At 43.4% G+C, this 115,343-nt stretch carries 97 protein-coding genes, 2 tRNA genes, 2 pseudogenes and 1 riboswitch (1 of these 102 only partly in view); of the genes and pseudogenes, 18 read left to right on the forward strand and 83 right to left on the reverse strand.

Annotation, left to right across the window (positions count from 1 at the left end; genetic code table 11):
- Positions 1–111: 111 nt before the first annotated feature.
- Positions 112–1,191 (reverse strand): hypothetical protein, encoded by a 1,080-nt coding sequence (locus tag H8716_RS07365; protein WP_249307925.1) that lies wholly within the window; start codon positions 1,189–1,191, stop codon positions 112–114.
- A gap of 357 nt (positions 1,192–1,548) precedes the next feature.
- On the opposite strand from H8716_RS07365, the gene H8716_RS07370 reads away from it, so the two are divergent.
- The gene (locus tag H8716_RS07370) at positions 1,549–2,091 is read left to right on the forward strand and encodes a nitroreductase family protein (protein ID WP_249307926.1); all 543 of its coding nucleotides are present in this window, start codon (positions 1,549–1,551) and stop codon (positions 2,089–2,091) included.
- Positions 2,092–2,179: 88 nt separating this feature from the next.
- On the opposite strand, the gene H8716_RS07375 is transcribed toward H8716_RS07370, so the two are convergent.
- The 12 genes and pseudogenes from H8716_RS07375 to H8716_RS07430 all read right to left on the reverse strand — a co-directional run bounded on the left by H8716_RS07375 (position 2,180) and on the right by H8716_RS07430 (position 16,588).
- Positions 2,180–3,049 (reverse strand): methionyl aminopeptidase, encoded by an 870-nt coding sequence (locus H8716_RS07375; RefSeq protein ID WP_249307927.1) that lies wholly within the window; start codon positions 3,047–3,049, stop codon positions 2,180–2,182.
- Positions 3,050–3,322: 273 nt separating this feature from the next.
- On the reverse strand, positions 3,323–5,893 hold the full coding sequence (locus tag H8716_RS07380) for a heavy metal translocating P-type ATPase (protein WP_249307928.1): 2,571 nt from the start codon (positions 5,891–5,893) through the stop codon (positions 3,323–3,325).
- Between the two features lie 19 nt (positions 5,894–5,912).
- A complete protein-coding gene (locus H8716_RS07385) occupies positions 5,913–6,230 on the reverse strand; it encodes a metal-sensing transcriptional repressor (RefSeq protein WP_249307929.1) in 318 nt (105 codons plus the stop codon).
- A gap of 168 nt (positions 6,231–6,398) precedes the next feature.
- On the reverse strand, positions 6,399–6,998 hold the full coding sequence (gene thrH / locus H8716_RS07390; RefSeq protein ID WP_249307930.1) for a bifunctional phosphoserine phosphatase/homoserine phosphotransferase ThrH: 600 nt from the start codon (positions 6,996–6,998) through the stop codon (positions 6,399–6,401).
- A 131-nt stretch (positions 6,999–7,129) separates the two neighbouring features.
- On the reverse strand, positions 7,130–7,633 hold the full coding sequence (locus H8716_RS07395) for a QueT transporter family protein (RefSeq protein ID WP_249307931.1): 504 nt from the start codon (positions 7,631–7,633) through the stop codon (positions 7,130–7,132).
- 150 nt (positions 7,634–7,783) lie between these two features.
- On the reverse strand, positions 7,784–11,302 hold the full coding sequence (locus H8716_RS07400; protein ID WP_249307932.1) for an aryl-sulfate sulfotransferase: 3,519 nt from the start codon (positions 11,300–11,302) through the stop codon (positions 7,784–7,786).
- Between the two features lie 72 nt (positions 11,303–11,374).
- Positions 11,375–12,067: a DUF4352 domain-containing protein gene (locus tag H8716_RS07405; protein ID WP_249307933.1), complete on the reverse strand. Its 693-nt coding sequence runs from the start codon at positions 12,065–12,067 to the stop codon at positions 11,375–11,377.
- A 62-nt stretch (positions 12,068–12,129) separates the two neighbouring features.
- Entirely contained in the window at positions 12,130–13,407 is a 1,278-nt protein-coding gene (locus H8716_RS07410; protein ID WP_249307934.1) for a sensor histidine kinase, read from the reverse strand.
- 1 nt (position 13,408) lies between these two features.
- Entirely contained in the window at positions 13,409–14,083 is a 675-nt protein-coding gene (locus H8716_RS17715) for a response regulator transcription factor (protein ID WP_249307935.1), read from the reverse strand.
- A 193-nt stretch (positions 14,084–14,276) separates the two neighbouring features.
- A pseudogene (locus tag H8716_RS07420) lies at positions 14,277–15,431 on the reverse strand (FprA family A-type flavoprotein); the annotation flags it as partial.
- A 75-nt stretch (positions 15,432–15,506) separates the two neighbouring features.
- Positions 15,507–15,737, reverse strand: a complete 231-nt coding sequence (locus tag H8716_RS07425; protein WP_249307937.1) for a hypothetical protein — start codon at positions 15,735–15,737, stop codon at positions 15,507–15,509.
- A complete protein-coding gene (locus H8716_RS07430) occupies positions 15,734–16,588 on the reverse strand; it encodes a putative ABC transporter permease (protein ID WP_249307938.1) in 855 nt (284 codons plus the stop codon). Before H8716_RS07430 ends, H8716_RS07425 begins: the two co-directional genes overlap by 4 nt.
- A gap of 171 nt (positions 16,589–16,759) precedes the next feature.
- On the opposite strand from H8716_RS07430, the gene nrdG reads away from it, so the two are divergent.
- A complete protein-coding gene (gene nrdG, locus H8716_RS07435; protein ID WP_249307939.1) occupies positions 16,760–17,284 on the forward strand; it encodes an anaerobic ribonucleoside-triphosphate reductase activating protein in 525 nt (174 codons plus the stop codon).
- Positions 17,285–17,363: 79 nt separating this feature from the next.
- Here the strand turns inward: nrdG and H8716_RS07440 are convergent, their stop codons facing one another.
- The 7 genes from H8716_RS07440 to H8716_RS07470 all read right to left on the reverse strand — a co-directional run bounded on the left by H8716_RS07440 (position 17,364) and on the right by H8716_RS07470 (position 25,119).
- Positions 17,364–17,537 (reverse strand): DUF4250 domain-containing protein, encoded by a 174-nt coding sequence (locus H8716_RS07440; RefSeq protein ID WP_249307940.1) that lies wholly within the window; start codon positions 17,535–17,537, stop codon positions 17,364–17,366.
- Entirely contained in the window at positions 17,534–20,134 is a 2,601-nt protein-coding gene (gene clpB / locus H8716_RS07445) for an ATP-dependent chaperone ClpB (protein ID WP_249307941.1), read from the reverse strand. The genes H8716_RS07440 and clpB overlap by 4 nt, the downstream gene beginning before the upstream one ends.
- A gap of 204 nt (positions 20,135–20,338) precedes the next feature.
- A complete protein-coding gene (locus tag H8716_RS07450) occupies positions 20,339–21,673 on the reverse strand; it encodes a peptidoglycan recognition protein family protein (protein WP_249307942.1) in 1,335 nt (444 codons plus the stop codon).
- Positions 21,674–21,736: 63 nt separating this feature from the next.
- The gene (locus H8716_RS07455; RefSeq protein ID WP_249307943.1) at positions 21,737–22,192 is read right to left on the reverse strand and encodes a GTP pyrophosphokinase; all 456 of its coding nucleotides are present in this window, start codon (positions 22,190–22,192) and stop codon (positions 21,737–21,739) included.
- Positions 22,164–23,495, reverse strand: a complete 1,332-nt coding sequence (gene larC, locus H8716_RS07460) for a nickel pincer cofactor biosynthesis protein LarC (protein WP_249307944.1) — start codon at positions 23,493–23,495, stop codon at positions 22,164–22,166. Before larC ends, H8716_RS07455 begins: the two co-directional genes overlap by 29 nt.
- The gene (gene larB / locus H8716_RS07465) at positions 23,496–24,260 is read right to left on the reverse strand and encodes a nickel pincer cofactor biosynthesis protein LarB (RefSeq protein ID WP_249307945.1); all 765 of its coding nucleotides are present in this window, start codon (positions 24,258–24,260) and stop codon (positions 23,496–23,498) included. It lies immediately after the preceding gene.
- Between the two features lie 25 nt (positions 24,261–24,285).
- Positions 24,286–25,119, reverse strand: a complete 834-nt coding sequence (locus H8716_RS07470) for a deoxyribonuclease IV (RefSeq protein ID WP_249307946.1) — start codon at positions 25,117–25,119, stop codon at positions 24,286–24,288.
- 194 nt (positions 25,120–25,313) lie between these two features.
- On the opposite strand from H8716_RS07470, the gene H8716_RS07475 reads away from it, so the two are divergent.
- Positions 25,314–26,441: a DUF362 domain-containing protein gene (locus tag H8716_RS07475; protein ID WP_249307947.1), complete on the forward strand. Its 1,128-nt coding sequence runs from the start codon at positions 25,314–25,316 to the stop codon at positions 26,439–26,441.
- Between the two features lie 85 nt (positions 26,442–26,526).
- Here H8716_RS07475 and H8716_RS07480 read toward each other — a convergent pair whose 3' ends face one another.
- From H8716_RS07480 to H8716_RS07495, 4 genes are all read right to left on the reverse strand, one after another.
- Positions 26,527–27,198 (reverse strand): GntR family transcriptional regulator, encoded by a 672-nt coding sequence (locus tag H8716_RS07480; protein WP_249307948.1) that lies wholly within the window; start codon positions 27,196–27,198, stop codon positions 26,527–26,529.
- A gap of 33 nt (positions 27,199–27,231) precedes the next feature.
- Entirely contained in the window at positions 27,232–28,089 is an 858-nt protein-coding gene (gene ispE, locus H8716_RS07485; RefSeq protein WP_249307949.1) for a 4-(cytidine 5'-diphospho)-2-C-methyl-D-erythritol kinase, read from the reverse strand.
- 75 nt (positions 28,090–28,164) lie between these two features.
- Entirely contained in the window at positions 28,165–29,724 is a 1,560-nt protein-coding gene (locus tag H8716_RS07490; RefSeq protein WP_249307950.1) for a DUF3794 and LysM peptidoglycan-binding domain-containing protein, read from the reverse strand.
- 17 nt (positions 29,725–29,741) lie between these two features.
- A complete protein-coding gene (locus tag H8716_RS07495; protein WP_249307951.1) occupies positions 29,742–30,155 on the reverse strand; it encodes a protease complex subunit PrcB family protein in 414 nt (137 codons plus the stop codon).
- 145 nt (positions 30,156–30,300) lie between these two features.
- Here H8716_RS07495 and H8716_RS07500 point away from each other — a divergent pair, with 145 nt between their 5' ends.
- Positions 30,301–31,023 (forward strand): lysophospholipid acyltransferase family protein, encoded by a 723-nt coding sequence (locus H8716_RS07500; RefSeq protein ID WP_249307952.1) that lies wholly within the window; start codon positions 30,301–30,303, stop codon positions 31,021–31,023.
- Positions 31,024–31,167: 144 nt separating this feature from the next.
- Here H8716_RS07500 and H8716_RS07505 read toward each other — a convergent pair whose 3' ends face one another.
- The 5 genes from H8716_RS07505 to epsC form a co-directional block, all read right to left on the reverse strand.
- Positions 31,168–33,036, reverse strand: coding sequence for a DUF1002 domain-containing protein (locus H8716_RS07505; protein ID WP_249307953.1), 1,869 nt, complete (start codon positions 33,034–33,036; stop codon positions 31,168–31,170).
- Between the two features lie 13 nt (positions 33,037–33,049).
- On the reverse strand, positions 33,050–34,420 hold the full coding sequence (locus H8716_RS07510) for a UDP-N-acetylmuramoyl-tripeptide--D-alanyl-D-alanine ligase (RefSeq protein WP_249307954.1): 1,371 nt from the start codon (positions 34,418–34,420) through the stop codon (positions 33,050–33,052).
- 25 nt (positions 34,421–34,445) lie between these two features.
- Positions 34,446–35,477, reverse strand: coding sequence for a D-alanine--D-alanine ligase family protein (locus tag H8716_RS07515; protein ID WP_249307955.1), 1,032 nt, complete (start codon positions 35,475–35,477; stop codon positions 34,446–34,448).
- 115 nt (positions 35,478–35,592) lie between these two features.
- Positions 35,593–36,882 carry an aminotransferase class I/II-fold pyridoxal phosphate-dependent enzyme gene (locus tag H8716_RS07520; RefSeq protein ID WP_249307956.1) on the reverse strand — a complete coding sequence of 430 codons (1,290 nt, stop codon included), beginning with the start codon at positions 36,880–36,882 and terminating at the stop codon, positions 35,593–35,595.
- A gap of 77 nt (positions 36,883–36,959) precedes the next feature.
- Entirely contained in the window at positions 36,960–37,892 is a 933-nt protein-coding gene (gene epsC / locus H8716_RS07525) for a serine O-acetyltransferase EpsC (RefSeq protein WP_249307957.1), read from the reverse strand.
- A gap of 439 nt (positions 37,893–38,331) precedes the next feature.
- Between epsC and H8716_RS07530 the strand changes: the two genes are divergently transcribed.
- A tRNA-Phe gene (locus H8716_RS07530) sits at positions 38,332–38,404 on the forward strand.
- Positions 38,405–38,446: 42 nt separating this feature from the next.
- A tRNA-Gly gene (locus tag H8716_RS07535) sits at positions 38,447–38,517 on the forward strand.
- A 90-nt stretch (positions 38,518–38,607) separates the two neighbouring features.
- Here H8716_RS07535 and H8716_RS07540 read toward each other — a convergent pair.
- From H8716_RS07540 to H8716_RS07560, 5 genes are all read right to left on the reverse strand, one after another.
- Positions 38,608–39,486, reverse strand: a complete 879-nt coding sequence (locus H8716_RS07540) for a M23 family metallopeptidase (protein ID WP_249307958.1) — start codon at positions 39,484–39,486, stop codon at positions 38,608–38,610.
- A gap of 85 nt (positions 39,487–39,571) precedes the next feature.
- Entirely contained in the window at positions 39,572–40,432 is an 861-nt protein-coding gene (locus tag H8716_RS07545; RefSeq protein WP_249307959.1) for a SpoIID/LytB domain-containing protein, read from the reverse strand.
- Between the two features lie 127 nt (positions 40,433–40,559).
- Positions 40,560–43,025, reverse strand: coding sequence for a glycogen/starch/alpha-glucan phosphorylase (locus tag H8716_RS07550; RefSeq protein ID WP_249307960.1), 2,466 nt, complete (start codon positions 43,023–43,025; stop codon positions 40,560–40,562).
- Positions 43,026–43,070: 45 nt separating this feature from the next.
- Positions 43,071–46,226 (reverse strand): isoleucine--tRNA ligase, encoded by a 3,156-nt coding sequence (ileS, locus tag H8716_RS07555; protein ID WP_249307961.1) that lies wholly within the window; start codon positions 46,224–46,226, stop codon positions 43,071–43,073.
- Positions 46,227–46,690: 464 nt separating this feature from the next.
- Positions 46,691–47,896: an ion transporter gene (locus tag H8716_RS07560; protein WP_249307962.1), complete on the reverse strand. Its 1,206-nt coding sequence runs from the start codon at positions 47,894–47,896 to the stop codon at positions 46,691–46,693.
- 243 nt (positions 47,897–48,139) lie between these two features.
- Here H8716_RS07560 and H8716_RS07565 point away from each other — a divergent pair, with 243 nt between their 5' ends.
- Positions 48,140–48,859: a YesL family protein gene (locus H8716_RS07565; RefSeq protein ID WP_249307963.1), complete on the forward strand. Its 720-nt coding sequence runs from the start codon at positions 48,140–48,142 to the stop codon at positions 48,857–48,859.
- Positions 48,860–48,949: 90 nt separating this feature from the next.
- On the opposite strand, the gene H8716_RS07570 is transcribed toward H8716_RS07565, so the two are convergent.
- The 12 genes from H8716_RS07570 to H8716_RS07625 all read right to left on the reverse strand — a co-directional run bounded on the left by H8716_RS07570 (position 48,950) and on the right by H8716_RS07625 (position 60,001).
- Entirely contained in the window at positions 48,950–50,131 is a 1,182-nt protein-coding gene (locus H8716_RS07570; RefSeq protein WP_249307964.1) for an AAA family ATPase, read from the reverse strand.
- A gap of 114 nt (positions 50,132–50,245) precedes the next feature.
- Complete coding sequence (locus H8716_RS07575) at positions 50,246–51,034, reverse strand: sugar phosphate isomerase/epimerase family protein (RefSeq protein ID WP_249307965.1); 789 nt, start codon at positions 51,032–51,034, stop codon at positions 50,246–50,248.
- Between the two features lie 57 nt (positions 51,035–51,091).
- Entirely contained in the window at positions 51,092–52,102 is a 1,011-nt protein-coding gene (locus H8716_RS07580; protein WP_249307966.1) for a TRAP transporter substrate-binding protein, read from the reverse strand.
- A gap of 54 nt (positions 52,103–52,156) precedes the next feature.
- On the reverse strand, positions 52,157–53,479 hold the full coding sequence (locus tag H8716_RS07585) for a TRAP transporter large permease (protein WP_249307967.1): 1,323 nt from the start codon (positions 53,477–53,479) through the stop codon (positions 52,157–52,159).
- Positions 53,480–53,490: 11 nt separating this feature from the next.
- Positions 53,491–53,985: a TRAP transporter small permease gene (locus H8716_RS07590; RefSeq protein WP_249307968.1), complete on the reverse strand. Its 495-nt coding sequence runs from the start codon at positions 53,983–53,985 to the stop codon at positions 53,491–53,493.
- Between the two features lie 27 nt (positions 53,986–54,012).
- Positions 54,013–54,978, reverse strand: a complete 966-nt coding sequence (locus tag H8716_RS07595; protein ID WP_249307969.1) for a sugar phosphate isomerase/epimerase family protein — start codon at positions 54,976–54,978, stop codon at positions 54,013–54,015.
- Positions 54,979–54,999: 21 nt separating this feature from the next.
- Positions 55,000–56,103: a Gfo/Idh/MocA family protein gene (locus H8716_RS07600; protein WP_249307970.1), complete on the reverse strand. Its 1,104-nt coding sequence runs from the start codon at positions 56,101–56,103 to the stop codon at positions 55,000–55,002.
- 1 nt (position 56,104) lies between these two features.
- Positions 56,105–57,049 (reverse strand): ROK family protein, encoded by a 945-nt coding sequence (locus H8716_RS07605; RefSeq protein WP_249307971.1) that lies wholly within the window; start codon positions 57,047–57,049, stop codon positions 56,105–56,107.
- A 14-nt stretch (positions 57,050–57,063) separates the two neighbouring features.
- Positions 57,064–57,627 carry an SIS domain-containing protein gene (locus H8716_RS07610; protein ID WP_249307972.1) on the reverse strand — a complete coding sequence of 188 codons (564 nt, stop codon included), beginning with the start codon at positions 57,625–57,627 and terminating at the stop codon, positions 57,064–57,066.
- 13 nt (positions 57,628–57,640) lie between these two features.
- Positions 57,641–58,084 carry a cupin domain-containing protein gene (locus tag H8716_RS07615; RefSeq protein ID WP_249307973.1) on the reverse strand — a complete coding sequence of 148 codons (444 nt, stop codon included), beginning with the start codon at positions 58,082–58,084 and terminating at the stop codon, positions 57,641–57,643.
- A 30-nt stretch (positions 58,085–58,114) separates the two neighbouring features.
- Positions 58,115–59,146, reverse strand: coding sequence for a zinc-dependent alcohol dehydrogenase (locus H8716_RS07620; protein ID WP_249307974.1), 1,032 nt, complete (start codon positions 59,144–59,146; stop codon positions 58,115–58,117).
- 18 nt (positions 59,147–59,164) lie between these two features.
- The gene (locus H8716_RS07625; RefSeq protein WP_249307975.1) at positions 59,165–60,001 is read right to left on the reverse strand and encodes a sugar phosphate isomerase/epimerase family protein; all 837 of its coding nucleotides are present in this window, start codon (positions 59,999–60,001) and stop codon (positions 59,165–59,167) included.
- Positions 60,002–60,178: 177 nt separating this feature from the next.
- On the opposite strand from H8716_RS07625, the gene H8716_RS07630 reads away from it, so the two are divergent.
- The gene (locus H8716_RS07630; protein WP_249307976.1) at positions 60,179–61,045 is read left to right on the forward strand and encodes a LysR family transcriptional regulator; all 867 of its coding nucleotides are present in this window, start codon (positions 60,179–60,181) and stop codon (positions 61,043–61,045) included.
- 38 nt (positions 61,046–61,083) lie between these two features.
- On the opposite strand, the gene H8716_RS07635 is transcribed toward H8716_RS07630, so the two are convergent.
- The 12 genes and pseudogenes from H8716_RS07635 to H8716_RS07690 all read right to left on the reverse strand — a co-directional run bounded on the left by H8716_RS07635 (position 61,084) and on the right by H8716_RS07690 (position 71,848).
- Complete coding sequence (locus H8716_RS07635) at positions 61,084–62,010, reverse strand: alpha/beta fold hydrolase (RefSeq protein ID WP_249307977.1); 927 nt, start codon at positions 62,008–62,010, stop codon at positions 61,084–61,086.
- A gap of 47 nt (positions 62,011–62,057) precedes the next feature.
- Complete coding sequence (gene rsmA, locus H8716_RS07640) at positions 62,058–62,924, reverse strand: 16S rRNA (adenine(1518)-N(6)/adenine(1519)-N(6))-dimethyltransferase RsmA (protein WP_249307978.1); 867 nt, start codon at positions 62,922–62,924, stop codon at positions 62,058–62,060.
- An 11-nt stretch (positions 62,925–62,935) separates the two neighbouring features.
- Positions 62,936–63,709 carry a TatD family hydrolase gene (locus tag H8716_RS07645; RefSeq protein WP_249307979.1) on the reverse strand — a complete coding sequence of 258 codons (774 nt, stop codon included), beginning with the start codon at positions 63,707–63,709 and terminating at the stop codon, positions 62,936–62,938.
- Between the two features lie 20 nt (positions 63,710–63,729).
- Positions 63,730–65,715 (reverse strand): annotated as a pseudogene (gene metG, locus H8716_RS07650) (methionine--tRNA ligase); the annotation flags it as partial.
- Positions 65,716–66,122: 407 nt separating this feature from the next.
- The gene (locus tag H8716_RS07655) at positions 66,123–66,773 is read right to left on the reverse strand and encodes an HAD family hydrolase (RefSeq protein WP_249307981.1); all 651 of its coding nucleotides are present in this window, start codon (positions 66,771–66,773) and stop codon (positions 66,123–66,125) included.
- A 14-nt stretch (positions 66,774–66,787) separates the two neighbouring features.
- The gene (ribH, locus tag H8716_RS07660; RefSeq protein WP_072522456.1) at positions 66,788–67,261 is read right to left on the reverse strand and encodes a 6,7-dimethyl-8-ribityllumazine synthase; all 474 of its coding nucleotides are present in this window, start codon (positions 67,259–67,261) and stop codon (positions 66,788–66,790) included.
- A gap of 29 nt (positions 67,262–67,290) precedes the next feature.
- A complete protein-coding gene (locus H8716_RS07665) occupies positions 67,291–68,508 on the reverse strand; it encodes a bifunctional 3,4-dihydroxy-2-butanone-4-phosphate synthase/GTP cyclohydrolase II (RefSeq protein WP_249307982.1) in 1,218 nt (405 codons plus the stop codon).
- 18 nt (positions 68,509–68,526) lie between these two features.
- Positions 68,527–69,180 carry a riboflavin synthase gene (ribE, locus tag H8716_RS07670; protein ID WP_249307983.1) on the reverse strand — a complete coding sequence of 218 codons (654 nt, stop codon included), beginning with the start codon at positions 69,178–69,180 and terminating at the stop codon, positions 68,527–68,529.
- An 8-nt stretch (positions 69,181–69,188) separates the two neighbouring features.
- On the reverse strand, positions 69,189–70,292 hold the full coding sequence (gene ribD / locus H8716_RS07675) for a bifunctional diaminohydroxyphosphoribosylaminopyrimidine deaminase/5-amino-6-(5-phosphoribosylamino)uracil reductase RibD (protein WP_249307984.1): 1,104 nt from the start codon (positions 70,290–70,292) through the stop codon (positions 69,189–69,191).
- A 271-nt stretch (positions 70,293–70,563) separates the two neighbouring features.
- Positions 70,564–70,678: riboswitch (FMN riboswitch) on the reverse strand.
- 78 nt (positions 70,679–70,756) lie between these two features.
- On the reverse strand, positions 70,757–71,290 hold the full coding sequence (locus tag H8716_RS07680; RefSeq protein ID WP_249308028.1) for an amidohydrolase family protein: 534 nt from the start codon (positions 71,288–71,290) through the stop codon (positions 70,757–70,759).
- Positions 71,229–71,642: an amidohydrolase family protein gene (locus H8716_RS07685; protein WP_249307985.1), complete on the reverse strand. Its 414-nt coding sequence runs from the start codon at positions 71,640–71,642 to the stop codon at positions 71,229–71,231. Before H8716_RS07685 ends, H8716_RS07680 begins: the two co-directional genes overlap by 62 nt.
- On the reverse strand, positions 71,639–71,848 hold the full coding sequence (locus tag H8716_RS07690; RefSeq protein WP_249307986.1) for a hypothetical protein: 210 nt from the start codon (positions 71,846–71,848) through the stop codon (positions 71,639–71,641). The genes H8716_RS07685 and H8716_RS07690 overlap by 4 nt, the downstream gene beginning before the upstream one ends.
- A gap of 318 nt (positions 71,849–72,166) precedes the next feature.
- Here H8716_RS07690 and rpoN point away from each other — a divergent pair, with 318 nt between their 5' ends.
- On the forward strand, positions 72,167–73,480 hold the full coding sequence (gene rpoN / locus H8716_RS07695; RefSeq protein WP_249307987.1) for an RNA polymerase factor sigma-54: 1,314 nt from the start codon (positions 72,167–72,169) through the stop codon (positions 73,478–73,480).
- 93 nt (positions 73,481–73,573) lie between these two features.
- Here the strand turns inward: rpoN and H8716_RS07700 are convergent, their stop codons facing one another.
- From H8716_RS07700 to H8716_RS07725, 6 genes are all read right to left on the reverse strand, one after another.
- Positions 73,574–73,951, reverse strand: a complete 378-nt coding sequence (locus H8716_RS07700) for a RidA family protein (protein ID WP_249307988.1) — start codon at positions 73,949–73,951, stop codon at positions 73,574–73,576.
- Positions 73,951–75,555 (reverse strand): N-acyl-D-amino-acid deacylase family protein, encoded by a 1,605-nt coding sequence (locus tag H8716_RS07705; RefSeq protein ID WP_249307989.1) that lies wholly within the window; start codon positions 75,553–75,555, stop codon positions 73,951–73,953. Before H8716_RS07705 ends, H8716_RS07700 begins: the two co-directional genes overlap by 1 nt.
- An 81-nt stretch (positions 75,556–75,636) precedes the next feature.
- Positions 75,637–77,112, reverse strand: coding sequence for a sodium:solute symporter family protein (locus H8716_RS07710; RefSeq protein ID WP_249307990.1), 1,476 nt, complete (start codon positions 77,110–77,112; stop codon positions 75,637–75,639).
- 36 nt (positions 77,113–77,148) lie between these two features.
- A complete protein-coding gene (locus H8716_RS07715; RefSeq protein WP_249307991.1) occupies positions 77,149–78,333 on the reverse strand; it encodes a YgeY family selenium metabolism-linked hydrolase in 1,185 nt (394 codons plus the stop codon).
- Between the two features lie 25 nt (positions 78,334–78,358).
- Positions 78,359–79,567 carry a diaminopropionate ammonia-lyase gene (gene dpaL, locus H8716_RS07720; protein ID WP_249307992.1) on the reverse strand — a complete coding sequence of 403 codons (1,209 nt, stop codon included), beginning with the start codon at positions 79,565–79,567 and terminating at the stop codon, positions 78,359–78,361.
- Positions 79,568–79,811: 244 nt separating this feature from the next.
- Complete coding sequence (locus H8716_RS07725) at positions 79,812–81,617, reverse strand: sigma-54 interaction domain-containing protein (protein WP_249307993.1); 1,806 nt, start codon at positions 81,615–81,617, stop codon at positions 79,812–79,814.
- Positions 81,618–81,797: 180 nt separating this feature from the next.
- On the opposite strand from H8716_RS07725, the gene H8716_RS07730 reads away from it, so the two are divergent.
- The gene (locus tag H8716_RS07730) at positions 81,798–83,075 is read left to right on the forward strand and encodes a chloride channel protein (protein WP_249307994.1); all 1,278 of its coding nucleotides are present in this window, start codon (positions 81,798–81,800) and stop codon (positions 83,073–83,075) included.
- A 119-nt stretch (positions 83,076–83,194) separates the two neighbouring features.
- Here the strand turns inward: H8716_RS07730 and H8716_RS07735 are convergent, their stop codons facing one another.
- The 13 genes from H8716_RS07735 to H8716_RS07795 all read right to left on the reverse strand — a co-directional run bounded on the left by H8716_RS07735 (position 83,195) and on the right by H8716_RS07795 (position 99,110).
- The gene (locus H8716_RS07735; protein ID WP_249307995.1) at positions 83,195–84,862 is read right to left on the reverse strand and encodes an alpha-glucosidase; all 1,668 of its coding nucleotides are present in this window, start codon (positions 84,860–84,862) and stop codon (positions 83,195–83,197) included.
- A gap of 13 nt (positions 84,863–84,875) precedes the next feature.
- Positions 84,876–85,916, reverse strand: coding sequence for a dipeptidase (locus tag H8716_RS07740; RefSeq protein ID WP_249307996.1), 1,041 nt, complete (start codon positions 85,914–85,916; stop codon positions 84,876–84,878).
- A complete protein-coding gene (gene malQ, locus H8716_RS07745; RefSeq protein ID WP_249307997.1) occupies positions 85,913–87,409 on the reverse strand; it encodes a 4-alpha-glucanotransferase in 1,497 nt (498 codons plus the stop codon). The genes H8716_RS07740 and malQ overlap by 4 nt, the downstream gene beginning before the upstream one ends.
- Entirely contained in the window at positions 87,375–88,460 is a 1,086-nt protein-coding gene (locus H8716_RS07750) for a LacI family DNA-binding transcriptional regulator (RefSeq protein WP_249307998.1), read from the reverse strand. The genes malQ and H8716_RS07750 overlap by 35 nt, the downstream gene beginning before the upstream one ends.
- A 159-nt stretch (positions 88,461–88,619) precedes the next feature.
- Positions 88,620–89,459, reverse strand: a complete 840-nt coding sequence (locus H8716_RS07755) for a carbohydrate ABC transporter permease (RefSeq protein WP_249307999.1) — start codon at positions 89,457–89,459, stop codon at positions 88,620–88,622.
- Positions 89,459–90,307, reverse strand: a complete 849-nt coding sequence (locus H8716_RS07760) for a carbohydrate ABC transporter permease (RefSeq protein ID WP_249308000.1) — start codon at positions 90,305–90,307, stop codon at positions 89,459–89,461. Before H8716_RS07760 ends, H8716_RS07755 begins: the two co-directional genes overlap by 1 nt.
- Before the next feature lie 95 nt (positions 90,308–90,402).
- Positions 90,403–91,674: an ABC transporter substrate-binding protein gene (locus H8716_RS07765; protein ID WP_249308029.1), complete on the reverse strand. Its 1,272-nt coding sequence runs from the start codon at positions 91,672–91,674 to the stop codon at positions 90,403–90,405.
- Between the two features lie 244 nt (positions 91,675–91,918).
- Positions 91,919–95,467, reverse strand: coding sequence for a SpaA isopeptide-forming pilin-related protein (locus H8716_RS07770; RefSeq protein ID WP_249308001.1), 3,549 nt, complete (start codon positions 95,465–95,467; stop codon positions 91,919–91,921).
- A 17-nt stretch (positions 95,468–95,484) separates the two neighbouring features.
- On the reverse strand, positions 95,485–96,111 hold the full coding sequence (locus H8716_RS07775) for a hypothetical protein (protein WP_249308002.1): 627 nt from the start codon (positions 96,109–96,111) through the stop codon (positions 95,485–95,487).
- A gap of 22 nt (positions 96,112–96,133) precedes the next feature.
- Positions 96,134–96,640 (reverse strand): signal peptidase I, encoded by a 507-nt coding sequence (locus H8716_RS07780; RefSeq protein WP_249308003.1) that lies wholly within the window; start codon positions 96,638–96,640, stop codon positions 96,134–96,136.
- A gap of 1 nt (position 96,641) precedes the next feature.
- Positions 96,642–97,832, reverse strand: a complete 1,191-nt coding sequence (locus tag H8716_RS07785; RefSeq protein ID WP_249308004.1) for a hypothetical protein — start codon at positions 97,830–97,832, stop codon at positions 96,642–96,644.
- Positions 97,819–98,580 (reverse strand): SipW-dependent-type signal peptide-containing protein, encoded by a 762-nt coding sequence (locus H8716_RS07790; protein ID WP_249308005.1) that lies wholly within the window; start codon positions 98,578–98,580, stop codon positions 97,819–97,821. The genes H8716_RS07785 and H8716_RS07790 overlap by 14 nt, the downstream gene beginning before the upstream one ends.
- 29 nt (positions 98,581–98,609) lie before the next feature.
- Complete coding sequence (locus tag H8716_RS07795) at positions 98,610–99,110, reverse strand: hypothetical protein (protein WP_249308006.1); 501 nt, start codon at positions 99,108–99,110, stop codon at positions 98,610–98,612.
- Positions 99,111–99,416: 306 nt separating this feature from the next.
- Between H8716_RS07795 and H8716_RS07800 the strand changes: the two genes are divergently transcribed.
- The 6 genes from H8716_RS07800 to H8716_RS07825 all read left to right on the forward strand — a co-directional run bounded on the left by H8716_RS07800 (position 99,417) and on the right by H8716_RS07825 (position 105,760).
- A complete protein-coding gene (locus H8716_RS07800; RefSeq protein ID WP_249308007.1) occupies positions 99,417–101,156 on the forward strand; it encodes a DUF885 domain-containing protein in 1,740 nt (579 codons plus the stop codon).
- Positions 101,157–101,173: 17 nt separating this feature from the next.
- Complete coding sequence (locus H8716_RS07805; RefSeq protein WP_249308008.1) at positions 101,174–103,219, forward strand: DHH family phosphoesterase; 2,046 nt, start codon at positions 101,174–101,176, stop codon at positions 103,217–103,219.
- A 19-nt stretch (positions 103,220–103,238) separates the two neighbouring features.
- Positions 103,239–103,685: a 50S ribosomal protein L9 gene (rplI, locus tag H8716_RS07810; RefSeq protein WP_249308009.1), complete on the forward strand. Its 447-nt coding sequence runs from the start codon at positions 103,239–103,241 to the stop codon at positions 103,683–103,685.
- Between the two features lie 14 nt (positions 103,686–103,699).
- Positions 103,700–105,028 carry a replicative DNA helicase gene (gene dnaB / locus H8716_RS07815; protein ID WP_249308010.1) on the forward strand — a complete coding sequence of 443 codons (1,329 nt, stop codon included), beginning with the start codon at positions 103,700–103,702 and terminating at the stop codon, positions 105,026–105,028.
- 166 nt (positions 105,029–105,194) lie between these two features.
- A complete protein-coding gene (locus tag H8716_RS07820; RefSeq protein ID WP_249308011.1) occupies positions 105,195–105,518 on the forward strand; it encodes a helix-turn-helix transcriptional regulator in 324 nt (107 codons plus the stop codon).
- A 17-nt stretch (positions 105,519–105,535) separates the two neighbouring features.
- The gene (locus H8716_RS07825) at positions 105,536–105,760 is read left to right on the forward strand and encodes a helix-turn-helix domain-containing protein (RefSeq protein ID WP_249308012.1); all 225 of its coding nucleotides are present in this window, start codon (positions 105,536–105,538) and stop codon (positions 105,758–105,760) included.
- 106 nt (positions 105,761–105,866) lie between these two features.
- On the opposite strand, the gene H8716_RS07830 is transcribed toward H8716_RS07825, so the two are convergent.
- Complete coding sequence (locus tag H8716_RS07830; RefSeq protein WP_249308013.1) at positions 105,867–106,997, reverse strand: DUF362 domain-containing protein; 1,131 nt, start codon at positions 106,995–106,997, stop codon at positions 105,867–105,869.
- A 314-nt stretch (positions 106,998–107,311) separates the two neighbouring features.
- Between H8716_RS07830 and H8716_RS07835 the strand changes: the two genes are divergently transcribed.
- Positions 107,312–108,559 (forward strand): AGE family epimerase/isomerase, encoded by a 1,248-nt coding sequence (locus tag H8716_RS07835; RefSeq protein WP_249308014.1) that lies wholly within the window; start codon positions 107,312–107,314, stop codon positions 108,557–108,559.
- 13 nt (positions 108,560–108,572) lie between these two features.
- Positions 108,573–109,550 (forward strand): DUF3878 family protein, encoded by a 978-nt coding sequence (locus tag H8716_RS07840; RefSeq protein ID WP_249308015.1) that lies wholly within the window; start codon positions 108,573–108,575, stop codon positions 109,548–109,550.
- A 31-nt stretch (positions 109,551–109,581) separates the two neighbouring features.
- Here H8716_RS07840 and H8716_RS07845 read toward each other — a convergent pair whose 3' ends face one another.
- The 5 genes from H8716_RS07845 to H8716_RS07865 form a co-directional block, all read right to left on the reverse strand.
- A complete protein-coding gene (locus tag H8716_RS07845) occupies positions 109,582–110,280 on the reverse strand; it encodes a DNA alkylation repair protein (protein ID WP_249308016.1) in 699 nt (232 codons plus the stop codon).
- On the reverse strand, positions 110,273–112,345 hold the full coding sequence (locus H8716_RS07850; RefSeq protein WP_249308017.1) for an ATP-binding protein: 2,073 nt from the start codon (positions 112,343–112,345) through the stop codon (positions 110,273–110,275). The genes H8716_RS07845 and H8716_RS07850 overlap by 8 nt, the downstream gene beginning before the upstream one ends.
- A gap of 161 nt (positions 112,346–112,506) precedes the next feature.
- Positions 112,507–113,496, reverse strand: coding sequence for a beta/alpha barrel domain-containing protein (locus H8716_RS07855; protein WP_249308018.1), 990 nt, complete (start codon positions 113,494–113,496; stop codon positions 112,507–112,509).
- Positions 113,497–113,517: 21 nt separating this feature from the next.
- The gene (locus H8716_RS07860; RefSeq protein ID WP_249308019.1) at positions 113,518–114,441 is read right to left on the reverse strand and encodes a hydroxyacid dehydrogenase; all 924 of its coding nucleotides are present in this window, start codon (positions 114,439–114,441) and stop codon (positions 113,518–113,520) included.
- Positions 114,442–114,474: 33 nt separating this feature from the next.
- Positions 114,475–115,343: the 3' portion of a phosphotriesterase family protein gene (locus H8716_RS07865; RefSeq protein ID WP_249308020.1), read on the reverse strand. 109 nt of this gene lie beyond the right edge of the window; the window shows 869 of its 978 coding nt (coding positions 110–978); its start codon lies off the right edge, out of view — the gene reads right to left on this strand; its stop codon occupies positions 114,475–114,477.

The following is a 115,343-nucleotide window of genomic DNA, read 5'->3' on the forward strand; positions in this document are numbered from 1 at the left end:
CATTGGTGACCATTTGGGACGGAGTTTTCTGGCTTTTGATCTGCTCACTTATGAAAAAGAGTCACCTGTGCTCGCGTTTATGCGGCACAGACGACTCTTTTCTTTATCCTGTTATACTTTTTTCACGGAATGGAGAATCGGTTCTATATAGTGCATGGAAGTCTCTTCATCCGTATTTACCATCACCATATAAAGGCGATTTCCTTCTTCATTTAAAAATGCTGTCAGACTGATATCCTCATCCGGGATACTGCATGTCACACTGGTGATTCCATTAATCACCACCTGCTTCACTTCACGATATCCGGCACGCTGAAAGTTCTCTGCCACCTCTTCATTTGTCAACAGATCTTCTTCAGTTCCATTGCCAATCACTGAATAATTGATAATGACTGCGATATCTTCCGCTTCGCTTTCTGCCTTATATAGAATGCCTTCCTGTTTTTCCTGCTCGGTCAGATAATAATAATCCCAGTAGGACGGCAGGTACACCTGATATGCATCAGCGAAAGATACCCACGTACCTTCATAATCAGACTTACTTTCATCAAAGATATATTCTTCCGGCTCCGCACTTGTCTTTGTTTCCGTCTCATCACCGCCTATCTTACCGGCAATCATTCCACCCTTATCTTCCGGCTGAATCTCCGTTGCTTTTCTGGCAATCTCTGCGGCTTCCTCACTGTCATCCAGATCATCATCGTCATAGTCTGTATTCAAGGTGATGTTTTTACACACTTCTTCCAATTCCGAATATAACCGGTCATATTCAGACTTCACCGCCTCATCCTCTGCGTATCCCTGATAATCTGTCGGAACAGCGTAATAATAATTCATGGCTTCTTCCTCGTCATATCCGATATAGGTATAACCAGGATAATCCTTGAAATCCGTATTCACAGAACATCCTATCGTCAGGAGCTTTCCACCTGCATTGTCTCCGTCTTCCAGGTATTTATCGTAGCTTGCCTGATGATAAAAGGTCACAAACTTCTGTTCCGTTTCTACGAGAACATTCCTATACCAGTCTTCCGGCATTTTCACATTGATTCCACATTCAAAATAATAGGCATAATTGCCATCTTCTGTCATGTAATCATTAAAGTCTTCAAAGCCGTCTGAAGCAAATGCTGTCATTGGAAACGCCAATGTCAGCATTGCTATACCTAAGAACATTTCTGTTTTTCTCATTTTTCACCCTCCTGACTGATTCTGTTTCATAACGGTTCCGCACACTCATCGACAACTTCCCTGAACCATTCATATTTTCTACGTATCTGTTCAATACCTTCACAGATACGATGCCAAAATTCAACAAAATCGCCTTTGGCGATAGAATTTTGGCATGCATGTCTCGGGATTTTGGCATATTCATGCCAAAACACCTCGCGGGACAGTGGGTTCTGAACAGTTACTTTTCTACATAGCTATTGTAACATTCCCATCAAACCAACTCAAGAATTTTTCTTCTTTCCATTACATTCTATTTGCTTTTTTCTTTCGAAAATGTCATAATATTAACAAAATATTTTTTCGAGGAGATGAATTATGGAATTTCAGGAATTATTAGAAAAACGCCGCAGTATTCGAAACTATGACACAGACAGCAGACCGGAAGCAGATGACATTAAAGATCTTGTGAAAGCAGCACTGGAAGCTCCATCATGGAAAAACACAGAAACAGGAAGATATCACTGCATTCTTTCTGAGAATATGATTCAGAAGTTCCGTGCCGAATGTCTTCCGGAATTCAACCAGCGTAATTCAGAACATGCCGCTTACATTGTAACCACCTATGTACGTGATACCTCTGGATTTCACGGACATGAAACAAAAGAAGCAGATAATGAACTGGGTAACGGCTGGGGATGTTATGATCTGGGGCTCCAGAATGAAAACCTGATCTTAAAGGCTGTGGAATGTGGATTCTCCACTCTGATTATGGGAATCCGTGATGCTGATAAGATTCGTGAACTTCTGTCTATTCCAGAAGAAGAAGTGATTGTGTCTGTCATTGCCATCGGACAGGCTGCCGATATTCCATCCAGACCGAAACGCAAAAATGTGGACGATGTTCTTTCTATTTATTAAATAAACTTTCCTGTTCACGTAAAAAAACGCATTGCCAGAAATATATCCTCTGGCAGTGCGTTTTTCATTCATTAACAGCGTTCCTTGCTTAATAAGCTATAATCTCGTATCCATCCTCAGTTATCAGTACCTGAATCTCCCATTGTGCAGATGGCTTGCCGTCTTCTGTATACACGGTCCAGCCGTCTTCTTCATCCTGGAAGATGTCTGCGCTTCCCATGTTGATCATTGGCTCGATGGTGAACATCATTCCCGGAACCATGAGCATTTCTTCACCGCGTCTGGATACGTAGCTGACCCATGGGTCTTCATGGAATTCCAGTCCCACACCGTGCCCGCCGATCTCCCTGACTACGGAGTATCCATGTGCCTGTGCATAATCATTGATTGCCTGCCCCATATCACCTAAGAATCCCCATGGTTTTACTTCTTTTAAACCGACTTCAATGCTCTCTTTTGTAACTTCGACCAGTTTCCGTTTTTCTTCGGAAACATCCCCGATACAGAACATTCTGGAAGAGTCGGAAAAATACCCGTTCAGAATGGTGGATACATCTACATTTACGATATCCCCATCTTTCAAAACCACTTTGTCAGACGGAATTCCGTGGCATACTACTTCGTTGATGGAAGTGCACACACTCTTCGGGAAGCCCTCATAATCCAGAGGTGCCGGAATACCGCCGCGCTTCGTGGTCTCATTATATACCCACTGATCGATCTCTTCTGTAGTCACACCTGCTTTGATATGTTCTGCCACATAATCCAGCACCGCTATATTAATCTTTGCACTCTCTTTGATGGCTGCGATCTGCTCCGGCGTCTTAATCATAGAATGATCCGGCACTTCTGCTCCATCTCTTGCAAACTGCGCAATCTTTTCATCAAATGCTTCATGACACTTTTTATATTTTTTCCCGCTGCCACACCAGCAGGCATCATTTCTTCCCAGTTTCATGGTGTTACGCTTCCTTTCTTTTTTATCCTTTCAAGAATGCCTCGGCATTCTTGCTGCGAGATGCGCGTCATGCAAAGCATGACATATTTCTTTTGCGCATCTCTGCAATCCTGCCGGAGGCTATATCAGATGGGGGATTGACTCCCACCACTGATACTAATTTGCTCCTCGCCACCTAAAGAGGTGGGAGTCATCTCACATCTGATGTACACACGAAAAGCCGACTGTGTATACAGCCAGCTTTTGTGATTCAGGAATGCTTACGCATTCTTCTTATGCATGAATTCCGGTTACTTCATAGTCCTGTGCTTCTACTGCACTCTTCAGCACGTCGTCTGCCACTTCTGTGCTCATGGTAACGATTGCTGTTCCGCTTTCATGGCTTACTACTGCTTCCGTTACACCTTCAATGGCTTCCAGTGTCTTCTTTACTCTTGCTTCACAGTGTCCACACATCATGCCTTTGATTTCCATTGTCTTTTTCATCTCATTTATCTCCTTTTCTTCTTTTACTTCTTTATTCTGATCTGTATCAGATATCTTTATCTGTTTTTTATGGTTTTTGTGCTTCTTATCCTTTCTCGCATCATACATGGTGAAGAAATTCAGCCGCAATGCATTGCTGACTACACAAAAACTGGAAAGACTCATGGCTGCTGCCCCGAACATCGGATTCAGCTTCCAGCCGAATATAGGATACCACAAACCAGCCGCAAGTGGAATACCAATTACATTATAAAAGAACGCCCAGAACAGGTTTTCATGGATATTTCTTAATGTAGCACGACTCAGACGGATTGCAGCCGGTACATCCAGAAGTCTGCTCTTCATCAGTACCACATCAGCCGCATCAATGGCAATATCCGTTCCGGCACCGATTGCCATACCGATATCTGCCCTTGTCAATGCAGGTGCATCATTGATTCCGTCACCTACCATAGTGACTTTGCCTTTTTCCTTCAGCTTACGAACTACTTCTTCTTTTCCATCCGGCAGAACTCCGGCAATGACTTCATCCACGCCGGCCTGACTGCCGATGGCTTTTGCAGTACGTTCATTATCACCGGTCAGCATAACTACATGAATACCCATGTTCTTCAGTTCCTGAATAGCCTGATAACTGTCTTTCTTGATGACATCCGCTACCGCAATCATACCGATCAGCTTCTCATCCTCTGCAAAAAACAGCGGTGTTTTTCCCTGTTCTGCCAGGCTATCTGCAGCTTTTGCAATCTCTGCCGGGATCTTCACACGGCTTTCGATAAACTTCCGGTTACCACCTGTCAGGCGTACACCTTTCTGCGTACCTGTCAGACCGTTTCCTGCTACTGCTACGAACTCTCCCACCGCATCACAGGTTATCTGTTTTTCCTGTGCCAGACGTACAATCGCATGTGCCAGTGGATGTTCACTCTTCTGCTCCAGTGCCAGTGCTGCCAGAAGCAGTTTTTCCTCACTGTATCCTTCTGCCGGAACCATATCGGTTACTTCCGGTTCCCCGCTGGTAATCGTACCGGTCTTATCCAGTGCCACGATATCTGTCTTACCAGTCTCTTCCAGAGATACTGCGGTCTTAAACATAATACCATGTTTGGCTCCCATACCATTGCCAACCATAATGGCAACCGGTGTTGCCAGACCAAGAGCACAAGGGCAGCTGATTACCAGTACCGAAATACCTCTTGCCAGGGCAAAACCAATGCTCTGTCCTGCCAGCAGCCAGATGATAATCGTTACAACCGCAATGGTAATAACTGCCGGTACAAAGATTCCGGATACCCGGTCTGCGACCTTGGCAATGGGTGCCTTGGTTGCCGCTGCATCACTGACCATCTGAATGATCTGGGAAAGAGTGGTATCTTCTCCTACTCTGGTTGCTTCGCATCGTAAGAAGCCAGACTGATTCAAGGTTGCTGCTGATACACTATCGCCCTTTTCTTTGTCCACCGGAATACTCTCTCCGGTCAGTGCTGATTCATTTACCGCACTGGTTCCTTCTATTACAATACCATCCACAGGTATATTTTCCCCAGGTCTTACTACAAAATGATCTCCGATACGTACCTGCTCGATTCCCACCTCTACTTCCTTGCCATCACGAATTACCGTGGCTGTCTTCGGAGCCAGTTTCATCAAGCTCTTCAGTGCATCTGTGGTTTTTCCCTTAGACCTTGCCTCCAGCATCTTTCCCACGGTAATCAGGGTCAGAATCATAGCAGCCGATTCAAAGTAAAACTCATGCATGTAGCTCATGACCGCCTCGCCATCTCCTGCCACCTGTGCACCGGTCATGGCAAACAGGGCGTACACACTGTAAACAAAGGATGCTCCGGACCCCAACGCCACCAGGGTATCCATATTCGGGGACTTATGAAGAATCCCCTTCACACCGTTCACAAAGAACTTTTGGTTGATCACCATAATGGCAATGGTAAACAAAAGCTGTACCAATCCCATGGCTACATGGTTGCCTTCAAAGAAGGATGGCAGTGGCCAGTTCCACATCATATGTCCCATGGACACATACATCAGCGGAATCAGAAGTACTACCGACGCAATCAGACGCTTCTTCATCTTCGGTGTCTCTGTGTCCTTCAGCATATCATCATAATTCGGCTGTGTGCTTCCAGCCTTGTTCTCTCCACTTTTCTTCAAGGATGCCCCGTATCCCGCATCTGCCACCGCCTGAATAATGGTTTCCGGAGATGCGCTTCCTTCCACTCCCATGGAGTTGGTCAGCAGACTGACTGAGCAGGATGTCACTCCCGGCACCGCCGAAACCGCCTTTTCTACACGGGAGCTGCAGGCTGCACAGCTCATGCCTGTTACCTGATACTGTTCCATAACAAACTTCACCTTCCTCTTACTTCATAAGTTTTGGCAAAACATTCACCAGTTCCTGAATGACATCGTCATTCCCCTCCCGGATATTCTCCGCCACACAAGTCTCAATGTGATTTGCCAGCAGTTTTTTATTAAAACTGTTCAGTGCTGCATTGATCGCAGATACCTGAACCAGAATATCGATACAGTAGGCATTCTTCTCCAGCATTCCCTGTATTCCACGCACCTGACCTTCGATCCTCTTCAGCCGGTTCATTAGATCCCGGTATTCATTATCAGAACGTTCCTTATGCTTCTCGCAGCAGCAACAGACTTCTTCCTTCTTATCTTCTCCCATTTGCCCATGTTCCTTTCATCTTTTCAAGAATACCCCATTGGGGTATTTCTCTTTATACTTCATACTATATACCCCACCCAGGTATTTGTCAATTCCTGATATGAACTTTTTACAAAAAAATACCAGACAGACTTTTTTCGATCTATCTGGTATCCATATTTTTTCTGCTTATAATGCCTTTTTGATTGCATCTAATAACTCTTCATAAGTTTCATATGCAGGAAGTTCCGGGTGGTCTGCCTTGATCTGCTCTGTACTGCGGAACAAAAAGCCTGCCTTGCTTGCCTGAATCATACCCAGATCATTATAACTGTCCCCGCTGGAAATAGTATCATAACCGATAGACTGCAGTGCCTTCACAGTTGTCAGCTTAGAATCATGAATCCTCATACGGAATCCTGTAATCTCCCCACTCTCTGCCACTTCCAGTGTATTGCAGAAGATCGTCGGCCAGCCCAGCTTCTTCATCAGCGGTGTGGCAAACTGTGTAAAGGTATCACTGATAATGATCACCTGTGTCATAGAACGAAGCTCATCCAGGAATTCTTTTGCTCCCAGCATCGGATCAATCTTTGCAATCGTCTCCTGAATCTCTTTTAATCCAAGCCCATGCTCTTTTAAAATGCCAAGTCTCCACTTCATCAGTTTATCATAATCCGGCTCATCACGGGTTGTCTTCTTCAGTTCCGGAATTCCACTCTCCTTTGCAAACGCAATCCAGATCTCCGGTACCAGTACCCCTTCCAGATCCAAACATACAATATTCATTCTCTTTATCCTCCATATTATCCACGTCAGGCAAACATATGTCTCTGGATATCCTACACCAGATCTCTGTTATCTGTCAACCGCTGAAAAAAGAGAGCGTGATTTCTGAAAAAGAAACCACACTCTCTTTTTTACTTACCAGTTTCAAATGCTTTACCGAATATCGCATAACGATACTTATTTAATGCCCCATAGAGAATCATTCCCAGAACGCCACAGGAAATGACTTCACCAATACCAACTGTCAGCATCATAAACGGAATCGGAAGATTCACGCCATAACCATAATACAATGTAAATGGCACAATTATGGCATTTGCCACAATCGGTGGAAGCGGAGCAAGCCACTTACTGCTGTTACGCAGTTTCCATGTAAATACTGCACCAATCAGTGTCGCAATACTTCCAAAAATCACATCCAGCAGAATCGCTCCGCCCAGAAAATTGGAAATCAGACAACCGACAAACAGCCCCGGAATCGCTGCCGGTGTAAAGACCGGCAAAATAGTCAGTGCTTCTGATATACGCACCTGAACTTCTCCAAAGCTGAATGCAGCAAATACTGTGGTCAGCACAACATACACGGCTGCAATTGCAGCAGCCTGCACCATGAATAAAGTACCTTTGTTTTTCATATTCTGTTTTCTCCTTTAGTTTTGTTTTACGAGTGGAAGGTCACGAACACTCGGCACATTTAAAGGCGGTGACCGCCCTGCAATCCCTCTTCGACCTTGTTTTTATGGGTTTGCAACGTTAACTAACATATCACACATTCTCATATTATGTCAAGAAGATATCTTGATTCTGTGCTGCGTATCGACCCAGCGATCCTGATACATCATGAAGATCTCATATTCATCCGGTTCCAGATTCTGCAGCGGAACGGGAATATATTCATAATGTGCCAGATAATCACGGATCTGAAGTACAATGTCTGTGGTATCGTATATATAAGTGTGTTCTTTTCCCTGAAATACAATCTGAGAAATCTGATGATCCAGTGTACCTGCATACAGCACCTGACCGGTAAGATGAAAGGCTACTTCCGTCTCACTCAGGACAGCTTCCGGTTTCGTAACCGGTTCTGTCAGTTCAACTGCTACAGGCTGCCACAACTCTCCCCTGATATAGTTTTTTTCCAGTTCCATCGGAGCTGCCAGATCATTGTAGTCTATCTTCATCTCAGAAGCCCGGTAAAATGTAGTGGAAATACTGAACTGGTTCAGAATCTCCCCTGTTTCATAATCAAACTCATAGGTCATACCCTTCCGCTCATCTTCTGCCCTTGGTACCCATCCACACATACCAAAGATATGACCGCTTTCTTCATCATAGATGGCCGAAGACGTAATCTTGGAAAAAATTGTCGGGATTTTCTTAATCTGTTTTACCGTTTTTGCACTCTCATCAATGGAATACACTAACAGGTAAGATGCATCATCGTTATCATAATAATCCAGCTTGCTCTTTCTTCCGCTGACATAATGATTATCAAACATACTCAGTTCAATGGTATCTGGATTGCCATCCAGATCTACACTGAGCTGGTAGGCTGTATGCTGCTGGAAATGATATATGAAGTCTCCTTCTGGCTGCAGTACATATGATTCATAGCCGGTGCCCTCCCAGAATCTGGGATCACAGAGAATCCACTGAATCTTTTTCGTCGTCCAGTTCAGTTTGATGACAGACTCAATGTCTCTGGCACTGATAAGAATCGTATCACTTTCAGGCTGGTAGGACACTGTATTGATATGTGCCCAGTCAGCGCGGTTCACATATTCACAGTCCAGAATGTCATCCAGAACCAGTTCATTTACTACTTCCCCTGTCTGACGGTCAATTTCCTGTATCTTATCTTCATAATGAGACTGTATGGAACTGGTCAGCACCAGCAGATTGCCTCCCGGCTCCTTCTCAATCACTTCATGATGGCTGCCACCGGATACATAATACATGGTATATGCCCGCCCCAGATAGTCCATCTCATACAGATTCGTAGACTGAGGTTTTTCCATATTTGGCACATAAGCACCGGTATCCTGCCAGATCATGCGGTTATTGGACAGCAGATACAGACCGTAATTTGCCGTCTCCTTATCCATATACCAACGGATATCCCCCATGCAGTCATAGGCAAATGGCAGATGGGTTCTCTGCCCATAAACCATCGTTAATCCATATGCAGATGTACCACTGGTCTTTACCGGATAGATTACATCTTCCAGTGACTCTGGCAGATCTTCTGTCGCCACCTTCACTTCTCTGGAATCTGTCACTTCACCGTTCTCATCCAGCAGTTCCAGAACCACTGTATTTTCCATTCCCGGATACAGACCGATTATCGGCACTCTGTGTGAAACAGCCGCATCCACTTCTCCTGAAACATCCGCTTCTTCGGTCTTGCCCTTTACAGTAAAACGCACTGCACATTCCTGTGGGGTATCAAAAAGGATTACCGCTGTCAGCGGTGCAATCTGATAAGGGTTCACAATTGCTATGGGATTCTCCCATGTATAGCCATTTTTCTGCTCTGCAATGAGCTGCTGATCAATCTCATAAGATGTGGAAATCATTGTCTGTTCGGCTGTTATATCGGTTTTCACCACATCTGCTGCCTGATCATTTTCCTGAATTAGAATAGTATCTTCCCGGTCCATAGATGCTTCCACACGCTGTCCGTAGTATCCATACGCCTTCTTTCCCAGATACTGTGTATACAGCGGCATACGGAATGAACGGTAAGTCAGTGCATTATAACTGTCTCCTGATATGGTCAATTCAAAGGTCAGTTCTCCGTTATCCACCTGATCAATATGGGTTGTCTTTGTCAATCCCTCCGCAAACATATCCTTCGGATAAAAATCACTGCGGTCTTCAGATTCACTGTAAAGATGAGACCCTGCCGTAATCCAGAGATGGTCTTTCGTCCCATCCAGAGATTCCACGCCTGAGATCCAGTCTGAATACCAGTCTGATCCCCGTTCTTTTCCATATTCAAATACCTGGGAAACTGTCATATTCTCTGTATCGATGTGGTAAATCACGGCTCTGGAGTAAACATCGTCCCCGCTTACACGATTCTGCGCATCCACTCTCTTAACCTTAGCCGTTCCGTTATCAAACAGGCAGATATCTCCGTTATCCAACATAGTCACATTATGCTGTGCATAAAACCATTCGAAGTCATCTCCTTCCGGAGTAAAGAAATAAGAAGCATCCGTATTCTCCCATCCCGTCGGATCTCCCAGAATCCAGGCAAGCGTCTTATCTTCTTTATTGACTGCCACAATAGCATCCTTATGTCTCGCTGAAAGGAGCACCAGATCATGTTCTGCGTCATACCACAGACCGTTGTTGTGGAACCAGTCTGTCTCCTCGCTGCCGTCACTGTCCATGGATGCAGACTGTCCGTCTTCCTGACTGATCAGATCTTTCATATCCAGTTCCCATACTACTTTTCCGCTTTCCCGATCAATCTCCACCACACGGTCTTCTACCGTGCTGAAGTCCTCTGCATCTGATGCTATCAGAAGATTGCCATCTGGCAGTTCCACAAAATCATGGTGCTGGCCACCCGGCACCTCATACTCCTGATATACCTTTCCGGTCAGATCAATCTCAATCAGTCCTGTTTTGTAATAGGTTGGATGCAGTACTTCCGATGACGGCATACACAGATGCCCGTTACGCAGCTGATGAACTCCCAGCGTACCTCCCATATCTGTGAAAAAACGCAGATCCCCGGCAGCATCCACTGCATAAACAGATCCCATCGTGGAACATACAAAAGTAAGCTGCGAATAATCATAAGCGCTTTCATCCAGCATCTCTGTCTGAATCGTTCCATAATCCACATTCACACTCTCTGTCTCCACAGAAAATGTGGACGACGTACCATCATCCAGTGTGATCACCACCTCTGTCTCCTGTCCACTGTATAATCCGTATATCGGCACAATATGGTCTGTATCTGCCTCAAACGTACCTGTCACATCATTTTCCGGTGACTTGCCTTTTACTGTTACGGTTCCGCCACAGGCTTCTTCTGTCGTAAACACTGCAACTGCACTTAACGGTGCTGTACCGTAAGGATTCACAACAATTAATGCATCTTCCAGTGCATACCCATTTTCCAGTTCTGCCTGCAATGCCGCATCAATCTCGCTCTGCTGTTCCTGGATGTCTCCTTCCTGCTCCTGCGTCTCCTGTTCCGTATTGTCTTCCTCTGCCAGTACCGTCACACTTCCTGCCGCCAGCATTGCTGCCAGCAGCACAGCTCCCAGAATCTCTCGCTTTTTCATCTCATTCTCCTGATTTTATATCCGGTTTTATATTTCCGCTTTCAGATACCAGATTTCCCTGTTGTTTTGTATCTATAATGCACAATGATATGCTTCTTCTTCAAATGGATAACTCAGTTCCAGTCCATCTGCATTCTCATTGATCTCAAAGGCAATCCAGCCTTCATTTTTCCCAAAATTCAGCGTATTTCCTGTCATACGCATCATTCCCAGATCTGCCAGGAAGTCATCTTCTATTCTGGTATACTCATTTCCCTCACCGTCTGTCAGCTTCAGATTGCTCCAGTCAATGGTTTCTTTGCTTCCATCTTTTTCAATCAACATTTTTACCAGACAAAATGTCTTGCCGGATTCTGCTTCCTTCTGATAATTGCTTTTTTCCACACCAGTGTACCCCAGTTCTACGCTGACATTCTCAAGAGAAGTATTTTTCTGCACATCCTCCACGGTAATGTTCCATCCGGATACAGAAACCTGTGCTCCAATCTGACTGCCACTGACTGATGTTTTATCCACTTCGCCAGTCTCCTCTGTGTTTTCTGTTTCATCAGCTTCCTCAGTGACCGTCTCCGTATTTTCTGTTTCACCAGCTTCCCCGGCAGATGTCTCTGTATTTTCTGTTTCACCAGCTTCCCTGGCAGATGTCTCTGCCGTTTCAGTTGCTGCTATCGTCTCTGATTCCTTCTTCTCAGCTGTCCCGCAGCCTGTCAGCAGACTGCCGCATACGGCCATACTCAATATCCATAAAACTGTTTTTTTCTTCATGATTCCAAACGCCTTCCTTTCCTGTTCTGTCTGCATATTCCTGTCTGTATCTGAGCAGTTCCTTACTTATTTTCTTTTATCAGCGGCAGTCTTATCCAAAAAGCCACACCTTCTGATCTGTTTTCCACACCACAGCTTCCTTTGTGTTTCTCCACAATCTTGCGGACTACGAATAGTCCAAGACCAATGTTTTTTCCGCCTTCTGCAGACGGATTCTTCTTTTTCGATGATGTATAGAAGCTGTCCCAGATCCGTTCCATCTGATCTTCTCTGATCGGTTCCCCGTCATTGCAGACCTCCAGATAAAGGGACTGCTTTTCTCTTCTCAGTGTCACTGTAATCTGTTTTCCCTGTTGGGTATGCTGGAATGCATTCATGAGATAATTATTGACTGCCCTTTCCAGATACATACGATTGCCATATACATAACAGTTTGCTGCCAGATCCGAATTCACTTTAATCTCATTTTTCCGGAACATGGCATCGTACCGCAGCAACAGATATTCCAGCATCTCTGACACATTAACTTTGCTGATCTCCATAGCGTTCATCTGGTTATCCAGCATAGAAAAGTCCAGAAGTTCTCCCACCATCTTAGACATCTTATCCAGTTCTTCCCGGATAGATGCATAATAATATGGACGATCTATTTTATCTTCTCCGATCTCCAGCATCTCCACCTGACTGGATACAACTGCCAGAGGTGTCTTTAATTCATGGGAAATATTCGCCACAAATTCACGCTGGCTCTCCATAAGACGGTAATCTGCCTTTCTTGACCTAGTCTGCTGTTTCTCCCCGTCTTTTTTCATTCCCAGATACCCCAGAATCGTTATAATCGTCAGACAGGCTGTAAAATACCAGACTGTTCCCTGCATGATATCAAGCCCAGACTGCACATCCTTTCTTACATAGACATAATAGTCATGCCCATCCTGCGTCAGCTTTCCTCGCATAACCAGTACCTGACGAGATTCCAGATTACGTTTTTCCACCGTAGCTTTCCCATCAAATTTATCTAACTTATTTTCAATCCGTTTTTTTACATAATCTTCCGGCACTGCATTTTTTGTGGTATAAACAGGCTTAAATACATCATTCACCACCATCACTTCGAACTTTTCTTTCTGGAATTCATTCAGATTCTCAATATCATCATCATCCAGATCAGCAAGCTCTATCTGTTGCAATTCATTATAAAACTGATGTAAAATTCTTGTCTTTAGACCGATATAACATGGCGAACAGCCCAATGCATAAAGAACAATAACCAGTACAAATGCAATTGCCAGCGTCAGCGCCCTTTTTTCCGGTGTTCTCTTTGTTCCTTTCTTTTTCATTCTATTCCTCCCCGAAAATATAGCCAACGCCATACACTGTCCGTATATAATTGCAGTCTTCTCCCAACTTCTTTCTAAGTTGCTTCACCAGCGTATCTATCGTTCGGATATCTCCGGTATAATCGTATTCCCATACTGCGTCCAGAATGGTCGTTCTTGGCAGTGCAATCCCTACATGATCCATAAAATAAACCAACAGTTCAAATTCTTTTCTCGTTGTATCCATCAATTCACCCTTCCGGTATACCATCTGTCCGGATAGATCTGCCTTCAGTTCTTTATATTCCAATACTGAACGCATTTTTCCTGCCCGCTTCAATACTGCCTCTATATGGAGTTTCACCAGTCCTAGTGTAAATGGCTTGGTAATATAGTCATCCGCACCTTTCTCAAATCCACTCATCTGATCTGCCACAGCTGACCTGGCAGACAGAATGATAACCGGTACCTCAGATACCTTTCGAATCTCTTTTAACACGGTATATCCGGATATGTCCGGGAGCATGAGATCCAGCAATACCAGATCAATCTGCTGCTTCTTCTCCCTGAAACACTCTAAGGCTCCAGTTCCATCTTCCACAATTTTTACATCGTAATTCTGTATCCTCAGGAAATCCCCAACCGTCTGAGCAAGCTTTGGCTCATCCTCCACTATTAGAATTTCAATCGTTTTCACGTTTCTTTCTCCCTGTAATCGTTGCTGTTCACTTCGTTCACAGTAACCTGTAATTCACGTTGCTCATTTTATCATCCAAATTTGATAGAATTATGAGTTTTGATTTCACATATGATATGCAAAACGGACTGCACCAGGCAGTCCGTCTCACTTTATCTTTTCTTCTGTTTATAATTACATCCATTCTTGTTTATTTGCAGAGTTCTTCTGCCATAGCTTCCAGCTGCTGAATATTTTCATCTTTAACAGCTGACATAATGGTACAGTTGTTTTCCAGCCAGGTGATATTCTTGCTCTTTTCAAATTTGGCCTTGATGACTTTACCTGCCATCGGAGCCCAGGAACCATTTTCAATAATACCAATGGTACGGTTCTGATAGTTACGTTCTACCAGTTCATCTACGAATGTCCTCATGAATGGGAACGCTTCGCCATTGTAAGTCAGGGATGCAAGGACCAGCTTGCCATAACGGAAAGAATCTTCCACTGCCTCTGCCATATCACAACGTGCCAGATCAAACAGAGAGACCTTCGGGCATCCTTTCTCTTCCAGCTTCTGTGCCAGAATCTCTGCCGCTTTCTTGGTATTGCCGTAAACAGATGCGTAAGCAATAACTACACCCTCGGATTCTACTTTATAAGAAGACCAGATATCGTATTTTTCAATGTAATGTCCCAGATCTTCTGTGAGAACCGGTCCATGCAGCGGGCAAATTATCTGGATATCCAGAGCTGCTGCTTTCTTTAAAAGAGTCTGTACCGGTGCGCCGTACTTGCCTACAATACCGATATAATAACGACGAGCTTCGCAGTCCCAGTCTTCTTCTACATCCAAAGCTCCGAATTTGCCGAATCCGTCTGCAGAAAACAGTACCTTTTCTGTACTTTCATATGTAACCATAACTTCCGGCCAGTGTACCATCGGTGCGAATACAAAGGTCAGTGTATGTGTTCCAAGAGACAGTGATTCACCGTTCTTTACTTCAAGTTTCTGATCTCCAAGCTCCATATCCGGGAAAAAATTCTTCATCATGCCGAACGTCTTGGCATTGGCCACTACGGTAGTCTCAGGATATGCCTTCATAAAATTGTGAATATTTGCTGCATGATCCGGTTCCATATGCTGTACAACCAGATAAGATGGCTTCTTTCCATCTAATACTTTTGCAATGTTGCCCAGCCATTCTTCTGTAAAATGGGCATCTACGGTATCCATTACCGTAATCTTCTCATCCATGATTACATAAGAATTGTACGCCATACCGTTCGGTACATCATACTGTCCTTCAAACAGGTCTACCTGATGATCATTTACTCCTACATAAAAAATACTATCTGTAATAAACATAGGTCTTTTCCTCCTTTTGTATTTTATGATTTACGTCCATCATTGTAACACAGGCAGGCATTTTCTTCAATGCGCCTATATCTCTGTAAACGAAAATCGTTCTTTTGTCCCGGTGGCGTCAATGTCATACACGATGGTTCCATCCTCCAGAATGCTCTTTTCCCAGATCAGATCCTGATCTTTAATCTTTGCTCTGACATAAGCATCTGTATCATCTGTCTCAATCTCATCTATAAAGATATCCCGCATCTGATTGTTGGCGCATTTATTAAAGATCTCCCAGACTGTCTCATAACATTTTTTCATGCTTCATCCCCGCCTTTTTTATATCGTTTTACTGTCTGATGGAAAATACCGCGAATCTTGGACTTGCGTTCTGTCTCTGTACCATATCTCCTAAATCCTTTGACACGGTTCAGGGCTGCACGGTGTCCGCTGCCCATCCGTTTTGTGATGCTTTCCAGTCTCTCTTTTGTGAAACGCATACGTTCCTCTGCCAGACGTTCGCTGGCTGCCAGCTTTTTCTCTCCCAGTACTTCGCCGGCTGCCTGGCTCTTCTGCTGTACGGTACTGACAAACTGTTCCATATGCTGGTTCAGCGCCTCTTCCATTGCTGCCACATTCCGTTCAAATCCGGTCAGGGCTGAAACTGTCAGTGTTGCATCTGCTGCCAGCAGTGCCATAAAAATCAGTGAAAAAAGTTCCATTAAAATAGGTGTAATCCACTGGGTAGCATCCTTGGTTGCCGGTGCGATCACATAGATTACAAGGAGACCTGCCACTCCAAATCCCACGGATGCAGGGAAACACACTCTTCCATTAATATTCAGGGGTACGTCACTGTAATCCCACCAGTATGCATGGAACAACTTCTCCAGTCCCCAGGATGTGACATATTCCAGTACGATGCTTCCGAAAAAAGCTACCAGAAATACCTGCCACCAGGTATAATTCACCTGCCCCTGATTCTGTCCTGCATACCAGTCCACCAGTGCCATAATGGTCGCTGCACCCACTCCGTAGATCGGGCATACCGGACCATAGAGGAATCCCCGGTTCTGCCAGGAACCACTTTTCACGGTACAAAAAATAGATTCATAGATCCATCCCATACAACTGAATATGACAAAATAAACAAAATACTTACTAATCCACATATCCTTCCCCTTTTTCTTGTTTCACCTGAATGACTTCATTTTAGCACAGCCACACTGCCTTGACAAGCGCACTGGGCAGACTCAGCCATAACATTCATTTGCTTTTATTATAGGCATCTGTTAGAATACTGATATAGTTACAGTGCAAATTTCTCAAAGGAAGTGTAAACCATGAATTATGGACAAATCATGATTGCTGATAGTGCCAACGGGCTTGGCATGCGGGTCAGTCTTTTTGTATCTGGCTGTCTGAATCACTGCAAGGGGTGTTTTCAGCCGGAGACCTGGGATTTTGATTATGGATACCCCTTTACCCCTGAAGTGGAACAGCAGCTTATGGATGAGCTCTCCCACCCTTACTATGACGGTCTGACCATTCTTGGCGGTGAGCCTTTTGAACTGCAAAATCAGCCAGATGTAGCCAGACTGATTCTGCGGGTAAAAGAGGAACTTCCAGATAAAACCATCTGGATGTATACCGGATATACATATGATAAAGATCTTGTTCCGGGAGGCTGCCGCTATACAGATGTGACAGATACCATTCTGGATCAGATTGACACTCTGGTGGACGGTCGTTTTGTGGAAGAGAAAAAGAATATCCGCCTGAGATTCCGTGGTTCGGAAAACCAGCGGATCATTGATATGAAAAAGACCCGCGCTGCCGGACAGATTGTTCTCAGCCCCTTAAACTGACCCTGCGATAAAAAACAAAAACCATTCCTGCGAAATGAAAAATGGCATCGGAACATTCGTCCCAATGCCATTTTTCTTTCTACACGAACTGATTCCGCTGTGCATCGTACTCGTAGTCGATGTCTGCCAGCTTCTTCACCAGTTCTTCCTGATTCACTTCCAGTCCTTCTGCCAGTGCTTCCAGACTTGGATAAAAGTCTCGCAACTGAGTATTCACATAACTCAGCAGTATCATAGGATCTTTTGGTATCATGCCTGCTCCTTATCATGCTCGATCCTGGTCACCAGTTTACCATCCAGTGCATCAATGACAATGGTATCTCCACCCTGTACTTCTCCGGACAGAATCTCTCTGGCTGCCAATGTCTCTACATTCTTCTGAAGGAATCGCTTCAGCGGACGAGCACCGTACATTGGTTCATAACCACCTTCAATGACAAAGTTCTTACCAGCCTCTGTCAGCTTCAGGGAAATCTCCTGTTCGGTCAGTCTGCCATTTAGTTCATCCATCATCAGGTCAATGATATGACCAATGTTGTCTTTTGTCAACGGCTTAAACATAATGATCTCATCGAGACGGTTCAGGAATTCCGGACGGAAATGTCCACGCAAGTCTGTCATAACCATCTTCTCGGCTTCCTCTGAAATCTCGCCATTTTCATTGATACCATCCAGCAGATACTGAGATCCGATGTTGGATGTCATAATCAGAATAGTATTCTTGAAATCAACAGTACGTCCCTGAGAATCTGTGATACGGCCATCATCCAGTACCTGAAGCAATACGTTAAATACATCTGGGTGTGCTTTCTCGATCTCATCAAACAGTACTACGGAATATGGTTTTCTGCGGACTGCTTCTGTCAGCTGACCACCCTCCTCATATCCTACATATCCTGGAGGCGCTCCGATCAGTCTGGATACGGAGTACTTCTCCATGTACTCGCTCATATCGATACGCACCATGTTCTGTTCATCATCAAACAGGCTCTGTGCCAGTGCCTTGGCAAGCTCTGTCTTACCTACACCGGTAGGTCCCATGAACAGAAAAGAACCGATTGGCTTGCCAGGATCCTTAATACCTGCCTTGGATCTGAGAATGGCATCTGTTACCTTCTGGACACCGTCATCCTGTCCGATGACTCTCTTGTGCAGTTCCTGATCCAGATTCAGGATCTTGCTTCGCTCACTCTCTGTCAGTTTGGCTACCGGAATACCGGTCCATCTGGAGATAATCCGGCTGATCTCTTCCTCTGTTACGCTCTCATGTACCAGTGAAAGGTCTTTATTCTTTACCTTTTCCTCTTCGATCCGCAACTGCTGCTGAAGCTTCGGCAACTCACCATATTGTAACTCAGCAGCTTTGTTCAGATCGTAGTTGCGTTGTGCCAGCTCAATATCTTTATTCATCTGTTCGATCTGCTCACGGAGCTTTGACAGATTCTCTACAGAATTCTTCTCATTATCCCATTTTGCCTTCATATTGGCAAATTCTGCCTTCAGCTCTGCCAGCTCCTTCTGCAGTGCCTCCAGACGGTCAGCACTCAGACGGTCGGTTTCTTTCTTCAGGGCTGCTTCCTCAATCTCCATCTGCATGATCTTACGGGACAGTTCATCCAGTTCTGTCGGCATGGAATCCAGCTCCGTCTTAATCAGTGCACAAGCCTCATCTACCAGGTCAATAGCCTTATCCGGCAGGAAACGGTCTGAAATATAACGATGAGACAGTGTAGCTGCTGCTACAAGCGCGCTGTCTGTGATCTTCACACCATGATAGACTTCATAACGGTCTTTTAATCCACGCAGAATGGAGATGGTGTCTTCTACTGTCGGTTCATCTACCATTACCGGCTGGAAACGACGCTCCAGTGCCGGATCCTTCTCGATGTACTTCCGGTATTCATCCAGTGTAGTAGCGCCGATACAGTGCAGTTCTCCACGTGCCAGCATAGGCTTGAGCATATTGCCTGCATCCATAGCACCATCCGTCTTACCTGCGCCCACGATCAGATGCAGCTCATCGATAAACAGGATAATCTCGCCTTCGCTGTTCTTCACATCCTCCAGAACTGCCTTCAGACGTTCCTCAAACTCACCACGGTATTTGGCACCTGCTACCAGTGCCCCCATATCCAGGGAAAAGATCTTCTTATTCTTCAGTCCTTCCGGTACATCTCCGCGGACAATACGCTGTGCAAGCCCTTCAACTACTGCTGTCTTACCGACACCAGGTTCACCGATCAGCACCGGGTTGTTCTTGGTCTTTCTGGACAGAATCCGTACTACATTACGGATCTCCGCATCTCGTCCAATGACAGGATCCATCTTCTGCTGACGTGCCTTCTCTACCAGTTCCTGGCCATACTTGCTCAGGGTATCGTAGGTAGCTTCCGGATTATCGGAAGTCACACGCTGATTGCCTCTTACAGTAGACAATGCCTGCAGAAAACGTTCACTGGTAATGCCGTACTCACGGAACAGTTCTTTGACTGTTCTGCTCGGATGATGGATCATCGCCAGAAACAGATGCTCAACGGAGACATATTCGTCTCCCATGTTCTTTGCTTCATCTTCGGCCGTAATCAGTACTTGATTCAGATCATTGCCAATATATGGCTTACCACCGGAGACCTTCGGCCGCTTCTCAATAGCGGATTCCACGCTATTGACAAAATACTGCGGCTGTATCTCCATCTTCTCTATCAGCTTCTTAATCAAACTGTCTTCCTGATCCATCAGTGTATATAAAAGATGCTCCTGTTCTACTTCCTGATTGCCAAATTCATATGCAGTCTTCTCCAGATCATTCACTGCCTGCAGAGACTTCTGTGTAAATTTATTAATGTTCATATCCGTCACCTCCTGTTATAGGAATTGTAGTAACTGTTCAAAACCCACTGTCATATCTGTGAAAGTACTGAACAGATACGAATTATTCGTAAACAAATATTCATGCCTTTCATTTGTTCTATAACTACTATAACACAGAATTTTAAAAAAGCAAGTACTTTTTTTAAGTACCTGCTTTTTTCGTTTCTCTGCCAGCTTTTTTAGCTATTCTGCCGTTTCTATATCTTCCACCTCTACTACTTCCGCAGTATCTTCTGCCGCGCTGTCTCCCGCATCATCTCCGGAATTATCTGCCGGAACACTGCTTCCGTCATCTCCTGTATCCACACCTGCATCACTTCCGGTATCTCCGGATGCATCTGAATTTCCATTGTCTCCCGTATCTCCAGATATATCTGTGCTTCCATCGTCTCCAGCTCCGGTCGTATCCTGACTGTCTGATGTATCAGAAGTATCCGGTGTCTGGGACGTGTCCGGCGTATAAGAGGTGTCTGGCGTATAGGATGTGTCTGGCGTATAAGAAGTGTCCGGTGTATAGGAGGTGTCTGGCGTATAGGATGTGTCCGGTGTATAAGAGGTATCTGGCGTATAGGATGTGTCCGGTGTATAAGAGGTATCTGACGTATAGGATGTATCCGGTGTATAAGAAGTATCCGGTGTATAGCTTTCTGTCTGATCCAGCCTGCTTACAAAGTCTTCTTCATAATATTCATCCCTTCCGTTTCTTTCCTCTTCACTTTCTTTCTCTTCGCTTTCTCTTTCCTCATCTTCTGCTTCTGACTTATCCTGATAGGTGTGTGCTATTCCTTTCAGAAGTTTTTCCAGTTCTTCATCTGTTACTTCCTGCTTCTTGCACAGGTCACGATAAGTCATAACATCATCACGAAAATCTTCCCAGTAATCTTCATGCTCGGTATAATAAAGTGGACAATCCTTACCTGTCACATCATGATGGCGGATAATCTGGTTTCTTCCCAGGTTGTAAGTCTCTGTCAGATATGCAGTCAGTTTCACCAGTGAAATATACGTATCTTTCAAAAACTTTCCGGTACTGTCCAGATGACAGTTCTCTATAGAGATCGACTCATGATTTTCCTGATTAGAAGCATATGCCACTTCGTTGTCCGGTACGCACTGGATAATCTCGCCTTCCAGTCCCACTATGTAATTAGCACTCATATAACAGTTCTGCAGATCTTTCAGACTTTCGAAATAATCATGATTTTCCTGCGCAGTTGTCTTTGGATTCCCCAGATAATGAATCACTATATATTTTGTTGCGTCCGTCTTCTCCCCCGGTCTGGAATAATCATTCACAGTCAGCAGCTGCTCTGACACTTCCGGTTTTTCTACTTTATAGGTTTTCTTCGCTGCTGCGTTCCCAGTCTCGCTCTCTTTTCCCTCTGTCTGTACTTCCGTTTTCTTTTCTGCCAGATTCTTTTCTGCCAGATTCATTGCTATCGTCACACCTGCACCTGCAATGACTATAAGAATCAACAGCAGCCACAGCACCCGTCTTTTCCATTTTCTTGCTTTCATGTATCTTCTGTTCCTTCTTTTAACCTGCCCAGAGCTCTTTATCGGGTTCTGAATCATCCTTTCTTATTCCACTTTTGTCAGTTCTTCCAGCAACTGCAGTGCTTTTTCATATTTGGCACGCCTTTTCCGATCTTTTTCTGTAGGGTTCAGAATTCTTGACATGTCCATATTGTGCTTCAGATCCTCTTTCTTTACTCTTGCAGCCATTTTGTTATCGGCTACCCTCCGGATATAATCCAGATAAGCTTCTTCATTCCCGTCTTCATGGGTCAAAACAGCAATTGCTTCAACGACCTCTTCCGGCAGACCTGCTTCCTTCAGATCATCTGCTGTCAGATTACTGTCCTCCAGGGTATCGTGCAAAACTGCAATCATTTTCAGTTCCGGTGTCTCCACCTGAGAAGCCACATACAGTGGATGTTCAATATAGGGATTCCCTCCCTTATCCAGCTGTCCTTTGTGTGCTTCCTGCGCAATCATTACTGCTTTTTCATACAAGCTCTCCAGATTTTCCTTCATGATTTAAGATCTCCCATAACGATTTACCAGTTTCAACAGCCAGTCTCTTCGCACTTTCATATTCCGGGTACTCACGGTACCCGTCTTCCAGTTTCACTCTCTTTACCTGAAGTTCTCCGTATGGAGTCTGCACACTGCTTTTTTCTCTTTTCAGAATGGTTCGCTGGCTTAAGTATCTTCGAATTCCTATGGTTGTAGTATGTTCAAACATCAGTTTTTCCATCTCTGGTACATCTTCCGGCCTGGCCAATACAGTCAAACACCATGCCGGCCGGTTCTTTTTCATATAGATCGGAGTATAGAATACATCCAGTGCCCCATGTTCCAGCAACACTTCCATGGCTTCCCCAAGCATCTCGCCGGTACAGTCATCCAGATTAGACTGCATAACCATGATCTCGTCTGTCTGTGTATAATCTGAAGATTCCTGTGCTTCATAGCCAAGTGTCACCTTCAGGAGATTCGGAATCTTTAACACCTTGGTTCCTGCTCCCCATCCCATCTTCTCAATCTTCATGGATGGCATAGTACCAAAACTCTCTGCCAGTTCTGAGATAATAGCTGCTCCCGTCGGAGTCACCAGCTCCGTATCTACATCAATCTGATGAATCACTGCATTGGATGCAGAAAAGATCTCACAGACTGCCGGTACCGGCACGGATAACATTCCATGCTGGCAGTGGATAAATCCATGTCCATCCTGCACCACGGATGCGCAAATCCGATCCGGTTGAAGCATATGGATCAGGATGGCACTTCCTACAATATCCACAATAGAATCCACAGCGCCTACTTCGTGGAACTGTACTTCTTCCACATCTTTATGATGCACTTTCGCCTCTGCCTGTGCCACTCTGGTAAAAATACGAAGGGACAAATCTTTTACTTCTTCCTCCAGGCTGCTGTCCTGAATCATCCTGCGGATATCCCGGAAACTCCGGTGAAAATGTCCATGTGCATGTGTATGTGTATACCCGTGATCGTGGTTGTGATCATGCATATGTTCATGGTCATGCATTTCACTGTGGTCATGCTCATGTCCATGATCGTGCATGTGCTCACGATCATGACTGTGTGTATGGTCCTCTTCCTGTTCTGTGAGAATTACATTTACATGGGTAGCTGTAATTGCATTTCTCTGAGTGGTCTCAAATGCGATCTTATATCCTTCCAGGTTCAGTTTTTTCAGTTCCGCCAGGAACTGTTCTTTATCCGCCCCAAGATCAATCAGAGCTCCCAGCGTCATATCTCCGCTGATTCCGGAAGAACAGTCAAAATACAATATCTTCTTTAATTCTTTCACTTATTTCTCCTCTCGCTTTCCAGTCAGACAATTAATGCTGTGTGCCATATAACCGGCTCCGAAGCCGTTATCAATATTCACCACGCTGACACCGCTGGCACAGCTGTTCAGCATGGCAAGCAGGGCGGTCACACCCCCCAGATTTGCACCATATCCCACAGATGTCGGTACCGCGATCACCGGCTTGTCCGTCAGACCGCCAATCACAGAAGCAAGTGCACCTTCCATACCTGCCACTGCCACAATTACACTGGCACTCTCAATCGTATCCATTCTGGCAAACAGGCGGTGGATCCCTGCTACTCCTACGTCATATACTTCTTCTACCTCATTTCCAAGGAATCTGGCTGTCAGGGCTGCCTCCTTTGCCACCGGCAGATCCGATGTACCCGCACAGGCAATCAGAATCTTTCCTTTGTTTAATGGAAATGGTTCCGGCTGATAAATCATAATCCGTGACAGTTCCTCATATTCCAATTCCGGACATACTTCTTTTGCAGCTTCATATTTTTCTCTGCTGCATCTGGTACCGAGAATATGCTTCTGCCCGTGTTCACGCATATTCTGTACGATTCCACGCACCTGTACTGCTGTTTTGCCGGCACAGTAGATCACTTCCGGCACACCGGTACGTTCTTCTCTTTCATAATCTATGTTGGCATACTCCAGTTCATCCGTCGCTGTCTCTGCCTTTAACAGTTTTTCCGCTTCTTCTATAGTAATTTCTTTTTTCTCAAGTCTCTGCAAAATCTCTGTCGTATTCAAATTCTACTCACTCTTTCTACTACTATTATTCTATATATTTTGATTTCAGCAAAGCTATCTCTGCTGCATATCCTGCATCATCATTTGGTGTCTCCAGAATAAACGGCAGTTCCCGCAGTTCCGGATGATTGATCACTCGTACCAGTGCTTCCAGTCCGATCTTTCCCTCACCAATTCTGGCATGCCGGTCCTTGTGACTGTCAAGATCATTCAGGCTGTCATTCAGATGAATTGCCTTCAGGCGCTCCAGACCAATGATCCGGTCGAATTCTGACAGTACCCCGTCCAGATCATTTACAATGTCATATCCACCGTCCCATACATGGCAGGTATCCAGACAGACACCCATCTTCTCCTGGCACTCTACTCTGTCAAGAATAGCACGCAGTTCTTCAAAGCTTCGTCCCACTTCAGTACCCTTTCCGGACATAGTCTCCAGAAGTACTGTGGTTGTCTGTTCCTCAGTAAGCACTCCATTCAGCATCTCTGCTATGAAAGTGATTCCCGTTTCCGTTCCCTGCTTCACGTGACTGCCCGGATGAAAATTATAATAATTCCCCGGTGTATATTCCATACGTTTCAAGTCATCTGCAAAGGTATTTCTGGCGAATTCCCGAAGATCCGGATCTGCTGAGCAGGGATTCAGAGTATATGGTGCATGTGCTACCAGTCTTTGCAGTCCCTGTTCCTGCGCCAGCTGAAGAAATGCCTCCACATCAGATGGATTGATCTCTTTTGCCTTTCCGCCTCGTGGATTCCTCGTAAAAAAAGCAAAGGTATTGGCACCCAGTTTTACTGCCGCTTCACCCATTGCTTTATATCCTTTTGATGATGATAAATGATTTCCTAATTTCAACATGTCTGTTCTCCGTAAAACTACAGATAATTATAAATGCCCCTGGCATTTCAGCTTTCAGTATAGCATGGGTATTTGTTCACTTCCAGTTTTTTCTCACCGCTTCCCCTAATTTTCTGCCTGTGGTTATTGTTCATTTTGACAACCCCCCATTCAATGTTTATAATAAAAACATATTTTGAAAAGGAGGTAGCTTCATGGAAGCATCAAAAGTATATTTTACCAACCTGCGTACCGGCACGAGTACCAATCTTCAACAGAAGCTGACAAAACTTGTGAAGAAGGCCGGCATCTCCAACATTGATTTCGAAAACAAATATGTTGCAATCAAAATTCATTTCGGTGAACCTGGTAACCTGGCTTTTTTACGCCCAAATTATGCAAGAACTATTGCAGATCTTGTAAAAGAACTGGGTGGAAAACCCTATCTGACAGACTGTAATACCCTCTATGTAGGCGGACGCAAGAATGCACTGGATCATATCGAGAGTGCCTATCTGAACGGATTCACTCCATATACTACCGGATGCCATATTCTGATCGGCGACGGCCTGAAAGGAACCGATGATGTGCTCGTTCCTGTTGAAGGCGGTGAATATGTCAAAGAAGCCAAGATCGGACGTGCCATCATGGATGCCGATATTTTCCTGACACTCACCCATTTCAAAGGGCACGAAGCAACCGGATTTGGCGGTACCCTGAAAAATATCGGTATGGGATGTGGATCCCGCGCCGGAAAGATGGAAATGCACAGTGCCGGAAAGCCTCATGTTGACCAGGATCTCTGTATCGGATGTGGTGCATGTACCAGAATCTGTGCTCACAGCGCAGCTGTCGTTACTGACAAAAAAGCTTCTATCAATCATAATAAATGTGTGGGCTGCGGGCGCTGTATCGGTGTCTGTCCGAAGGATGCCGTACTGGCTGCCAGTGATGAAGCCAATGATATCCTGAACTGTAAGATTGCCGAGTATTCCAAAGCAGTCATCAACAACCGTCCGGCTTTTCATATCAGCCTGGTTATGGATGTTTCACCAAACTGTGACTGCCATGCAGAAAATGACCTTCCGATCGTTCCGGATGTGGGTATGTTCGCATCCTTCGACCCGGTTGCACTGGACAAAGCCTGTGCAGATGCTGTCAATGCCCAGCCGATTATCCACGGAAGCGTTCTGGAAGAACATGTCCATGCCAACGAGGAAGAAAGCAGACATCACGATCATTTCCATATGAGCCATCCGGATACCAACTGGGTAAGCTGTATCGAGCATGCCAAGAAACTCGGGCTCGGTACAGACGAGTATGAACTGATTGAAGTAAAATAACTGTTCAGAACCCATTGTGAAGGTACTGAACAGATATGAAGTAAAAAAGTTACAGGGTGTGGCAAATGCCGCACCCCGTTTTCTTTTATTCTGTCCGGTCCAGATTCCGTTCAATGGCTTCCTGCTGGTTTATAATGTGAGTCTTCATAATCATGCCAGCTTTTTCTTTGTCTTTTTTCTTGATCGCCTTTCGAATGGCATCATGCTCATCAATCAGCAGCTTATACATTCTTTTATCCTTCATATATTCCATGCGGTAACGGTACATCTGCTCCCTCAGATTCAGCAGCATCTGCTGCAGTCTCTTGTTATTGGTTGCAGCGTAGATGATCTCATGGAATTCCATATCTGCTTCCACGCAGCCCAGCAGATCTTCGCTCTCTGTGCATCGTTTAAAATCATTGGCTGCTTGTTTTAATGCTTTTAGCTGTTCATCCGTAGCGCAGTCGCATGCCTTGCGCACTGCCAGTTCCTCCAGTGCCTGACGCACTTCCAACACATCATTCAGATCCTGCACTGTGATGTCTGCCACAATGGCGCCTCTTCTTGGAATCATAATGACAAGACCTTCCAATTCCAGCTTTCTGAGTGCTTCTCTGACCGGTGTACGGCTGACACCAAGCTTCTGTGCAAGCTGAATCTCCATCAGCCTCTCACCGGGTTTTAATTCTCCCTTCAAGATGGCATTTCGCAGTGTCTGAAATACCACATCACGTAAAGGAAGATATTCGTTCATTTCTACCTGAAAATTTTCCATCTTTTTCCCTCCGTACTTTTCTGGTATCTGATCCTACTGGCGCACCAGATATACCTGTTTTGCCGCGCCTTCTTTTTTCAGTAACCGACAGACTTCCTGTGCTCGTTCTTCCCGTTCGAATATACCGAATACAGTCGGACCACTTCCGCTCATCATAGCACCCATGGCATCGTTTTTCAGCATGGTTCTCTTTATCTCATCGATCACTGGATAGGCCGGAACCGTTACGGTCTCCAGAACATTGCCCATCTTCGCCACAAGCTGTTCCAGGCTGCCTTCCCGCAGTGCCTGCACCTGCCCGTCAATATCCGGATGCTCCTTCAGCTCACTGGCCTTCAGATTACCGTATACAAATTTAGTTGATACATGAATCTTCGGTTTTGCAATCACCAGACTGCAGTGTGGCATAGCCGGAAGTGGGGTAAGCACTTCTCCGATTCCCTCTGCCAGTGCTGTTCCTCTCATGATACAGAACGGAACATCTGCACCGATCTTTACACCACGCTCCATTAATTGCTTTTTCGTCAGTCCCAGATGAAAGATTCTGTTCACTCCTACCATAACAGCTGCTGCATCAGAGCTTCCTCCTGCCATGCCTGCTGCTACCGGAATGTACTTCTGAAGCTCTATCTCTGCACCTACGGTAACCTTAAATTCCTCCATGAGCAGCTTCGCTGCACGGTACACCAGATTGTCCTCGTTCACCGGGAGATAAGGAAGATTCGTAGTAACACGGATTCCAGGCTCTGTACTCCTTCGCAGAGTGATCCTGTCATACAGATTGATCATCTGCATAATCATTCGTACTTCATGATAGCCATCTTCTCTTTTCCGTACTACGTCCAGTCCAAGATTGATTTTCGCTCTCGCTTTCAGTTTTATTTCTCTCATGTGTATTCCCCTCGTACATTGTATACAGTTATGCCTTTATTCTATCATTTTTTTTCTGATTGTCAATCCGCTTAGTTAGTTTGATAAAACAGTTTTTACAATCACCAGACCCATTCCCGGTCTGACATCTTTTTCCTCGATCTGATTCAGTGCACAGATCTTCTCCGGCGTGGTGTAATATTGTTTTGCAATACTCCACAGGGTATCCTCCGGCTGAACAATATACCCGACGATGCCGGGCAGATCCTGCAACTTTTTCAGATCCATTTCCTGTATCTCCACTTCTGTCATACACGCTTCCTTATGCAGCTCCACCACAAACAAATCTACAGATAAAGCTACGCTTGCCTCCAGTGTTTCACTGTCCAGCATATTCACCGATAATTGTTCTACATAATTCTGAACCTGATAACGACTGTTCTCATTCAGCCCCGGGACTTCCACGGTCTGCTGGAAAGGAACCGCATCTTCCAGAACGGCATACGGTATCCGGTCATCAGAAGACACATACAGCGTACTGATCAGCACCGCCCCTTCTATGACAAGCCCTTTTTCTGTCACCCGGATATCATCCATACTGCCCTCTCCCACGCTGCTACAGATCTGAAGTATTCTGGGCTGGCTGGCACCCAGTTTCAGTCTGCCTTTTATCTTTATATGGAAATTGCGTTTCACCAGAAGGCTTTCAAATGGCTGCTCTTCCTTCACAGGAAGCAGTTCTTTCACCGGTGAATACACATCTTCCAGAATATCAGCACTTTCTTCTTCATAGAGATGAATGTCCAGATTCAGTGTGGCTTCTGTCAGAATCTGCCGCCGTTCTCCGTCGTAGTCATTTTCCGGTGTAATCTTATAATGCTCCATCTGTACTTCGACTCTGCACAGAATATCGGATTGTGCCTGTGGATATTCCAGTGTTCCCTGAAATGGCACCACGGATTCCGTCCACTGAATGCCGGCATTTTCCCCCTCATATAGGAGAAAAAGGAACATCTCACCTTTGATCTCCAGTTTTCCCTCTGAAGGACGAATCTCTATGCCCCGAAGCTGCATGGTATCCCACAGAATCTGTGAAATGGTCGGTTTACCGGAAGGCAGCGTCAGATTCTCCTTTATACGGAATACATCTTTTTTCTGATGCTTCAGTTCCAGAAGTTCCATTTTCTTTCTGCAGATACTCACATCAGAGACTCCGTGTATCTCCACCACTGCCTGCACATCTCTGCTTTCTTCCACAGTGAACTGAAAGCTGATCAGTCCATGGATTCCCATTTTTCTGGAATTAATCATGGAGACGGTAATGTCTTCCAGTTTCCAGATGACTTGGGTATTCTCTTTTGTTGACTGTTCCCCCAGCATCTGTGTCTTTTGAAACGGAATGATGTCCTCGATCTGATGCAGTCCATGCTCTGTCGTGTCATCCAGATAGAGGATCTGTACCCTGAGCTGTCCATTCAAAGTGACTCTTCCTTCATCTGCCTGCATATCTTCCATACGGATGAATGCCTTTTTCCACACAATCTTACCGGCATCCGGCAGACTGTCCGGAACAATACAGTCCTCTTCCACAGTTATCTGATCTGTTACTTTTTCTGTCTCGGCAAACATTCTGATATTCTTCTTCAATAATTCCATGGCCCCGCCTCCTGCTTTTACTCAAAAATAATATTCTGTCCTTCCATCTCTGTTCTTACCACAATATAAGGATAGGTTACTTCTTCTGGCGGTGTTTCTCCTGCCGGAGGCCCCAGCAGTTCAAACTGCACATGCACCCCGTCCTCTGCCAGATAGCAGTAGTTCTCCCGGATACTGTAACCCCCGGTTTTCTGCTCACCGAATCCTCTTGTAATATACAGGTATCCATCTTTCTCATAACTGAGCTTCATCTCTTTGCTTTTGTTTTCTTCAATCACATCTGCCAGAGGCTGTGGAATCTCATCTTCATCCAGTACACTGCATTCCAGATCCCGTATTTTTCCCTCCGGCTGTTGCTGTCCACATCCGGCAAGCAGCAGTAACACTACAGTCAGTAACATCCATCTTCCATACTTCCTCAAAAAAGTCATACAGATCCCCCACCTTTTCTTTTTTATTATTTTTATGAGAAATACCGGAAGAATATCACCCTCTTTTCCATTGCAAGATCTGTGGTTTTTCGGTATACTGGTACAGAACCAGATTATAATTAAATATTTGAGAAAGGATACGATCATGATACGATTAGTGATTGTTGCGCTGACGATTGTACTTTTCCTGATCCTTTCCATTCCGGTGCTGATCATCGAATGGATTATCGGGAAATTCAATCCCCGTGCAAGAGATATTTCTTCCCTGCGTATTATTCAGGGAGTATTCAGGCTAATTTTCTGGGAAACGGGTTCTCACCTGACTGTCATTGGCGAAGAGAATATTCCAAAAGACGAAACGGTCCTGTACGTGGGAAATCACAGAAGTTATTTTGATGTGGTTACTGCCTACAGCCGCTGTCCTGACCTGACCGGATTTGTCGCCAAAGACAATCTGGAGAAGATTCCTCTTCTGTCCAACTGGATGAGACGTCTCTACTGTCTGTTTTTGAACAGGACAGATATCCGCCAGGGGCTGAAGACCATCCTGAAGGGTGTGGAACAGATGAAGGCCGGTATCTCCATGTGTATTTATCCTGAAGGCACCCGGAATCATCAGGACGAGCTACTTCCATTCAAGGAAGGAAGCCTGAAGATGGCAGAAAAGACCGGAGCGCCGATCATTCCTATGGCAATCTGCCACAGTGATGATATCTTCGAGAATCATATGCCGTGGATTCGGCCGGCAAATGTGATTCTGGAATACGGCAAGCCAATTTATCCGAAGGAACTTTCCAAAGAAGAACGGAAATTCCTGGGGGCTTATACCAGAGATGTGATTACCGAAATGTATCAGAAAAATAAGTAAGCTAATGGGCAGGCTGTCCGATAACATCGGACAGCCTGCCCATTGATTTACGCGAGCAACGAGCCAAAGTCCGTGCTTGCACGAGACCTTAGCGACTGCCGCGATAACTTGAGAAACTCGCGGAGCGTGTTTCTCATAGTTTTACTAGAATGTTCCTGTTTCTTCCTCGAAGTCAGCAAACTCATCTACTTCTTCACCATCATCTGCTGCTTCCTGACTGTCATCATAAGAATCCTCTGCGTAGTCTTCTTCTGCTGTATCGTCAACTACATCTTCAGCCACGCTTTCATCCAATGCTGCTTCTGATTCCAGATCCGGCTGTTCTACGCCGAACGCTGCTTCCAGAATCACCATGATATTCTGGTATACGATCTCTTCATCGTTATTCTCCAGCTGGGAATCTTCCAGAATCTTTTCGGAATCCTTAAATACCAGTCTTCTTACATACTTGTCAACCTGTACCAGATCTGAGTCTTCATAATTCTTGTCTTCAGCAAGATCTTTAGTATCTTCCACGATATTCTGTGGGATCTCAGGATCTTCTGCCTCTTCCATTGCCACCTGGTCTCCGCCTTCATACAGCACCTTCAGGAGATATTTTTCAATAGCTTCCGGTAACTTCTTTGCTGCATCTTCTGTCAGATATACTACGGTACCGTCTTCGCCTGTTACCTGTCTTTCTGCAAATGCCTGATCCAGGTTAGATTTTGCTTCTTCATACAGTGCCCTGCTGTCTTCATCCAGGTCATCTGCTGTGATGGAAGCTTCGCTCTCTGTTACCTCTTCTGTCACCGCCTCAGTCTCTGCTGCTTCACTCTCGGTCTCAACAGGTGCTTCTGTCTCTGCATCAGTTGCTTCTGTTTCTACATTTACTGCTTCTGTTTCTGCTTCAGCTGCTTCTGTTGCAGCTTCTGTTTCCTCAGACGGATTCAGTGTAATGGTTCCATCATCTGTTGCTTCCGGAATACCGGTTGCGTCATCTGTTTCCTCTTCTGCTTCTGTCTGATCCAGAACTGTCTGAGTCGTGGTAGATTCAGATGCTGTTGTGCCATCCTGATCCAGTGCGGAAATATCGGTTGTATCCAGAATACTTTCTGTCTCATCCTGCGCACTTCCGTCAATGCTGATCACTGATCCGTCTTCTTCGCTCTCAGTATCCTGTATTGCTTCTGCAGCTGCGGCTTCTGCTTCCTGTGCCTTCTGCTCTGCCGCTGCCTGTTCTTCCTCGGATGCTCCTGCATCTCCGGCCACATTCGCCTGTACACGTTCCAGTGTTGCTTTGAGCTGAGTGATATCATATTCCTGCTCTGCGATCTTCTGCATCAGGCCTGCAATCTCTTCACTCTGATCATCAGAAATCGTCACATCATAATCGTTGGAAATGTTGTTGACAATATTGGTAATCTCGCTAATATCAGTAATATTATTCTCGATTACCTGCAGCTTGGTCTCATTGATGACTGCAGTTGCCTTACTCTGTCCAACTTCATCTGCCAGATTACCGGTTGCTACCAGTTCTTCATTGGCAAGTTCTTTTTTACTTTCATCCAGGGTTACATCGCTGGCAGTCTCATATGCCATGATAACACCGGTCAGTGCTCCTGTACCGGACACTTCGAAAGGAGAAGCTGCCACTACCTGACAGTTGGTTACACCAGATGTGGAAAGGGTAGATGCAATCATGTTACAGGTTACCCAGCTTAAATTCGCTGTCTTTACCTGAATGCCGCCCTTGGTAGTTGGAGCCACCAGTGCACAGCTGAATGTCTTCGTTCCGATCTGTTCCAGTGGAACATAAGATCCCAGATGTTTTCTTTCATCATTGTTGTTAATGTAAATAATGTCTACAGAATCTGCATTTACACCAAAGTATTTTAGCATGGTATTCTGCTGATCCTGTGTCAGGTCTGCCCCCAGTGTCACTACCCTGCGGCTATCTGCCATGGCCGGCATCACACAGCACGCTGCCAGTGCAAAACCTAATACGATACTGCTCAGTATTCTTTTCTTCATGTTCTTATCCTCCTTATTTAGATGTCAGCACTTCTACTATTTTTTCGAAATGCATGAAATGGGATGCCTTCACCAGAACGGTATCCTCTTTCTGAAGCAGTTTTGGAATTTCTTCCAGAGCCTCCTCCAGTGTATCCATATGAACTACTTCCATCTGCGGATTCATCTCTTTTGCTGCCTTCGCCATATACTCTGACAGCACACCCACGCAGATCAGCAGCTGGATATCCTGTTTACCAGCTTCTACGCCAACTTCTTCGTGAAGCTGTCTTTCATTCTCACCAAGTTCTCCCATATCACCAAGTATTGCCACTTTCCGTCCCAGCGCATCGTGAAGCACATTCAGAGATGCTTTCATAGATACCGGATTAGCATTGTAACAGTCATCCACCACCGTATATTCTCCGGTCTCTATGATGTGAAATCTTCCATTTAAGGATTCCAGCTTCTCGATTCCTCTCCTGATCTCTTCTGTGGTCATGCCAAGAGACAGTCCCACAGCAGTTCCTGCCAGTGCATTATAGACCATATGGTATCCTGGGATCGGAATGGTTACATCAAAATCCCCCTGCCCGGTACAGACGGTGCACGCGATCCCCTTCAGTCCCAGACTGTGGATATTCGTGGCATGGATCTTCCGCTCACTGTCAATTCCAAAAAAGACCGGTGTGATTCCCTTTACATCATGCAGTGTGGCGAGTTTATCATCATCTCCATTAAGAATAACGGTTCCGTCCTCTGCAATATAATCAAAAATCTCTGATTTGGCTCTCAGTACCCCATCCCGGTCGCCCAGGAATTCCAGATGGCACTGTCCGATGTTCGTCATCACACAAATATCCGGTCTGGCAATCTTGCTTAAACGGTGCATCTCGCCAAAGTTGCTGATTCCCATCTCCAGAACTGCGATCTCATCTTCTTCACGCAGGCGGAAAACTGTGAGTGGCAGTCCCAGTTCATTGTTAAAGTTCCCCAGTGTCTTCAGTACTCTGTATTTTTCAGACAATACCGAAGCAATCATCTCTTTGGTACTTGTCTTTCCCACGCTTCCGGTAATGCCCACTACTTTCATATCTAACTGTTTTCTGTAAAATTCTGCAATATCCTTAATCGCCTGAAGGGATGATTCCACCAGTATGTAAGCTCCTGCCGCCTGCTCCGGTGCCTGTTCACAGATTACACAGAGTGCTCCCTGCTCAAACACTGCCGGAATAAACCGGTGTGCATCTACTTTTTCGCCCTTGATGGCTACAAACAGGCTGCCTTTTCCTGCCTTCCGGCTATCAGTGGTAATGTCTGTAATCGTCTTTTCTTTTGCCTCTTCCGTACCATGGTAAGTTCCGCTGCAGGCTTCTGCGATATTGCCCAGTGTCATATTTTTCATTGGAGTATGCTCCTAAACTGCTTAATTATTTATTTTCTAATGATACATTTACAAGTCTGTCACACAGATCTTCAAATGACATGCCCAGTGCAGCCGCTTCCTGCGGAAGAAGACTGGTCGGTGTCATCCCCGGAAGGGTATTGGCTTCCAGACAGTACATATTATGGGATTCATCCATCATAAAGTCCAGTCTTGCGTAATTTTCCAGACGCAGTACCTGATATCCCATCTCTGCGATGCGCTGCATCTTGGCTGTCAGTTCTTCGGATAATTCTGCCGGACAGGTCTCAATGGTGCTTCCTGCCTGATACTTATTCTTATAGTCATAGAATCCTACCAGTGGTGCAATCTCAATAATCGGATATGCCTTGCCGTCTACCACACCCACAGAAAACTCTCTGCCTTTTACGTATTCTTCTACTACCAGTTTCTCTTCATAGGAAAAACCGTCCTTCAGAGCCTGAACGAATTCTTCCTCTGTCTTCACGATATATACGCCTACACTGGAACCTCCGCATGCCGTCTTCACTACACACGGAAAGCTAAATCCCAGTGCTTCTGCACTCTTCGGTGCATCGCCTTTTCGAAGGATGATTCCCTTCGGTGTCGGCACACCGTTCTCCATAAACAACTGCTTGGTAATGCTCTTATCCATAGCAAGGGCACTTCCCAGATATCCGCTTCCTGTATAAGGAATTCCCATCAGATCAAAGGTTGCCTGTACACGTCCGTCCTCTCCACATGCTCCGTGAAGTGCCAGAAATACCACGTCTGCTGCATCACAGATCTCCAGTACCTTCGGTCCGAAGAAAGACTTTCTCTCCTTCTGAATCTTCTCGATCTGATCATTAAAACTGCTCATATATGCGACCTCTTCATCCAGGTCAAAAGGATCTGTAAATATGGTATCCGCACATGCACCTTCTTTTCCACAGAATACATCCAGAAGAACAGCCTGATGTCCTTTACTTCTCAGTGCTTCACATACTTTGCTTCCGGATACTATGGATATTTCTCTCTCTGTGCTGGTACCACCTGCCAGAACTGCTATTTTCATTTTGCTACCTCTTTTTTCATTTTTCTCATTTCAGTATACTCAAAAGGAAGTAATAACACAAGTGCATTATTACTTCCTCTATCTTAAGATTTTATGATGCCAAAAGCATCATTTTCTATTTATTCTCCAGAATCTTATCAATACTTACCAGCTTTACGCTCAGTACGAATACTTCTGCTGCTGCTGCCAGTTCTTCCGGTGTCGGGAAGGATGGTGCAATACGGATGTTGCTGTCCTGTGGATCTTTACCGTATGGATAGGTCGCTCCTGCCTTGGTCATGATCACACCTGCTTCTTTGGCCTTAGCTACAATTGCCTTGGCACATCCCGGCATAGCATCAAAGGAGATGAAATAGCCTCCCTTTGGTCTGCTCCAGCTTCCAATCTCCAGACCACCCAGTTCCTTATCAAGAACAGAAAGAACTGCTTCGAACTTCGGACGCAGGATTGCCGCATGCTTTTTCATGTGTTCGTGCATGCCATCCATGTCTTTAAAGAAACGTACGTGGCGAAGCTGATTCAGCTTGTCGTGGCCAATAGTCTGATAATTCATGTATCTTCTTGCATCTGCCAGGTTCGCTTCAGATGCCGCCATAGCTGCAATACCTGATCCCGGGAAGCTTACCTTGGATGTGGAAATAAACTTATATACCAAATCCGGATTGCCTGCTTTTTCACATTCAGAGAGCAGTTCCAGAATCACATCCTGATCATCATCGTACAAATGATGGATAGAATATGCATTATCCCAGAAAATACGGAAATCCGGTGCTGCCGGTTTTAAATGTGCAAAACGAAGTACTGTCTCATCTGAATAAGAGTTTCCTGTTGGATTGGAATACTTCGGTACACACCAGATACCTTTAATATATGGGTCACTGGATACCAGTTCTTCTACCATATCCATATCCGGACCGGTTGGAAGAAGCGGTACATTAATCATTTCAATACCAAAGAATTCAGTAATTCCAAAGTGTCTGTCATATCCAGGTACCGGGCAGAGGAACTTCACCGGTTTATCCAGCTTGCTCCATGGTGTATGTCCACACACACCCATAACCATGGCACGTGCTACTGTATCAAACATCACATTCAGACTGGAGTTACCATAGATCAGAATATTCTTTTCCGGAACTTCTGACATATCTGCCAGCAGCTTTCTTGCTTCCGGAATACCATCCATTACACCATAGTTTCTGCAGTCTACGCCAGATTCACAGACCATGTCAGAAGTACTGTTCAGTACATCCATCATACCGTTAGACAGATTCAGCTGTGCTGCAGAAGGCTTTCCTCTGGACATATCCAGCTTCAGGTTTCTGTCCTGAACCTCTTTAAACTTCTGCTCCAGCATGTCTTTTTCATGCAGTAACTGTTCTTTGCTCATTTCTTTGTAACCAGACATCTTTTTTCCTCCTCGTAAAACATATATCATGCATCTGTTCAGTATATCTTCAGGATCTATAGCAGATCCCTGATACCTCAATCATTCTCTGTGCGGTCAAAGAATCCTTCCTGACCAAGTTCCTGAGTCTGTACGCTTCCTCTGACTTTAAACTTCAACTCCGGATTCTTAATGCTGACTCTGGTCTGATCTGGTACGGATGAAGTAATAAATGCGTTACTTCCGATAACCGCGCCTTCTCCGATGACCGTCTCTCCTCCCAGAATGGATGCCCCGGAATAAACCGTTACATTATCTTTCAGTGTCGGATGCCGCCTGGTGCTGCGCAGAGACTGGCCGCCTCTTGTAGAAAGCGCGCCCAGGGTAACGCCCTGATAGATCTTCACATTGTTACCGATGGTTGTAGTCTCACCCACTACTACACCGGTTCCGTGGTCGATGAAGAAATATTCTCCAATGGTTGCGCCCGGATGAATATCGATTCCTGTAAGATTATGTGCATATTCTGTCATAATACGTGGAATCATCGGCACTCCCAATAAGAACAGCTCATGGGCAATACGATTCACCGAAATAGCAAATACACCCGGATAGGAAAAAATAACTTCGTCCGTATTGTATGCTGCCGGGTCTCCGTCATAAGCCGCCTGCACATCCTTTGCCAGCATACAGCGGATATCCGGGATTCTCTTCAGAAACTGCTCTGTAATCTTCTCTGCTTTCTCTCTGGCTTCTTTTTCTGAAAGACTGTCGCCGGATACATATTTCAGAGCTTTCTTTACCTGCTTGGTCAGGTTGTACTGGATATCCTCCAGCAGATCTCCCACATAGTATTTTACACTGTCCCCACTCAGCTTCTTCTGGCTGAAATACCCGGGGAACAGAACCTTTCGCACATTCTCCAGAATCTCTATAATCACTTCCCGGTTCAGATGATTCTCTGAATCGATATTACTGATAATCGGATATTCTTTGTAATTCTCTAATATAGATGTTACCAGTCCGTCCATACATCCTCCATTTTCAAGAATGCCTCGGCATTCTTGCTTCGAGATGCGCGTCATGCAATGCATGACATACTTCTTCTGCGCATCTCTGCAATCCTGCCGGAGGCTATATTAGATGGGGATTGCCCCCACCACTGATACTGATTTGTTGCTCGACACCTACAGCGGTGGGAGTCATTTCACATCTGATATAACGCTTCCATGTCATCACGACCGCAGTATGGAATCGTTACTCTCTCTTTTCCAAACACATCATTACTAGGAAGTATAGCACATTTGTTTTCCGATATGCAAGAATTCTGCTTCGTTCCTGTTATTAAAAAAATTGAGAAAATTTCAAATAAAATATATTAATTTTGTGCTTGACAGATCCACAGCTATCTATTATAATGTCAGATGTGTCAGACATGACACAAGATCTATGGAACATGATTTGTTTCCTGCCCAGATAGCTCAGTTGGTAGAGCAGAGGACTGAAAATCCTCGTGTCACTGGTTCGATTCCGGTTCTGGGCATTTGATTCATCCTAGATGAATCAGTACAATTTATTTGCATTTGCGGGTGTAGTTCAATGGTAGAACACCAGCCTTCCAAGCTGGATACGTGGGTTCGATTCCCATCACCCGCTTTTTTTCATGCTCCAGGCATGATTTAACGTAAAAGATCATCCATCCGTAACTGATTTATTCGTTATAGATGGATGATCTTTTTAGTTGTTTTATTCCAGATACAGGCACGGATCTACGATCTGTCCGTCTTTTTTCATTGCAAAATACAGGTTACTGCCTTCTTCACAGTAATACTTGGTCGGCTCACTGACATAACCCAGAAGCTGTCCCTGTTCCACTACTTCGCCTTCCGAAACAGCTACTTCTTTCAATTCTCCATAGATTAATTCGTAATCATTTCCAATGTTCATCGTCAGCGTGGTTCCCGTCTCTTCATTGACAGCGATGTTTTCCACAATTCCTCTGGCAGATGCTACTACTGGATTCCCCACCTCACTTCCAATGATCAGCGCCGGATTGTATTTGTATTCATTCAGTGTTTTAAAATATACGGTTCCATCCATACTGTAATCCATCAGGATGGTTCCAGCTGCCGGCCATGATAATGTCGTGTCTTCCGAAAACTGTACGGTAGGTGAGATCACACTGCCGGATACCACAGGATCGGCCTCTTCCGTTTCTTTTTCTGTCTCTGCCTCTGTCTTCACTTCAGCTGCTTTTATGCTTTTTACAGCAGTGTCTGTATTCTTCCCATTCGCTGTCATCTCACCGCTGCCAGCTGCTGCCGCTTCTTCCAGTGTACCTGCCGTAACATCTTCTGACACACTGCCTGCTGATACGTCATTCTTTTGCGCTGACACCGTTCCTGTCTCCCGTGTATTCTGGTATTCCTGCAGCGAATTCTGCACATTTTTCTGCTGTGCGCCGGTTCCAGATGCTTCCTTCACCGCCTCTGTCCGCTCCGTCTCTGTGGTCACAGGATAACTTGTCCGATAGGAAGCAAAAGCCACAATCCCAACCAGTACAAGTGTAAGGATCCCTAAGGTTCCCCTTCTTCTGATAAAACCAAATAATTTTTCATTTTCCATAGTATCCACCTCGTAATCAATGTTCTAAGTATCTACCTGTAGCATTGCCACTTACGAGAGAAATATACTGTCAGCCGGTTAATTTTTACCGGTCGGAAATATGTTCCAGTCTGGTTTTGTCAAAAAAATATGCCAGTATCTCCTGATACCCTGTTCCATTCTTTGCCAGTTGTTGTGCAGTGTACTGGCTCATGCCAAGTCCATGCCCGATTCCGCTGGTGATCACAAAAATACCTCCGCCATTTTTTTCTACCCGGAATGCAGCCGATGGAAGTCCCAGTTTGATCCTGAATTCTTCCCCGGACATCTCGGCATCGCCCAGTTTCAGCCTCAGGACATACCCGGCACTGTCCTTTTCTTCGATCTCCATATCCCGCCAGGAATCATCAATCTGAATACTCTGCCGATAGTCCGGCGCGTCTTTGTCTCCGGGGCATGCCTTGCTGCTCAGATAAGGATATTGATCCGAATGAAATACTTCACTTCCATTTCTGGTCTGTCCTGCACTGATCTTATGATACGATGCCAGAATCGGCTCTCCGTCATAAGTCAGGATCTGTCCTCTGGTTGCCTTCTGCGCCTTTCGGAACTTCTCTCCGTATCCGGTTAATTCCATCTCTGTCAGAGACATTCGTTCTTTTTCACGCACCTTACCGTTCAGAAGCTGACGATAGGCATTGGTACGCACCAGCACCATCTGGGCTTTCACAGCCTCTTCTTCTGTATCTGCCGGCAATTCTGCCGCCGTAACTTCTAATACGTATTCTTCCAGACTGATTTCTTCCGTCTCAGATCCGGATTTCACAGAAATAAATCGTGTTTCACTCTGTATTTTTTCATAAATCTGACTCATTCTGCTGTGCAGCAGCATGGTAATCATCCAGGGCAGTACCACAACCACCAGCAGTACTGTCAGAATCTGCTCCGTATAAATTTTCAGCTTCATACACATACCCTCCCAGAATATTGTATGAATTACAAAGAAAAGTTATACACAAAAGAGGAACCATACACACATGGCATATGTATAGTCCCTCTTTTCAATACGTCCGTGCTTTGCACGAAAACTATTCTTATTTTACCTTAACAGTCTCTTTTTTCAGATGCCAGATTTCATCTACGTACTGCTGGATGGTTCTGTCGGATGTGAACTTTCCGCTGCATGCGGTATTCAGCATTGCCATCTTAGCCCATCCGGCTTCGTCTCTGTAAGCTTCTTCGACACGTTTCTGTGCGTCTGCATAGGAACGGAAGTCTGCCAGAATGAAGTAAGTATCTGCACGGTCACTGCTCTTAGTATTCAACAGAGAATCGTAGATCTCACGGAATCTTTCTGGATCATCCGGTGCATATTCTCCGTTGATCAGCTGCATCAGCACACGTCTGATATCCTGATCGCTGTTGAAGATGTTTTCTGGATGATATCCGCCATTCTGTTCATAGTTGATAACTTCGTCTGCGGACAGACCAAAGATGAATGCATTCTCTTTTCCAACTTCTTCTACGATCTCGACATTGGCACCGTCCATGGTTCCAAGAGTCGGAGCACCGTTCAGCATGAACTTCATGTTACCGGTTCCGGATGCTTCCTTGGAAGCTGTGGAAATCTGTTCGGATACATCTGCTGCTGCAAAGATCCATTCTGCGTTGGATACACGGTAATCTTCGATGAAGACTACTTTCAGTTTATTCTTAATAGAAGCATCGTTGTTGATCACGTCTGCTACGGAGTTGATCAGCTTAATGGTCAGTTTGGCACGTCTGTAACCGGCTGCTGCCTTTGCGCCGAAGATAAATGTTCTTGGGTAGAAATCCATTTCCGGATGATCTTTGATCTGGTTGTACAGGTACATTACATGAAGGATATTCAGTAACTGACGTTTGTATTCATGAAGTCTCTTAACCTGTACATCGAAGATAGAACGTGGATCTACTTCGATACCATTGTGTTCCTGAATATATTTTGCCAGACGCACTTTGTTCTGGTATTTGATATTCATGAATTCCTGCTGTGCCTTTGGATCGTCTACATAGACTTTCAGCTTGGAAAGCTGTGGCAAATCGGTGATCCATTCGTCTCCGATATGGTCTGTGATCCAGGATGCCAGCAGTGGATTGCCGTGAAGCAGGAAACGTCTCTGTGTGATACCATTTGTCTTATTATTGAACTTCTCTGGCATCATCTCATAGAAATCTTTCAGTTCCTGATGCTTCAGGATCTCAGTATGAAGCTGTGCAACACCATTTACTGAGTAGCCTGCTGCGATAGCAAGATGTGCCATCTTTACCTGTCCGTCAAAGATGATAGCCATCTTGCGTACTTTTTCGAAATCACCCGGATATTTTGCTTCGATCTGTGCTACAAAACGGCGGTTGATCTCTTCAATAATCTGATATACACGCGGAAGCAGTCTGGAGAACAGCTCGATTGGCCATTTTTCCAGAGCCTCTGCCATGATGGTATGGTTGGTGTACGCACATGTCTTGGAAGTCACTTCCCATGCCTCATCCCATGTCAGGCCTTCTTCATCCAGAAGGATACGCATCAGTTCGGCAACTGCTACAGTTGGATGGGTATCATTCAGCTGGAAGGTTGCTTTTTCATAGAACTTACGGATATCATCATGGTTCTTCTTATATTTTGCAACGGCTTCCTGTACACTTGCAGAAATGAAGAAATACTGCTGTTTCAGGCGCAGCTCTTTTCCTGCATAGTGATTATCATTTGGATACAGAACTTCTACGATGTTGCGTGCCAGGTTTTCCTGTTCTACTGCCTTGCGGTAATCACCCTTGTCGAAAGAATCCAGCTGGAATTCGCTGATTGCTTCTGCATCCCAGATACGTAAGGTGTTTACGATATTGTTATTGTAACCAACGATCGGGAAATCATATGGTACGGCACGTACGGACTGATATCCTTCCTGCTTGTAGTAGTTACGTCCGGTCTTCTCGTCATATTCTACACGAACATAACCGCCGAATTTTACTTCTTTTGCATATTCCGGACGGCGCAGCTCGAATGGGTTGCCATCTTTCAGCCAGTTATCCGGTACTTCTACCTGATACCCATCTTCGATCTTCTGCTTGAACATACCATAGCGGTAACGAATACCACATCCGTATGCAGGATATCCCAGTGTTGCCAGAGAATCCAGGAAGCATGCTGCCAGACGTCCCAGACCACCGTTACCCAGTGCTGCATCCGGCTCCTGATCTTCGATCACATTGATATCCAGGCCGATCTCTTCCAGAGCTTCTTTTACATCATCATAAATGGTCAGGTTGATCATATTGTTACCAAGCGCACGGCCCATCAGGAACTCCATGGACATATAGTATACATACTTTGGATCGTCCTTCTCATACTGTTCCTGTGTAGCCAGCCAGTTCTCAATGATCTCATCCTTTACTGCATAAGATACAGCCTGAAATAACTGCTGCTGTGTAGCTTCTTCCAGATTCTTTCTGTACAGAGCCTTCACGTTGGCTTTTACTTCTCTGATAAACTCTTTTTTATTGAATTTCTTTGTTGCCATTGGCTTCTCCCTTCGTTTCTCGTTACTGCTTACAGCCACCACTTTCTACTGTTTTTCAACAGCCATGGTTACTTTTTCACCATTGATACTCCACTCTTTGATATATCCACTGGTGCTGCCGAGTACTATGTCATTAGCCAGTACTGCAGATTCGATTTCTTCTTTGTGGGCGCTCAAGATCTGCTCAATCTTCTCGTTACCCATCGCATAGACAATAATTCTGTCCATCACCTGGAAGTCTGCTTCTTTTCTCATTGTCTGTACTTTACTGATCAGCTCATTGACAAATCCTTCTTCAATCAGTTCCGGAGTCAGCTTAATCTCAAGAACTACGGTAACTTCGTTATCCTGCTCTGTTACGTAATCTTCAGACTGTGCTGTTTCAATCAGCAGATCGTCACTTGTTAATACTACATCAGTATCGCCTTCGATGTCAAGGTGAAGGGCACCTGTCTCTTTCAGTTCTTTCATAGCTGCCTGACCGTCCAAAGATGATAACTGCTGGCGGATTGCACCCAGAAGCTTGCCGTATTTTGGTCCGACGGTCTTCAGCTGTGGCTTGAAGATATAAGATACAAAGCCATCTACTTCTTCTGTGAAAGTAACCTGTTTGCTGTTTAATTCATCACGGATAATGTCTGTAAAATATTCGGACAGAGCCTGTGGTGCCTTTACATACATATTGGCAATTGGCTGTCTGTTCTTCACATTGGCTGCATTTCTTGCTGCACGTCCAAGAACAACAATCTTCAGGACTTCATCCATATTTGCTTCCAGTTCCGGATCGATGTGAGCTTCATCTGCAACAGGAAAATCGCAGAGATGTACACTTTCCGGTGCGGTCTTATCAATGCTGCAAACCAGGTTCCGGTAGATCTGCTCTGCCATAAACGGAATCATTGGTGCTGCTGCCTTCGCTACATTGACAAGAGCGGTGTACAGGGTCATGTAAGCATTGATCTTATCCTGTTCCATTCCTTTTGCCCAGAAACGTTCACGGCTGCGGCGTACATACCAGTTACTGCAGTCATCAACAAATTCCTGAAGGGCTCTGGCTGTCTCCGGAATCTTATATGCTGCCAGATCTGCGTCCACGGTCTTGATCATGGTATTCATCTTGGACAGGAGCCATTTATCCATAACGGATAATTTTTCATAATCCAGTGTATATTTTGTTGCATCAAATTCATCAATATTCGCATACAGTACGAAGAATGCATAAGTGTTCCACAAAGTACCCATGAACTTACGCTGTCCTTCCTGAACTGCTTTTCCGTGGAAACGGTTCGGCAGCCATGGTGCACTGTTGATGTAGAAGTACCAGCGGATGGCATCTGCGCCGTATTTTTCCAGTGCGTCAAAAGGATCTACTGCATTTCCTTTGGACTTGCTCATCTTCTGTCCGTTCTCATCCTGTACGTGTCCCAGAACGATAACGTTCTCGTATGGAGCCTTGTTAAACAGCAAGGTAGACTCTGCCAGCAGAGAATAGAACCATCCACGGGTCTGGTCTACTGCTTCGGAGATGAATTTTGCAGGGAACTGCTGTTCAAATACTTCTTTGTTTTCAAATGGATAGTGATGCTGTGCAAATGGCATTGCTCCGGAATCGAACCAGCAGTCGATCACTTCCGGTACACGGTGCATCTGTTTTCCACATTCCGGACACTTGATGGTGATTTCATCAATGTATGGTCTGTGCAGTTCTACAGTCTTGGCAGCTTCGTTTCCGCTCATCTCGAAGAGTTCCTGACGGCTTCCGATGGAGTGCATATGTCCGCATTCACATTCCCAGATGTTCAGCGGAGTTCCCCAGTAACGGTTACGGGAAATACCCCAGTCCTGTACGTTCTCCAGCCAGTCACCGAAACGTCCTTTTCCGATGCTTTCCGGAATCCAGTTGATGGTGTTGTTGTTGCGGATCAAGTCATCTTTGACTGCTGTCATCTTGATGAACCAGGATTCACGTGCGTAGTAGATCAGCGGGGTATCACATCTCCAGCAGTGTGGATATTCATGCTCAAACTTCGGTGCGTCAAAAAGAAGTCCTCTTGCATCCAGATCTTTTAATACTTCTGGGTCTGCCTTCTTTACAAACAGTCCGGCAAACGGAGTTTCTTCGGTCATTTCGCCTTTTCCGTTTACAAACTGTACAAATGGCAGATCATACTTGCGGCCGACTTTGGAGTCGTCTTCACCAAATGCAGGTGCAATATGAACCACACCGGTACCATCAGTCAGTGTTACGTAAGTATCACAGGTAACAAAGTGTGCTTTCTTACGTTGTTTATCAGCCACATCTGCTGCACACTGGTATAATGGTTCGTATTCCTTATATTCCAGATCGATTCCTTTGTAAGTTTCCAGCACTTCATAAGCCGGTGTCTCTTCGGTTCCCAGTTTTCCAAGGATGGAATCCAGCAGAGCCTCCGCCATATAATAAGTATATCCGTCTGCTGCTTTTACTTTCACATAAGTTTCATCCGGATTCACACAAAGTGCCACATTAGATGGCAGTGTCCAAGGTGTGGTGGTCCATGCCAGAATGTAAGCATCTTCGCCTTTTACCTTGAAACGCACCACTGCGGAACGTTCTTTTACTGTTTTGTAGCCCTGTGCTACTTCCTGTGCAGAAAGCGGAGTACCACAACGCGGGCAGTAAGGAACGATCTTGAATCCCTTGTACAGAAGCTTCTTATTCCAGATCTCTTTTAAAGCCCACCATTCAGACTCAATATAATCATCATGATAAGTAACATATGGGTTATCCATATCAGCCCAGAATCCAACGGTACCGGAGAAGTCCTCCCACATTCCTTTGTATTTCCAGACGCTTTCCTTACATTTATTGATAAACGGTACCAGACCATATTCTTCGATCTGCTCCTTGCCGTCCAGTCCCAGCATCTTCTCTACTTCCAGTTCTACAGGAAGTCCATGGGTATCCCATCCGGCTTTACGAGGTACCATTTCTCCTTTCATTGTATGATAACGAGGGATCATATCTTTGATAACACGGGTCAGCACGTGACCAATATGTGGCTTGCCGTTTGCTGTTGGCGGTCCGTCATAGAATGTGTAAGTCGGGCCTTCTTTACGGTTTTCCATACTCTTTTCAAAAATGTGGTTCTCTTTCCAGAACTTTTCCACATCTTTTTCTCTCTCAACGAAATTGAGATCGGTAGATACTTTCTTGTACATGATATTTTTCCTTTCTGTATATATTTAGATAACGTAACCTTTTATGGAATATGGCTTGCCATATTACAGAAAAAGCCCCCATCCGTAAAAGGACGAGAGCTCGTTATACCACCTGTTACTCTTCTGGATACGTCAGACTATATCTGTATATCCGCTCCCTGTAACGGAGGAATCCGTCAGAATCTAGTTTGTAGTTGATTGCTCATTTCGATTCTGAAACTCAGAAGTGATCTTCCATCTGTCTTACTCAGTCCGGACTTTCACCTACTCCGGCTCGCTGTGCCTTTCACAACAAATGTACTGTCTTCGTCATGGTTTTTACCATAATTTTGGTTTCACGGTAATTATAGTACCCCAGGAAACCGCTAAAGTCAAGGGGAATCCCGTTTTCTATTTGCATTTTAGTCAATCATAAATGACCAAATCGTAACTGACTAAAATGCAATTTTCATCTTTTCTCATACCTATATTTGTAGATCTTCGGAGTTAGCAAGATAACTCTGTGTATACAAAATGACGGTATCTCCTTCCTGAAGCAGCATGTTACCATGTGGGATCAGTGCCTTTCCGTGTCGTTTTACCAGAACGATGACACTGTGTCTGGATATATCCAGATCGCAGATCCGATGTCCAGTCCAGGAATGACGTTTTTCCAGAGTTACTTCTTTTAATATGATCCGTTCGCTGTCAGGTACGGATTCTGCCCCAATTACCAGTACATCTCCCGCTTTCAATTCCAGATTCCCATTGGGGATCAGGACTTTTTTATTTTTCTGCACTACTGCAATGATAATGTGCTTTGGCAGATGCAGATCCCTGATTTTCTGTCCGCACCAGCCATCCTGTGGCGTCAGTGGAATCCGGATAAAATGAATATCGTCTTCTTTGCCGTACTCGCTTATGCGCTTGATTCTGGAATATTGGTCAACAAAACCGGCAGAGATAATACCTGTGGGGATGGCCACCATTCCAACCCCAAGAAAGGCAATAAAGATGCCAAATATTTTACCCATTGTGGTGACTGGATAGATATCTCCGTAGCCCACCGTCAACAAAGTGGAGGCTGCCCACCAGATGCCGGAAAATGCATTGGTAAATACTTCCGGCTGGGCTTTATTTTCCAGACTGTACATACACAGACTGGAAGAAATCATCAGTATCAGTATTATAAAAACTGATGACATCAACTGTTGCTTTTTGCTGACGATAACTTCGGTAATCACATTCAATGAATCATAATAGGCATTGATCCGGAACAGCCGGAATATACGAATGATCCGAAGCATACGGAACGCCACTGCTCCTGATGGGAAAAAAAACGGCAGATAATATGGAATAAACGACAGCATATCCACAATACCTGAAAAGGATAGCAGGTACCTTCGCACTGCCCCCATCTCTGACTCATTTGGATACAGACACTTCGCTGTGATCACACGCATCAGAAAATCCACTGCAAAAAATGCAACTGTCAGACGTTCTATCGTAAGAAGGAGACTTCCATATTTCAGTGCCCAATTGTCAAACGTATACAGGATGCTGACTGTCAGATTTAATATGATCGTAAAAGTGTTAAGCACATCATAGCCCCAGCAGACGGCATCGTAATTGCAGCCAATTTCGATTAATTCATAAAGACGCCTGCGGCGCTTCTCCCATTCTGGTTTCAAAGAGATTCCTCCTTGTGAAAATATTAATTTCATTTTACAAGAATGAACCGTAAGCGTCAATGTTACCAGGCTAAATGTATCGCATTATTGAAAGTCATTTCATTGAACATTTTCGACATTTGTGTCCAAAATATTCAATGAAACCCGGCTGCCTGCTTGCATTATTCTCAGATTTTGTTATACTGTTAGCAGGGTCAGTTTGCGACCCTTTTCTTATATTCGTAATAACAAAGGAGGTTTTTTATGAGTAACTTTTTTAATATGGACAATTCGCTCTGGCGCTTCCTTGGACGGCTGGCAGATGTAATGATTCTGAACATTGTGTTTCTGATTACCTGTCTCCCGGTTGTGACGATCGGAGCCGCATGGACTTCTCTCAGTTATGTCACTTTGAAGATGTCACGGGATGAGGAATCTTATATTGTGAAGAGCTATTTCAAGGCTTTCCGACAGAACTTCCGACAGGCTACCGCCATCTGGGGAATCTCTCTTGCAGCTATGTTTATCTTCTATATGGACTTCCATATTGTGAAAAATATGAACCAGTCCATGGCACAGATGATGTTCATCCTGCTTTCAGCAATTGCTCTGCTGTTTGCCCTGACACTGCTGTATGTATTTCCGGTTCTTGCCAAATTTGATAATACCGTAGCGAACACCATTAAGAATGCTTTTCTAATGGCCATCGGCAATCTGCCACGTACCATGCTGATGCTTGTGATTCTTGTCGGTTCTGTTATTCTGACTTTCCTTACACCGCAGACCATTGCGATTGGATTGTTAGTCTGGATTATGATCGGATTTGCACTGATTGCTTTCCTCAATGCACATATCATGGTCAAGGTATTTGACCGTTATATTCCAGATGAAGAGGATACTGGCAAAGATTCCTCCATCGATACCTCCGTTTTCCAGAATCTGCATCCTGTAGATTCCACTAAGGAGGATGACGCTTCTCTGTAGTGATTCTGTATAACAAATAAGACATTGATTTCTCTGTACTTTTGTACTCTGAAAACAATGTCTCATTTATTATATCTGCCTTTTCTTCTATTACATCGTTATCCATTGCTTATACTCATCCAGTCTTTGAATAAATCCTGAAAATTCCGGAACCGTAAAATCAAGTTCTTTATATCGTACCGGATAAATAATTCCTTTATTAATCAATTGCGCTCTTGTCGTAGATATGGAGCTGACATCCTTCCCAAGGTTGTTTGCCACATTAGAAATCGTACATGGTAATTCCCCGCATTTCACCATTGCAAAAATAAATTTCTTATCACTTTGTGCGCATCTTTCATATCTTGCTTTAAAGAACCCATTATCTAATATCTCTAAAAATTCATCGATATTATTTTCTACATCCTTTTCATCTATCAAATCTTTATTTATGTTCTTATAAACCACCTGACATAGCTGTTGAATAAAAAACGGATAACCTTTCGTTATTTCTACAATTTTCTCTACCGCTTCTTCTGTATAATTCACGTTAAACTTTTTTGCCGGCTCTTCTATTGCTTTTTTTGATTGTTCCAATGTCAGGGAGCCTATTTGCTTATACATAAATAATCTTTCCGAATAAGATTTTTCGTCTGATAACATTTTATATATCTTTGGAAGACCGGCTCCTATCACCATAAGCGGATATCCCAATTGATTTGTCCTGTGTAATGCTGCAATCAACGAACCTAATTGTTCCTGCTTCATATATTGGATTTCGTCAATAAAAAAACATATCGCTGTTTCTGCTTTTTGCGCAGTTTCCCCAATCGTAGTAAAAACATCTGTCAGGCTTTGTGTTAAATTATTAGATAAATACAATTCACGATCCTGTACTGATAACGAAAACGTAGTATCATTTGGATTAAAAGAAATCACCAGAGATTTTATCGCTTCTAAAGGCTTCTTTATCAAATGTTTGAACTTCTCTTTTGCACTGACTTCTCTTAAAAAAGCCTGTGAACATTCTGCAATCTGTGAAATAAAATCATTTTTTTCTTCCACCTCTATATGTTTGTAAAATACATTCTGTTCACCTGCAATTTCCTCCAGTTTATTTATCAACACTGTTTTACCAACACCACGCAGTCCACTGTAAATCATAGATCTTACAGGGATGCCCATCGTCAATGCAGTGAATGTCTGCTCTGCATCATGAATGTCATCATCTCTTCCTGCAATATACATCGGTTTCAAACCAGCGCCCGGTCTGTAAGGATTAATTTTAATCATAAAATCCCCTCCTCTTCTATCTGCATTCTAGCATATAGATCCGCTTTTTGCAATGTGTGTCCGCTGCTTTCCGCCAAAAAAATCCTATAAGTTTTGCGTAAATCAATTCACTCTTTATTCATCAAATTTTCCATACTTCTTTATGCACTCTACTGCCTGCTTATAAGCTGCTTTCCAATTTTCTGGCACGTCGGCTTCTACAGTTAACGTATCATTATAAAAAGCGTCATGTATTGCATTTAAGAACTCGCTATAATCATAATCATCCCCGATACTTGGATAATCTCTGTTTGGATAGGAAAGCGGGTAATCTATATGTATATGATGAATCATTTTTCGGTATTTCACAATATTTTGAAATGACTCACCAGATGCAATCATATGTCTTAAATCTGCCATGGTATACACATTTTTACATCCCGTTTTTTCAATGCATTCCACTGTTTCTGCTATTGTATTTAAATAATTGGAATATCTGGGACCCAGAGGTTCAATGATGAGTTCCAGATGATATTTCCCTGCTATTTCAGCAATCGTCCGGATCACCTGAATAAACAGATCTTCCTCTTTCTGGCTCTTCTCCCTTGGAAGCCGCCTAGCTTTTCCATTTCCCAGAATAATTTTTGTTATTCCAAGTTTTTCTGCCCGCATGCAGCATTTTTCTAAATATTCCTGCATTTTTTTCTTATCATATTGATCCGTAAAAAAATACGGAACAGCAATCGGGAATAGCCTTGTTCCAGTCAGTACCGGATATTTTTTGTCTTCAATAAGCTGTCTCAGTTTTTCAAATTTCTCATCACTTAACTCTGTGATCTCCGGTAAATCCAGTTCTGCAAAATCATATCCACTGTTCTTTATATCTTCATAATCCTTCAGTGTTCCAAATCCGCCTAATTTCATTTTTTCTACCTGCAAAGGCGGGATTTCTCCCGCCTTTTCTTTCATCCAATTCTGTTTTTAATAGTTTTCACGAACGCGTGTTAATAAATCATACAGTTCTTTCTGTCCATCGCTTGCATTGCTAAGGAATTCTTCTACAACAGGATCAGTAGTTGCCTTGAACAGACTCTTGTCTACTTCTAAAATTTCAACACCAGCCTCTTCCATTACTTTCAATCCTTCATCTGTTGCTGCCGGCCATAATTCATTATTCCATTTGTCTGTGAATTTTTCTCCAGCTTCCAGAATCGCATTCTGGTTTTCTTCTGATAAGTTATCAAACCATGCCTTACTTACAAATACCGGATCTGGAATGGTGAAATGTTCTGTCAGGGAGAAGTATTTACATAATTCCTGCCATCCATTTGCTGCAATAACAGATGGAGTATGATCCAGTCCGTCGATAGTGCCCTGCTGAAGTGCTGTATATATTTCACTGGATGCCATCGGCGTACCAATTGCTCCCATTGCATTTACGGAATTTGCAAGAACTGCATCTTCCATACAGCGAAGCTTCAGGCCTTTCAGATCTTCCGGTGTCTGAACTGCATGTTTGCTGTTTAAAACGCTGCGGCTTCCGATATCGGTCCATGCGATGATTACAAATCCATGACTCTCTGCATCCGCTTCAAGGTACGCTTTCACCTCATCATCCATTACTGTATTCACTGCCTGTGTTCCACTTTCCCATAAATATGGAAGGGAAAATACAGACCACATGTCATTAAAAGCAGATAAATCTGTTGCTGCACATTCTGTCATTTCAATTGTTCCAATTCCAAGTCCTTCAAATGTAGAAGCTTTATCGCCCAGCTGAGAAGATGGATAAAATTCCATTTTCATTCTTCCATCAGAGCATTCTGAGATTAACTCTCCAAGAACATTTGCTCCATCAGCCTGAACTCCTGTTGCCGGAAAAGTAACAGAATACTTTACAGTTACTTCTCCATCTGCAAAGGCCGGTACTGCTGCCATTGCTGCTGCCATCGTTGCGGTACAAAGTGTTGCGATCATTTTCTTCTTGTTCATGGTAAATCTCCTCTTCTTTTTGTTTTATTTTTTATGCGCTCAGCATTTTTCACATTAAACAGCTAATCCTAACATCGTCGGAACAAAAGTTACCAGAAATGGTATATATGTAATTGCAAGTAATACCAGTATCTCCGCAATCATATATGGCATTGTTCCTTTAATCGCCTTTTCCACTGGAATTTTTCCGATTTTCGCAGTGATAAACATGCAATATCCAAGCGGAGGAGTAATATTTCCGATTGTCAGGTTAAATGCCATCACTACACCAAAGTGAACCAGGCTGATTCCCATAGAGCTTGCTACCGGTGCCAGAATTGGTGCCAGAATAATAACAGAAGCTCCACCATCCATGAACATTCCCATGATAATCAGCAGAACATTCACTAATAACAGGAATACATATTTGTTATGTGTTACGGATAAAATCAGGTTGTTTACTATAACCGGCATCTGCAAAGCTGTTAAGCCATAGCTGAATACTTTTGCACATGCAATAATCAGTAATAATGGTGCTGCACTGTTGACTGCCTGTAATAAAATCGGACCAATCTCTTTCACTTTGATGGTTCTGGTAATGAAAAGACTTACAAGTAAACTGTATACAACTGAAATTGCTCCGGCTTCTGTAGGAGTCATAATTCCTCCCATGATTCCACCTACAACGATAAGCGGCATTCCCAGTGGAATAATTCCATCGATAATGGTTTTCTTGATCTCACTTTTTTCCATCTTCTCAGTTCTGCGCGGGAAATGAACTACCCGGTCTCTGAGAAGCACTACTACCATAAGTACCAGTCCACATAAAATTCCTGGTACAATTCCTCCCATAAACATGGAACCAACCGATGCACCGACTGCTGTTGCATATACAACCATTATGATACTAGGAGGAATAATCGGGCCACAGGTAGACGCTCCTGCGATTACTCCAACTGCTTCTTCCGTCGGATATCCTTCTTTCTTCATTGCCGGAATCAGGATTCCTCCCATACAGGATGAACACGCCTGTGCAGATCCTGTGATACCTCCGAAGAACATACTGGATACAATTCCTGCGTGAGCAAGACTTCCAGGGAGACGTCCGATCAGAAGCATTGCAAATTTAATCAGCTTCTCTGTAATTCCACCCCGGTTCATAATCTCTCCCGCGAGCATAAAAAACGGAATTGCCAGAAGTGTGGTACTGCCTATTCCATTAAAAATTGACTGCGATACAGCAAGTGTTGCCATTGGTGTTCCTGTACTTATCGATAATGTCGCAAGACTTAATACACCTGTAATCAATAATGATACATATATTGGTATTCCAGAAAGAATAAACACAAATGTAAGTACAACTAATATTGCAATTATTAATCCCATTGTTTCTCCCATTGTTTTTCCTCCTATTCTTCCTGTTTTTCAGGATCGTTCAGTACTTTCCTGTTAATTGCTCTGATATATTCATATATCATTAAACCAAACCCCATTGGAATCGACATATAATAATACTTTCTCGGAATCTTAAGTGCTGTACTTAACATCGTTCCGCTGCTGGTATATTTCATAGAATTTACAAATAAAAATATAAGAAATCCGATTGTAATTGTCATAAATACTGCACGAATACCAATTCGTACTGCTTTTGACTTTGGTTTGCTGGAAAGTGTTGTAAATTCTGTATGTCCGTCCATTCGAACGGCACGCGCACTTCCAAACATTCCCATCGCTACCAGCAATGCCTGATTCACTTCATCCGCCCATAAAAAACCTGTCTGGAAAATATAACGTGCTATGACACTTGCAGATGCGATGCATACAACTGCAAATAACGTTGTGCCGCAGACGATATTTTCAATCCAGCGAATGACAAAGTCGATTTTGTCTAATACCTTCTTCATTGTGCCTCTCCTTTACATTGCTTGTTTTTAAGCCCACCACATACCAGATCTGTCTTCAAATATTCCACACTGTTTCACCATATCGACAGCTTTTTCCAGACCTTCAAACCGATTCATCAGGCTGTCTTCATGTTCGATACTGATTACATAATCATATCCGATTTTTCGCAGTGCAGAAAAAATATCTTTCCAGTAATCTGCTTCATTTCCATATCCAACTGTCCTGAAAATCCATGATCTGTGCGCTTCATCACTGTAGTGCTTGGTATCCAGGACACCATTTACCGCAGTGTTATATTTATCAATTCGTACATCTTTTGCGTGTACATGATAAACCATTCCTTCACATGCACGAATCACTGCCACCGGATCCATTCCCTGCCACAGTAAATGACTTGGATCAAAATTCATACCAATCTCCGGACCAACTGCACTGCGCAGTCTCTTTAATGTATCCACATTATAAACCATAAAGCCCGGATGCAGTTCCAATGCAATTTTAGTAACGCTGTGTTCTCTTGCAAATGGAACAAATTTTCTCCAGTATGGAATCAGTTCTTCATCCCACTGATACTTCAATACCTCTAGATATTCATCTGGCCAGGAGCATGTTACCCAGTTTGGATATTTCGCATCCGGTGAATCTCCTGCGCAGCCAGAGAAACAAGTTATGGTATCAATCCCCAGTTTTTCAGCCAGAAGAACTGCATTTTTCATATCCATATGATATGCTTCTGCTTTTTCTTTATCAGGATGAATTGGATTTCCATGACAGGACAGTGCGCTGATTTCCATATCATATTTTTGAACTGTATTTTTAAACTCTTCCAATGCTTCAGGATCTGCCAGCAGTTTTGCCGGATTAACATGGGATTTTCCTGCGAATCCGCCACAGCCAGGCTCAATCATCTGGATACCAACACTTTTTAAATACTTCAGTACTTCTTCCAGAGATTTATCCTGCAGCATATTTGTTACAATACCAATTTTCATCTTCTCTCCATTCTGCAATTTCTAATTAATTGCCACCCAGCGTCCGGTATGTGCACTCTCATATATTTTATCACAGATCTGCATCATATGAAGTCCATCTTCAAATGTTGCGAATGGATTAGCCGGCTGAATTCCACGTATCGCATTATAAATCGCATTGAAATTCTGCTTAAATGCATCCGGGAATCCTTCTGCATGACCTGCTGGATAACTGATAATCGACGCCGTATCCGCGTCAGCCAGAGACGGGTCCTTTGTAAGCAACGCATTCGCTTCGTTTCTGTTACCAATCAGCAGATCATTTACTTTTTCATTATCCCATTCCAGAGATTTTTTCGTACCTGCGACCTGTAAAACAGTCTGATTCTTTTTTCCTGAAAAGACTGCTGAAAAAGAAGCGCTTCCAACTGCTCCATTATCAAATCTGAGCATGATATAAGAAAAATCTTCGGTATCAATCGATACTTCTTTTACGCCTTCAGATGTCTCCTGTTTTCTGGTTGGGTAGATTGTTTTAAACTCTGCAAAAACTTCTTTTACTTTCTGACCTGTCACATACTCTGCAAGATCAATCCAGTGTGAACCCAGATCTGCTGTTGCACGTGTTTTTCCACATTTATCAGATAATATTTTCCAGCTAAAATCAGTATCAAACTGCAACCAGTCCTGTAAGTATCCTCCCTGAACTGCAAACACATCTCCGATTTCACCATTCTTTACCATATTTCTCATCTGATACGGAATTGGATAATAACGGTTATGGAAGTTAACCGCATTTACCAGTCCACTCTTCTTTGCAGCCTCCACCATGATTTTTGCTTCTTCTGCATTTCTTGCCATTGGCTTTTCACAGACCACATTCACGCCTTTTGAAAAAGCATATAATGCAATTTCCATATGCGTATGATTTGGTGTACAAATATGGACACAATCTGGTTTGCATTTTTCAATCATTTCTTTGTAGTCTGAAAAATATGCCGGTATTCCAAGACGTGCAGCTTTTTCTTCTATTCCTATGCCATCCACAATTGCTACAACATCTACATATGGAATTCTTCTCAGTGCTTCCACATGGGCTGCTCCAATAAACCCAATTCCTATTACGGCTGCTTTTAATCGTTCCATATTATTTATCCTCACTTTCTTCTGCAATCACAATTGCAATTGCCCCCATTAATGCAGCTTCATATCCAAGTGGAGTCGTTGTTACAATCACATCTTTCATAGGAGAAAATGTGTATCTTCCAATTGCATTGCGTATCTCTGATTTCACAATATCAAAGGCTGCTGCTACACCTCCACCTATGATGATTGCTTCCGGATCCAGAATGTTTACATAATAGGAAATCCCTCTGCCAAGATATTCTCCTGCCTTTCGGTAAATTTCTAAAGCTGTCTGTTCTCCATTTCTCGCCAGTTCCGCACACTGCACACCTGACACTACTTCTTCTGTTGTTGAGAATTTCTTTCTGTCAGAAGCTTCCTTAATATATCTGCTGATTGCAGTACCAGACCCTTGTGCTTCCAGGCATCCGTTTTCTCCACATGGACAGTTTGCCGGATTATCATATTCCACTTTCAAATGACCAAATTCACCTGCATATCCATGGGCTCCACGAATTAATTTTCCATCACAGACAACTGCTCCACCAACGCCCGTTGATACCGTCATCCATGCAAAATTGTGATATTTCTTTCCAAGCCCAAATAACAATTCTGCTTCCGCACAGGCATTTACATCATTCTCACAGACAATTTTGCTGATCTGCAATTTTTTTTGTAAATAATCCTTCACCGGAATCTCATGCCATCCTGCATAGACAGCTTTTAACAGGATTCCTTTTTTTCTGTCTACAATCCCGGGAAGATTTACCCCCACTCCATTGATCTGATCCGTTGTAAGATCTCTTTTTTTCAGAAATTCCGAAAAAATTCTTACACAATCATCTAAATGGCTGAAGCAATTCGTAGTATTTGTCGGAAATTGTTTTTTCTCATAGATCTTTCCCATCTCATCTGCCAGAGCAACAATTGTTTTTGTTCCTCCAATATCAAAAGCTCCAATATACATATGTATCACTCCGATTATACTGCCTGTTTAATCATGGCTTTCATCTGCTGAGAAATTGCATGTTCCAGAATAATATGAATATCTTCCACTACACCATAATTCTTAGAGTGAATTAAGATCGTGAAATCTGATAAATCTTTTAGTTTTCCGTTATAGTCTCCAATAATGCTTACTGTTTTTGCTCCAACTTCTTTCGCATACTTATGGCTCTCAACCAGATTGCCTGAATTTCCTGATACAGAAAGAGAGATTACCAGGTCATCCGGCTGAAGGAAATTTTTCAACTGCTCAACCATGGTCTGATCATATGCATTATCATTTCCATATGCAGAAAAGATAGAACTGTTATCGGATGGTGCAAAGATTTTGATTCTTTTTGAATCAGCAATATTAATGCCTTTTCCAAAATCACATACCCAGTGAGAAGCTGCTGCTGCACTTCCACCATTTCCAAGTATGAAAACATGTTTTCCGTTTTCTCTTGCTTCCTCTAACATCCCAAGTAATTTTTCAATATCACTTCTATCAATGTAATCTAACGTTTTCTTTAATTCCTCTGTATAATGATCAAAAAACATCTCTTATTCCTCCTTATTCTGTGTATTCTCCAACATATTCTGTTTTATCATCATCTAATACATCGTAACCGGCTCTCATGTAAAGATCCAACTGTGGCGGTGTTGCAATTCCAAGTGTTACAAAAGCTTCTGTATTTCCTTCCGGATTTCTGGTTCCATGGAGTACACCTGGAGGTGCATAAACGATATCCCCCGCTTTTACCGGAATCCATTTGTCATATAAATAGCATTCTCCCTCTCCTGAATGGATGATCAGAATTTCTTCTGAAATTGGATGTTTGTGTGGAGCAAATTCTTTTCCTGGTTCATGAAAACCAACTGCGATATTTGCTCCGCGGCATCCCATCTTTGGATTCAGTGCGAAATGAACAACGTGACCGTTTGGCATAGTCCAGGTTTCTCCACCACTGATACTGAATTTTCCACCATATTTCTGTACATATTCTTTTTTTGTCATTTTCCTGTCTCCTTTTTCACTCTATTTGATTTAGAATTTTACAACTGCTTTTATTGCTGCACCGCTTCTCGCATCTTCAAATGCCTGGATTGCATCTTTATAATCATAAACTGTTATGATTTTCTCCAGGTCTGGTTTTAACTGAAGAACTTTATCTACCACAGCAGATGTTCCATCTGCCTTTAACTGTGGTGCCGGTCCTTTGGAACCAACAATCGTAAGTTCCTTTCTCATAATCGGTAATGGTTCAAACTGATCTACGGCTCCAAAATAGACACTGGCAACAACGATTCTTCCACCGGTTCTTGCTGCTTTGAATGCTTCAGAAAGGACTACAGGTGCTCCTGTTGCTTCTACCACAATGTCTACACCTTCTTTAGCAGTCATTTCTTTTACCTGATCCAGCCAATCTGCATCTGCTGTATTGATCACATCGAATAAACCTGTTTTTCTCATCTGTTCGATTCTTTTCTGACTGCGGTCAGCGCCAATTATTATGCCTGCACCCAGTGTTTTTAAGATCATGGCAGCAATCAGACCGATCGCGCCCAGTCCGAATACCAGTACGGTATCTCCCGGTTTCACATTTGCTTTCATTGCCACATGAAAGGCACAGTTTGCCGGTTCCAGAAGTGTTGCTGTAATATCATCCAGTTCCTCTGGAATTGGGCTGAGGAAACTATAGGTATCCTCATTTGTAACCAGCGTTTCCTCGGAAAATCCTCCAGGAAGTAGCGCATAATTCAAACTTTTACAATAATTCTGAAGACCATTTCTGCAAAACCAGCATATTCCGCATCCCTTTACCAGTTCACTTGCTACACGCATTCCTTTTTGAATTCCGTTTTTTCCAAGTCCTGGATCTGTGATGATTCCTGAAAACTCATGTCCAAAGTAATGTTCATTTGTCAGATCTCTTCTCCCATTGTATAAAGCAAGGTCGCTTCCACAGATTCCACAGGCTTTGACATCTACTTTCACTGTTTTATCCGTTACCTGAATTTTTTTTTCTGTTTCCACCAGTTTTAATTCTCTTGGTGCCAGTAATTTTACTTCTCTCATTCCTACACTCCTGTTCTTTTAAAGATTATCAAAAGCAGCATGTGCATGCGCAATCCCGATTTTCATCTGTCTGTCCGCTTCTTCTACAGAATCAAACCAGAGTTTCCATGGATAAAGTCCGAATACCTCAAAAGAGCAATACTGCTCAAATCCGATTTCTTTCAATGCTTTTGCTACTGCCTTAAAATCAAAATGACCTGTTCCCGGTGCATGTCTGTTAGAATCAGCAAGATGCAGATTGGCAAGCATATGACCATATTTTCTCACTTCTTCTTCAGGCACTACTTCTTCAATATTCATATGATAGGTATCTGCCATTGTCCGAACACTCGGATGGTCCACCATCTGTGCAAACTCTGTTGCTTCTTTCATTGTATTCAAGAAATTGGTTTCATAGCGATTAATGGCTTCCACTGCAAGTACCACGTTCTTTTCTGCTGCGTATTTACCAGCTTTATGAATTACATCCGCCATACATTTCGTTGCTTCCAGACGGTCAACGCCATCATCGATATGTCTTGTTGCACCGCCACTCCCAATAATCACGGTTCTGGCATTTACATCAGCAGCTACATCGATTACTTTTTCCAGGTATTCTTCACACTTCTGATTCAGATTCCTGTCTGGAGTTGCAAGCTTCACACTTCCGTCAAAAATGTAATGTAATCCGCTGCATTCCAATCCTGCATCTTCAATCCATGACTTTACTGTTTTGCGATATTCTTTCGAACTTCCCACTGGCAGATGAAATGCTGTCGTAATTTCTACGCCATCAAATCCGATCTTTGCTGCACGATTGATGGTATCCTGTAAATCATTCATTCCGTACACTGCTGTACACATGCTAAACTTCATATCGTCCTCCATTTCGTCTCTTTGTATATTTTTCTTTTTTGTTTGTTTCTTTTTTTGTATCATTTTGTCCTTTTCTTGTTTTAAATTATAGTGCAGTATTGTATAATAAATCCAATATATAAAATTTAGTTTATCATAGTTTATTTATATTAACTTTTAGAGACAAAGAGGGATTATATGACATTAAATCAGTTATTGTATTTTGAGAAAATAACAGAAACACAGAATATGGGACGAGCAGCTAAACTGCTTCATATTTCTCAGCCAAGTTTAAGTATTGCTCTTTCCAATCTTGAAAAAGAATTAAATGTTGAATTATTTAACCGAATTGGTCACAGACTGCTTTTAAGCAATGAAGGCGAACAGTTCTTGGTTCATGTTAAAAAAATTTTAAGAGAGGTACGTGATGCTGAATTGCATATGCAATCATTATCTGCTGACCGCAATTTACAGATACGCATCGGCTGTCTTGTTCCTGTTCTTTATGATTATTTGCCAAGACTGATACATGATTTTCTCGCTCTCCCCGAAAATCATCTTTTAAAAATCGATTTTACAACGAATAATACCAGCAAGCTTATTCCCATGCTGAAAGAAGGATATTTTGACTATATTATCTGCTCTAAACAGGATGATCCAGAACTTATTCAGACAGAACTTATATCAGAGCCATATGTGTTATTATGTCCTCCAGGTGCACAAGTTCCAACCACATGGAATGATATTCTGGCTCAAAACCTGATTGGATTTCAGCAAACCGCCGCTGCCCATCATGAAATTCATACCGCACTGGTACAGCAAGATATCCAACCCACCTATGTTTATCGTGCACCAGATGAAGAAAGCATTGCTTCTCTGGTATCACATGGTCTTGGTTATGGGATTGTTCCTAAAGTCCAGGCATTGGAAAATTTCAATTTACAAATTGTTCCTCTTCCTGATACAGGTACTGCGTTTGTACGTAAGATTTACCTGACTCAGTTAATCAATCGTCCGGCTATCGGTGCCGCCAAGCGGTTTTTGAATTACTTAAAGACTCATTAAAAAAATAGTGTTGGACCTTGCTCGTCCAACACCATTTTTTATGCTCTCATATATTCTAACCAGTGGAAAATATCCTGATAAACATCTTCCCGGTCTACTTCATTCAGAATCTCATGCCGGTCTTTCGGATAGAGCTTTATCGTCACGTCTTTCATTCCCAGTCTCTTGAACTGTTCATATACTTTCTTTACGCTCTTTCCTGCATTTCCTACCGGGTCATCTTCTCCTGCTACCAGAAAAACCGGAAGATTCTTCGGCATTTTCTTTAGTATCTCTTCTTCGCTCAACATGTGGATGCTGTAAAAGAGATTATAGTATCCATTTAAAGTAAAACGATACGTGCAGAGTGGATCTTTCAGGTATGCACTGACATTTTCTTCATTCCGGCTAAGCCATTCTCTGCCCTTTAAGGAGCCGAATTTGCGGTTGTAGCCGCCAAATGCCATGGCATCTACCAGAAAACTGCGGTAATTCCAGCCTGTAAACAGCGCCATGCATTTACATAACGCCATGCCAAATGCAGTCGCAATCCGCGGCTGATGACCGGTTCCCATGATGATTGCTCCGGTCAGGCCTTTTCCATGAAGGCAGAGATACTGACGCACCAGGAAAGATCCCATACTGTGTCCCAGAATAAAATATGGTACATCCGGGAAGCGTTTCTCTGTCATCAGACGCAGACGGTGAATGTCTCGCAGCACCACTTTATTGCCTTCTTTTTCTGTAAAATAACCCAGCCAGGAATCATCCTGTACAGACTTTCCGTGTCCCAGATGATCGTTCCCCACTACTGCATAGCCCTGTTTCGCCAAAAACGCAGCAAATTCATCATAGCGGTTTATGTACTCTACCATTCCATGGGAAATCTGAAGTACAGCCACCGGCTTTTCCTCTGGCTCCCAGCAGATCGCATGAATCTGTGTCTTTCCATCGTGGGACGGATAGGTAAATTCGATCTTCTTCATTGCAACACCTCCATTTTAAAAATACCTCTGCAATTCTGCCGATATACTCAACTGAGTATATCGGCTAATTTTGCAAACTGCTGCAGTGTCAACGCTTCCCCCCGGATGCTGGCTGACACGCCTAATGTTTCAATTGCCTGGGCAATCTGATCCTTGGTATAGTGCAGATCCGGTGCATTATTCAGTCCGTTTGCCAGTGTCTTTCTACGCTGGTTAAAGGATGCCCGGATCAGGCGGAACATCAATTGTTCATTTTCCGTGGTTACCGGCGGCTTGCTGTAACGGGTCAGGCGAATGACCGTGCTGCCCACCTTCGGTCTTGGCATAAAACAGTTTGGCGGAACATTGGCTGCAATATATGGCTCACAGTAATACTGCACCGCCAGTGATAAAGCACCGTAATCCTTTGTTCCCGGACCGGCCTGCATACGCATAGCCACTTCCTTCTGCACCATAACTGTAATACTCTCCACCGGCACATGAGATTCCAGAAGTCCCATAATAATCGGTGTAGTGATATAATATGGAAGATTCGCCACTACTTTTACCGGCTTTCCACCATTCTTTTCTTCCACAATTTTACAGATATCCAGCTTCAGAACATCTTCGTTGATCACTTCCACATTATCGTAAGCAGAAAGTGTCTCATGAAGGATCGGGATCAGCGTCTTGTCGATCTCCACTGCCAGCACATGCCCTGCTGCCTCTGCCAGATACTGCGTCATAGTTCCGATGCCCGGTCCGATCTCCAGCACAAAATCATCCTTCGTGATATCTGCTGACGCAATGATCTTATTTAAGACATGGCTGTCAATCAGAAAGTTCTGGCCGAACTTCTTCTGAAAGGTAAATTCATACTTCTGAATCACCTCTATGGTCTTTTGTGGATTCGATAATTTTTCGTTTAATTCCATATATTTTCCTTTCACAGCTGATACACTCTACATGCATTCTCCCAGGTTGCCTGCTCTACTTCTTCCGCAGATAAACCTTTCAGGTCTGCGATTGCCTGTATCACATATGGCAGATTCAGAGAAGAATTCCGCTTACCGCGGTTCGGCACCGGCGCCAGATACGGGCAGTCCGTCTCTGTTACGATGCGGTCTATCGGTGTATCTGCCACGACTTCTTTTAACACTCTGGCATTTTTGAACGTTACCACGCCACCGACCCCAATATAATAACCCTGTTTCCTGTATTCTCTTGCCATCTCCACAGACCCGGAATAGCAGTGGATAATTCCTCCGGCAAATCCCGTTTTTCCGGCATGTTCAGCCTTCATCAAATCAAAGGTGTCCTGCGCCGCTTCACGGCTGTGGATATTTACCGGGAGATTACATTCCAGTGCCAGATGCAGTTGCTCTGCAAACCACTTTTTCTGGATCTCATGGGACTCTTTATCCCAGTAATAGTCTAACCCTATTTCGCCTACCGCTACTGCCTTTTCATGGGACAATAACCCCTTCAGCCACTGCATCTTCTCTTCATTTAACTCACCGACTTCATCCGGGTGCACACCAAGCGCACCGTAGATAAAGTCGTATTTCCGCATCAGATCATACGTTGCCTGTACACCGCGAAGGCTGGCTCCCACATTCACAATGCGTCCTATGCCTCCGGACTGCATACTTTTCAGAAGCTCGTCGCGGTCTTCGTCAAATGCCTCATCATCGTAATGGGCATGAGTATCAAATATCATGTAATGCTCCTAACTTTGTGTTAACAGATCTCTGCACCTGCAGGCATCTTCTTTTCCGGTACCATCAGTGCCAGTTCTCCGTTCTCGTCTTCTGCACAGAGAATCATACCTTCTGACAGTACACCTGCCAGTTTTGCAGGTTTCAGATTCACCAGTACCATAACCTTCTTTCCAACCATCTCTTCTGCACTGTAATGTGCCTTGATGCCGGATACGATCTGTTTTATCTGGCTTCCGATCTTCACTTGACTGCAAAGAAGCTTTTTGGACTTCTTCACCGGTTCACAGGCAATGATTTCACCAACCTGGAACTGCATTTTTTCAAAGTCTTCAAAAGTGATCTCAGCTTTTGGTTCAATATCAATCACTGGTTCTTCTGGCTCTTCCTTTTGTCCGGAAGCTGCCTTCTGAGCTGCCTGGAGTACTTCTACTTTTTCCATAACCTCTTTCAGATCCAGTCTTGCGAAAAGAATCTCCGGTTTGTCTGTAACTTTATTGCCGCTTTCATAGAGACCAAACTGATTCATCTGCTCCAGGCCTCTCTTCTGTGCATTCAGCTGTGCCAGAATCTTCTTAGAGGTTCCCGGCATAAAGGATTCCAGAAGTTCTGCACCGATGGCAATGCTCTCTACCAGATTGTACAGAACTGTGGCCAGACGATCCTGCTTGCTTTCGTCCTTAGCCAGTGCCCATGGCATGGTCTCATCGATGTATTTGTTGCAGCGTTTGAACAGTACAAAAATCTCGCTGATAGCATCTGCCACACGAAGCTGTTCCATCTTATCCGTTACTTTACCCGGTGCAGCCAGTGCAACTGCCTTCAGTTCTTCATCTACCGGCTCTGTCACGCCCTTATCTGCAACGACGCCGCCAAAATATTTGTTAGACATGGAGATGGTTCTGTTTACCAGGTTTCCTAATGTATTAGCCAGATCGGAATTCAGACGTTCTACCATCAGCTCCCAGGTAATTACACCATCGTTTTCAAATGGCATTTCATGAAGTACGAAGTAACGTACTGCATCCACACCAAAAAAGTCTACCAGATCATCTGCATAGATGACATTTCCCTTAGACTTACTCATCTTACCATCACCCTGCAGCAGCCATGGATGTCCAAATACCTGCTTTGGCAGTGGCAGATCCAGTGACATCAGGAAAATCGGCCAGTAAATCGTATGGAAACGAATAATATCCTTACCGATCAGATGCAGGTCTGCCGGCCAGTCTTTCTTGAACTGCTCGGTGCTGTTGCCGTCGCAGTCATAACCGATACCGGTGATGTAGTTGGTCAGCGCATCCAGCCATACATAGGTGACATGCTTTGGATCAAAGTCTACCGGAATACCCCATTTGAAGGAGGTTCTGGATACACACAGATCCTGCAGACCCGGAAGCAGGAAGTTGTTCATCATCTCATTCTTTCTGGATACCGGCTGAATGAATTCCGGATGAGTGTTGATATGTTCAATCAGTCTGTCTGCGTATTTGCTCATTTTGAAGAAGTATGCTTCTTCCTTGGCAGGTGTTACTTCACGGCCGCAGTCCGGACATTTGCCGTCTACCAGCTGAGATTCTGTAAAGAAAGATTCACAAGGTGTACAGTACATTCCTTCATAATATCCCTTGTAGATATCTCCCTTGTCATACATCTTCTTGAAGATCTTCTGAACCTGTTTTTCATGGTCTTCATCTGTGGTACGGATAAACTTATCATAAGAAGTATCCACCAGATCCCAGATTCTCTTGATCTCTCCTGCTACTTTGTCTACATATTCTTTTGGTGTAATGCCGGCTTCTTCTGCCTTCAGTTCGATCTTCTGGCCATGTTCATCAGTACCTGTCTGTAAAAACACATCATAGCCCTGTGCTCTCTTATAGCGGGCAATGGCATCTGCCAGAATGATCTCGTATGTGTTACCGATATGTGGTTTGCCTGATGCATAAGCAATGGCAGTGGTCATATAAAACTTTTTCTTTTCCATCTTTATTCTCCTTCCATCATAAAAAAACCCATCTTCTCAAACTGAGAAGACAGGTCTGTACCCGTGTTACCACTTCACTTTATCCATACCTCGCAGTATGAACCTCTGCGGGTGCGTCTACACCCCTTCGCTATAACAGGCGATCCCGTCGCAGCCTATATGATACCTGCATAACTGTCCGTCACTTTTACAGTTACGGCACCGGTAATCCACAGTCGGTGCGCCGCTCCGAAGCCATGTTCCACTTACCGGTGCATATCCCTCTCAGCCTGCGGGAATTCTCTGTAATGTCCTGTGCAAATGTACTCTCTTCATCTAAGCGTTTTCTTATTACTAAGCTGATATTAGGCTAACACAGGAACCTTTTTCTGTCAAGACTGGGGTTGTTGTATCTGTTAATTCACTTCTCAACTTTTATATTGCAAAAATCATATCACCAACTGCAGTATATCCTCTATATGTTCTGCAAAATAATCTGCCCCATTCAGTTCCCCTTTCTCACCATATCCATACAGGCATCCTATAAAAGGGCTTTTGCAGGCTCTGGCACATTCCAGATCCTGTCTCCTGTCTCCGACTACCAGATAAGGGCCACTATATTCCCGGATGATTTCCTGCACAATTTCTGTCTTTGGACGGAATCCGTATGATTCACAGTCATAAAAACGATCAAACCATCGTTCCATCCCAAATTCCTTCCAGTGTGCCTCACGATATGAAGCTTTACAGTTACTTAAGATCACAAGATGATATCCCCGGTTCTTCAAAGCTGTCAGCATCTCCTCTGTTCCTGGATACCACACTGCCTTATGTTTCCTGATCTGTCTTACCATCAGGTCTCCTACCATCCTGCTTGCCTGCTCTTTATAGCTCTGATCCAGCTCCGGCAAAAATGTATTCCACATTTCCTTACTGTTAAGTCCCAGCCAGCCGGCAATTTCCGCCGAGCCTATCTCCCGTTCTTCTACAGCCTTCTGTTCTGTCAGCCACTGATAGGTTTCACGAAATGCCGGTTCATAGATTCCAAGGGTATGATGGATTGTTCCATCATAATCGAATATGATCGTTTTTGTCATCATTTATTTCCTGTCTTTTAGAGCTGCTTCATCAGATTGACCATCTCGATTGCAGATAACGCGCAGTCATAACCTTTATTTCCTGCTTTGCTTCCTGCACGCGCAATAGCCTGCTCGATATTCTCAGTCGTGATCACTCCGAATAAGACCGGGATTCCTGTTGCAAGTTCAACCTGTGCGATCCCCTTGGCAGATTCATTGCATACCAGATCATAATGTGAAGTATCTCCACGGATGACAGCTCCCACACAGATAATTGCATCATATTTTCCTGACTGCGCCATTTTCTGTGCTGTAAGCGGAATCTCAAATGCTCCCGGTACCCATGCTGCAGTAATATTCTCTTCTTCTACTCCATGTCTTACCAGTCCGTCGACTGCCCCTCCCAATAATTTATTCACAATGATCTCATTGAATCTCGCTGCCACAATACCAACCTTCATTCCCTCCGGTGCTACTACTTTTCCTTCTACTAAATTGATCTGTCTCATTTTTTCTTCCTCCTGATATCAGCTGTTTTTTATAAATTTATTTCTTTAAAAATATGACCCATCTTTTCCTGCTTCGTCTTCATATACTTCCGGTCATACTTTTGTACCGGAATCTCCAGAGGTACTCTTGCATTGATCTTCAGCCCGAATTCACCAAGTCCATAGACTTTATCTGGATTATTTGTCAGTAATCTTAATGATTTCACGCCAAGATCTGACAGTATCTGTGCCCCCACCCAGTACTCTCTGAGATCCGGTGCAAATCCTAACTTCACATTAGCCTCCACAGTATCGTATCCCTGCTCCTGAAGCGCATATGCTTTGATCTTATTGATCAGTCCGATTCCTCTGCCTTCCTGTCTCATATACAGAATGATTCCTCTGCCTTCTGCTTCTACCTGGCGCATCGCTGTCTGCAGCTGCAGGCCGCAGTCACATCTGAGCGATCCGAATGCATCCCCTGTCAGACACTCCGAATGTACCCGGCAAAGCACATCCTCACCATCTCCTATATCACCTTTTACCAGTGCCAGATGATGCTCTCCTGTAATGTCATTGATATATCCATACATTTTAAAATCACCGTACTGTGTTGGGAGGTTTGCAGCTGCTTCCTCCTTTACATGCTTTTCATGTATTCTTATATAATCCTGCAGATCACGGATTGTAATAAATGTAAGGTTATGTTCTTTTGCCATTTCCCATAACTGTGATGTACGCATCATAGTGCCATCTTCTTTCATAACTTCACAGCACACACCACATTCTTTCAGCCCAGCCAGTCTCATAAGATCTGTTGTTGCCTCTGTATGGCCATTCCGCACCAGAACCCCGCCTTTTCTGGATATAAGCGGAAATACATGTCCCGGTCTTCTGAAATCCTCCGGTTTCGACTCATCATCCACACACTTCATAATGGTATAGGAGCGCTCTGCTGCTGAGATACCGGTCGTTGTATCTGCGTGATCCACTGCCACGGTAAATGCTGTACTGTGATTATCCGTGTTCTCAGCAACCATTGGCGGAAAATTCAATCTCGCTGCAAGTTCCGCACTCATCGGTGTACAGATAAGACCCTTTGCATAGGTCGCCATGAAATTAATATTTTCCCTGGTCGCAAACTCTGCCGCACATATCAGATCTCCCTCATTTTCTCTGTCCGGATCATCTGTGACCAGAACTATTTTACCTTCCTTAAGATCCCTAAGTGCCTCTTCAATTGTGTTGTACTGATCGTTTTGTGACATACTGTATATCCTCCTGTTCTAAAACCCGAATTCTTCAAGAAACTCCATCGTAATTCCGGATTTTTTTTTCTCTTCTTCGTTTTTTCTGATGCCAAGCAGTTTTTCTACGTATTTTCCGATCACATCATTTTCCAGATTAACCAGATCCCCCTGCACCTTTTCCAAAAGAGTGGTTTCTTCTCCTGTATGTGGAATGACCGACACCTGAAAACCGGCTTCATCAACCCTTGCAACTGTCAGGCTGATCCCATCAATGCAGACTGATCCTTTTTCTACGATCAGATGCAAAATCTGTGGTGATGTCTCAATCGATACCCAGATGGCATTTTCTTCCCGAAGCATGGAACGTATCACACCAGTCCCATCAATATGACCGCTTACTATGTGCCCTCCGAACCTGCCATCTGCAGCCATTGCCCGTTCCAGGTTTACCTGGCTTCCGGCCTTGCAGCTGCCAAGACTGCTTCTTCTGATCGTCTCTGCCATCACATCGGCGGTAAATCCGTCCGGCTGCATCGACGTAACTGTCAGACACACGCCATTTACGGCAATGCTGTCACCGATCCTTGTCCCTTCCAGGACCTTCCTGGCTTTCACTGCCAGGATCCCTGATTCCCCTGTCAGCTGTATATAACGGACTTTTCCTTTCTCTTCTACGATTCCTGTAAACATGATTCCTCCTACTGTTTTTTTCTACACACCTGACATTTTATCCGGATATCCTCACCGATCTGACAGATATCTGTATATTTCAGTTCCACTGCTTCAGACGGCAGTTCAACTCCAATGCCTTCTACCGGTGTCTTCCCAGCCACACCGCCAAACAGCTTTGGTGCCACAAAAGCCTGTACTTCCTTTACAATTCCAGCTCGCAGTGCACTGTCATTTAACGTACCGCCTCCCTCCAGGAGAATGCTGTCAATGCCTCTGTTTCCAAGATCTGCCATCAGCTTCTTAAGGTCTATCTGATTCTTTTCATCGGGACAGTAAATGGTTTCAACTCCCATGGTATGTAATATTTTTATTTTCTCTTCTGTATTCTTCTGATCTGCATAAGCCACGATCGTCCGGTACTTTTCCGCACTTTTTACAATCTGACTGTCCGGCGGGATCCTGAGCTTACTGTCACACACAATCCTGATAGGACTTTTCCAGCCTTCTACCCGGACGTTTAACATCGGATCATCTGCAAGCACAGTTCCAATGCCTGCCATGATCCCCATGTACTGATGCCTCATATGCTGTACTTCTTTTCGTGAAGCTTCTCCGCTGATCCATTTTGAGGCCCCTGTTTTCGTTGCGATTTTCCCATCCAGTGTCATGGCATACTTCATCACCACATAAGGAGTCCTCGTAGTAATATAATGAAAAAACACCGGATTCAGCTGATCACATTCTTCTCTCATAAAATCTTCAACTACTGTTACACCGGCTTCCCTTAACATCTGTACACCTTTTCCTGCTACTTTCGGATTCGGATCCCGAGAACCGATCACCACTTTTCTGATCTTCTGTTCAATGATCGCTTCCGTACATGGAGGTGTTTTACCATGATGACAGCAAGGCTCCAGCGTAACATAAATCACCGCACCTTCTGCTGATTCTGTAAGAGAAGCAATTGCATTACGTTCCGCGTGAAGTTCTCCATACTTTTTATGATAGCCTTCCCCGATGATCTTTCCGTCTTTTACGATCACTGCTCCTACCATTGGATTGGGATTCGTCCAGCCTTCTCCTTTTTGGGCCAGCTGAATTGCCCGAAGCATATATTCCTGATCCGTCATTTCTATTCCTTCTTTCTTATTCCTGTTCTTTACCCGGGCTACGCCGAGGCTTTTAGACCTGTGCAATCGGATTCACAGACAAGTGAATGGTACAGTTATTTCGAAAACAATGTAACAGATACAAAAAAACCTGCAGAAATATCTGCAGGGTGGAATTGATCTGTTACATATGATCGATAAATGAATGTCTGATTTTCCAATATAAAAAGCTCTGAAATGGATCACCATCTCAGAGCTCTGATACTACATTCATGCAAAAAATCAACTGTACTATCATCTTCTTCCATCCAGACTGTACTGTCGGCCCCGGAATCTCACCGGATCACGCCTTTCGGCTCGCGGGCTCTACCGCCGGTAGGGAATCTCACCCTGCCCTGAAGATATCTTTTTGTTTAGTTTAATACTTTATCTATTTTTTGTAAAGCGAATTTTTATTCAACAGCTTTGAACTGTTGTTGTATCTGCTAATTCAATCCATACTTTTTCAAATATTCTGGGTTGATTTTTCTCTTAATAAAATCACCAGATCCCTGCTGTCCTTTGAATTCGCCGTTTTCTACAATCACTTTTCCTTTGGAAATGGTCATCACCGGGTATCCTTTTACCTGGAATCCATCATGGAGACAGTAACTGATATTATTATGAAGTACATCTTTGGATAACGTTACTTCTTTTTCCATATCTACCAGAACGATGTCTGCATCTGAGCCTGGTGCAATGATTCCTTTCTGTGGGTAGCATCCGTAAATCTTTGCAATATTCGTACTGGTCAGTTCGCAGACTTTATTAATGGAAATACGGCCTTTTGAGACACCCTCAGAAAGGAGCAGCGGCAGACGGATCTCTATACCGCTTATACCGTTTACAACTTTTGTAAAATCCTGCTTCCAGGTTCCATCCTCATTCTTTTCCAGAAATGCTGATTTCTCATCCACATCAAATGTGCAGTCGTCCGAACCTGTCAGAAGGATCGTCCCGTCTTCTAGCCCTTCCCACATACTCTGCAAAATATACCGCTCTTGCAAATGCTTCGGCTTCACAAAGTACTGGCTTACACTTTGCAAAATTTACCCAGCTCATGTCATTTGCTTCTCTGCACTTCTCGATATTACTTTCTGCAATGGCATTACTTTCGCAGTGAACCATCGGAAGTCCACTTACCTCTTTTGCCTTTTCAAATACTTTTAACATGGTCTCGTCATCACTCATAACGCCTTCTTTTTTATAAGTCATGAACATCTTAAAGGTAGGAATTCCTCCTTCCGCCATTTTCTCAATGTCAGCAAGTGCTTCCGGTGTAGATTCAACAAATTTCCCGTGTACACTGTAATCAATGGCAGATTCTTTCATCTCATCAGCTCTTGCCAGAGCCTGTGCATATGCGCTTCAATAACGCCCGGCATTACATATTTTCCTTCTGCGTTGATTGTCCGCACAGCCTCTTTTTCATCATAAGTCCCAAGTCCGACAATCTTTTTCCCCTGAATTGCCACATCAAATTTTACTGTGGATGACGGTGATACTACCAGACCATTTTTAATAATCAGATCGTACATAAAACAAGTCCTCCTCTTTATTGCAAAAACAATCTTATTCTTCTGCTTTCAGAATAAAAAAATCCATGAAATGCAGCTATCTTCTGCTTTTCATGGACCTTTTTGTCTCCGTCCTCTATTATCTGTTTTTGTCATTATGCACCTTTTTTTCTCATTTGTCCAGCCACTATTATAAATTCGTATCTGTCCAGTACCTTATCGCAATACATTGGGTTTTGATCAGTTACATAAATTCAAATTATTCACATCTTCTTCATATTTCACAGTCATTTTTATGGTACAATGGCAACAGTATACACAACAGGAGTCATACATACTATGGATATGGAATTACGCCCATCTCAGAAGCAGACTATTACTCATCAGATGATTCAGTCTTCTGAGATTTTACAAATGAATAATATGGAATTGGAAATCTATCTGCAGAATTTGGCATTGGAGAATCCTCTGCTGGATTTTGAGGAACCACCGGAAGAAGATGAACGTAAAAAGGAATGGCTGAATGCTCTGGATGAACAAAACCGTGTTTATGAAAGACAGGAGCGCAGGGATGCATCCGATCCCTGGAATCTGGACACTTCCATGACTGAGACACTGGAAGAGTCTCTTCTTCTTCAGCTGAACAGTCTGAATCTTCCTGCTTCAAAAGTTTTTATTCTGAAATATCTCATTCAAAGTCTGGAAAGCAGCGGCTATCTGACTACACCTTTGGATGAGATCGCTAAAGTCTGCCACTGTTCCCTTACCGAAACTGAGGAAATGCTTTCTGTTTTGCAGACATTGGAACCTGATGGCGTAGGTGCCCGAACATTAAGTGAATGTCTGTCCATACAGCTGAAAAAACATTATCCGGCTGCGTCACTTGCTCTATCCATCGTCAGTGATTATCTGGATCTTCTCGGTAAGAATCAGATTCCCGCTATTTCACGCATACTGCATCGTTCACAGAAAGATATACTGGAAGCCTGCAGCCTGATTCGCTCCCTCAACCCAAAGCCCGGTTCTTCCTTTGGAGACCGTCATTACATGCCTTATGTCCGCCCTGAGTTGCTCATTATCCGTTTTGATGGTTATTTTGATATCATTCTGAATGATGCTTCCATTCCATCCATCCGCATGAATGACTATTATCTGGATCTGTTAAAAACAGATGAAGCTGGAGAAACTGCCAGATATCTGAAAGGGAAAAAAGAAGAACTGGAACAGATCAATGACAGTATCCGTCATCGTTCTTCCACCCTGCTCTCTCTTGGGAAGCTGATTGTAGAGCATCAGCAGGATTTCTTTCTGAATGGCCCCGGACATCTGCACACTTTCCTGCAGTCCACAGCAGCATCTATTCTGGGTGTACACGAATCTGTCATCAGCCGCGCTGCCAGTGATAAATATCTGCAGTGCCAGTATGGAGTATTTCCATTATCTTACTTTTTTGTACAAGGCCGGGATAATAAGGAAGAAATCAAGAAAATGATCCGGGACTACATCGAAAAAGAAGACAAAGCACATCCTTTTTCAGATCAGAAGCTTTCAGACATGTTTGCAGCCGATGGACTGACCGTATCCAAACGTCTTATCACAAAATACCGTACTGCGCTGCATATTCCTCCGGCAGGTGGAAGAAAAGTCTACTAATAGTGATTATATGCCAAAAGCCGTTTCCGGTTATCCAGGATAACTGAAACGGCTTTCAAAGGTTATGGCAGCGGTATTGTCAGTGTTGTTCTTTTATACGTAAGCGATACATTCTACTTCTACCAGTCCGCCCAGTGGAAGTTTTGCTACCTGTACGCAGGAACGTGCAGGATAGGTTTCTCCAAAGTAAGATTTGTAGATTTCATTTACTTTTGCAAAGTCGTCCATATCTGCAAGGAAGATGGTGGTCTTAACTACTTTGCTGAAATCGCTTCCTGCTTCTTCCAGTACTGCACCAAGATTTTTCATGGATCTGTGTGCCTGTGCTTCTACACCTTCCGGAAGTTTGCCAACTGCAGGGTCAATTCCCAGCTGACCGGAACAATATACCATTCCGTTTACTTTCACTGCCTGTACATATGGTCCTACTGCTCCAGGTGCATTTGTTGTTGCGATAATCTCTTTTGCCATTATTTTACTACCTCTTTTCCTTTTTTCTTCAGAACTGATCCATTTCTTACGCCGGTATGTTCACCGTGCTTCACAGCCAGTTCACCATTTACTATAACATATTCTATACCTTCTGGGTACTGAATCGGATCAGTAAATGTACCTTTATCGATAACAGTATCTGGATTGAAAATACAGATATCTGCATATGCACCTTCTCTGATTTCACCACGATCTGTCATATTGAATGCTGTTGCCGGTTTCTTTGTCATTTTATAAACTGCTTCTTCCAGTGTAAGAGCCTTGTCTTCACGCACATATTTTCCCAGGATTCTCGGGAATGCACCATATACACGAGGATGTGGCTTGCCGCCAAGCAGACCATCTGTGCAGGCATTCATCTCCGGGCGTTTCATGAAAAGCTGTACATGTTCTTCTGTTCCGTAGAAGTCTACCATTCCGACTGCATTTTCTTCTTCATACAGAAGATCAAATGTCGCTTCATATGGATCTTTTCCACGAAGTTCTCCAAGCTGTGTCAGGCTTAAGCCCACTGCATCCTGGTTCTTCTCTGTTTTTACGCTGGTTACAAAAATCTTATCCAGACCTGCAAATTCTACAAAGTTATCCCATCCAGGAATACCATGTTCGATATCATAAACCATTTTCTTACGAAGTTCTTTATCTGCCAGACGTTCCAGAACTTTATCTGTTCCACCGTCATGTACCCATGGAGGAAGAATTACGCCAAGCATGGTGCTTCCTGCCACGTATGGATACTGGTCGAAGGATACATCAATACCTTCTTTTTCTGCTTCTTCCAGAAGACGAACGACATCATCGATCTTATCCCAGTTCTTCTTACCACATACTTTAAAGTGTGAGTAATGAATCTTTACACCGGATTCTCTTCCGATCTTGATAACCTCTTCCATGGAATCCAGAATGGTATCTGCTTCACTTCTCTGATGGATAACAAATCTTCCGTCATATTCTGCTACTACTTTACACATTTCAATAATTTCTTTGGACTCAGAATATGCACATGGCATGTAGATCAGACCTGTAGATAAACCGATTGCTCCTGCTTCCATTTCACGTCTGGTAATCTGACGCATTTTTTCCAGTTCTTCTTCATTCGGCAGACGGTTTTCCAGTCCCATTGCTTCCATACGGATATTTCCGTGCGGTACCAGATAACATTCATTTAATCCTGGTTTTACATGTTCCAGCATTTTCAGATATCCTTCTGTTGTCTGATAGTTCCAGTCAATTTCATCACTGTCTCCGTCCAGACCTGCCAGGTTCTTTCTCCAAGGGCTGATGTACTGCGGAGGAAGTGGTGCCATAGAAATACCATCCTGTCCCAGCACTTCTGTTGTGATACCCTGCATGATCTTAGGTCTTACTTCCGGATCTACCAGAATCTGAAGGTCACTGTGGCTGTGTGTATCGATAAATCCAGGAGCTACTACCAGCCCTTTTGCATCGATCACTTCCATATCTTCTGTTGTATCAATATTGCCAATTTTTACGATCTTGTCATTTTCCACCAATACATCTGCTTCATAACCAGGCTTTTTCGTTCCGTCTACTACTAAACCACCCTTGATTAATTTTTTCATTTGCTTCACCCATACCTTTCTGTCAAAATTCTGGCAGCTGTCTGCGGATCAGATCTGTGCTCCACAGACAACTGACTGTTTTTAATCTTCTTCCAGTTCAAGTTCCGGAGCCGGCGCAACACCCATGCTTCGTTCAATTGCTGATACTACAAAGATGACAATTAAAGCTACGATACCGCCTGGAACCATTGCACTTAATCCCCATGGTGTATGCAGTCCGTAAATCCAGATTGCTGCTACGATGGTTCCGGATACAATAGAGATAAATCCGGCTCTCTGTGTTACATTCTTGTAGAACAGACCACAGATAAATGCAGCGAACGGGCCTGCACTTCTCAATGCGAAAGCACCCATCATAACGCTGATAATATTGGATGCTGTTAATGCCACGATCAGACCTACGCCTCCAACAATCACCATAACCACTCTGGAAATCCAGATTTCTTTTGCATCATCCTGTTTTCCTCCATTGATATATGGACGGAATACGTCATTTGTAAACATGGTTGCAGTACCAATCATATTTCCGGATGCGGAACTCATCGTTGCAGCTACCACTGCTGCCAGTACAATACCTGCTACCACTGCCGGTGCAAAGTTCATAGTTGCATCTGCCAGTGCGTTTTTCTGTGGACCACTTGCATATCCATCGATGCATACGTAAGCCATCAGACCGATAATTGCCGGAACAATTGCATATACAGCAGACAGAATACCAGCGATCAGAGAACCGAATTTTGCTGATTTTCCGTCTTTTGCAGAACAGTATGTCTGAACGATTTCCTGTCCTGTAGGGAATGTCATAAAATACATTGCGATATAACCGATTACGGTAGGTATACCAATCTTTGTCATACTAAGCAGATCCAGAGATGCTCCTGTGGAATCTGTTACTGTTTTTGCTTTTGCGAAAAGTCCTGCAAAACCACCAACCTGCTGATTACCAAGCATAACAAACATAGCTACTGCCATACCGACAGTAATAACAATTACGTGCATCAGATTTGCTGCTGCCACTGACTGGAAGCCACCAATCATAGTATAAATAATAACAACTATTGTAATAACAATCGCTGCTGTACGGAAATCCAGCCCGGTTACTACATTAATAATAGATGCTGTTGCAATAATCTGTGCTCCTGTTGCCATGAACAGTGCAGCAATCGAAGTAAATGCGGTAAAAATGTGGGAAGCTTTTCCGTAACGTTTTCCAATGATCTGTGGTACGGTACTTGCCTGTGCTTTACGGAAGTATGGTGCGATAAAAGATACCAGTACGAATCCGATTCCTGCCGCAATTACATACCAGCATGCGGAAATACCATAGCTGTAAACATTGGTTGCTATACCGGTTGTACTTGCACCACCGGTATTTGCTGCGAATAAGGTTCCTGCCAGTACCAGAGGTCCTAAGGACTTTCCTGCCATCAGGAAATCTTCATTACTCTGTTTTGCCTGCTTTGCTGCTTTTCTTTTAGATACTACCAGACCTAACACAATGGTCAGTGCCATGTATATAAAGATAATAATTAATGCTGTTGTCTGTTTTCCACTCATGTTCATAATCCCTTCTCTTATGTAAAATCCCCGATGTTATTTTAATAATGCTTTCATAACTCCATAATAGCAGTCCGTTACTTTGGTCAGCTGGTCGATTTCAATATATTCATTAACGGTATGTGCCAGATTTTCTTTGGATGGTCCAAGTCCAAAGGTCTTGATTCCGGCTTCACCGGCATAGTGGCTTCCGTTTGTACAGAAATTGTACTGTGTGATCTCCGGTGTATATCCCATACCTTCCAGTTCTTTCTTTACATCCTGTACGAACTCGTCTTTTTCATCATACAGCCATCCCGGGAAAAATCTCTCACCTGTGATTTCGTTTCCTGTGTAGCACTGTTCTTTACCAACTGCATAGGAAACCTTTGCTTTTAACTGCGGATCTTCTGCCATCAGCTTATCCAGCAGTTCCTGAATCGGAGCCAGAACACTTTCTTTGGTTTCACCAACCAGGAGACGGCGGTCATAAGTAGCACGGCAGTATTCCGGCACTACAGATGCTCCAGGATATGGTGCAGATTTAATATCAGTCAGTTCCAGGATGCCATCGCCCAGTACCGGATGGTGTGTTGGCTCCAGAGTGCGGATTGCTTCAATCACTTTTGCCATCTTGTACACTGCGTTGATACCTTTTTCCGGGTTTGCAGAGTGGCAAGGTTTTCCGAACGTTTCCAGAACGATTTCTCCGCGTCCTCTCTGTCCGATCTTGATATTCAGCTGAGAAGCTTCACCGATCACTACATAATCCGGTTTTACAAAATTGCTGATTTCACGGGCTGCCACACCTTCAAAACATTCTTCATGTACCACACCGGCTACATAGATTTCTCCGGCGAAGTCTTTTTGGGTATCTTCAGCAAATGCTGCAGCTGCAGTTACAAATCCTGCTACCGCTCCCTTCATATCACTGGTTCCTCTTCCGTAGATCTTACCATCATGAATTTCTGCTGCGAAAGGTGGGTACTGCCATTCTGTTTCATCTGTTACCGGAACGGTATCAATGTGTCCGTCGAAAAGGATCTTTTTACCTGGACGGTTACCTTTGATACATCCGATTACATTACCATATTTATCTACGGTTACAGAATCAAAACCTTTTTTCTTTAACTGTTCTTCCAGAACTCCTGCCACACCGTCTTCATGTCCGGAATAGCTCTGTTTCTGAATCAGATGCTGACATAATTCTACTACTTCTTCCTGTCTTTCTTTGTTTAACATAATGTCCTCCTTTTATGCAAAAATTTTATTTTTCATGTGTACTAGGGTATTTTCCATCCCATACAATGGCTTTATAGTTTTCCTGATCGGTATCTCCTTCTGTGCTGAAGAACAGTACACGGGAGTTTTCATCCAGACCAAGTTCTTTCTTCAGGTCTGCCAGTTCCGGATTCGTCATGATCTCTGCCACACATCCAAATGCTGCTGCTCCGCTTTCTCCGGAGATCACACGGTCATCTCCTTTTGCAGGATTGCCGAGAATACGCATTCCCTTTGCTGCCACATAATCCGGGCAGGAGATAAAGTGATCTGCGTAATCGGAAAGGATCTTCCATCCAATGCTGCAAGGCTCACCACATGCCAGCCCTGCCATAATGGTATTCATATCTCCGGTTACAAAATGACGTTCCCCGTCATTTGCTTCTGCAGTACGATACAGGCAGTCTGCCTTGTTTGGTTCTACAATAGTGATCACCGGTCTGTCTTCTCCATAAATTGCAGAAAATAATCCGGTTACAGCACCGGCCATAGATCCAACACCTGCCTGAAGGAAGATGTGGGTCGGTTTCTCAGGAAGCTGCTCCTGCGCTTCCAGTCCCATGGTTCCATATCCCTGCATAATCCAGGTCGGAATATCTTCATATCCTTCCCATGCTGTATCCTGCACCATTACCCAGCCTTTCTGCTCTGCCTGACTGTTAGCCAGACGAACCGCTTCATCATAATTCAGGTCTGTGATGCTTGCCTGTGCGCCTTCTGCCTTGATGTTATTCAGACGTTCCAGTGCACTGCCCTTTGGCATATATACTACTGCTTTCTGTTTAAACTGGTTTGCTGTCCATGCCACGCCTCTTCCGTGATTACCATCAGTAGCAGTTACAAAAGTGATATCTCCCAGTTCTTTTCTTGTCTCATCAGAAATCAGTGTTTCATAATTTACTTCTGAGATATCTTTTCCCAGACGGCCTGCCAGATAATTTCCAATGGCATAACTTCCGCCCAAAACCTTAAATGCATTCAGTCCAAATCTCCAGGATTCGTCTTTTACGTACACATCTTTTAAACCAAGACATTTTGCTGTCTCTTCCAGATGTGCCAGCGGTGTTGGTGCATACACCGGAAAGCTTTTGTGAAATTCACGAATTTTATGAGCAGATTCCTGGCTGAATAACTTCAGATCACATCCACTTCCATTTTCGTGTTTCCGTGTCACCATCTTAAATGATTCTTTCATTACTTCCTTCCTTTCTTCTTTTCCGCCGGTTATGTATTCCCGGTCGTTTTTCTCCTTCTGATTATCTATATAGCAATTTTCGTTCCCATCTTTCGAATCCTCAGAAAAAAAAATATAAAAAAAGATCCGCTAAAAATAAGGGATTTTCATACCCTCTTTTTCATGGATCTTCTTTGTTCCGATCAGTTTTTCCTGTTTTTTCTCATTTTGGGAATTTTTTATTCTCAGAATGAGAATTTTTTCATTAATTCTCATTCTGAGAATTAGTAATTTCTTCCAGTTTTCGATATAACGTTGCCAGACCGATTCCCAGCTGTCTGGCAGCCTCTTTTTTCCCCTGTGTGGTATTTCCGCAGCGATCAATGGCTTTCCGGATCGCCCGATACTCCAGTTCTTTCAATGTTAATGGTTCTTCTGATATCATCGAATCTGACCGGTTCGCCTCCACTCCCGGCTTTTGCTCTTCTTCCAGTTTCTTTTTTTCTCCCCGTTCCCGCACTTCCCGTGGAAGAGTTTTCTCATCCAGGATTCCATCCGGTCCCATCATATTCACCATGAATTCTACCACATTTTCCAGTTCACGTACATTTCCCGGCCAGGAATATTGTTTCAGACATTCCATTACCGATTCTGTAATTTTCCAGAAATATTTCTGAAACAGCTTTGCATAATGCATGGCAAAATATTCCGCCAATGGCTGTATGTCATCCACACGCTCTCTTAACGGTGCGATTTCCAGAGGAATAACATTCAGACGATAATACAGATCTTCCCGGAATTTTTTTTCCCGGATCATCTCCCGCAGATCACGGTTTGTCGCTGCCAGAATCCGCACATCGATGGGAATCACCTGATTCGAGCCAATACGGGTAATTTTACGTTCCTGCAGCACACGCAGAAGCTTTGCCTGCAGATACAATGGCATATCACCTATCTCATCCAGGAAAATCACACCTTTATTGGCCAGTTCAAATTTACCGATTCTTCCATGGGGATCTGCACCGGTAAAGGCGCCCTTGACATAACCGAACAGTTCTGACTCCAGCAATGCTTCCGGTATTGCCGCACAGTTAATCGCTACAAATCTTCCTGAACGTCGGCTGCTGGCATTCCAGATAGCCGTTGCCACCATCTCTTTTCCGGTTCCGCTTTCTCCTGTAATCAGCACGGTAGAACTGCTCTGCGCCACCTGCATGATTTCCCGTTTCATTTTACATGTTCTGTCACTGTCACCTATAATATTGCTGCAGTCCAGTGTGTGCACGGTAGCAGTCATCTCATAATATTTTTTCTGGATTGCCTTACTGTTTTCAAACAGAAGCAGTTTCGCATATCTGCCTTCCTGACGTGGCAGGTTATACAGATGCCCCATAATGGAAAACTCCCGGTCACCGATTTTCATTTTATATTCATTACGATAATTCATGTGGTCACCGGTAGCTTCTATTTTCACATAACTTCCTTCCGGCATCTCCAGTTCCAGCTGCTTCTTGGCAGCTTCGTTCGCCGTCGTGATCACATAATCTGCACCGATAATCATAATTCCCTGCTCAATATGTCCAATGGTGCAATCCAGTGTATCTAACAGCTGGTTTTTGTTATCCAGTTCCCGATATTCTTTTGCCTTTGCCGTGATAAAATCTGCGATCTGTTCCAGGAAATCCAGATAAAGCTGTTCATCCTGCAGGATGCGTTCCTTCTGTTCCCTGCTACTTCCCACCAGTCCTATAATTCCGATAATTTCTATTCCCATCCGTACCGGCATAGAAATCTCAATCTCTTCCTGACAGTCATTGCAATGTGGACAGTTCTGGCAAATCATTTCTTTTCCCGGTTCATAAATGATCTGTCTTCTACCGGTTTTTAACACCTGACGATATACATATCCCTCTGCTGACATATCCTCATTTACTTTCTTACTGAACATTCCGGTTCCAGCCACACGATACAGCCGGTTATCCACCACTTCCACATCTACACGGGATATCTTCGATAGCACTTCTGCATACTTTGCTACTGTATCTTGAATTTTTAATAAAATACTTTCCATGAAAAGCCTCTTTCGTGTCCATCTGTTATAAGCTTCATTTTATCAAAACCGTTCTTCTTCCGCAAGGTATACACATTTTTATTCTCTTCTTGTTGCAGAATGTTTTTCTTTTCTTTATACTGGAAGAAGTGAGCCCTGTTTTCTTTCAGGCTTGTCATAAAATTATGGGAGAGAGATGTCATGAATTTTACTAAAGATAAACTATTTGACTTTTTAAAAGAAGGAATCTGGAAATGCATTGCCAGAATAGGTATTCTGGTACGATGGATTGTTCTGGCCGGCGCCACCGGTGTCGTTCTGGGTCTGATCGGTGGTGCTTTTGCAAGATGCATTACAACAGTAACCGGATTTCGTACCACACATCCATGGATGCTGTACCTGCTGCCAGTTGCCGGACTGGCTATCGTAGCCATGTATCAACTGGATCCATCCCGAAGCGGAACAAATCGAATTCTGGAAGGTATCTCTGGCGGCAAGTATGTACCGCTTCGTATGGCTCCTCTGATTATGATCTCTACGATTCTGACACATGCCTTTGGCGGTTCTGCCGGCAGAGAAGGCGCTGCTCTGCAGCTTGGCGGCAGTATCGGCGGAACGCTTGGCAAATGGATCAAAATGGATGAATATGATCAGAAAATTATGATCATGTGTGGCATGAGTGCTGCTTTTTCTGCTTTGTTCGGCACCCCACTGACGGCCACTATTTTTTCCATGGAAGTGGTCAGTGTGGGTATCATGCAGTATGCTGCTCTGGTACCATGCTCTATCGCAGCACTGACCGCAAAAGAGATGGCTATTCTGGTCGGCGCAGAGGGCGAACATTTTACTATTCCCTCCAACATCCCCCTGGATGTCCGAAATATTACCCTGGTCATTATCCTGGCTTTACTCTGCGCTGCTGTCAGCATCTTGTTCTGTTCCACCCTGCATCGCACGGAACATCTTTATCAGCAGCATGTACCAAACGAATGGATCCGTGTAGTCTCTGGTGCTCTTCTGATTATCCTGCTGACAAAACTTCTTCACACTACCGATTATCTTGGAGCCGGTATGAATATCATTGCAAATGCCATCGCCGGTGAAGTGGTTCCTACCGCTTTTCTGTTGAAAATAATTTTTACTGCCATCACACTGGGATGCGGATTCAAAGGTGGGGAGATTGTCCCAACTCTGTTTGTCGGTGCAACTTTCGGATGTATCTTCGGTCAGCTGACCGGATTTTCTCCATCGCTGTCCGCTGCCTGTGGTATGGTTTCCATATTCTGCGGTGTGACCAACTGTCCAATCAGCAGTCTGTTCCTCAGTTTTGAATTGTTCGGTTTTGACTGCATGCCGTTTTTCCTGCTGGCCATCGGTATCGGCTATCTGGAATCCGGATACTTTGGACTGTACCACAGTCAGAAAATCCTGTATTCCAAAACCAAACTTCAGTTTATCAATACCCGCACCAAGGAATAAACTATTGGGATTAACTCTGACAGGAAGACCTCTGCATGATTCATGCTATGAAAACAAGGAGATTACGACAGCTTTTCTTCTGTCGTAATCTCCTTGTCTGCTGTCAACAGTAACTATTTTTACACTTCCAGAACCACTGCCTGATATCCTTTCAGACAAAGTTCTCTGCCATCAAGTTCCCATTCCATGCAATTGTTGAGCAATACATTCTTAACATCTTCTTTCAACGTAACACTCTGTGATTCTTTCTGATAATTGGCAATCACCAACAGCGTCTGCTCATCAGTCTGACGGTAAAAAGCCATCAGGTTTGTACGATCTGTCCATACAGGAACGGTTTTTCCCCACACAATCGTATCTTTATATTCCGGATTTTTACGAAGCTGAATCAAACTACGGTAATATTGATACACAGAATGTTCATCATTACGCTGTGCTGCCAGATTTATCTTTTTATAATCCGGGTTGTTCATCAGCCATGGTTCGCCCGTAGTGAATCCTGCATGCTCGGTATCATCCCAGGAAAATGGTACTCTGGCATTATCGCGGCTCATTTTCTTCACTGCTTCCAGTGCTTCCTTCGAAGATAAGCCTGCCTGTAATGCTACCTGATATTCATCCAGAGTCATCACATCATCTATCTGCTCAATAGATGTAAAGTCCACATTTTCCATACCGATTTCCTGTCCCTGATAAATAAACGGAATACCACGCACCATAAAATGAAGTGTCGCCAGCATTTTCTTGGAAGTATCATTCACTTCGCCTTCCGGCAGATAATGGCTTACTCCTCTCGGCTGATCGTGATTTTCAATAATATTTGATAAAAATCCTACATTCCATGCCTTTTCCTGACTGGTAAATATTGTATCCCGATACTCATTTGCTGTAATATGCGGTCTGTCATACCATCCTTTTTCGCTGGCTCCGCAGATAGCGGTACTCATATCAAACATAGTGGAAAAATAACCGTCATCTCCGATAAATTCCGGCAGAGTATCTTCATGTTCATCAAAAACTTCCCCTACGCTGAACGCATCATACTTTGCAAAGGTGCGGTCTCGCAGTTCCGTCAGAAAATCATGACAGCTTACTTCTTTCAACATATTTCCCACATAGCTCAGCCCATCATCCCGATCCACCGGATAGTCCTTCCATGGCAAAGATTTCTTTATATTGATAATTGCATCAATACGAAATCCAGCCAGTCCTTTCTCCAGCCACCAGTTCACCATCGTAAAGATCTCTTCCCGTACTTCCGGATTCTCCCAGTTCAGATCTGGCTGCTTCTTATGAAACAGATGCAGATAATATTTGTCCGGATGTCCCGGCAGAGGTTCCCAGCAACTTCCGCCAAAATAACTGCGAATATTGGATGGCAATTTGCCATCCTTTACATCTTCTATGTAAAAATACTTTCCATATTTCCCATCCGGATCCTCACATGCTTTTTTGAACCATTCATGTTCATCAGAACAGTGATTGACTACCAGATCCATGACGATACCGATATTTCTTTTCTTTGCTTCTGCCAAAAGCAGATCCATATCATCCATATTTCCGAATAATGGATCTATATTATAATAGTCCGATATATCATATCCCTGATCTGCCATCGGTGAGCAATAGATGGGAGAAATCCATACCAGATCGACCCCCAGTTCTTTTAAATAATCCAGCTTACTGATGATTCCTTTCAGGTCTCCTACCCCATCTCCATTGGTATCACAAAAACTTTTTGGATAGATCTGATATGCTACCTTTTCATGCCACCACTTTTTCTTCATAAGTTTCTCCTCATTATTTCAACACATCCTGGTACACACGCAGCACATTTTTATAAAATATCTTATCTGCGTCATCTTCTGAAAATCCACTTTTTACCAATGCTTCATACAATTGCTGTACACCGGATGCGTTTCCAAATTCCACTGAATTATTAATTCCATCAAAATCACTTCCAAGACCACAGACCTCTATTCCGCCTATATTTACAATGTGTTTTATATGACGCACCATATCTTCCATTCTGCTTATCTTTTTTGTCTGTTTTCCGGCGTCCATAAAAATCGAAGTATCTGCCGACAATGCAGCTGGTTTGTCAGACTCTGTCAGAAAATCATGACAGTAATTCAGTCCCATTACTCCACCCCGGTCTGCCAACGCGCGAATCATATCATCTGTCAGATTCCTGCATACATTACACTCACTGGCCGCATCTGAATGACTGGCGACAAATGGCTGCGTTGTATGATGCAGTACATCCCAGAATCCGCCATCTGATAAATGTGACACATCCACGATCATTCCCAGCCGTTCCATCTCCTGAATCATTTCGATACCGAATTCTGTCAGTCCCTGGGAATTTCTCTTGTCGAACCGTGGTGTTCCTGCTTCATCTGTAGTAAGATTTGGCACGCCAATTTCGTTTTCATAATTCCAGGTCAGCGCAATCATCCGTACCCCTAAACGATAAAAAATACGAAGCAATGACAGCTGACCTTTTACTACGCAGCCTTCTTCCAAAGTCAGCATAGCACTCATTTTTCCATTTTTCTGATTTTTGACAATGTCTTCATAAGAAAATACCGGTGCAATCCAGTCATTATTTTCGTTCAGTTCCTGATAATAGCAGTCTATCATCCCAAGTGCTGTCTCCAGTGGATTCTCTTCCTCACCCTTATCTACAAACATTGCAAAATTCTGCAGCATATATCCACCCAGCTTCATCTTCTGTAAATCAATACAGAGATTGTTTGATAACAATCTCTGTGTTTCTTTCTGATTCTGTGTACGATAAATCTGTGCTATCGTATCACAATGCATGTCAATTACATTCATCCGTAATACCTTCCATACCACATTGTAATATCTTTAATTTTCTGAATCAGTTCTTTATTGAACTCATCTTTTTTCAATCTCCACTTCCAATTCTGTCCAAGTGTGGATGGCTGATTCATTCTCGCTTCATTACCATATCCAAGATAATCCTGAATTGGAATCACACATAGTTTTGATACACTTTGCATCGCAGTGCAAATCATATCCCAGTAAATCTCCGTATCTTTGTCTCTTTCATTGTTCAGATAGTTTCGCACCATCTGGCGTTCCTCAGGTAAAATATCCTTAAACCATCCTGTCAATGTCTCATTATCATGCGTCCCTGTATACACTACACTGTTCTCAGTATAATTATGCGGCAAATAATCATTGGCACTTCCGGTGTCTCTGGAATCAAAAGCAAATTCTAATACTTTCATGCCTGGAAAACCAGTACCTCTTACCAGTTTTCTCACAGAGTCCGTAACATATCCAAGATCTTCTGCGATGACCTCTTTCTCGCCCAGACACTCTTTGATTCTCCAGAAAAGCTCCATTCCCGGTCCCTTCTCCCAGTGTCCGTTTCTTGCGGTCTTTTCTCCATACGGAATTGAAAAATATTCATCAAATCCACGAAAATGATCTATTCTTACCACATCATACAACTGATAACAATAGGACAAACGGCGTATCCACCATGCATATCCTGTTGCTCTGTGATAATCCCACCGATACAATGGGTTTCCCCATAACTGCCCATCTGCTGCAAATCCATCCGGTGGACATCCTGCTACTGCAGATGGCAGATTTTCATCATCTAACTGAAACAGCTCAGGATTAGCCCAGGTATCTGCACTGTCATAGGCCACATAAATTGGAATATCTCCAATGATACGAACATTTTTTTTATGGGCATATTCTTTTAGCCGGTTCCACTGGCTGGTAAATACAAACTGAATGTATTCATAAAATTCTATCTCATAATACAGCTCTTTCTGGTAATAATCCATGGCATAACCCCAGCGTTTCCGAATATCTTCCGGCCACTGATCCCAGCTTTTTCCTCCGAAAAAGGCTTTCACCGCCATAAATATAGCATAATCTTTCACCCAATAACTGTTTTCTTCCATAAATTTATGAAATTCCGGATTCTGGCTGATATTACTTCTCTCATATGCTTTTCGCAAAAGCGGAAATCTGGCTTCATAGAGCTTTCCATAGTCCACATATCTGTCATCATCACCAAAATCTGCCTGAGCACACTCTTTTTCCTTCAGTGTTCCCTCTTCAATCAGTTCTTCCAGACTGATAAAATACGGATTCCCGGCGAAAGTAGAAAAAGACTGATACGGTGAATCACCGTAGCTTGTCGGTCCCAAAGGAAGTATCTGCCAGTATTTCTGACCTGCCTCATTTAACTGGTCGACAAACTGATATGCACTCTCTGAAAAACATCCTATGCCGTATTTTGATGGGAGACTACTGATCGGAAGCAGTATTCCACTTGCTCTCATAGTTTGCTCCTCCTTCATTTTCCCTTATATTTCTGACTGACTGTCCTTCAATCAATTGTCCTTCGAACACAAGATGTCTGCTCTTATGCTTCTTACGAATCAAATCCAATAACATCCGAATCGTTGCTTCTGCCATTTCTTCTACCGGCTGTTGAATCGTTGTAATCGAAGGATTATAATATTGCGCCACATCCATTCCATCAAATCCCACCACAGAATACTCGTCCGGGATTTTTCCGCCATGATCCAGAATGGCTTTGCAGGCTCCTACTGCCATTCGGTCAGACATAGCAAATAATGCGGTAAACTCTTTCCCTTTTTTCAGAAGTTCATCTGTCATCTCGTATCCGGCTTCCATACTGTATGTCGCAAGATTACCGTTAACATAACAGATCAAATCTTCATCAATCTGTATATGATTCTGTTCCAGTGCCTTACGGTATCCCTGAAGACGAAGCCATCCAATGCTCTCATCATCTTTTCGGGAGCCAACTACCGCAATGCGCTTATGACCATTTTGAATCAGATAATTGACAATCCGATAACTTTCCTTTATATCATCAACCGAAACTGATGCATACTCCTGACGTTCGTCTTCTTCTACCAGGCTAATCGTACTTAATACAAATGGAATGGACATCTGCCTCAGTTTCTCTTCAGAATGTGAAAAATATCCACCGAGAAAAATAATACCCCTCAGACGTTTTTCTTTTTCCAGTTCAATTGCCACTGTAACCTCATCCTGATTATCATCTACATGCTGAAGGACCAGTTCATATTTTTCCTTCTGAGTTACCTGCTCAATTACCTTAATCATGCGGTTAAACAGTGGGTTACTGATTCCTTTTACCAGCACAGCAATTGCTTTTGCATCTGTCCGCTTCAGATTTCTTGCACTGTTATTCGGCACATAGTTATTCTGCTCAATTGCCTGCATAATCATATCCTTTGTTTCCTGGTTAATATCCGGATGATTATTCATTGCTCTTGAGACCGTACTGACTCCCACGCCGCATATCTGCGCAATATCTTTAATCGTTACGTTTCCCATTGTTCTGACCTCACTTCTTTCAAGAATGCCTCGGCATTCTTGCTACGAGATGCGCGTCATGCAATGCATGACATACTTCTTCTGCGCATCTCTGCACTCCTGCCGGGAACCCTTCTTTTCTCTTATATGTGGCCGTACATTGTCCTGTAAATATTGGTACTAGCCCTTCACTGCACCTGCTACCACACCTTCAATAATATACTTCTGGCAGAACAGGTAGAATATAATAATTGGGATAATTGCAAGCACCAGTACTCCCATCATAGCTCCCATATCCACAGAACCATATCCACCTTTCAGATACTGTACTGCAATCGGTATGGTCTTATATTTCCTGATATCCAATACCAGATATGGAAGAAGATAATCATTCCAGATCCACATTGCCTGAAGAATTGTTACAGTAATACAGGTTGGTTTCAAAATCGGAAGCACGACCTGGAAAAATGTCTGAAGCGGTGTACATCCATCAATCATGGCTGCCTCTTCGATCTCCAGTGGTATGGATTTTACAAAGCCCACAAACATAAATACGGATAATCCTGCCCCAAAGCCCAAATACACAACGATTATACCAACCGGATTGTTCAAATGCAATATATTTGCAATTTTCGACAATGTAAACATTACCATCTGGAATGGAACAATCATGGAAAACAGACACAGATAGTAGATCGTATTGGTTGCCGCATTTTTCACTCTGCAAATATACCATGCGCACATGGAAGTACACAGAATAATAGCTGCCACGGAAAATACGGTTATAAACAGAGACCATCCAAAAGCCTGGATAAATCCGGTTTTTTCAATTCCTTTTATATAGTTGTCCCATTCGACAAAAATCTTCCCCTGCGGAATGGAAAACGGTTCCCTGCTGATATATGCTTTTTTCTTAAAAGAGTTCAGCACTACCAGAAAAATCGGATATACATATGCAATCGAAATGATTGTAAAAATAACGGTCAGCAATGTACCGTGTTTTGCTTTTCTTGCATTCATTACTGCTGTACCTCCTTTGTTCTGGTCAGGATATTCTGCGTAATGGCAATGGCTGCCACAAGGATAAAGAACAGAACTGCTTTCGCCTGTCCCACACCTTCATATCCGGTTCGTCCATAGAATGTGTTATAAATATTCAGTGCCAGCATTTCTGACATCTTGGATGGTGCACCGTCTGTCAGTGCCAGGTTCTGGTCAAATAATTTGAATCCATTGGTCAGGGTCAGGAATGTACAGATTGTAATGGAAGGCATCACCATCGGAATGGTGACATTCTTCAGAATCTGACGATTGTTGGCTCCGTCAATTTTTGCTGCTTCAATCAGTTCTCCCGGGATATTCTGAATACCGGAAATATAAATAATCATCATATAACCGATCTGCTGCCAGCACATCAGAATGACCAGCCCCCAGAATCCATAAACGGAAGAATAGGTCAGAGTTTTCTGAAAATGTGCCAAAATACCATTTAATAACAGCTGCCATACATAACCCAGGATGATACCACCAATCAGGTTTGGCATAAAGAACACGGTTCTGAAAATATTCGTTCCTTTAATTTTCTTTGTCAGGAACATCGCAACTGTAAATGCCAGAATATTAATCAGCAATACAGAGACTACTGTAAAAAGTGCTGTATACCACAGTGAATGCAAAAATGGATCCGATGCATCTCCCCAGATCTTCGCATAATTGGAAAGCCCTACCCACTTTGCATCTGTTACGGTTGTGAATTTACAAAACGAAAGATAAATACCCAAAATAAACGGTGCAACAAATCCAATTGTAAATGCCAGCATTGTCGGTAATACAAATACCGGCCAATATCTTTTAATTGCCTTATCCATAATTTTCCCTTCTTCTTGATCAGAAAAGGATGAGCGAAGCATCGCTCACCCTTTTTTAATTCTACTGTTTATTTTCTGCCTTTATCAGTTACAAATTATTCTGCATTTGCTGCTGCATATTCTGTAGCCCATCCGTCAACGAATGCTGTTACAACGCTGTCCCATTCGCCGGTTCCCTGAGCGTACTCAAGAAGTGCACTTCCAACACCATTTTTCCAGTTTTCAGATGGCATGGTAGTGAAGCACCATGTTACAGGTGTCTTTCCATCCTCTACATATTTTGCTGCTTCATTTACCAGAACGTTGTCTGCTGCATAGTCATCACCGAAAGTGGTGAATGGTGTTGCAAATCCCATATCTTTACTGATTGCTGTTCTTCCTTCATCACTTGTAATACACCATGTCAGGAAATCAACTGTAGCCTGAATATCTTCTTCAGATGCTTTTGCATTTACACACCAGTAGTTTTCAGATCCTGTACAAAGTCCCTGATTTTCTTCTCCTTCAACTCCGATGTAAATTGGAAGCATACCAAGGTCATCTTCTGTCAGATCTCCTTCTTCCAGGATACCACTGGTTTCCCATGTACCATTCTGATAGAATACTGCTTCACCAAGAGCAAATTCTGCACGTGCATCTTCTGCTGTCTTGCTGGAAATCATACTTGGTTCACAGGTTGCATTGTTGATGTACAGATCCCAAATATTCTTGTAATTGTCAAGATATGTTCCTTTAATCGCATCTGTGGATGTAATGCCGTCTGCTTTATATTCATAGTAGATCGGAATGTTTGCCAGATGAGTCTTGAATCTCCAGTCGGAAGAAGAATCCATACCTGCAGATGTAAATGCACCTTCAATACCCAGATCATCTTTCTTTGCTGTAATATCTTCTACAACTGCTTTTAATGTATCAAAGTTGTTGATTTCATCAACAGATGTTACTACAGCGCCATCTGTTTCAAAATAGTCATTCAGTAAGGACTTATTATAAATCAATCCGTATGTCTCGATCTTATATGCAATACCTGATACGGATCCATCTTCGTTAACCAGTGCAAAGTCATCACTTGCAAGATTCTTATATACATCTGTATCTTTCAGGTCATAGCAATAATCTTTCCATGCAGCAAGACCAACCGGTCCATTTACCTGAAACAGTGTCGGTGCTTCGCTTTTATCCATTTCTGATTTCAATGTAGATTCATATGTTCCGGATGCTGCTGTGACAACCTGTACTTCTGTTCCTGTTTCTTCTGAATACTTCTCAGCAAGTGCTTCCCACTGGTCTGCTACTTCCGGAGCAAAGTTCAGATAATATACTTTTCCGCCATCTGCGCTGGCTGACATTGCAAATGCACTTGCCATAATTGCTGCTGATACTGCTACTTTTGTTAATTTTTTCATGTTTCTTCTCCTTTTCTTTTTATGTCGTCTCTTTTTTGGAAACGTTATCGGTAACGTTTCCGGTTTCTGAATTCACAATAGCATAATCACAGTTCATTCGCAAGTACTTTTTGCTCTGCTTTTTGTTTTTCGTATATTATTCACGATTTTGTTATCCATTTTTTATGCACTTTCACAATGCTTTTTATTTTCTTTTTCTGTTCATTTATTTTTTTATGCTGTTTCTCACAAATGTTGTATGACTTTGGCCTTCATCTGTCGTTTTTCGGTTATAGAATGTTGCTTCTCCACTCGGGCCTGTCGTATCTGTCTGGCTTCCTTGTACATGCATAACCGCGGTCTCCCCGGATACGGAACCATTTACCACATTATAAATGGAGTCCAGCTGATATCTTGCTGTTCTTTCTTCTGATATGGTATAAGTCCCTGACAATACCTGAAAGCTTACTGTCATTGCTGCCCTGGTTCCTGATCCAATATTTTCGTTTGTGAATTCCACAGTATCGTAATATATATGTTTGTTTCCAAGAACATCTCTTCCTTCTACTTTAAAAGTAAATATCGGATTCCCATGTGCCCAGACAATATCCGCAGCATCAATCTCCTTTGTTACACTGATGGTACTGTACAGCCGCTTATTTATAACAGATATTTCGACGCCATCTGTCTGTTCACCTTGCGCAAGGTAGCTTACCTTTACATCTTTTGCTGTCTTATTTAATGCATACCCTAATGGTGCCTTTACTTCTGTTACGGTATAATTTCCCGGATGAAGCTTTTCAGAAACTGCTTTTCCATCTTTTCCTGTTGTTATGGTATCTACTACTTTTCCAGCCTTATAGATGATTTTTCCTGCCAGAGAAGTAATATTGTCTTTGGCAGTTACCTGATATACTGCTCCTTCCAGAAGTTCTTTTCTCTCATTCTTTTTTAAAACCGTTATAACAGGAAGTCTTCCAAACGCCGTTGTGGTTACCGTATTGGTATCTTTGCCGGATACTGCACTTCCTCTCTTTACTGTAACATTAGCCTCATTATTGACCGTATAAACGTCACAGCCCGATGATGTCTGATAAACAGGATCCATTTCTGTTGGATCCATTTTTACTTTAAAAGCAACCCTGTATGTATACCCATAAAAATCATTGGAGGACAGTGCCGTTGCAGTTGCAGTCAGCTGAATCTTGTCATCCTCTGTGTCTGCTGTAAACCAGTTTGTTTTATTCTTGCCATCTTCTACTCTCGTTACTGTCAATCCATCGACATAATCTGCTCCTGCCGGGAGTGTGTCAGACAGTACCAGGGATGAAAATTTGTATGCCGGTATGGTATCCAGAACAGTATATTCAATTGCATAATAATACTCTCCCGTTATACTGGAAAGATTCAGCTTTTTATCCCACGTTTGATTATCCGCAGATACCTCTTTTACCGGATCCTGAAGCGCAGGTGGCGCGCTGTCCTGACTATAGATACTGACAACTCCATACAGTTCATTCGTTCCATAGCTTCCATCTCCAATGGTGGTATTCGTAAAAAGTGGATAGAATCTGTCCCATCTGGTCGCTTCTGATGTTGTTGCATTATTATAATAGCCAAATGCAAAAGAAAAATCCGATGTTGTCATTTCCCACACTGCACAGGCCGCAGGTGTTGAAAGAATCTGGGCTGATGTTCCAAATTTTCCTTCCACATAGGAAAAACCTGAAACTCCGGCAATGGACACTCCGTTTTTGGCTCTGAGCCATTCCTCTGCTCCTGTATAATAATAACGGTGATCCATTGAGCCATTATTCTGTTTTATTCCCACAAACTGTGCGTTATCGATATCCCATACAGGAAGCTTTATCTTGACTTTTGCTTCTGTTGAAGTTCCGGATTCCAGAATCTTACAGCGTATCACCATTGGTCCCTGGCGGTCAAAGCCAAATTGTAATTTGTTTTTGCAGAATCCTGCAAATGGATATACCGTTTTCCCACTTTGTGCTAATGTTGTTTCCTGATACGACTGAATTACAAATTTCATATCATACCATTTGCCAGTTTTATAATCGTAAATTACGTTATTATACCTTGCTCCGTGACTGGATCTGTCAGTCAGGTTTGACTGCAATGGAAGCCAGTACAGATAGCTTTTCTTTGCTATACTCCCCTGAATCCATTTGCCTGCTACAGTTTCGCCGCCAAGCATCTCCATCGTTGACTTTCCATCATAAAATTTAACAGAAAGATAATCGGTGGAAGCATTGCTTCCATTACTCCATCCTGAGACGCGGGTGATATCCTCAGTTGCAATCTGCCCTTTATCCGATACAATCATTTCTATCTGACTGTTCAGATAATCTGCAAGTTTCATCACATATTGGACAAACGCACTTCCTTCATCATGCATTTCCACTGCTTTTTCCAGATTCATTTCATTTTCTTCACATTCACACAGTTCTCTGTGAATTCTTACCACCACTTCACAATCATCATGAAGTACTCCTCTTTCTTCTTTTCCGGCTTCGCATTCGCTGCATGCAGCCTGAAACGCTTTCCATACACCATTGCAGGATACTGCATGCTTCGTAACTGCCTCTGCTCCGCTTCCACAGTCACACACTTTTTCAAGTGCTTTATAAAATACCGGACAGTTCCATGCATGAGAAAGTTCATTCTCTGCTGTACTGTCACAAAGACAGAGTCTCTTTTCCTCCATCTGAACCAGTGAATACAATCCACATTTTTCTGCTCCGGTATCCACAGCAAGACATTTCTTATCTGTGTTGCAGTATACTTCACTATGACTATTTGTCCTGACTCTTCCTGATTCATGATAACCAACTTTACTCAAATATTGACCGGACTTTTCCTGTTTAACAGCCTCAGGATCATAGATGTTTATATATACTTGTACATCTTTGGTAAGTTCCAGATCTGCCCCTGTTTTGTCCACAATTTTGAAATAATACGGATACAGATACTGTATGGATCTTACCAATTCTGAATTTCCGGTTTCTTCACTGTATTCCTTCTGGATTTCTTCCTGCCAGCAGGTCTTCATATACTCAAGAAACTCCTCATATTCCCATCTTTCACCGTCCGTTCCATATAGTTTCTCCAGCTCTTTTCCGGCATAAAGAATAATCTCTGCCCCATCCGGGAAGGCACTGTCATCCGGCGCAAGAATCGTCATATCCATATCTTCAGACGCTGCCGTCAAAACTCCTATGCCATGCTCCGTATCCGGCTCCTGATCTGTCTCTTCTTCAGAGACCGTTCCGGATGTTGGCTCGCTGTCTTTTTCCTGCTCTGTATCTGATATACTTTCTGTCAGCTTTTCCGTTACTTCTTCAGAGTTTGTTTCAGGTACTTTTTCTGATATTTCCTCAGATACTTTTTCTGATACCTTTTCTGAACTATTCTCATCCTCCTCTGTCGATAACATTTCGGACTGTTTTTCTGTTACCTGTTCTGTGATTCTTTCTGTCAGTACCTCCTCTGTCTCTTCTGTTGCATCTGTACTTTTCCATTCTCCCGGTTCAGTAAGTTTCTCCGTTTCTTCCGTTTCACTTTCTTCATCGCCCGCTTTTTCTCCGGTTTCAGCAGCCGATTTTTCCGCTTCTGTATCCGATTCTGCATCTGAGTTCAAAGTTATTTCCGTCTCTTTGATTTCTGTCATCACTTCTGCTGCTGAAGCAGCCGAAGTAATTGCCATTACCGCTGCCAGGCAACTGATTCCAAGCTTTTGAAATAGTTTTCTCTTTCTCATATTTTCCTCCTTTCCTGCTATTCCTGGCTGCTCAGACAGATCTGATAAAGTTCTTTTAATCCTGTTCCTGCAGATGCAATATTCTTCTGCACTGCTTTTGCCGTCACTCGGATCTGCTGTACTACTTTCTCATCCAGACTGCCTTCCAGATATGGTGCCATCGTAATACTGTCAAACAATGCATCTGTCTTTTGCGATGGAGCCACTGTCTTTTTCCAGCCATAAACATAGCACATATCATTTCCTGTCCTGGTTTTTTCTATTAATTCCCACCCTGAATTCGTCTGAAACCGGAATAATTCTGTCTCTTTCTCTGGCTGTTTTCTTTTCGTGCTTTCATTCACAAGTGAGATCTTACGGACAGGAATACGGACTTCCAGAAACACCCACGCATCCAACGATCCCATATTTTTTACCAGAGGATTTTTCGTTCTGCTCTCCCCGGGTAATAGGGAGTCCCCTGATTTTTCCCGCCATCCTGGTTCCTCTACTTCTACTGTCACATCACCGGAAGCCAGTACATTTTTCAGTCCCTCTGTGGTCTGTTTCAGATATGCTCCCGTTGTTGCAGCAGATGCAGTAAATACTACTGCACCTGCCATCATTCCCAAAACGATTCTTCCTTTCTTTTCTTTGCTAAACATATATCTCCCTTCTGTTGCATTTCTAAGAAAATGGCAGTCTTCTCCGGCTGAAATAAATCATATGAACTCTGGATACTACGATCTGCGCCGCTACCATCCACAGGAAAACTGCCATTAAAAACAGCTTGCCACTTAAAGTAGCTGCCATCATAGCCACATATCCCAATCGTGGCACCATGTACTGCACCTCCCCACGAACAGTATCCCCGCTGATCCAGGTTGGATCTGTCTCTTTGTTGGCATCACCTTTTGTCTGCAGCAGTCCATTTTTCACATCTATCTTTTCAACTCTGTGTGTCACTACGGTTCTCCCCTGATTCATGGAAAATGTTATGACATCTCCCGGTTCCAGGCTCTGAAACGGCACCTGTTTTACATATATCACATCTCCTGTTCGTATTTTCGGTTCCATACTGCCGCTTGTGACAGCATAGATCTGGAATCCCCACAATCTGGGTACAGAAAGTAATATGCCTGTAAAAATAAACACTGCCATAAGCAAATCCAGTATCCCTTTGATCAGTTTCATACTAATCCCTCCTGCTGTAGCTTCGCTCCAGTGCAAAAGCACCGATCAGAAACAGTACACTGAATCCTAACAGCGCAATCCACATTCCAAGTGCAGTCCGGTCTCCGGTCTGAACTACACTTCCGGAAGCCGTCGTCTTCCCGTCGTCTCCTCTTGCAGTGAATACCCAGCGTACTTTGCCGGTCAGTTCGTTTAACTGGTTATCCATCTCATCTGATAACGCCAGTTTTACCTGCAGCTTACGACTTTCTTTTGCCTTAAAGGTTCCAAGACAAATATCTTCCCGCATACTGTTACTTTTCCCGGACAGATTACCTGATACCGGTCCACAATATAACTGTCCCTGATCCCCTGTAATTTCAATTACTGCATATTTTTCCAGAAGCTCCTTTACCAGTTTGTCCGTCCGGTTATTTGCTGACCTCTGCGCCGTATTCTCTGCCCGGAGATACAGCTGTATCTCTTCTTCTGATCGATTTTCAAGTAAAATCTTCTGCGTTCTGGCACATCCAGGCGTCAGATTTTTAAAAGATGCAAACAGATCCGTATCTTTTTCTGACATCTGAAATCCGTCTTTACGTCCCAGATAAATCACTTCTGTGCTGATATTCTGATAGTTATGCGGTCTGCTGATTCCAAGTTCTTTATCACTGATTTTCCAGATATCCCCCAAGTCATCCTGTGCCTGAACAGACTCAATTGCCACCACAATACGTGCCTCTTTTTTCCGGTATGCATTGTCTGCCTTCCTGCTTAATGTATAACTTCGAAAAAGTGGCTCTCTGGTTCCTGTACCCGCTTTCAGAATACCTTTGTAATAATAATATCCGTCATCACGATACAGCCATGCACCGGTATTACACCGAATCTGAATCATATCCGGATCCAGACTGTCATCTGGCACAAATGTTCCGTCTTCTCTGGTTTCTCCAAACATCTTTTTTATTCTGACACGAACCATACTGTCAGCCGTCCCGGTATTTTTTACATTGACAACCTTGTCTACTGTCTGTCCCGGATCAACATGAGCCGGGGCGTGATATTCTTCTTCTATCTGATTTTTAAACGAAGACATTGTCAGAATGTTCCCGGTACTTCCGGTAATTTTCCAGTACCCCAGAACTCCTGCACAAACAAATGTACTGATTCCAAGTGCAGCAAAAATCCCTGTCAGCGTCTTAGCTTTCTTCATACACCGTACCCTCTTCTACACTCTGCCCCAGAGCTGCAAAAGCATCCTGGGCTGATGCGAATCCATTTGACTGAATGGCTTCTGCAGAAACAATAATCTGAAATCTTCCAATCTGTTCCATATCTTTATTGCCCCAGTTCGTTGGAATCACAACATTCGTAAACAGCACTGTCTCCTCTCCGGCTCTCATAATTCCACCGTTGCCGCCCTTATACTGGAACAGATATTCCCCTGCTTTTCCTGTATTCACTTCCTGAAAGTCAGGATTTACCATTGGAATCCCTGAAATATCCCCTTCAGAATAACCAGGTATTTTGCCCTGCTGCAATTTTTCTGCTTTGCCCGTTTTATCCCATTTTCCTGTATAAGTTTTATCATATCGAATCGTCCTGCGAATCATATCAAGCGTTTTCTGATCTGTAATTATCTCCCCTTTTTCATTCTGTATCTTCATGCGCATCTGTAGATAACAAGGTTGTTCCCCTATTCCCGGATCCGTCATATTCTTCACAGTAGGGTTCTTATACACCGTATATCCAGGATACATATTCACACCATCTCCATCCGCAGGATTCCATTCTGGTTCCTTCATGCTGATATCAAAATCTCCAACCGTAAACACATTGGTTACTTCCTCTTTTTCTGTAAAATAACTGTATGTCTGATATGCTCCCGCCGTACATAACAGAACTGCCGCCATCATACCAACTGTTTTTCTGCCCATCTTTTTTACTTTATTTTTCTTCATATATTTTCCTTTCTGTCATCACATAAAACTCATATATTTACTTTTTCCCATGCATCTTCCATACTGTCTTCTCCACAGGCTACTGCTTCTGCATATACCAGTACATCAAAACTCTCCAGATCTTCTTCTGCTGCATCCTTTCGGATCATTATCTGTGAAAACAGCGTTCCTGTCGTCTCCTGTGGTTTTACTTTGTTATTCCAGTAATAATATCCGTCACTCCCTTTGGTCCATCCCTGCTGAATCTGCAATGATTCGCAGAATTTCTCAGCTTCCATGCTGGAAAAATGTACCATTACTCTGACATAACAGTCCGTAGTAGAACTGCTGGTCACTGCAACCGTTTTGGGAATTACCGTTCCGGGAATTAATTCTTCCGGCGGATCAAATTTTTCCGTAATATGGATGTCGGTATTTGCCGCTGTGATGTTATTGTTCACACTATCCTGTGATGTCAGATAGGCAAATACTGCTCCGGTGCTGGCTCCCGTTATCAACAGCGCCAGCATAAAGGCAGCTAATTTTTTCATATGCCCGTCCTTTCTCCTGATTCTCAGATTCACCAGGTCTGTCCAGAACCTGCAGCATTCCTGTAAAAGAACTGAACAGCATTGATTTTTGTGCGCAAAAAACACACGATTACACAATCATGCACATTCCCCCTTTTCAATTAATTAAAATTAGATAAGGAATAGTTGGCAGAATTGCCGGATCCCTTCCGGAAATACAGAACGTATTTCCGATGAACACATTTACTATAGCATGTTATCATACTTATTGCAAGTATATTTCACTTTTTATTTTCATATAATTTTAAAAAATGCAGGAGCATTGTTATGTCTGTTAAAAAATCCTGTATCTTTCTGCTCTTTTCCACTGTTACTTTTTCCCTGATTTTCCTGTTCCTCAAACTTACAGATGTGCGTACTGTACATTCTTTTCAGGCACTGACTGACCGTTTTTTTCAGGAAGAAGTTACATCCAGTACCCTGACACTTCATTATACTCTGCGTGATCCACAGGTATACGGTATTTCCGACATTCCGGTACGTTACAATGCCACCACTTCTGATGTTTCTACTGCAGCAGACTATCTGCAGCAGCTCACAGATCTGGATCCATCCTGCCTGCCACTTTCTGATCAGATCACCTATGATATACTGCTGTATCTCTTAAATCAGGACCTTTCTGCCCAGAATTTTTCTCTTTATGCAGAGCCTCTCGGTGCCACCATTGGCATTCAGGCACAGCTTCCGGTTCTGCTCTGTGAATACCGTTTCGAGAATATTGATGATATACATACCTATCTCCAGCTGTTATCTACTACAGATCAGTATTTTTCCAGCCTTCTCTCCTATGAACGGCAAAAAGCTGCCGCCGGACTGTTTATGCCAGATTCCTGTGCAGATGACATTATTCATCAATGCAGCACTTTTATTGAAAAAGATCCTTCTCTTCATCTTCTGGTAACCGTCTTTAACCATAAAACAGGTGAAGCTGACTTCCTGACAGAATCCGAAAAAAAGGATCTTATACAGCAAAATCTCGATCTGGTTACCCATCATGTTTTTCCTGCCTACCAGCTTCTTATCCGCGGGCTGGAAAATCTGAAACAGTTCTGTCAGAATCAGAAAGGGCTGTGCTGCCTTCCGCAGGGACGCTCCTATTATGAATATCTGGTGCGGGCCTCCACCGGCTCTTCCCTGTCCGTAGATTCCATACAGAACAGAATTCAGAAACAGTTGCTGGCCGATGCTGCCGACTGTCGTGCGCTTCTGAAAAAAAGCCTGCATTCTACACCGGTTTCTTCCATATCGTTTCCGGAAGATCCCAAAGAAATTCTGTCTGACCTCCGTCAGAAAATGACAGAAGATTTTCCACAGCCACCCTCGACCTCCTGTACTTTAAAATATGTGGATGAGTCCCTTTCCGGTTACTTAAGTCCTGCTTTTTATCTTACTGCACCAGTAGATGATCTGAATAACAATGTCATCTATCTCAATCCGGCTGCAAATTACAACGGACTGGAACTTTATACCACACTGGCACACGAAGGATATCCCGGACACCTTTATCAGAATCTGTATTCCGGTTCTGTCCTTTCCCCTCTCCGCAGTCTGCTCTCCTTTGGCGGCTATACAGAAGGATGGGCTACCTATGTGGAAATGATGAGTTACGGTTATGCTTCAGAAAGCCTGCCCGCAGACTGCATAGCTTCTGTTTCTCTGGAACAGAAACAGCGCTCCATGATGCTGGGTCTTTCTTCTCTGACCGATATTCTGGTACATTACAGGGGGTTGGGACGGGAAGAAATACACACGTTCTTTTCCAGGCTTGGGGTAACTTCCACCCAGGCGGCAGACGCGCTCTATGACGCAGTTCTGGAATCTCCTGCTAATTATCTGAAATACTATCTGGGATACCTCTCTTTTCTGGATCTGCAGAATTACTGCCGCAGCCAGTGGCCTGATCAGTTCACTCTATCCGGCTTTCACCGCTATGTTCTGGAAATCGGTCCCTGCCCGTTTCCTGTGCTGGAAAAATATCTGAAACTGTGCTATACTCATTCATTATGAACGATAGGAGTGATATTATGAAACATCAGGTGTCCTGGGGAGGCAAATTAAAATCCTACCTAGAATGGCCTATTTTTGTTGTAGTCCTGCTGTTGATTATGGATGTGGCCATATTTGTATGTGACAGACATGCCGGACTGATTGCCCTTTTGTTTACCTGTATTTACCTCATTGTCATGATCGCACTTTTTTTCGTGTACAGACCATCTGTTATGAAGGAACTGGTGTCTTTTGCCGCAGAATACGGGCAGGTACAGCGCCAGATGCTGGAAGATTTCAGTATTCCTTACGGACTGCTGGATGTAGACGGCAAGACAATATGGATGAATCATGAAATGCAGGCCCTGTTTAGGAAAAACAACCGGTATCATCAGGTCATCACCACGCTGATTCCTGATCTGTGTCTGTCCCAGCTTCCTCATGAAAAAGAGACAACGGAACTGGAAACCGCCATTGCCGGACACAATTTCCGGGTTCAGGTAAAGCGGGTTCACATTGATGAATGGCAGTCCTCGTCTGACCTTCTGGTCGTTCCGGATGATCAGTGTTACCTCTATACCGTATATATGTTCGATGATACGGAACTGATGAAGTATATGCGCCTGAACGAAGAACAGAAGCTGGTTACCGGACTGATCTATATCGACAATTATGATGAAGTTCTTGACAGTATGGATGACGTGCGCAAGTCTCTTCTTCTGGCACTGATTGACCGTAAAATTGACAAATACATCAGTAATCATCAGGGTATTACCAAAAAGCTGGAAAAAGACAAATACTTTATCATTATCCAGCAGAAATATCTGACCAGTATGCAGGACAGTCGTTTTTCGCTGCTGGAGGATATTAAGACCGTCAATGTCGGAAATGAAATGAATATTACCTTAAGTATCGGCATCGGTACTGATGGTAAGAATTATCAAGAAAACTATTCTTTTGCCCATGCAGCTATCGACCTCGCCCTGGGACGTGGCGGGGATCAGGCCGTGGTAAAAGACGCTGTCTCCATTACCTACTATGGCGGTAAATCACAGCAGGTAGAAAAGAGCACCCGTGTCAGGGCCCGTGTCAAAGCTCAGGCTCTTCTGGAGATTATCAATGCCAAAGATGATGTTGTCATTATGGGACATAAGATTACCGATATCGATACCTTCGGTGCTGCCATTGGTATTTTCCGGGCAGCCAGAAGCGTTGGTAAAAAAGCATATATCCTGATTGACAGCAACAGTCATTCCATTACACCGTATCTGAATATGTTCCTGGAAAACAGGGATTATGAATCGGACATGTTTATCAATCACCATATGGCAGATGAACTGGTGGATGATAATACTGTACTGGTTGTCGTAGATACCAACCGTCCAAGCAATACCGAATATCCGGAGCTTCTGGAGCGTGCCAAAAACATTGTGGTTCTGGATCACCATCGCCAGAGCAGTGAGATTATACGCAATGCCACACTTTCCTACACGGAACCATACGCTTCCTCTGCCTGTGAAATGGTGGCAGAGATCCTTCAATACTTTAATGAAGGCGTGAAGCTGACACGGATTGAAGCTGACTGTGTATATGCCGGAATTATCGTAGATACCAATAATTTTCTTGCAAAAACCGGTATCCGTACCTTCGAGGCTGCCGCTTATCTTCGGCGCTGCGGGGCTGATGTTACACGCGTCCGTAAGATTATGCGTAACGATGTCTCTGCTTATAAAGCACGGGCGGAAGCCATTCAGAACGCTGAACTGTATCATGAATGTTACGCCATTGGCATTCTGCCAAGCAAGAATCTGGACATGCCTACAATTATCGGAGCACAGGCATCCAATGAATTATTAAATATCATTGGAGTAAAAGCTTCTTTTGTTCTGACTGATTACAACAATATTATCTACATCAGTGCAAGATCCATTGATGAAGTCAATGTACAGATCATCATGGAACGCCTGGGTGGCGGTGGCCATATGAATATTGCCGGGGCTCAGCTTGCAGGAATCACTGCCGAAGAGGCAAAGACCAAATTAAAAGAAACACTGGACGCCATGATTGCAGAAGGCGCCATTTAATAAAGGAGGAGTCATTATTATGAAAGTAATTTTATTAGAAGATGTAAAATCCCTGGGAAAAAAGGGTGAAACCGTCAATGTCAGCGACGGATATGCAAGAAATATGCTGTTTCCAAAGAAACTGGGTGTGGAAGCTACTCCAAAAAACTTAAATGACTTAAAGCTTCAGAAAGCCAATCAGGCAAAAATTGCTCAGGAACAGTTAGATGCTGCCAAAGCATTTGCTGAAGTACTGGCAACCAAAGAAATCATTCTGGCAATCAAGGTCGGAGAAGGCGGTAAGACCTTCGGTTCTGTTTCCTCCAAGGAAATCGCAGAAGCAGCGAAAAAGCAGTTTGATCTGGATATCGACAAGAAGAAGATCCAGCTTCCGAATCCAATCCGTGCCCTTGGCACCACAGAAGTCGGTGTAAAACTTCATCCAAAGGTAACTGCATCCTTAAAAGTTACTGTTAAAGAAGCATAAAGGATCGCAGAATTATGGAAGAAACTCTTATCAAACGGGTGCTGCCCAACAGTCCCGAAGCGGAACAGTCTGTAATCGGTTCTATGATCATGGACTCTGAAGCCATCATGACTGCTTCGGAGATACTGACCAGCGAAGATTTTTATCAACGACAGTACGGCATTCTGTTTGATGCCATGGTGGAGTTGTATAATGAGGGAAAAGCCGTGGATCTGGTTACCCTGCAGGACCGTCTGAAGGAAAAAGATGTGCCGCCGGAAGTAGCCAGCCTGGAATTCGTAAAAGACATTCTGGATTCTGTTTATACTTCTGCCCACATCCGTCAGTATGCTTCTATTGTTCATGAAAAAGCCATGCTGCGCCGGCTGATCCGCACTACAGAAGGTATTGCCAATGCCTGTTATGCCGGAAAAGAATCCATGGAAGATATCTTCGTGGATACTGAAAAACAGATTTTTGATATTATCCAGCAGAATACTTCCGGTGAATATGTACCAATCAAAGATGTTGTCTTAAATGCTCTGGATAAAATCGAGATGGCTTCCCGTACAAAGGGGAATGTAACCGGTATTCCAACAGGCTTCATTGATCTTGATTATAAGACAGCCGGCTTTCAGCCGTCTGACCTGATTCTGGTGGCCGCCCGTCCTTCTATGGGTAAGACAGCGCTGGTTCTGAATATTGCACAGCACATGGCTTTTCGTGAGGATGTCACTGTTGCCGTATTCAGTCTGGAAATGTCAAAGGAGCAGCTGGTAAACCGTCTGCTCTCCCTGGAATCCCGTGTAGATTCCCAGTCCATCCGAACCGGTAATCTTACTGACGAAGACTGGAGCAAGCTGATCGAAGGTGCCGGAGTCATCGGTAAGTCTCACCTGATCATTGACGATACGCCGGGTATCTCTGTTACAGAGCTTCGAAGCAAATGCCGTAAATTCAAGATGGAACATAATCTGGGAATTATCATCATCGACTACCTGCAGCTGATGACCGGAAGTAAACGAAGTGAGTCCAGACAGCAGGAGATCTCAGATATTTCCCGTTCTCTAAAAGCAGTTGCCCGTGAACTGAACGTTCCGGTAGTGGCACTGTCTCAGCTGAGCCGTGCAGTAGAACAGCGTCCGGATCATCGTCCAATGCTTTCTGACTTGCGTGAATCCGGTGCTATCGAACAGGATGCCGACGTGGTTATGTTCATTTACCGAGATGATTATTATAATAAAGATACCGCCAAACCAAACGTGGCAGAAATCATCATTGCCAAGCAGAGAAACGGTGCCATCGGCACCATTGAACTGGCATGGCTGCCACAGTATACCAAGTTTGCGAATATGAAAAAATAAGCCAGTGGGGACGGATTGAATGGCTCTTAAATGCCATTCATCCCGTCCCCATTGGCTTTCCGTATATTTACAGTTTATTCTGGTAATAATTACAGTCTAACGTTCTATTATTTACTGTTTTTACCTGTATGATCATAGTATCATATTGTAAAGGAAAGGTATTACCGTGAATAACATCCGCTCTCTTCGAAAAGAAAAGCATATATCGCAGACTCGCTTAAGTACAGAGCTGGAAGTATCTCAGGAGACAATCAGCGCATATGAAAACGGCAAACATTATCCAAGTGCCAAGTCTCTGATCAAACTCCGTGATCTTTTTGGTGTCAGTATTGATTATATTCTTGGTCTGACTGACCAACGTTACCCGGCTCTTCAAAGAAGTGATCTTGCGGAAGATGAACAGCTTCTCCTCCACACCTATCGCAAGATGGATTCTCCAGGAAAGCAGCGTCTGAGAGGTTATCTGGATGCAATCCAGACTTCACGATAACATTCAAAGGTATATTTATGAACACAAGATTACTGGCATTACGTACTGACCGCAAACTTTCCCAGACAGCCATTGCCCACTGCTTAAACTGCAGTCAGCGAATGTACAGCCGCTATGAACGTGGCGAAGTAGACATGCCGCTTTCCATCCTGGTAGAAGCCGCCAGATATTATAATATCAGTACAGATTATCTGTTAAACCTGACAGATATTCCTAATGCCTATCCATCAAACGAGCGGTAAAATTATTGGTGACAGGTCTCCTTTATCATACTATTGATACTGTGAGAACCTTTCACTTGTTGTTTTATATCTGTTCTGAGCAGTTACATCATTTCAGTGCTTTCGTTTATTTTTCACTGATATATTTCTTTAATGATTCATAAATCTGTTCTTCTGTTGGAGGACACCCTTTTACAGAATACTCAAATCCGGAAGTACAGGATCCCACTCCCAGTTTTCCTGTTTCACCACGGTATCCCTGACCGATGCAGACTTTTGTACCCAGCTTTTCCAGCAATCCTTCTTCTTTCAAGCGTTGCAGTGCCGGCAGAAAATATCCGTAGCAGGCACTGCAGGATTCCACTTCTTCTACTGCATCCTCCAACGCAGCAACCTTGTAGCTTTTCGGCAATTCCGACTCTGTATAATCAGCATTTCGTCTGCACAGCCGAATATCGGCATGCTCCAGATCCGTACTGCCACATCCCAGTTCTTCTGCCATCTTCAGATACCCTATATCTTCCGTTTCATAATGAAGCATATGGCAGGCACAGGCATCCATCAGCACCGGATCCGCTGCAGTCATGATACAGTTGCGTACCGTCGGATTGCCCCCATCTTCAAAGTCCAGATCTCCGCAGATATTGTCCACAACGATAAAATCCTGATGGATTCCCATACTCAGATGTGCAATGGGTTTATGAAGTCCCATTGCATGAAAATGCCGTTTTTCTTTATTCGGAATCAGGCCTTTCATATTCTTCAGCGCACAGGTCATCTTTGTCTGGCAATGTCCCTTCAACACCGGTACATTGATCAGAAAATCTATTTTCTCCACGCTGTCACAGATCTGAAGTTCCAGTCCTGCGCAATCTTTCGTATGGCTGCTGTCCTTCTGCATATCCCAGAATGGTACCCTATACTTTTCACTCAGCCGGTCATACCCGCATACTTCTACAGACTCCTGTGTCTTATCTCCTACCCAGGAGCCTTCCAGCATGGCAATCCTGGTAAATTCGTGTTCCTGAAGATATACTATGATCCCCTCCACTACTTCCGGATGGGTAGTCCCACCCCAGGAAGCTTCTGAAGGTGAAACCAGATTGGGCTTAATTCCAATCTGCAACTCCTGATTACTTTTGCCGAGCTCAGTTTTCCGATGTTCAATCATCTCCGCAAGTCCTGATTCCTCCAGTATTTCCTTTGTCATCTGAAAATAATCTGTCCCGTATATTTTTAAAATCTGATTTTTCTGCATGATAATTGTCCCCTTTTTCAGCAAGCAGTCTGTCACCATCTTTTCCATCGTCCTTTTCTGACCGCATGCAGTTTTTGTTTCCTCTTTTTCTGTCCCTTTTAGTGTAGCATCTGTCCTTTTTCTGCGCAAGGCAAACACCAATTCACATGTTTTCTATATGGGAACAGTATTGTATCTCATAAGGTTCTATCCCTAAAACATAAGTTTTCCCCTGTTGAGTTTTGCCTTTTGTGCGAGTATAATATAACCGTAAAAAATGGTATCTGTGAAGACTCTGAACAGATACAAAAATGATATCTCTGGGGGATTACAAAATGAGTACAGAAAATAAGAAATACCTGATTGATACCGATGAAAACAAGAAATTTCTCGAAGAAATCCGTGACGGACTTCTGAACTTCGGACATGCTTTTCCGTCTCCGGGCGGTGGGTCTTATTACCTTGGTGACGATGGTACACCATGGAAAGACCGTAACCGGGAGACATGGATTACCAGCCGTATGGCTCATGTATACAGTATTGGCACTTTCCTTGGACATGAAGGCAGTGCTGAACTGGCAGATGCCGCACTGAAGGGTCTGCGTGGAGAACTTCACGATGATGTCAACGGTGGATGGTATGCCGGCCTGACTGCCAATAATGAAATCGTACCTACCAAACAGTGCTATGCCCACGCTTTCGTTATTCTGGCCGCTTCTTCAGGAGTTCTTGCAGGAAGACCTGGCGCACAGGAACTGCTGGATGAAGCGTTAAAAACCTACGACCTGCGTTTCTGGAATGAAGAAGAAGGACTTTCCTGTGATACCTGGAATACAGAATTTACCGTGTTGGATGATTACCGTGGCCTGAATGCCAACATGCACACCGTAGAGGCATTTCTCGCTGCTGCTGATGTGACCGGTGATGAAAAATACCGTGTAAGAGCAGGGCGCATCATTGACCATGTAACCGGCTGGGCGAAAGAGAATCACTGGCGTATTCCGGAGCATTTTTCCAAAGACTGGGTGGCTGATCTGGAATGTAACAAAGAACGTCCTGACGATCCATTTAAGCCTTACGGAGCAACTCCCGGACATGGTATTGAATGGGCAAGACTGATTACTCAATGGGCACTTTCCTTCTACCGCACCAACAAACAGAATGCTGTATCCTATATTGCCATGGCTGAATTTCTTTACAATCGTGCCATCGAAGATGCATGGTATGCAGATGGCGCACCAGGTATCTGCTACACCACCGACTGGGAAGGCAAACCTGTGGTCCATGACCGTATGCACTGGACACTGGCTGAAGCCATTAATACTTCTGCTGTACTCTGGCATGTAACCAAGAATCAGAAATATGCCGATGACTATGCCAAATTCATGCAGTATCTGGATGAAAAAGTACTGGATCATGTACATGGCTCCTGGTTCCACCAGCTGGATCAGAATAATGAACTTTTGACTACTGTATGGCCGGGCAAATCTGACCTGTATCATGCAACTCAGGCAACCCTGATTCCTTATTATACACCGGATCTGTCTATTGCACCGGCTGTCAAAGAAGGAAAAACCTGCTAATTGGAGAAGATGAATGGTTGTAAGTATTGACGGTATTCTGCCGCCAGACAATGAATTTCAGAAGCTGGATCTGCTGATTGCTCAGGGATCTTTTGAACTGGTGAACTATCAGCCCGATCTGAAAATACAGGATCTGAAGCTAGTCTACCTGATGAATGACGCAGTAGAGAGCTTTCTGGTGTTCCAGAAAGCACGTTTGACCGGTACATATCTGCCAGATTTTGAAGGCGAACTGTCCGCTTCTCTTTCCAGAGAAGATCCGGGTTATGTTCTGATTCTTCATCAGGAAGATACTGTGTGTACTCTGTTTTTCCAGGATCTGGTTTTGGAGACTCATTTATTTGATTATGGAAAAACCGGCCATTTCTGGGTAAAGAAATGGGAGTATCTGCGTCAGCTGGAGTATCGGATTGCAATCTTGCATGACAAGCTGGAATATCTGGGAACCGAATATTGTAATAAAACGGAACAGATGCTGGCTGTCCTGACTGCTTTTCCACCTCTGAATTGTAGCTGTTATCCGGCTGTCCCGGACAAATATCTGGTTCCGAAATACCCACGCTGGTTTGTGTCTCAGGCGGCGATTAGCATAATGCTTCAACTGGCTTTGGAAGCAAAAGATCCTGCGCTGATACGCTGGCTGAATCTGTACCAACGTTTTCCGATAAGGATTGTAGCCTGCTACATCGCACATCTGCTGCATCAGACTACACATGCAGGTGTGATCGATCTGCTTAACAGTAAACTGGCAGATGCAGCTTCTTCCTACTCGGAACGGAACTTTTCTGAAGATGTAGAAGGCCGGATCTGTAGTCTGTACCAACAGGCAAAATTTCGCCAAAATGAATTACTGTCTCAGGGAATTACGTCTGAGATTTTAAAAGAAGAGCCTTTTCAATGTACAGAAGATGCACTTGTATACAAAGTGCATCTGATGATCTGGAAGAAAAAAGGAAAAAGCCGGGTCGTGGAGATCGAGACTTTTTCCTAAGTTTATCGTATCTGTTCAGTATCTTCGTTTTCTATTTCAACGAACGCAGATAGGCTTTCTGCTCCGGTGTAATCCGATAACTTTCAATGGCTTTCTGAATGGTCTTTTTATGCACCCATTCAGGAAGCCTTTTTTCTTCCAGATAGGGAATCGTAAGATCCCATTGTTTCGCCAGAGCAGTTGCCAGGTACCAGGCAATCATCATATTCACATAATACTCTTCTGATCTTACCGCTGTTACCCACTCCAGATATTCTGGTTGAAAGTCTTCATCCAGATACAGATTCATCAGGACACCCATTCCATAACGCACAATATAGGTTTTCCCTGATGCCAGCCACTGCGGGATCTCTTTCAACAGTTCTTTCTTATGCTTCGCATAGCATTTGGGCAATGGCATGTCACAGGTCGCCCAGTTATTGATATAAGGCAAAAACACTTTCACCTGTTCCAGACAGGTATCATAATCCTTTTCCGCATTCACAATCATCAAATGAAGATTATTCTCCTCATAATACTGATGCGGAAGCTGCTTTACAAATGCTTTTGCCTCTTCTGTCTTTCCAAATTCTTTTGCAAACTTGCGCAGTATTGGTGTTCGGATTCCAATGATTGTCTCCTTATCAATGCCCGGCAATAATCTACTGTGAAAATCCCTGTATTTCAAGTCCTGCATCATGAATAACTGCTGTTGTAATGCGGTATGTAATTTCATAAATATTTCATTCATCTTTATTTTCCACTAAATGACAGATTGTTATCATCACTTTTTCGATATCTAAAGGCTTCGCCAGATGAGCATTCATCCCTACGGCAATGCACTTTTCAGCATCTTCCTGGAATGCATTTGCTGTCATAGCTATAATAGGTATTGTTTTTGCATCTGAACGTTCTAATGATCTGATTGTCCTCGTAGCTGTATATCCATCCATAACAGGCATCATCAGATCCATCAGAATTACGTCAAATGTTCCTGCCGGTTTCTCTTTAAATAATTCCACTGCCTGCTTTCCATCCTCCACTCTGGTAATTAACGCTCCGGCATCTTCGAGAACTGTCTTTGCTATTTCCGCATTCAGCTCATTATCTTCTGCAATGAGAATTCTTTTTCCCTTTATTGTGTGAATTGCAGATGGCTTAATAGTATTCTGGCTTCCGTATACCTCTTCTTTCGATGCTGCGTCAAAAGAAAGATCTACCGTAAATTTTGTTCCAATGCCCTGTCTGCTTTCCACCTGAATACTTCCACCCATCAATTCTATCATGGATTTGATAATAGAAAGTCCCAATCCGGTTCCCTGCACTTTATTTTCTATAGTGGTATGTTCTCTGGAAAATTCCTCATAGACATGTGGAAGATATTCTTCACTCATACCAATTCCCGTATCTTCACACGAGAAAATATAACGTATCTTTGAAGGATTCTCTGATACTGCCTCATGTACTTCCACATGGATTGCATGTCCCTCCGGGGTATACTTTATCGCATTGCTGATAATATTCAGCATAATCTCCTGTACCTTGGTCTGATCACAGACAGCATAATGATGTCTTACATCTAAAACGGCATGATACTGCAGATTCTTCTTTCTGATATTCTCTTCAAACACTGTATTTACCCTGTGGAATAATGCATCCATATCCTCAGCTTTTAACTGCAATACCGCAGTACCGCTTTCAATCCTGGCCATCTCCAGAACCTGGTTGATGATCATCAGCAGAAGATTACTGGAAGACTGTATCTTTCCCAGATATTCTTTTGCCTTTTTTTCATTTTGCAGATTCTTCTCCAACAAACCTGAAAAACCCACAATTGCATTCATCGGAGTTCGAATATCATGGCTCATATTAAATAAAAATCTTGTTTTTGCCTCATTGGCTTTTTTTGCCTGTTCAGCAGATTTTTCCAGTTCCGCTTCATATTGTCTTTCCCTGTATTTTTTGCTGAATATCAAATAAAATACTGTAGCCATCAATAATGAGAATACGTAAGAAACGACAATACACATAATCCAGTAAGAAAATGGAATCCATCCCGCTGAGGGTATAATGTCAAAATACCATGTGTTATTTGGAACTATGCATTCTACCGTCAGAATATTGTCCGGCATATCCCCCTGGCTCTCTGCCAGAATAATCCTGTCGCTGTCATCTCTGTCATATGTCCAGATTCTGTAACAGAAATCTGCATCACTTAAATAATCAAGATTTATCTCATCGATGAAGCGATTCCAGTCAATCACCAGGATCACAAATCCCCAGAACTCACCTTTCTCTGAATTATTATCCTGATAAACCGGATTAAAAAGCAATGCTCCTCTTCCTCCCTGCTTTAACTGGTATGGTCCTCCAAGCGTATATTTTCCGCTCTCCTTTGCCATAACTGCATCCTCTTTTCGCTCATGTTCCTGCAGCATATCCAGTCCAAAAGCCCCCTCATTTCCCTGTTTCGGATAAATGTCTGTAACAATGCCCTCAGGTGCCAGTTCAAATGCCTTTATCACTCCATTTTCATTCGGAATCTTTGCTGCCAGTTCAGAAAAAGTGTTCTCGTTCAGATTCTCTCCGGCACTGATACAATTTCCCAAAAGATCAGAGATCATGATATACTGTTCCAGTCTTGCCCTGACTCTTTTCTCCGTAATCTGCGCCATATATTTTCCAGTTGTCTTTTCATCCTTTTCCAGATTATGAAGCAGAAAAACACCAACAAAGAATGCCGCCAGACAAGTAATCAATCCAACAATATAACAATATATTTTTATCCTTTTATACGATCCGCTGTCCTTTTTCATTCTGCTATTCCTCTATGCCAGTCCTATAGATTTACATCTCAGACCTTCGGCTGATTTGTTGACGAATTTTTCTTTTATTATACATTTTTTCCTGAAATAAATACAGTAAAAAAGCCAATTTCAGAATATTTTATTCTGAAATTGGCTTTTTCAGGTTTCAGTTAAATGGTTGACGCTACTTTCAGCAACAATTCTTCTGAAGGATTTTTCCGATCAATTTCTGACACTTCCGCAATAAGCTTTAACAATGACACATGTTTCTCTTCTGCCACTTTCCGGAACATAGTAAGGAAATTAGAATGGCATCCCGCCAAACCAAGCATCAAGTCAGTAGGATTTACGGCTACATGATAACCATATTCCTTCATTGTCGGAATTAATTCATTATCCAAATAATCTAATAATTTATATACATCGATCTCCGGAAGATAACCAGCTCTTTTTAAAGTTGCAGCTGCCAGTTCTGTTGCACAGTTTCCGGCACTTCGTGCCATTCCCAACAATCCACAATCAATCTCATCGGCGCCTGCTGCTGCCGCTGACAATGCATTCGCCTGTGACATTCCAAGATTACTGTGTCCGTGAAATCCAACCGGAATCGTCACCTTTTCTTTTAAAGCTGTCACATACTCTGTCGCATCCTTTGGAAACATCGTTCCTGCAGAATCCATAATTGTTATTTTGTCTACTCCGGCATCCTGTAGCATTTTAGCCTCTTCCGCCAGCTGCTGCGGCGTAGATACATATGCTTTCATCAAGGAATATCTACAGATCAGACCTGCTTCTTTTACCATTTCTACAGCTTTCACTGCCCCCTGGCCATCACTGGCATTGGCTCCTACACGCAGGAAATTTAAACCTGCTTCTTTTGCCTTTCTGATATTTTCTTTATCTGCACACTTGGCAAGCATAAACATTCCAATTCTTCCCTGTGGAAGATAATGCTGAAGTATCTCAAAATAAGTTTCATCTGACGGGCACTTTTGCGCTCCCAGTTTTCCGTAAGCACCAAGTCCCTTACAGTTTCCCATTTCAATATCTTTGATACCGGCATTTAGAAGTCCGCCAATTATGCTTTTGGTAAGTTCTTCTGAAAATCCGTGTCCAACTACGTTTCCTCCATCACGAAGCGTATTATCAAACAAATTCATCGTTTTTCTCTCCTTTTTCTCCTACACAACCCTGTGCTGTGGTTCTTTTCCTTCTAACACATTCAGCACGTCTGTCACTACTTCCATTCCCATTCTCTGCAATGCTTCTTCTGTATCTGCGCCGATATGTGGCGTTGCACAGAAATTTTTCACTTGCATTAGAGGGTCGTTTCCTGTTGGAGGCTCATTCACAAATGCATCACATGCTGCTGCGCGGATCATCTTTTTTTCCAGTGCCTCTTTCAGATCTTTCTCATTTACAATTCCGCCTCTTGCCGCATTAATCAAAACAGCATCTTTTTTGAAATGTTTAAAATTCTCGGCACTGATTAAATCTCGGGTAGACGGAAGCAATGGCACACTGACATTCACAAAATCACTGTTTTCCAGCATATCATCCAAATTGTCATATTTCTTAATTCCAAGAGCATCTGCCTGTTCCTGACTACAATATGGATCATATCCTACAAGCGTTACATCAAACCCCTTTTTCAAAATTTCTCCAACTCTTCTGGCAATATTCCCCATTCCTACCAGTCCAATTGTTTTCCCAGAAAGTTCTACCCCGCACATCTCCGGAGGTGCAATTTTGGAGAATCCTTCTTTTTTTGAAATAGCATCACACTGAGAAATATTACGCCCTGCAGACAACATCAAACCAACAATTAATTCCGCTACCGAATTCATATTCGCCGTTGGGGTATTTACTACAACAATTCCTTTCTTTTTTGCCGCTTCCAGATCAATCGTGTTGCACCCAACTCCATGTTTTCCAATCACTTTCAGGTTCCTGGCTCTTTCTATTATTTCTTTTGTCACATCTACTGTTCTCAAAATGATAGCGTCCAATTCCTCTATCTGATCCCAGTTATCCACAACTTCTGCTTTTTTTCTCAATAAAGCTTCGGCCGGAGGATATATGTATTCACTTAAATAAACTTTCATACTATCTCCTTTTTATCTTCCGTTTCGTGATACCTATGAAATAGACAGAATCCTGGCAGGATTCATCACAAGCATCTGATGGATTGCTTTTTCTGATACGCCAACCTCTTTCATAAGTGGAACAAATTTTGTCAGCAAATAGGATATTCCATGGGCTATTTTCCCTTCTTTTGCCATATACCCTTTTTGCATGGTATTTCTTCCTGCATCCATAGAAAGCACAATCTGATCCCCATATCCACGTTCAACCAGCCAGCAAATGTTTTCTGCCAAAGCTACATCCGTCAGCCATTCATAACGGTCCGGTCCTTCGAAAGAAAGATTTATTCCCATGTCCAGCATTGCTTTATGGTAATAACGATCATTGATTTTGTTCGTATGACAGATCACGCACTTTTCCAGATTTGCACCATTTTTCTTTAGCAATTCTGCCGTTTCGATTCCCATTGTTCCCATATCCGTATGCGTAGATATGGGTGCCCCACATTCTTTCTGAGCATCTGCTGCAATAGAAAGAATATTCTGTTCAAAAGGTGTAATCTGACGAAGGCTTGTTCCGGCTTTAATCAGACCTGCTTTTGCACTACATCTCTGAACAGATGGACCCATATAACTAAAGAGATCCATTCCTTCTGTCACTTCTTTTACGATAAGATCTACCACCTGATTATGTGGATAAAGGAAGGACCAATGACCATAATTATCGTAAAGACTTCCTTTATGAAATCCAGTCACCATAACCAGATGTGCTTTTCCTGCAAATTTTTCTGCTATATTCAACATCTTTTGCACATCTCTTCCGCATCCAATCGGATCCATACATACCATGGATCTTCCTCCGGCATCAATCCAGTCCTGTAATTCTACAGACGCTGCTTCCACGTCATTCATCAGATACCAGG

Source organism: Jingyaoa shaoxingensis, assembly GCF_014385005.1.
GTDB classification, from domain to species: Bacteria; Bacillota; Clostridia; order Lachnospirales; family Lachnospiraceae; genus Marvinbryantia; species Marvinbryantia shaoxingensis.

Bases quoted from the DNA above. Each gene is read 5' to 3' on its own strand.
- H8716_RS07540 (WP_249307958.1), bottom strand. From the start codon at position 39,486: ATGGAAAATGAAAAATTATTTGGTTTTATCAGAAGAAGGGGAACCTTA.
- H8716_RS07370 (WP_249307926.1), top strand. From the start codon at position 1,549: ATGGAATTTCAGGAATTATTAGAAAAACGCCGCAGTATTCGAAACTAT.
- H8716_RS07610 (WP_249307972.1), bottom strand. From the start codon at position 57,627: ATGTTTTTTGATCATTATACAGAGGAATTAAAGAAAACGTTAGATTAC.
- H8716_RS07410 (WP_249307934.1), bottom strand. From the start codon at position 13,407: ATGAAAAAGAAAGGAACAAAGAGAACACCGGAAAAAAGGGCGCTGACG.
- H8716_RS07665 (WP_249307982.1), bottom strand. From the start codon at position 68,508: ATGTCACAAAACGATCAGTACAACACAATTGAAGAGGCACTTAGGGAT.
- H8716_RS07680 (WP_249308028.1), bottom strand. From the start codon at position 71,290: ATGTGGGAAGGGCTAGAAGACGGGACGATCCTTCTGACAGGTTCGGAC.
- H8716_RS07795 (WP_249308006.1), bottom strand. From the start codon at position 99,110: ATGAAAAAATTAGCTGCCTTTATGCTGGCGCTGTTGATAACGGGAGCC.
- H8716_RS07690 (WP_249307986.1), bottom strand. From the start codon at position 71,848: ATGTACGATCTGATTATTAAAAATGGTCTGGTAGTATCACCGTCATCC.
- H8716_RS07845 (WP_249308016.1), bottom strand. From the start codon at position 110,280: ATGAATGAAATATTTATGAAATTACATACCGCATTACAACAGCAGTTA.
- H8716_RS07505 (WP_249307953.1), bottom strand. From the start codon at position 33,036: ATGAAGAAAAGAATACTGAGCAGTATCGTATTAGGTTTTGCACTGGCA.
- H8716_RS07725 (WP_249307993.1), bottom strand. From the start codon at position 81,617: ATGGAAAGTATTTTATTAAAAATTCAAGATACAGTAGCAAAGTATGCA.
- ribE (WP_249307983.1), bottom strand. From the start codon at position 69,180: ATGTTTACAGGAATCGTAGAAGAGAAAGGAAAAGTCCGTTATATACAG.
- H8716_RS07590 (WP_249307968.1), bottom strand. From the start codon at position 53,985: ATGAAGAAGGTATTAGACAAAATCGACTTTGTCATTCGCTGGATTGAA.
- H8716_RS07500 (WP_249307952.1), top strand. From the start codon at position 30,301: ATGATACGATTAGTGATTGTTGCGCTGACGATTGTACTTTTCCTGATC.
- H8716_RS07475 (WP_249307947.1), top strand. From the start codon at position 25,314: ATGGAAGCATCAAAAGTATATTTTACCAACCTGCGTACCGGCACGAGT.
- H8716_RS07510 (WP_249307954.1), bottom strand. From the start codon at position 34,420: ATGAAAAATATGACACTGGGCAATATCGCAGAAGCCTGCAGCGGAACT.
- H8716_RS07470 (WP_249307946.1), bottom strand. From the start codon at position 25,119: ATGTTGAAATTAGGAAATCATTTATCATCATCAAAAGGATATAAAGCA.
- rplI (WP_249308009.1), top strand. From the start codon at position 103,239: ATGAAAGTAATTTTATTAGAAGATGTAAAATCCCTGGGAAAAAAGGGT.
- H8716_RS07580 (WP_249307966.1), bottom strand. From the start codon at position 52,102: ATGAACAAGAAGAAAATGATCGCAACACTTTGTACCGCAACGATGGCA.
- H8716_RS07450 (WP_249307942.1), bottom strand. From the start codon at position 21,673: ATGAAAGCAAGAAAATGGAAAAGACGGGTGCTGTGGCTGCTGTTGATT.
- H8716_RS07455 (WP_249307943.1), bottom strand. From the start codon at position 22,192: ATGAAGGAAAATCTGGAGAGCTTGTATGAAAAAGCAGTAATGATTGCG.
- epsC (WP_249307957.1), bottom strand. From the start codon at position 37,892: ATGGACGGACTGGTAACATCTATATTAGAGAATTACAAAGAATATCCG.
- H8716_RS07825 (WP_249308012.1), top strand. From the start codon at position 105,536: ATGAACACAAGATTACTGGCATTACGTACTGACCGCAAACTTTCCCAG.
- H8716_RS07375 (WP_249307927.1), bottom strand. From the start codon at position 3,049: ATGAAACTGGGAAGAAATGATGCCTGCTGGTGTGGCAGCGGGAAAAAA.
- H8716_RS07365 (WP_249307925.1), bottom strand. From the start codon at position 1,191: ATGAGAAAAACAGAAATGTTCTTAGGTATAGCAATGCTGACATTGGCG.
- H8716_RS07755 (WP_249307999.1), bottom strand. From the start codon at position 89,459: ATGAATGCAAGAAAAGCAAAACACGGTACATTGCTGACCGTTATTTTT.
- H8716_RS07385 (WP_249307929.1), bottom strand. From the start codon at position 6,230: ATGGGAGAAGATAAGAAGGAAGAAGTCTGTTGCTGCTGCGAGAAGCAT.
- dnaB (WP_249308010.1), top strand. From the start codon at position 103,700: ATGGAAGAAACTCTTATCAAACGGGTGCTGCCCAACAGTCCCGAAGCG.
- H8716_RS07600 (WP_249307970.1), bottom strand. From the start codon at position 56,103: ATGGAACGATTAAAAGCAGCCGTAATAGGAATTGGGTTTATTGGAGCA.
- H8716_RS07620 (WP_249307974.1), bottom strand. From the start codon at position 59,146: ATGAGAGAAGTAAAATTACTGGCACCAAGAGAATTAAAACTGGTGGAA.
- H8716_RS07430 (WP_249307938.1), bottom strand. From the start codon at position 16,588: ATGTGGATTAGTAAGTATTTTGTTTATTTTGTCATATTCAGTTGTATG.
- H8716_RS07770 (WP_249308001.1), bottom strand. From the start codon at position 95,467: ATGAGAAAGAGAAAACTATTTCAAAAGCTTGGAATCAGTTGCCTGGCA.
- H8716_RS07550 (WP_249307960.1), bottom strand. From the start codon at position 43,025: ATGGCAACAAAGAAATTCAATAAAAAAGAGTTTATCAGAGAAGTAAAA.
- rsmA (WP_249307978.1), bottom strand. From the start codon at position 62,924: ATGGAATTAAACGAAAAATTATCGAATCCACAAAAGACCATAGAGGTG.
- H8716_RS07615 (WP_249307973.1), bottom strand. From the start codon at position 58,084: ATGACAAAAAAAGAATATGTACAGAAATATGGTGGAAAATTCAGTATC.
- H8716_RS07380 (WP_249307928.1), bottom strand. From the start codon at position 5,893: ATGGAACAGTATCAGGTAACAGGCATGAGCTGTGCAGCCTGCAGCTCC.
- H8716_RS07480 (WP_249307948.1), bottom strand. From the start codon at position 27,198: ATGGAAAATTTTCAGGTAGAAATGAACGAATATCTTCCTTTACGTGAT.
- ribD (WP_249307984.1), bottom strand. From the start codon at position 70,292: ATGACGGATCAGGAATATATGCTTCGGGCAATTCAGCTGGCCCAAAAA.
- H8716_RS07570 (WP_249307964.1), bottom strand. From the start codon at position 50,131: ATGATTAAAATTAATCCTTACAGACCGGGCGCTGGTTTGAAACCGATG.
- H8716_RS07400 (WP_249307932.1), bottom strand. From the start codon at position 11,302: ATGAAAAAGCGAGAGATTCTGGGAGCTGTGCTGCTGGCAGCAATGCTG.
- H8716_RS07780 (WP_249308003.1), bottom strand. From the start codon at position 96,640: ATGAAACTGATCAAAGGGATACTGGATTTGCTTATGGCAGTGTTTATT.
- H8716_RS07495 (WP_249307951.1), bottom strand. From the start codon at position 30,155: ATGACTTTTTTGAGGAAGTATGGAAGATGGATGTTACTGACTGTAGTG.
- ribH (WP_072522456.1), bottom strand. From the start codon at position 67,261: ATGAGACAGATCAATTTAGTAGAAGGAAAAGTAGTAGCACCGGAGGGA.
- H8716_RS07685 (WP_249307985.1), bottom strand. From the start codon at position 71,642: ATGAAAGAATCTGCCATTGATTACAGTGTACACGGGAAATTTGTTGAA.
- H8716_RS07785 (WP_249308004.1), bottom strand. From the start codon at position 97,832: ATGAAGAAAGCTAAGACGCTGACAGGGATTTTTGCTGCACTTGGAATC.
- H8716_RS07800 (WP_249308007.1), top strand. From the start codon at position 99,417: ATGTCTGTTAAAAAATCCTGTATCTTTCTGCTCTTTTCCACTGTTACT.
- H8716_RS07710 (WP_249307990.1), bottom strand. From the start codon at position 77,112: ATGAGTGGAAAACAGACAACAGCATTAATTATTATCTTTATATACATG.
- H8716_RS07840 (WP_249308015.1), top strand. From the start codon at position 108,573: ATGGTTGTAAGTATTGACGGTATTCTGCCGCCAGACAATGAATTTCAG.
- H8716_RS07855 (WP_249308018.1), bottom strand. From the start codon at position 113,496: ATGAATTTGTTTGATAATACGCTTCGTGATGGAGGAAACGTAGTTGGA.
- H8716_RS07730 (WP_249307994.1), top strand. From the start codon at position 81,798: ATGAATTTTACTAAAGATAAACTATTTGACTTTTTAAAAGAAGGAATC.
- H8716_RS07520 (WP_249307956.1), bottom strand. From the start codon at position 36,882: ATGTCTGGTTACAAAGAAATGAGCAAAGAACAGTTACTGCATGAAAAA.
- H8716_RS07850 (WP_249308017.1), bottom strand. From the start codon at position 112,345: ATGAAAAAGGACAGCGGATCGTATAAAAGGATAAAAATATATTGTTAT.
- H8716_RS07440 (WP_249307940.1), bottom strand. From the start codon at position 17,537: ATGATACCAAAAGATCCTATGATACTGCTGAGTTATGTGAATACTCAG.
- ispE (WP_249307949.1), bottom strand. From the start codon at position 28,089: ATGAGAGAAATAAAACTGAAAGCGAGAGCGAAAATCAATCTTGGACTG.
- H8716_RS07425 (WP_249307937.1), bottom strand. From the start codon at position 15,737: ATGAAAAAATGTTATGAGACAGTCTGGGAGATCTTTAATAAATGCGCC.
- H8716_RS07405 (WP_249307933.1), bottom strand. From the start codon at position 12,067: ATGAAGAAAAAAACAGTTTTATGGATATTGAGTATGGCCGTATGCGGC.
- H8716_RS07750 (WP_249307998.1), bottom strand. From the start codon at position 88,460: ATGGGAAACGTAACGATTAAAGATATTGCGCAGATATGCGGCGTGGGA.
- H8716_RS07735 (WP_249307995.1), bottom strand. From the start codon at position 84,862: ATGAAGAAAAAGTGGTGGCATGAAAAGGTAGCATATCAGATCTATCCA.
- H8716_RS07715 (WP_249307991.1), bottom strand. From the start codon at position 78,333: ATGTTAAACAAAGAAAGACAGGAAGAAGTAGTAGAATTATGTCAGCAT.
- H8716_RS07760 (WP_249308000.1), bottom strand. From the start codon at position 90,307: ATGGATAAGGCAATTAAAAGATATTGGCCGGTATTTGTATTACCGACA.
- malQ (WP_249307997.1), bottom strand. From the start codon at position 87,409: ATGAGAGCAAGTGGAATACTGCTTCCGATCAGTAGTCTCCCATCAAAA.
- ileS (WP_249307961.1), bottom strand. From the start codon at position 46,226: ATGTACAAGAAAGTATCTACCGATCTCAATTTCGTTGAGAGAGAAAAA.
- H8716_RS07605 (WP_249307971.1), bottom strand. From the start codon at position 57,049: ATGTATATTGGAGCTTTTGATATTGGAGGAACAAAAACAATTGTTGCT.
- H8716_RS07395 (WP_249307931.1), bottom strand. From the start codon at position 7,633: ATGAAAAACAAAGGTACTTTATTCATGGTGCAGGCTGCTGCAATTGCA.
- H8716_RS07830 (WP_249308013.1), bottom strand. From the start codon at position 106,997: ATGCAGAAAAATCAGATTTTAAAAATATACGGGACAGATTATTTTCAG.
- dpaL (WP_249307992.1), bottom strand. From the start codon at position 79,567: ATGAAAGAATCATTTAAGATGGTGACACGGAAACACGAAAATGGAAGT.
- H8716_RS07545 (WP_249307959.1), bottom strand. From the start codon at position 40,432: ATGAAGCTGAAAATTTATACGGAGCAGATTCTGACAGTACTGCTGGTG.
- H8716_RS07740 (WP_249307996.1), bottom strand. From the start codon at position 85,916: ATGAATGTAATTGACATGCATTGTGATACGATAGCACAGATTTATCGT.
- H8716_RS07835 (WP_249308014.1), top strand. From the start codon at position 107,312: ATGAGTACAGAAAATAAGAAATACCTGATTGATACCGATGAAAACAAG.
- H8716_RS07805 (WP_249308008.1), top strand. From the start codon at position 101,174: ATGAAACATCAGGTGTCCTGGGGAGGCAAATTAAAATCCTACCTAGAA.
- H8716_RS07515 (WP_249307955.1), bottom strand. From the start codon at position 35,477: ATGAAAATAGCAGTTCTGGCAGGTGGTACCAGCACAGAGAGAGAAATA.
- H8716_RS07705 (WP_249307989.1), bottom strand. From the start codon at position 75,555: ATGAAAAAATTAATCAAGGGTGGTTTAGTAGTAGACGGAACGAAAAAG.
- H8716_RS07595 (WP_249307969.1), bottom strand. From the start codon at position 54,978: ATGAAAATTGGTATTGTAACAAATATGCTGCAGGATAAATCTCTGGAA.
- H8716_RS07575 (WP_249307965.1), bottom strand. From the start codon at position 51,034: ATGAAATTAGGCGGATTTGGAACACTGAAGGATTATGAAGATATAAAG.
- rpoN (WP_249307987.1), top strand. From the start codon at position 72,167: ATGGATATGGAATTACGCCCATCTCAGAAGCAGACTATTACTCATCAG.
- H8716_RS07700 (WP_249307988.1), bottom strand. From the start codon at position 73,951: ATGGCAAAAGAGATTATCGCAACAACAAATGCACCTGGAGCAGTAGGA.
- H8716_RS07635 (WP_249307977.1), bottom strand. From the start codon at position 62,010: ATGAAGAAGATCGAATTTACCTATCCGTCCCACGATGGAAAGACACAG.
- H8716_RS07790 (WP_249308005.1), bottom strand. From the start codon at position 98,580: ATGAAGAAAAATAAAGTAAAAAAGATGGGCAGAAAAACAGTTGGTATG.
- H8716_RS07490 (WP_249307950.1), bottom strand. From the start codon at position 29,724: ATGGAATTATTGAAGAAGAATATCAGAATGTTTGCCGAGACAGAAAAA.
- H8716_RS07860 (WP_249308019.1), bottom strand. From the start codon at position 114,441: ATGAAAGTTTATTTAAGTGAATACATATATCCTCCGGCCGAAGCTTTA.
- nrdG (WP_249307939.1), top strand. From the start codon at position 16,760: ATGAATTATGGACAAATCATGATTGCTGATAGTGCCAACGGGCTTGGC.
- clpB (WP_249307941.1), bottom strand. From the start codon at position 20,134: ATGAACATTAATAAATTTACACAGAAGTCTCTGCAGGCAGTGAATGAT.
- H8716_RS07625 (WP_249307975.1), bottom strand. From the start codon at position 60,001: ATGAAGTTTAGCATGTGTACAGCAGTGTACGGAATGAATGATTTACAG.
- H8716_RS07565 (WP_249307963.1), top strand. From the start codon at position 48,140: ATGAGTAACTTTTTTAATATGGACAATTCGCTCTGGCGCTTCCTTGGA.
- H8716_RS07645 (WP_249307979.1), bottom strand. From the start codon at position 63,709: ATGATATTTGATACTCATGCCCATTACGATGATGAGGCATTTGACGAA.
- H8716_RS07775 (WP_249308002.1), bottom strand. From the start codon at position 96,111: ATGTTTAGCAAAGAAAAGAAAGGAAGAATCGTTTTGGGAATGATGGCA.
- H8716_RS07585 (WP_249307967.1), bottom strand. From the start codon at position 53,479: ATGGGAGAAACAATGGGATTAATAATTGCAATATTAGTTGTACTTACA.
- H8716_RS07655 (WP_249307981.1), bottom strand. From the start codon at position 66,773: ATGATGACAAAAACGATCATATTCGATTATGATGGAACAATCCATCAT.
- thrH (WP_249307930.1), bottom strand. From the start codon at position 6,998: ATGAATATTGTATGTTTGGATCTGGAAGGGGTACTGGTACCGGAGATC.
- H8716_RS07765 (WP_249308029.1), bottom strand. From the start codon at position 91,674: ATGGCAAGTGCATTTGCAATGTCAGCCAGCGCAGATGGCGGAAAAGTA.
- H8716_RS07630 (WP_249307976.1), top strand. From the start codon at position 60,179: ATGACATTAAATCAGTTATTGTATTTTGAGAAAATAACAGAAACACAG.